Here is a 113,512-nt window from a genome sequence, read left to right on the forward strand (position 1 = left end):
CGGCCGATACCACTTCGCCACCCCTAAATGATCACAAACATGGATCAAAGTGGCTAGTCACCCGTAACCACCGTAGCCAAAAAGCAACAGGCTCCCTGGCGTTGATGAAGTCACACGAAGTCGTTCTGTGCGACCTCGTCAACGTTGACCCATCGATCCTGGAGCGTCGCGGTAGGGGCGCGGCAGCTGCGACCACGCCCGAGGTCGCTGCCTCTCGAGCCGACTGGGACAGCATCCGAACCGGGACGTGATCCCACGGCCGGTGCGGCACTTGATATGAACCCGGCTTGAAGGTCCAGGATGACCGCATGGCGGTGAGCGACGAGGTCCGACGGGCGCTGGACGAGCGGACGACGGTGGAGATCACCACTGTCGGGCGCCGAACCGGGCAGCCACGTCGCATCGAGACATGGCGATACCGGGCAAGCGGCCGCTACTGGCTGACCGGTAGCCCAGGGGCGCGGGACTGGTATGCGAACCTGGCAGCGCATCCGGCATTCACCCTGCATCTCGCCGGGCGGGACGTCAGCGCACACGCGAGGACCGTGACCGACCCGGACGAGCGCGCCCGGGTGTTCGGGGAGATCGTGCCGGGCCTGGACTGGGCCGGCAGCCTGGAGAGCTGGATCGAGGGAAGTCCACTGGTGGAGATCGAGCTGGACTGAGCCGCTGCTCCAGACCCCCGTGCCCCCCGCTCCATCCCGTGGCGCCCGACCCGGTTTCGAGCTGGGACGTGCCGGAAGATCACACGCAGTTCCGGGAGGCGGCAGCGATATTCGCGCTGCGGTCGGTGTCTCGCGTGGGCAGTACCGAACGACCCCGGCTCTCCGGCCGGCCGCCGGCGCTCAGCGGCGGCACATGATGCGCCTGCTGCCGCCGTCCGCGGGCCTCAGTAGTACCAGCGGTCGAGCTGCGTGCCGGAGCACTCCACGGACTGCTCCAGACTCGTCTGCTGCTCCATGATTTCGTGCAACTGCTCGTTGTACGCGTCGACGAGCGCCGTGGTGCTGTAGGCGTCGCTGTCCGGTTCGAGCAGGTCCATCATCGCGGCGTCACGTTGCTGCCGAGTGTCGATCAAGGTCTCGTTGAGCTGGTCCATGGTCTGCCGGCACTGCAGCGCCCGCAGCTCGGCCTCCGCCTGCGACGAGGTGTCGGCCACCGTGCCGGCAGTGGCGTCCGACTCGCTGTCCGCGTTCATCGGGATCCCGGTGGCCGGCAGCCCGCACGCCAGCTGAACCTGGCGGACGTGCGTGTTCAACGACCCGAACAGCGACACCGCCTCGGCGAGATAGTTGCCCATGCCGGCGCTGGGATCCGCGGTGATGGCCTGCCGCAGCGTCTCCATCTGACCGACGTCGGCGGCCAGACCCCGTACCGCGGAGCGCAGTTCGGAGTTCGGAGTTCGTCACCAGCAGCCGGGCCTTGGCCTCCAGTCGGTCCCGGACCTCGCCGAGCGCCGCGCCGGCCTCCATGTCGCCGGCTCCCGTGTCGACGTTCGCCACGTCCACCAGTGACGCGGCGTCGTCGGCGACGGCCGAGCACACCCCGTGCTTGGCGTACGCGGTGACGCCGAACGCCGCACCGCCGCTGAGCACCAGCAGGCCCGCCACACCGGCCGCCACCACAGCGCCGCGCCGGCCCAGCCAGGGCGACTTCGGGGCGGGGGGGCATGGCCCAGGGCGGCGGTGGGGGTGGTGTCGGCCCGTACTGGTGGGTGGCGTTGCTGTTCGCGCCGTCCTCGTTCGTCACAGCGTTCTCCTCGGCGATACGGTCCGGCTCGAGGCCGTACCTGCGTCCGTGCCTGCCGCGTCTATCGGACGCCCGATCGCCGGGTTGAGACGACACCGCCGTGCGCCGGGTTGAGACGACACCGCCGTGCGGCGGGTTGAGACGACACCGCCGTGCGGCGGGGCTGCGGAATCGCTCCGCGGCCCCGCCGTGTTCCGGGTCGATCAGCGCTTCGTCTTGCGGGCCGCGGCCTTCTCGGTGGGGGCGCCGGCCGTCTTCAGGGTGCCGTCCGGGTTCTCCAGGTGGGCGCGGATGAACCAGTGGTACTGCTCCAGCACGCCGGCCTGGCTGACCAGCAGGTCCTCGGTGACCGGGTCGAGCTCCTCGGTCTTCTCGATGGCGGCCCGGTGGTCCTGGATGACACCGGCGTAAACCAGGTCCAGCGCCGCCAGGTGCGCGTCCGCGCCGGCCCGGCCGATCGAGTAGTCGTCCCAGGTGCGCTGGGCGACCAAGGCACCCGGCGTGCCGATGGGGGAGCCACCCAGCGTGGCGATCCGCTCCGCTGTCGCGTCCACCATGGACCGGACCCCGTCGACCTGCGGGTCGAGCATGGTGTGCACGGCGATGAAGGTCGGGCCGACCACGTTCCAGTGGACGTGCTTGAGAGTCAGGGCGAGGTCGTTGAGCGCGTTGAGGCGGTCCTGCAGCGTCGACACGACCTGGGCGGCGGCGTCCGGCTTGAGCCCCGGAACCGTGTAGTTGACTGCGGTGTCGTTCTTGCGTGCCATCGTCGGCCTATCCTCTCGTTTCGAGATCCTCTCGGTGCGAATCCCTGAGGCCAATGCCCGGCACGGCACGCCGCAAACAAGGCTGCCCGGTGGCGGCAGCCGTACCTGGAGTCGGACGCGAACAGCCGGCGGGACGCCGTGGCGTTGATCGGCATCCCCGCACTGCTCGGCGTCGCCGCCGGCACGCTCGCACTCCGGCCCGGCAGCCGCCGGGGCTGAGCCCGGTGGCTCACTTGCCGGCGATCACGGTCCGCTCGCCGGCGAAAACGCCCATCCGGCGGTCCCGCAGCAGTCCCTGGTGCTCCTCGGCACCGAGGTCGGCGTGGACGAGCAGCCCGCAGGCGGCCAGCCGGCGGGCCAGTTCGGGCGGGTCGGCGGCGGTCCGCAAGCCCAGCCGCCGCCTCCAGCCGGCGAAGCGCGGATCGTCGTGGACGCTGCGCGGCAGATAGGTCAGCACGAGCCGGCTGCCCGGCGCCAGCCCGGCGGCGTAGGCGAGCAGGCGGTCAGTGGCGCCGCCCGGTAGGTACATCACCACCGCTTCGCAGAGCACCAGGGTCGGCGCGGCCGGGTCGGCGCCCGCCTCGGCCAGCACGTCGCCGACCGGTTGCGTGACCAGGTCCAGTGGCGCGTAGCGCACGTGGCCGGCGGGTTCTGGCAGAACCCGGGCCAGCGCCACCCGCTTCTCCGCCTGCACCGCCGGCAGATCCAGCTCCCACACCCGCGCCCGGGTCATCTCCGGCATCCGGTACGGCCGGGTGTCCATCCCCGCGCCGATGAGGACCACCTGCCGCACACCGCCGGCGAGCGCGTCGCGGCAGGCGTCGTCGATCACCCGGGTACGGCAGACGACCGCCCCGTAGAAGCCGGGCCCGACCCGTTCGAGCGCGCGCAGGAACGCCCAGCGCAGCGCAGGGTTCGCGACGATGACGGCGGGCCAGCCGGTGAGCAGGCGCTCGGCCAGCGGATCGGAGAACAGCGGACGGCGGGCATGACCTTCGAGCGCCCGCATCATGCCGGCGCCGACGGCGGTCCTCGCCTCCCTGCTGATCGCCACGACCCTCCCCGAGGCCCGGTTGCGAACCCGCAGCCGCATCATAAACGCGCGGCGTCCCGACGCGCGTGGTCACGAGCCGACGGCGAAGCGCTCCACCTTCCCCACCCAGCCAGTCGAGGATCGCGAACCGACGTTCCCGATCAGGCAGGCCGAGCACGGCGCGATCGAAGGGGACCTCGTGCACCTCGCCCAGCCCGAGGGAGGCGTCGCCGGCTCCGGCGGCGTAGCCGACGATGTCCGGCATGTCGGCCGGGATGAACCTGACCCACGAGGTCTTCGCCACCAGCGGCGTGCCAGCGGCGAGGTGCTCACTGTAGAGCGTGGTCACCACGGTCGCGGCCTTGGCGAACCGCTCGGCATCGGGGAGCGGCCGGTCCAGCAGCCGGTGGGGATCGCCCGGAGGATTGGTGTCCACCGATCGAATGCGAATCACGCGTGCCAGCACGGCAGCCACGCTATCCGGCGCCGGTGCTCCGGATCGAGGGACAGCCCGATCACCTATGGTGTAATCGCAGCCACCAAGTGGTTCGGCTTGATCCGTATGCCCGTAGGTAGGGCGATCTCGTTGTGGCGCTGCTCGTTGAGATTCATGTACCGCTGACTCCGACTCCCAATCTCCCGCCCGGCGCCTATCCGCTGCCATGGATTGAGCAGGTGGAGGACTTCCTGGTGGACCTGGAGGAGGAGGGTGCAGCCGAGTCGTACGACGAAGGAACCTCGTTTGGGGCTTACTTCGTCTTCTTTCTGATGTGAGTGCGTCATTCCCGCGAAGGCTTATGCCGTCGGTGTTTCAGAGATCGCGGCTGGCTCCGGTGTCATTTGTCGGTTCCGCTGCGCGGCGGACCTCTGCCATTCTTCGGACCGTTCCCTTTCCGGCGCTTACCGCGCGTGAACAGCAGCCCTTCCATGAGTTCGGGAAACCGGCCGATCATTTTGCGTCGGAGATCTTGAACCATTGGTGCCGGCACCCGGCGTGAGCGCTTGAGCGCCGTTGCCCGATCCGCGGTCAGCGTCTCCGCCTCGGCAGCCGGCGCATCGGCCGCCGATGTTTGATGCGCGGTCGCTGGCACGGTCGCAGACTGCACCTGAACTCCGGAGGGAGCGCGAGCCACGGACGAAGTCACACCTGCCGACGATGCGCGAGCCACGGACGCAGCGCCAGCCACGGACGCAGCGCCAGCCACGGACGCAGCCGGAGCAAGGGGCGAAGCAGCAGCTGCGGACGGCGGCGGATCGCACGGCGCCGGGGTGGCCGGCAACGCCGGGACTTGTGGTGCCGGCTCCGCGGCCGCCGGAGCCTCCATCTGATCACGCAACTGACGAAGCCGCCGAGCGTGCCGTTGCACAAGGCCCCACGCGCGATGCCGCTCGTGCTCACGCCGGAAACGCTCCCCCTCCGGAGAATAATTGCGACGCGCAGCAGGGTCCCGCAGATGCCTCACGGGAAATAAAGAAAGCTGCGCCATGACCCCATTGTCGCCGCCCTCACCGGAAACCGGCCAACAGAAATCACTAATACCTCACATGAGCTCCGGTCATGATCGCCACCCATCCGCGTTCTGCGGGAATCTCGAAACAGGATAAGCAATCTTGGAGCCCATGCGGCGTTCATTGTTCTGCTGAGATCCGGTCACTCGTGAACGGCAGGGCCGTCACTCTCCGTCCGGGATCCAAGCTTGCTCAAATTCGATCCCCGTGATCTCGAAGCAGTTCCAGTCATCGCCAGAGTCGTAGAGGCTCGTTCGACCGAGACCGCCGTAGCGGTCCTCGGTCCTTACTGCCGCGGTCCGAGCAGTCACGAACGGCCTGGCCGTCGCGGCCGGGTCGCGTGCTTGGTCGGACCGCTGATCTAGGCTCCTCCGGTGGGTACGCACGATGTTCTGACCACTGGCAGGTTGGCAAATGGCCTCTACGTCGAATATCTCGGTGAGACGACCACCGACGATCTGATGGTGGGTGTGGGCGACCCGCCGCCCCTGTGCGACCGCCTCTGGCACGGGCATCCCGGCGTCATCTGGGAGCCGGCCCCGCAGCACGTCCAAGTGACGTGGGTAGGCCTGGAGGACACGGTCCAGAGCTTCGGAATCGGGTACAGCTGTAACTATCACGGCAGGTACGGCCTGGGCGTCATCACCGCCGCCGAATACGAGAAACGGCGCCGCCGCGTACTGGCAGGGCAGACACCTCAGGAATGAACGACTGCAGCGGCGGAACGTGCTCTCGTGCCGCAGAGAACGCGCGTGGTAGCCGTCTCGACCAACACGAGGCGTGGACGTAAGCCATCGCGTGCAATTAGGACATAGCGTTAGCATCGCGTCCGTGATCGAGGACTTCGCGAGCCGGCTCCTGCGCGACATGGCCCGCCTCGACCCTTGCACGGCGGTGGTGGACGCTGGCGAGCAAGATGTCGATGGGCTCACCGACTACAGTCCGGACGGTCACCAGGCTCGCGCCGATCTCGGTGCCTCGGCCCTGCGCGACCTGGAAACCCTGCCTGCGACGAGCCCGCTGCATGCTCATCTTGTCGAACGGCTGCGGGCCCGTATCGCCTTTCACGAGGCCGGGGAGGATCTGCGGGAACTGCATGCGGCGGCCACCGGCCCGCTCCAGCTGATCCGGCAGTCGGTCGAGGCCGCGGTGCCCGGCCGTGACGCTGAGGGCGCAGCCTACGAGGACGGCTGGGCTCGCGTCGCCGCGCGTCAGGCCGCGATACCCGTCGCCTTGACCGGGTACACCAGCAGCCTCCTGCTCGCTGCCGAGCGCGGTCACCTGCCGACGCAGCGCCAGGTGGAGCTCGTGACGCAGCGCTGCCGCAACTGGGTCGACGATGACATCGCCCTGGTCGAGCGCTACGGCGGTGGGCGGCAGCAGGCAGCGGCGCAGCAGGCTCGCGTGGCGTACCAGAAACTGGCTGCGACGCTGACCGCGGACCTGGCGCCGCAGGCGCGCAGCCAGGAGGCTTTCGGGCCGCAGCGATACGAACTCTGGGTGCGGAACTTCCTCGGAACCGAGCCGGATCTGCGCGAGCTCTACGCCTGGGGCTGGGACGAGTTCACCAGGATCGAGGCGGAGCTGGTCGCAGAAGCGAAGGCCCTGGGCGGGACCGTCCCCGAGGTGATCGATCGGCTCGAGGAGCCCGGCGCGCCGGGTATCCTGCACAGCCGGGCAGCGTTCGGTGCATGGCTGCAGGAGCTGCTGGAGGCCACCATCGAACAGGTGGACGGCGTGTATTTCGACATCCCCGCGCCGCTGCGGCGCATCGAGTCCCGAGTGACGGTGTCGGGCGGCATCGCCTACACCGGGCCGTCGCGGGACCTGACGCGGCCGGGCCGGGTCTGGTGGCTCCTGCCCGAGGGGCAGGAGAGCTTCCCCACCTGGTGGGCCCAGAGCACCGCGTACCACGAGGGCGTTCCCGGCCACCATCTTCACATCGGTCATGAGGCATGCCAGGGCGGCCTCGGGCAACGACTGAGCCTGCTCGGCGGGCTCTCCGGCTGCCAGGAGGGCTGGGCGCTGTACGCCGAGCGGTTCATGGACGAACTCGGGTACTACGAGCAGCCGGGCGCACGACTGGGGTATCTGTTCTCGCATCTACTGCGGGCCGCACGGGTCGTACTCGATATCGGTCTGCACCTGCGGCTGCCGGTGCCGTCCGGTGGCGGCGCATCATGGACGCCGGATGCCGCGCTGCAGCTGCTGCAAGATCGTTGCCATCAAGGGCCGTACGCGTCCCCGGAGCTCGCGCGTTATCTGGGCAGGCCAGGCCAGGCGCTGACCTACAAGGTGGGTGAGCGGGTGTGGCTGGCCGGCCGCGCGTCCTTTAGCGGCGACCAGCGAGCGTTCCATCGTCGGGCGCTGAACGTAGGTTCGCTGGGATTGGGCCAGCTGAGGACAGCGCTGACCGGATAGCCACCCGTCAGGCCCGGATCCGCCGCCGGGCAGGGCTCGCCACGTGCAGCCGTTGTCGACCAGATAGCGGATCACGTCGACGATCTCGCGGCGCGGGTGCGCTTCCGGGCGTCCATCGGTCGGTGTGGCGCAGGCCGGTCCCTGCGGGTCCGGGTCAGCGGGGTCAGGTTCTCCGCGGCCAGCAGCTCACGCACGAACCGGAGCAGGACTGGACCTGGTAGGCCGGCGAGGGGACGCGGGCGGTGGCAGCAGCGCCGCCCGCGTCCCCGGGGTGCGGGGTCAGGAACTCGTGGCGGCGAACTCCTTCTCCCGCGGCTCGTCCGGCCGGGCCGGGGCGGCGAGCTGCTTGGTGAGCTGCTCGCCCTCGACGTCGATGTTGGGGAGGAGATGGTCGAGCCAGCCGGGGAGCCACCACGCCGCGCGCCCGAGCAGGGACATCACGGCGGGGACGATGGTCATCCGGACTAGGAAGGCGTCAACGGCGACGCCGAAGGCCAGGGCGAAGCCGAGGCTCTTGATGATGGTGTCGTCGGCGAGGATGAAGCCGGCGAAGACGCTGATCATGATGAGGGCGGCGGCGGTGACGACGCGGGCGCCGTGCTTCATGCCGGAGACCATGGCGTCGTCGGGGGAGGCGCCGTGGACGAATTCCTCGCGGGCGCGGGTGACCAGGAAGACCTCGTAGTCCATGGCGAGGCCGAACAGGATGCCGATCAGGAAGATCGGCATGACGCTGACGAGCGGACCGGTCGTCTCCACGCCGAACAGGCCGGCGAGGTGGCCGTTCTGGAAGACCGCGACGATGGCGCCGAACGCCGCCGCCACGGACAGCAGGAACCCGACGGTCGCCTTGATCGGCACGAGCAGGCTGCGGAAGACGAGCATGAGCAGAAGGAACGCGAGGCCGACGACGATCGCGAGGTAGGGGACGAGCGCGTCGCTCAGCTTCTCCGAGATGTCGATGTTGACGGCGGTGGCGCCGGTGACGGCCAGGCCGGTGATGCCGAGGCCGCGGATGGCGTGCACCAGGTCGGTGGTGGCTTCGCTGGTCGGGCCGGAGGCGGGGATGACGGTCAGCATCGCGGTGTCGCCGGCAGCCTTGTCGAGCACCGGCGGGGTGACCGTGACGACGTCGTCGAGCCCGGCGATGGCCTTCGTGACGGTGTCGCCCTGGGCGGCGGCTCCCTCGACCACCACGACGAGCGGGCCGTTGAAGCCGGCGCCGAAGCCGTCGGCGAGCTGGTCGTAGGCCTTGCGCTGGGTGGAGTCGACCGCGGCGGTGGAGTCGTCGGGCATGGCCAGGCGCAGGTCCAGGGCCGGGACGGCGACCGCGGCGATCAGGCCGAGCGAGACCAGCAGCGCGGCCCAGCGGTGCTTGAGCACGCCCCGGCCCCAGCGCTCGCCGAACGTGACCTTGTGGGCGGGCTGGCCCGGTGCGTCGCGGTGCTTCCGGGGCAGGATCTTGCGGCCGGCGAAGCCGAGGATCGCGGGCACCACGCTCAGGGTGACGACCACGGCGACGGCGACCGTGCCGGCGGCGGCCCAGCCCATCGCGGCCAGGAACGGGATGCCGGTGACGCTGAGCGCGGCGAGCGCGATGATCACGGTCAGGCCGGCGAAGACCACGGCGGATCCGGCGGTGCCGACAGCCCGTCCGGCGGCCTCCTCGCCGTCGCGGCCGGCGGCCAGCTCGCCGCGGTAGCGGGAGACGACGAACAGCGCGTAGTCGATGCCGACCGCCAGGCCGAGCATGGTCGCGAGCACCGGGGTGGTGGCGGACAGGTCGAGGAATCCGGTGGCGATCTGGATGCCGAGCATGCCGAGCCCGACGCCGATCAGCGCGGTCAGCAGCGGCAGCCCCGCCGCGACGAGCGACCCGAAGGTGATGATCAGGACGACCGCTGCGACGGCCACGCCGAGGGCCTCGGAGGTGTGGCTCATCTCGGTGGTCTTGGTGACCTCACCGGAGAACTCCACACCGATGCCGGCGGCCCTCGCGGTCTCGCCGGCGGCGAGCATCGCCTCCCGGTTCTCGATGCTGACGTCGGTCACCGGAACGGAGTAGGTGACCGTCGCATACGCGGTCTGCCCGTCCTGCGAGACGACCGGGTCGGCGACCGAGGCCACCTGCGGCGCCTTTTCCAGCGCGGCGACCGTGCCGGCAAGGTCAGCGCCGGTGATCTCGGCGTCCCCGGAGACGGTGAACACGACTCTCGCCGAGGCCGCGTCGGAGCCGCCGCCGAACTTCTCCTCCAGGATCGTCAGCGCCTTCGACGACTCGGTGCCGGGGATCTCGAACGCGCCGGACGTCGGCTTCGACAGGGTCAGCGCGCCGAGCGTGGCGACCGCGAGCAGCAACAGCCAGGCGCCGAGGGTGAGCCGGCGCCGCCGGTACGAGAACCGGCCGAGCCGGTAGAGCAGGGTAGCCACGCAGTCCTCCGTTGGTCGTGAACGCTGCGCGCATCACGATCCCGGCAAACGGAGCTGTGGTCGTCCTGTCAGCGCAGGCATCGCGGGTACTGCGAACGCAGTAAATCGGCGAGCCGGGGATACTGCGTGAACAGGATGATGCCGCCGCCGCGACGGCCTACGGTCGTGGACATGTACGACGCGAGCGCTCCGTGGGTGCCACCGTGGCTGGCCCGGCACATGACCTGGGTCAGTGACGTCACCCTGGCCGCCGCGCTCGCCGTGATCACCCTGACGCTGCAGCCCTGGGCACAGACGACACGGCTGATCGTGCTGGCGGCGGTGTTCTCGGTCGTCGCCTCGCTGCTGCGCCGCAGGCACCCGGTCGGGGTGCTCGCCACGGCCACGGCGTTCACGATCATCACGATCCCGGCCGACCACGGGGTGCCGGGCTTGTTCGTCACCACCGGCGCGCTGACCTATGCGGCAGCGCTCCACAGCCCTCGCCGCCGGCCGTGGTTCTATGCGCGCACGGTGTGGATCTCGCTGGTGGTCACCAGTCTGATCAGCGATTACGCCGGCTGGTGGGGCTGGCATCAGATCGCGTTGTTCGCGTTCTTCTTCGGCGGCGCGGGCGCCGGTGACTCGGTGCGCATGCGCCGGGCGTACATCCAGGAGGTGACCGAGAGGGCACGCCAGGCGGAACAGACCCGCGAGCAGGAGGCACAACGCAGGGTGATCGATGAGCGTCTGCGGATCGCCCGGGAGCTGCACGACGTGGTGGCGCACCACATCGCGGTGATCAGCGTGCACGCGGGCGCGGCCGGACACGTGCTGCGCAACGATCCGGAGAGGGTGTGGCCGGTCCTCGAGCACATCCGCGGCGCTGCCGACACGGTCCTGGAGGAGATCAAGTCGGTGATCAGCGTGCTGCGCGACCCGGACGAGGTCGTGCTCACCGAGCCGCTGCCCGGCCTGGACCGGCTCGACGACCTGCTCGGCACCCTGCGGACGGCGGGCTTCGCCGTGCGGTCGCAGCAGCGCGGTGACGCCCGGCCGCTGCCGGCGATCGCGGATCTGGCCGCCTACCGGATCGTGCAGGAGGCCCTGACGAACGCGCACCGGTACGGCGACGGCGAGGCGCTGCTGGACATCGAGTACGAGCGGGACGCCGTCACGATCCAGGTGACCAACCGGATCGCGTGGCCGGGGCCGCGGCGTTCCGGGTCGGGTTACGGGCTGCTCGGCATGCGCGAACGCGCGGCCGTCGCGCACGGGACCATCACGGCGGGGCCGCTTCCCGGTGGCTGGTTCCGGGTGCGTGCGGTGCTGCCCGTCGCGGTGTCGGCCTCTGAAAGGATCTTGGGGTGACGATTCGTGTCCTGCTCGCCGACGACCAGGCCCTGATCCGGGCCGGTTTTCGCATGATCGTCGATGCGGAGCCCGGCTTCGAGGTCGCCGGCGAGGCGAGCGACGGCAAGGAGGCCGTGGATCTCTGCCACTCCGCGCGGGTCGACGTGGTGCTGATGGACATCCGGATGCCGCACATGGACGGCATCGAGGCGACGCGGCGCATCTGCGCCGACGAGCGATTGGCGGGGGTCCGCGTCCTGGTGCTCACCACGTTCGACAACGACGACAACGTGGTGCTGGCGTTGCAGGCCGGCGCGAGCGGGTTCCTCGGCAAGAACGTCGCCCCGCCGGAGCTGGTCACCGCGATCCGGGTCGTCGCCGGCGGCGAGGCGCTGCTGTCGCCGCGGGCCACCCGAGGCCTGGTGAGCCGGTTCATCCACCAGATCCAGCCGCCGGTGACCCGCCGCCTGCCCGCCCTCGACCTGGTCACCGAGCGGGAGATGGAGATTCTGATCCTGGTCGCGCACGGGCTGTCCAACGACGAGATCGCGCAGCGCCTCTACGTGTCGCCGCTGACCGTGAAGACCCACGTCAACCGTACGATGGTCAAGCTGAACGCCCGTGATCGGGCACAGCTGGTGGTGATCGCGTACCAGAACGCGTTGGTGCGCCCCAGCGACGTCCTCGCCGACTGAAGTCGGCGGAGAGCCGACGCAGAGCCGACGCAGAGCCGATGGAAAGCCGACGGAGAGCCGACGGAGAGCCGACTTAGGGAGGTATCGCGGTGGAGTACACACGGCTCGGCCGGACCGGGCTGCGGGTGAGCAGGATCGGGCTGGGGTGCATGAGCTACGGCCAGGCCGCGGCCGGCATGCACCAGTGGACCCTGGACGAGGAGGCCGCCGCGCCGTTCTTCCGGCAGGCCGTCGAGCTTGGTGTGACGTTCTGGGACACCGCGAACGTGTACCAGGGTGGCACTTCGGAGGAGTTCGTCGGGCGGGCGATCCGCCGGTTCTCGCGGCGGGAGGACATCGTGCTGGCCACCAAGGTCAGCGGGAAGACGCATGACGGACCGGGCGGCAGCGGGCTGTCCCGCGCGGCGATCCTGGAACAGGCCGATGCCTCGCTGCGCCGGCTGGGCACCGACTACATCGACGTCTACTACATTCACCGCTTCGACCCCGAGACGCCGGTCGAGGAGACCATGCGGGCCCTCGACGACCTGGTCCGGGCCGGCAAGGTGCGCTATCTCGGCGCGTCCTCGATGTGGGCGTGGCAGTTCGCGAAGGCACAGCACGCCGCCGTGGTGAACGGGTGGACGACGTTCGCGGCCATGCAGGACCAGTACAACGTGCTCAAACGTGAGGAAGAGCGCGACATGATCCCGATGTGCCTCGATCAGGGTGTCGGCCTGACGCCGTACTCCCCGCTGGCGAAGGGGCGCGCCGCCCGGCCGTGGGGGCAGCAGACGGCCCGGTCGTCGTCGGACAACGTCGCCAAGGCGTTCGACCGCGACGTCGACGAGCCCGTGGTGCACGCGATTCAGCAGGTCGCGGAGGCTCGCGGCGTCGCGATGGCGCGGGTGGCGCTCGCCTGGGTGCTGTCCAAGCCGGTCGTCTCCTGCCCGATCGTGGGAGCCACCAAGCCGCACCACCTCCAGGACGCGGTCGCCGCCCTCGACCTCACGCTGACCGAGGACGAGATCGCTCAGCTGGAGGCGCCTTACCTGCCCCAGGACAACTACTGGTGGTGAGCCAGGTGAGCGCGATCCACCTCGTAACCCTTGCCGTGGTACGCGGGGTGGAACTGAAAGCCGATATCGGGGCGGCGTCCGGCTTCGCGGGGAGCCAGATGCCGATGTCGCCGATCACCCGGTCGGCCCGATGCTGGACGGCGCGTCCGGGCCAGGCGTCGAGCGCCTGGTCGTCGGGCGCTGCCTGACCCTTCAGGAAGCCGGCTGCGGGGGTCGTGAGGATCATTCCGGCGGATTCCGAGCCATGGCGGGGTGGTCAGTTCGTATCCAAGTCCGGGGTCGTTCGGGAAGAGGGCCACCGGCACAACAAATCGAGGCGGGTTCGCGTTCTTCTATCGGCGACACATCGACGGGGAGGGACATGTGCAGTTCGAGGAGTTCGCGGCGGCGCGGTTGCCGGCTCTGCTGCGGTACGCGATCCTGCTGTCCGGCGACCGGGAGCAGGCGAGCGACCTGGTGCAGGACGTGCTGACCAAGGCGCTGCTGAAGTGGCGCCGGATCGGTGCGCTGGAAGAACCGTACGCCTACGTCCGCACCATGCTGACCAACGAGTATCTGTCGTTCCTGCGGCGGCGACGGGTACCGACCGTGCCGCTGAGCTGGACCACGCGGGACACCGCCGCAGCGGCGGAACCGGCGCCGGACCGGCCCGATGAGGAGGTGTGGCGGCTGCTCGGCGGGCTGCCCCGCCAGCAACGCGCGGTGATCGTGCTGCGCTACTACGAGGGTCTCAGCGACCCGGAGATCGCTGAGGTGCTCCGGTGCCGGCCCACGACCGTCCGCGGGTACGCGAGCCGGGCGCTGGCCACGCTCCGCGTCGAGTTGAGCCCGACAACCGCCCCGCCAGTGGAGGTGCTGTGATGCGTACCCTCGAAGATCTTCAGCAATCGCTGGCGCGCCGCGCCGAGGCCGCGCCGGACGGAGCCGGCATGGTGGAACGGGCCCGCGCCGGCGCAGGGCGGATCCGGCGCCGACGGCGGATCGTCCAGGGCGCCGCCACCGTGGTCGCGGTGGCCGCCGCGGCGGTGACAGTGCCGCTGGCCCTGCGCGAGACGACCCCGCCGGACCCCGCCGAGGCGCCGCCGCCGTTCCGGAGCGTGACCGAACTGTCCGCCGCGATGGCGCCCGGCTCCGACTTCGTGATCCCGTGGCGCAGCAGCGCCGGCGACCGCGAGCAGGCCCAGGTCGTCCACCGGGCCGCGGTGACCGCCGCCCGGCCCGACCAGCTGACCGTCAACGAGGGTGCCGGCGTGCTGGTGTTCGACCCCGGCGCCTACGACCCGGCCGCGCTGCGCCGGGGGGAGCCGGTCACCGTCGGCGGGCGGCAGGCCTGGTACGCGCCGGACCTGCCGGTCGAGGAGGACATGTCCCTGGACGGCCGGAACGCCCCGGCGCTGACGAACGGGCCGGCCCTCGGCTGGCAGGAGCCCTCCGGCGCCTGGGTCGTCCTGTTCCGGCACTCGGTGACGCCGGCGGTACGGGCGGACCTGATCGAGGTGGCGCGCGACCTGCGGGTCCAGGATCCGCCGCAGCCGGTCCGCGCGCCGTTCCGGTTCGGCTGGCTCGCGCCGGGCCTGCGGGTCACCGGGCTGCAACTGCACGACTCCGCGCTGCTCAGCGGCAAGTCGGCGGCGGTGACGTACGGATACGACAGCGGGCCGGCAGGGGACGTGTCGATGACCGTCTTCGCGGTGACGGGCGAGGGCGACCGTGACTGGGAGATGATCCGCCCGGCGCTGCCGGCGCCGCAGCGGGTCGGCGGGCACGACGCCTGGTACGTGGACCGGCCGAACGACGCGCTCGCACCGGCCGAGGGCGGCAGCATCGTCGTCGTGGACACCGGGGCCTGCCACCTTCAGCTGAGCGTCGCGGACAGCACCCGGATCCCGGAGGCGGACGCGATGCGGATGGCCGGGGAACTCACCGTCAGCGACTGCGGCGACCTGGACACCTGGCTGCCGCTGACCGAGTGACGAGCCGCTGTGGCCCGCCGCCGCGCAGCGGGGCTTGTGGTGCCGACCTCGATCCCCGCTGCCGGCGTCGTCGTGCCGACGTGTCCGATCAGGCGAACTATGCCGCTGATCAGGCGAAATCGGTAGCTTGGCGAACGCCGGTGACCCACAGTGAGGGGCAGGAAGCAAGCGGTCCCCGTGGAGCGGCCCGATGTCGTACCGACCTGATGCGCAGCGCCGCCCGGCGCCGAGAACGCCGGGGCCGCTCAAGATGGTGATCGCGCTCGTCGTGGCGGCGGTCGTGGTGACCGCGCTGTTCGCGGCCGGGATCGCCGCGGAACGTGTCAACCGTACCGGGCCGGTCGCCGCCGCCGGCGCCTCTGCCGAGACTGAAGAGCAGGCCGAACAGGGGGAGCAGCCGGAGCGGGCGGCTGGGGTCGGGGACCCGGTGCGTGACGGCAAGTTCGAGTTCGTGGTGTCCCGGGTGGACTGCTCGCGCACCAGCTTCGGCATCGAACAGCTGAAACGTACCGCCGAGGGCCGGTACTGCGTGGTCAGCCTGTCGGTGCGCAACATCGCCGACGAGCCGAAGTACTTCCTCGGCCTGGCGCAGAAGGCGCGGGACACGACCGGCGCCGAGTACGGCTACGACGAGATCGCCGGCCTCTACGCCAACCGGGACACCGGGACGTTCCTGGAGAAGCTGGAACCGGGCGACCGGGTGACCGGCGAACTGGTCTTCGACATCCCGGCGCGGAGAAGGCTCGCCGTCCTGGAACTGCACGACTTCCCGCTCTCCGGCGGCGTGACGGTCACCCTCTGACCACGGCCGCGCCGCGTGCCGGCGGTCCGACGCCGGAGTGGCGGCCGGGCCGTCGCATCGCGTGGCGCTGCCCCGGGCCGGGCCCGGACCGTGCGGCCAGCGCGTCGGCGACGACACCGGTGGCGAACGCGTACACCGTCTTGTGCAGCAGATCGACCGCCAGCTCCGCGCGTGGCCAGGTCGGTGGTGGCGCGCCGACGCCGGTGAGGTTCTCCAGGATCTGGTCGTTGGTCAGCCGCACCACCGCGAACTTGGCCGACGACCACGGTCCCCGGAGCCCGGCGTGGGCCATGACCGAGCGCAGCACGCCGAGCAGCATCCCCTGCCCGAAATGCATGGCCCAGTTCACCGGCACCGGCTGCCGTCCCGGGCGCTCGCGCATCCCGGTGAGGCGTTGCAGGACCCGCGCGGGCACGTGTGAGTCGGGGCGCCCGGTCAAGCGCTGCTCGATCTTCTCGCCGGCCGTCATGACCAGGACTCCGGCCGTTCCGGCGGCCAGCCCTTCCCAGAGTGCACGTCGCAACATGTCCCCGCGAATTCCCACCGGCGGTGATTCCAATCGTCCCTTCCGCGCCGTGCTGATGGGCCGGGGATATCCACGTAATACGATGCGATCATGGAATCCTGTGTGACGGCATCCCCGTGCGGCGTGCCCCGGTGAGTTGGTCACGCGCCTGGGCCGGCGCCGCTCCGGTCCTGGCCGTGGTCGTCGTCGCGGCTGCCGTGGCGGGTGTGACCGCCTGGGCGGAGGTACCCGCCAAGCTGAGCGTCCACGGCGAATTCGTGGATCTCTCCGCCTACCGGTACGGCGGCCGGCTGGTGCTCGACGACCTGCCGCTCTACGGGTCCCGGGACCCGGCGACGAACCTTCGGTTCACCTATCCGCCGTTCGCGGCGGTGCTGATGGCACCACTGGCGCTGCTGCCGTTCTGGCTGGCCACGGCGTTGTGGACCGCCGCGTCGGTGGGCGCGCTGGCCGCGGTCGTCGCGGTGGTCGGCCGGGCGCTGCGCGGCGCTGTCGCGGGGTGGCAGGTCGCGCTGGTGACCCTCGGTGCGCTCACCCTCGAACCGGTGTGGCAGAACCTCACCTTCGGCCAGATCAACCTGTTGCTCATGCTGGCGATAATCATCGATCTGGTACGGCCGGAGCGGCGCTGGTCGGGTGTCCTGCTGGGGGTCGTGGCCGGGGTGAAACTGACTCCGCTGGTCTTCGTCGTCCTGCTGGTGCTGGCCGGGCGCCGGACGGTGGCGGGACGGGCGCTGCTGGCCTTCGCCGCCACTGTCGCGATCGGGTTCGCGGCCGCACCCCGATCGGCGATCACGTACTGGACCGACGACCTGGTCAAGGCGGGCCGGGTCGGTCCGCCGGAGCTGGCGCACAACCAGTCGGTGTTCGGCGCGCTCACCCGCCTGCTCGACGGCCCGCCGCCGACGTCGCTGTGGCTCGCGGTCGCCGGGCCGCTCGCCCTGGCCGTGGTGATCGTCGGCGCGGTGTGGTGGCGTCGCGGCGACCGGCTGCTCGGCGCCTGCCTGGGCGCGGTGGCGATGCTGCTCGCCTCGCCGATCTCGTGGTCGCACCACTGGGTGTGGGCGGTGCCGGCCGGGCTGATGCTGTGGGAGCGCAGCCGATGGGCGGCGGCCGCCTGGATCGCGGTGTTCGTGACCCGTCCGTTCGTGTGGCCGCCGTGGGGTGAGCGCCGCGAGTTCGGGTGGGCGCCGTTCGAGCACGTTCCGGGTAACGCGTACCTTCTCGCCGCTCTGGCTCTCGCGCTCTGGGCAGCGGTGCGGCTCGGCGGGCGGCGGGCGAGTGATCCCAGCCTCCCGGCGGTCCGCACGTCCACTTAGGCCTACCGCGGTTGCGGCATGGTGCGGATACCGCGTCGGGTGGATGCCGGGCCGGTTGCCCGCTGGCATGCTGGGGTCCTCGCGGCGAGGAGGATCGGATGGTGTCTCGGCACGCGGTGGCCTGCGGCCACCTGCTCGTGGTGGTCCCGCAGGAGGAGCTGCGGAAGTCGCTGGCCGAGCGGTTGTCGGCGGCCGGTTACGCGGTCACCGCGGTGGCGACCGGCGCCGAGGCGATGGCGCGGATCGCCGCCGGGCATGTCGACCTCATCGTGGTCGACATCGACATCCCCGATCTGTATGACCTGGCCGGCCGCCGCCCGGTCCTCACCGACCGGCCACCGATCATCTGCATGACCACGTGCGAGGCGCTGGGCACGCTGCTGCCCGAGGTCGGCACGGAGATCGAGGACTACGTCACCAAGCCCTGCCGGATCCCCGAGCTGCTGGCTCGGGTCGAGGTGCAGCTCCGGCAGCCGGTGCTGCGCCACGGCGATCTGCTGCTCGACGAGGTGACCTGCCAGGTCTGGCGCGGTGACCGGCCGGTCGAGGTGACGGCCGCGGAATACCGGCTGCTGCGCCACCTGCTGGTCCACGCCGGGCAGGTTCTGTCCAAGGAGCAGCTGGCGCAGAGGGTGTGGGGTGAGTCGCGGGACGTCAACACCATCGAGCGGCTCGTGTCCCGGCTGCGGCAGAAGGTCGACGAGGCCGGGCCGCCGCTGATCCACACCAAGCGCGGCTTCGGCTACCGGCTCGGATGATGTCCGGCAAATGTCAGGTTCAGGTCCGGGTCGTGTCAGGTCAGCCTGTTTGTATGGCTTCATGCCAGAAGCCCCGTATTACCCGATGCAGCGGGACGCCCGCTGCCCGTTCGCGCCCGCCCCCGAGGTGCGCGACATGCCTCCGGTCGGCAAGGTGCGCATCTGGGACGGCAGCACCCCGTGGTTCATCAGCCGGCACGCCGACCAGCGGGCGATGCTCAACGACCCCCGGCTGAGCATCCAGGAGAAGAAGCCCGGCTATCCGCACATGACCAAGTCGCGGGCGGCGATGGCCCCGCACATCCCCGATCTCATCACGAACACGGATCCGCCCGAGCACACCCGCCTCCGGCGTACGGTCAATGCGCCCTTCATGGTGAAGCGGGTCGAGGCGCTGCGCCCCCGGATCCAGGAGATCTTCGACGGCCTGGTCGACGAGATGCTCGCCGGCCCGAAACCCGCCGACCTGGTGACGACGCTCGGCCTGCCGGTGCCGACCCTGGTGATCACCGAGATTCTCGGGGTTCCCTATGCGGATCACGAGTTCTTCCAGGCCGCGAGCCGCCGGGCGATCAGCCACGACACCGAACCGGAAGAGGGCGAGCGGGCCGGCCAGGGACTCGGCGACTACCTCGCCGCGCTGCTGACCCAGAAGATGGCCTACCCGCGGGACGACGTGATGTCCGAGATGGGCGCCCGGGTCGCCGCGGGGGAGATGACCTTCGCCGAGGCGGTCACGATGGCCTCCGCGATCCTGATCGCCGGCCACGAGACGAGCGCCAGCATGATCTCACTGGGCACGCTCGCGCTGCTGCGCAATCCCGATCAGCTCGCGCTGCTGCGGGAGCACAGCGACGACCCGAGATTCGTGGCGAATGCGGCAGAGGAGCTCCTGCGGTACCTGACGATCGTGCACTCCGGCATCCGCCGCATCGCCGTCGAGGACATCGAGCTGCACGGCACCAGGATCAGGGCCGGTGACGGCGTCGTCTTCGAGCTGGCCGGCGCCAACTACGACCCCGCCGAGTTCCCGGAGCCCGACCGCCTCGACCTGACCCGGCCGGCCCGCTCGCACCACGCCTTCGGTTACGGCGCCCACCAGTGCCTCGGGCAGTCCCTGGCCCGCGTCGAGCTCCAGGTGGTCTACGGCACCCTCTACCGCCGGATCCCGACGCTCGCCCTCGCGGTGCCGTTCGAGCAGGTCGAGTTCGCGATGGAGGGCGTCGCCTACGGCCTCAAAGCCCTCCCGGTGACCTGGTGACGGGTGACCTGGTGACCGGTGACTTGGTGACCGGTGACTTGATGAAAGGAGCAGTGCCGATGCGAGTGGAGTTCGACGAGCCCAAGTGCGTCGCCGCCGGGCAGTGCGCGATGGTCGCCCCTGGCGTGTTCGACCAGCGTGACGACGACGGCGTGGCGATCGTGCTCGACGCCACGCCCGGCGAGGACCAGCACGAGGCGGTGCGCGAGGCCGCGGCGGTCTGCCCGGCGGCGGCGATCCGGCTGGTCGAGGCGTGAACCGGATCGTCGTCGCGGGCGCCTCGGCCGCCGGCCTGGCCACGGTGGAGACGCTGCGCCGGGAGGGGTTCACCGGCACGATCACCCTGATCGGGGAGGAGCTGGACGCGCCGTACGACCGGCCGCCGCTGTCCAAACAGATCCTGGCCTCGCAGTGGGAGGCCGACCGGATCGCCCTGCGGACCGCCGAGCAGCTTGCCGCTCTCGGCTTGGACCTGCGGCTGGGCGTGCGGGCGACCGGGCTGGACACGGCCGGGCGTTCGGTCACCCTCAGCGACGGCACCGACGTGCCCTACGACGGGCTGGTCGTGGCGACCGGCGTGCGGCCACGGGCGCTTGCCGGTGGTCCGGGACACGTCATCCGTACGCTCAATGACGCTCTTGAATTGCGGAAGAGGCTGCGTCCCGGCACCCGGCTGACCATCGTGGGCGCCGGGTTCCTCGGCGCGGAATGCGCCGCCGTGGCGCGCGGCCTCGGCTGCGACGTCACCGTGCTGGAACCGGCGCCCGTGCCGCTTGCGCACGCCGTCGGTGAGCAGGTCGGCCGGATGCTCTCCGCCGTGCACCGCGAGCACGGCGTCGATCTGCGCACCGGGGTCACCGTGACAGCGGTCGCCGATGGGGGAGTGCGGCTCGCCGACGGGACGGTGATCGCCGCCGACGAGGTGCTGGTCGCGGCCGGGTCGATCCCGAACACCGCATGGCTGGACGGCTCCGGGCTGACGATCCGCGACGGGGTGGTCTGTGACGAGTTCTGCGCGGCGGCGCCCGGCGTCTACGCGGCCGGGGACGTGGCGCGGTGGCACAACAGGCTGTTCGGCGTGGACATGCGCATCGAGCACCGCACCAACGCCGCCGAGCAGGGCCTGGCCGCCGCCCGCAACCTGCTCGGCGCGCACCGGCCGTTCGCGCCGGTGCCGTACTTCTGGTCCGACCAGTTCGACCTGAAGATCCACGCGTACGGGTACCTGCGCGGCCACGACGCGGTGGAGGTCGTCGACGGATCACTCGACGAGCGCCGCTTCCTGGCCGCCTACCACCGCGACGGCCGCCTGGTCGGTGCGCTCGCCGTCGGCATGCCACCCAAGGCCATCCGCCCGTGGCGGCAGGCCATCGCCTCCGGAGGATCGCTGTGAGTGAGGACCGCTGTGAGCAATGACCTTGTCGTCGTCACCGGGGCGGGTGGCATGGGCACGGCCGTGGCCCGCCGGATCGGCAGCGGGCGCACGCTGCTGCTCGCCGACGCCTTTCCCGAGCATCTCGACCGGGCGGTGACGGCGTTGCGTGGCGAGGGCTACGACGCCCACGGCCAGGTCACCGACATCGCCGATCAGGGTTCGGTGGCGAAGCTCGCCGAGGCAGCGGCCGCGTCGGGTCGGCTGGCCGCGCTCGTGCACACCGCCGGGGTGTCGGCTGCTACGTCGACCGTACCCAAGATCTTGGAAGTGGATCTTGCTGGGACCGCCTATCTGATCGATGCGTTCGAGCGGGTGGCAACCGGTGGCACCGCTGTCGTCTGCGTGGCAAGCATGGCGGGGCACTACGCGCAGCTCAGTGCTGACGACGAGCAGGCGCTGGCCACCGCGCCGGCGGATCGGCTGCTCGACCTGGACGTGGTCACCGGGTTCGACGGCGACCCGATCGCCGCCTACATCCTCGCCAAACGCGCCAACCAGGTGCGGGTGCAGGCGGCGGCGCTGGCCTACAACCGGCGCGGCGCCCGGATCAACTCGCTCAGCCCCGGTGTCATCTCCACCGCGATGGCCAAGGCCGAGCAGGAGTCGGCGTCCGGCGAGCACATGATGGGGATGCTGCGGGCCTGCGGGATCGGCCGCACCGGCACCCCGGCCGAGATCGCCGAGGCGGTCGCGTTCCTGACCGGGCCGGGCTCGCTGTATGTCACCGGCACCGACCTCCTCGTCGACGGTGGACAGGCGGCGTGGCTGCGCCGTCATCGCTCGCAGTAAGGCGCCGCCACGCCCGCAGTAAGGCGCCGGCGCGCTCGCCCCGTCGCCCCCAGCGGGTGCCGGGGCGCTCGCCGCATCCCCCGCAGCGGGTGCCGGGGCCATCGCCTGATCGCCCGCCGTTTTGCGCGCCGCGCGACCGAGCGGCTCGTCCCGCGCCGCGCGACCGAGCGGCTCGTCCCGCGCCGCGCGACCGAGCGGCTGGCGGCAGTGTCCTCCACAGCAGTGCGCGGCCTTCCCGCCTGACCTGACTCATCGACAAAAGCGCCGGCTTATCGACAAACGGGCCGGCTCATAGACAAAAGCGCCGGCTCATCGACAAACGGCTGCTCACCAACAAACGGGCCGGCTCATCGACGGAAGGCCCGGCTCATCGACGGGAGGTGGCTGCGTCCGCGGTAGGCAGGGTGGCGAGCACGGCGAAGGTGCCGTCCTCCCGCATCCCGCAGGTGAGGGTGCCGCCGGCGGCCTCGGCGCGTTCCCGCATGCCGATCAGGCCGTGGCCGGTGCCGTCACCGTGGTGGCCGAGCCGGGCCGGGTTGACGACGCTGATCCGCACGTCCGTGTCGCGGTGGTCGAGGACCACCTCGGCCCGCCGGGCGGTGCCGTGCTTGCCGGCGTTGGTGAGCGCCTCCTGCACGATCCGGTACGCGGCGAGGTCACCGGCGCCGGACAGCGGCCGTGCCGTTCCGGTACGGGTCACCGTGATGTCGTTACCGGCCTGCCGGAAACCGTCGATCAGCACGTCGAGGTCGGCGAGCGTCGGCACCGGCCGCAGGCTGTCCGGCGGGTCGTCGTCGGCGCGCAGCAGCCCGACGGTGGCCCGCAGCTCGCCGAGCGCGGTGCGGCTGGTGTCGCGGATGCCGGCCAGGGCCTCCCGGGCCTTGTCCGGGTGCGCGGTCATCAGATGGTGCGCCACCCCGGCCTGCGCGTTGACCAGGGTGATGTGGTGGGCGACCACATCGTGCAGGTCGCGGGCGATGCGGATGCGCTCCTCGCGGACCTGCCGGCGGGCCTCCTGCTCCCGGGTCTGCTCGGCGAGCTCGGCGCGCTCCCGGATCTGCGCGAGCAGCGCCCGCCGGTCCTTCGCCGCCACCCCGAGGGCGACGGGGATCAGCGCGTAGTTGGCCGGGACCAGGTTGGCCAGGTCGAAGAGGCCACCCGCCTGCCAGGGGAGCGCGGCGGCGGTCAGCGACACGGCGGCGAGCGCCCCGGCGGTCCAGGCGGTCCGGCGGTCCCGCAGCGTGGCCAGGGTGTAGAGCGCGACGATTGCGGCGACATCCACCAGTACGAGGTGACCGCCGACCAGCGGCAGCGCGGTGCCGGCGAGCACGGCCACCGCCGTGACGGCCGCCGGGCTGTGCAGCCGGAAAAGAAGAGCCGTCGCACCGAGCAGGATCAGGACCAGCTGGCCGTCACTCGGTGAGCGCAGCACGTGACCCCGCTGGTAGGCGACCGTCGCCATCATGATCATCACGGTGATGATCGGTGGCGCCCAGACGCGCCAGGCGTACCGTCCGGTTCCGGTCATCGGTCACCCACCCGGACCAGTCCGTTCTCGTAGGCGAAGACCACCAGCTGGGCGCGGTCCCGGGCGCCGGTCTTCATCATCGCCCGGTTGACGTGGGTTTTCGCGGTGGCGACGCTGATGCTGAGCCGGTCCGCGATCTCGGAGTTCGACAGGCCCGCGCCGACCATCGCGGTGATCTCCCGTTCCCGGACGGTCAGCTCGCCCAGCGCCGCCGCGACGGTCACCTGCGCCGGGTCCGGCTGGGCCAGGAACCGCCCGATCAGCGCCGTGGTCGCGTTCGGCGACAACAGCGACTCGCCGGCGGCGACCGTCCGGACCGCCTGCAGCAGTGCGGCGGGGTCGACGCCTTTGCCGAGGAAGCCGCTGGCGCCGGCCCGCAGCGCCGCCACCACGAACTCGTCGGTCTCGAACGTGGTGAGGATCAGCACCCGGACACCGGCCAGATCCTCGTCGGAGCTGATCCGGCGGGTGGCCTCGATCCCGTCCATGTCCGGCATCCGGATGTCCATCAGCACCAGGTCGGCGCGGGTCTCGCGGGCCAGCGCCACGGCCTGCTCGCCGGTGGCGGCCTCGCCGACGACCGCGATGTCCGGCTCGGCGTCCAGCAGCAGCCGGAACGTCGCGCGGAGCAGGGTCTGGTCGTCGGCGAGGAGCACTCGGATCGTCACGTGATCATTCTTTCCGGTGTGAACGGCGAAGCCCGGGCGGACGCGGAGGACGCGTCCACCCGGGCGGTGGGTCAGCGAACGGCGACGGGCTCCTCGTCGGCCGGCGTGGCGGGGCCCGCGGCGGGTCCCTCGACGGACACCCGCGGGGTGATCCGGTCGGCCCAGCGCGGGTACGCCCAGTTCGCCCGGCCGATCAGCCGCATCAGCGCCGGGATCAGGGTGAGCCGGACGACGAACGCGTCCACCAGGACCGCGATGCCCAGGCCGATACCGATGCCGGAGACGATCCGCTCGCCGCTGAACCCGAAGGACGCGAACACGCACAGCATGATCGTGGCCGCGGCGGCGATCACCTGACCGGTCTCGGTCAGGCCGACCCGGATCGAGCGCCGGTTGTCGCGGGTGTGCGCCCACTCCTCGTGCATGCGGCTGACCAGGAACACCTGGTAGTCCATCGACAGGCCGAACACCACACCGACGATCAGCACCGGGATCAGGTACATGATCGGGGCGCCGGAGCCGACGCCGAGCAGCTCGGATCCCCAGCCGAACTGGAAGATCGCGGTGAGGGCGCCGAGGCCGACCAGGATCGTCGCGAGGTTGCTGAGCGCGCCGACCAGCGGCACCAGGATGCTGCGGAACGCCACCGCCAGCAGCAGGAAGCCCAGCGCGGCGATCAGGCCGAGGTACAGCGGCAGCTTGCCCATCAGCGCGTCGGCCATGTCGATGCCGGTCGCGGTGGTGCCGCCGACGTAGACCCGCAGGCCGGTGCCGGCCTCGGCGGCGGGGATCACCTCGTCCCGCAGGCGGTGCACCAGGTCGGCGGTCTCCTCGGTCTGCGCGCTGGTGGCCGGCACGACGGTGAGCACTGTCTTTCCGGCCGGGGTGACAGCGGCGACGCCGGGAACGGTGGCGAGCGAGGTGGCCAGTCCGGTGAACGCGGTGCTCGCGGCGGAGTCCGGCACCTGCGCCACCAGCAGCAGCGACGCGTCGAAGCCGTCGCCGAACGCGGGCGCCATCAGGTCGTGGTAGGCGCGGGCCGGGGTGCCGGCCGGGTCGCTGCTGGCGTCGGCGTCACCGACGCGCATCATCGTGACCGGCGCGGCCAGGACCGCGATGACCAGCACTGCCGCTCCGGTGGCGCGCCACGGCGCCCGGTCGATCAGGGCGGCCCAGCGGGCGGCGAGACCGGGCCGGTGCGACGCGATCGGCGAGGCGCCCGTGGACAGGGCGGCCCGCTGCCTGCGGGACAGGACCCGGTGGCCGAGCATCGCCAGCAGCGCCGGCAGCAGGGTGATCGCGGCCAGGATGGTGAACAGGACGGTCACCGCGGCGGCGCGGGCCATGCCGGTCAGGATGCCGAGGTTCACGACGAACATGCCGAGCAGGGCGACGATCACGGTGGCGCCGGCGAACACCACCGCCCGGCCGGAGGTGTCCAGCGCGTCGGCGATGCTGTCGCGCACCGGACGGCCGGCGAGCAGGCCCTTACGGTGGCGGTTGACGATGAACAGCGCGTAGTCGATGCCGACGCCGAGGCCGATCAGGGCGCCCATGGTGAGGCTGGTGGCGGCGAGGTCCACCACATGCGAGGCGATCATGACCAGCAGCAGGGAGGCGGCGACGCCGACGATGCCGGTGAGGATCGGCAGGGCCGCCGCCCAGCCGGAGCGGAACATCAGCACCAGGATGACCAGCGCGGCGATGATGCCGATCGCCTCGGTGCCGTGCGAGGCGCCGGGCTGCTCGGCGAACGCCTGCCCGCCCACCTCGACGTCGAAGCCCGCCGTGTCGTAGGCGAGCGCCGCGGTGGTCACCGGCTCGGTGTCGGCGTCCGCGGCGAGCGCGACAGTGGCGTAGGCGGTGCCGCTCGCGGTGCTGAGCTGAGCGGCCCCGGCCTTGTCGTAGGGGCTCACGACGGCTTGCACGCCGGGCACGGCCTTGATGCGGGCGAGCATCTCGGTGACGTCCGCCTTGACACCGGCCGAGTCGACGGCGGCGCCGTCGGTGTGCCAGACGATGGTGCCGTTCACCGTGTCCGAGCCGGTCTGCCCGGTGGACTCGGCGAGCAGCGCGTAGGCGGTGGCCGATTCGCTGTCGGGCAGGTCGGCGGAATCGGTGAAGGCGGTCCCGCCGCCGAGTGCGATGGCGGCGAGGGCCACCAGGGCGACGATCCAGCCGCCGGCGACGGCGAACCGCCGGCGGAAGCACCAGTGCGCGAGAGTCGACAAGGCTACGGCCTTTCAGGCGTTTCAACAGGGCCTGATCAGCGTCGCTGGAGCGGCGTCGGGAATCGTCAACCCGCTGCGGTGATGTCGTGTACCGCAGGTGCGGTCCCAGGCGTCCCGGTACGCGCAGCGGGCGGCCGGACGCGTCGTGCCCCTCACGGCGTGACGGTGACGACCCCGCCGGCGAGCCGGGCGCGCAGGTCGGCGGCGTTCATCGGCCGGGCGAAGTAGAAGCCCTGCGCGCGGTCGTAGCCGAGCGCGGTCAGCCGGGCCGCCTGCTCCGCGGTCTCCACGCCTTCGGCCACCGCCTGCAGGCCGAAGGCGCGGGCCATCTGCGCCACCGCGTCCGCGATCGCGGCCGAGCCGCCGTCGGGCACGAACGAGCGATCAAGCTTGATCTGATCGACCGGACAGCTGGCGAGCAGGCTGAGCGTCGAGGCGCCGGTGCCGAAGTCGTCCAGCGACAGCCGTACGCCGAGATCCCGCAGGGTCTGCAGGTTGCCGGCGGTGGCGCCGCCACCGACCGCGAGCGACTCGGTGATCTCCACGGTCAGCCGGTGCGGTGGCAGGCCGCTGTCGCGCAGCGCCGCCGACACGAGGTCCGGGAAACCGGTCTCCCGCAGCTGGCGGGCCGAGACGTTCACCGACACCGTCAGCTCGCCCGGCCAGGTCGCGGCCTCCCGTGTCGCGTCGCGCAGCACCCAGGCGCCGAGCGCGACGATCAGGCCACTCTGCTCGGCGGCCTCGATGAAGGCGCCCGGCCCGAGCAGGCCCTCGCTCGGGTGCTGCCAGCGGACCAGCGCCTCGGCGCCGGTGATCCGGCCGCCGGGCAGGGTCACCACCGGCTGGAAGTAGGTCACCAGCTGACCGGAGGCGATCGCGGTGTGCAGGTCGGCGACCCGGCGCCGGCGTTCGGCGCCGTGCGCCTCCATGCCCGGCCGGTACCGTTCGATGCCGCCCTCGCCACGGGCCTTCACCTCGTGGATCGCGATGTCCGCCCGGCGCAGCACCTCACCGGGATCGTCGCCGCCACGGCCGTCGGCGACACCGAAACTGGCGCGTACGGTCATCGGCTCGCCGTCGATCACGGCGGGTTCGAGCAGGGCCGCCATGATCCGGGTCAGCACCTGGTCCACGTCCGCCCCGCGGGCGCCCTCGAACAGCACCGCGAACTCGTCGCCGCCGAGGCGGGCCACCGTGTCGGCCGGGCGCACGCTCGCGCGCAACCGCTCGGCCACGTGCACCAGCAGGGCGTCACCGGTGGCGTGCCCGAGCGACTCGTTGATGTTCTTGAAGTCGTCCAGATCGACCAGCACGATGCCGACCGGCGTGTCCGGCCCGGCGCCGGTCACCGCGGCGGCGACGCGTTTGCTGAACAGCGCCCGATTGGTCAGGCCGGTCAACCGGTCGTGACTGGCCTCGTAGCTGAGCCGGTCGCGGACCTCGCGGGTCTCGGTGATGTCGCGGGCGTTGCTGACGATGCCGGCGACGCTCGGCTCACCGGTCAGGTTCGCGCTGGTCACCTCGAACCAGCGGTAGCCGCCGCCGGCGTGCCGCACCCGTACCTGGAAGGTCACCGTGGCACCGGGCGCCGCGATCACCGTCGCCAGGCGCCGGGCCGCCGGGACCCGGTCGTCCCTGTGGATCCACGGCGCCACGGCGGTGCCGATCATGTCGTCCGGGTCGGTGCCGAGCATCCTCCGCGCGGCGGGGCTGACGTAGGTGAGCCGGCCCGCGGGATCGGTGATGGTCACCATGTCGGTGGAGTTCTGCACCAGCAGGCGGAACCGTGCCTCCTGGACGCCGATCCGCGCGAGCAGGGCGTCGGTGAGCCGGAACGCGATCAGTTGACGGATCACCACCAGGATGGTCAGGGTGACCGCGACACCGTCGATGAGGAGGCTGTTCCCGGCGCCGGGGCCGACGTTGTCGTAGAGCACCAGCGCGTCGACCGCGGCGACCGCCACGTACGGCATCAGGCTGTAACCGCGCGGCGCCCGCCGGGGCCGGGCAGCGGCGGCGGTGTCGACCACCTGCACCCGGGCGCCGACTGCCGCCGCGAACGCGGCCAGCGGCAGCACCAGCAGCAGCAGGTTGCCGGTGGGCTGATGCGGGTGCAGGAAGCTGATCGCCGAGCCGAGCCCGCCGATCAGCGCGGACCCGCCGATCCAGTAGAGCCCGCGCCGGGCGAACGTGTCGACGCCGGCCAGCACCACCTTCGCGGCGAGGTAGACGCCGTTGAGGCCGGCGCCCATGATGACGACCGCGGACACCACGCGGGACACGGTGACCCGGCCGTCGGTGAACTGCGCGGAGGCGGCGAAGTGCCAGATGAGCAGGCCGGCGGCCGAGGTCAGGGTGCCCAGATCCAGCCAGACGCCGACCCGGCGGGCGCGGCCGCGGGCGCTGAACGGCAGGCCCACCAGCGGCCAGGTGAGCACGAGACCACCGATGACGTGCACCACCACGGACACCGCGACGAGCCACCCGGGGGCGCCGAGCGCGATGAGCACGCGCAGCGCGGCGACACCGACGAACAGCGTGATGCCGGTCCGTACCGTCCCCCAGTAGTGGCGCACCGCCGGTGCGGACGCCGGGTCGGTCTGCACCCGGCGGCACAGCGTCAGCGTCGCACCGATGAGCGCTGTCAGCAGCAGCCAGTTCAGCGCGTCCGGCCAGAGCGGCCCGGTCCGTTCCTGCAGCAGGAACGCGGCGACAGAGAGGATCGCCAGCACGGTGACGGCCTGGAACGCCCGGTCGGCGAAGAGCGGCAGACGGGCGGACGGGGCGGGCACCCCCTCACCATCGACGGGACCAGCGCCGAGTTGAGGCGGCGGCCGAGTTGAGGCGGTGGCCGAGTTGAGGCGGCGGCCGAGTTGAGACAGCGGAAGTGTCAAGTCGCCGCCCGGCGCGCCGAAAGACACCGTGTGGAGTTGAATGGCGCAGGAGACCGGCCCGGACGCTCGTGGTGGGCACGGCTGCTGGAGGCCCGCGCGACAGGCCGGTCGGCCATCGCCGGCACCGCGGTGGGCATCGTCATCCTGGCCGCCTCGGCACTCCTGGCCTCCACCGGCATCGCCGACACCACCGAAGAGGTCCGCCGGGTCCAGACGATCACGCAGACGCTGAACCGGATCTCGGTGCAGATCAACGCCGAGGACGCGGCGCTGCGCGGGTACCTGACGACCGGCGGCACCGAGTACCGCCGTACCGAACTGCTCGCGAAGCTCGGCGCGGCCCGGGCAAGCCTCGACTGGTTGCAGCAGAACAACGCGGTCGACCGGGCCGAACTCGACTCCATCCGGGGCGGGTACGAGAACTACAACCGCATCGTCCTCGACATCATGTCGCACACCGAGGACGGCGCGGACGTCGCCGGATACACCGACCTCGCCTCGATGACCTTCGCCCCGCTGCGCGACAACGTGCTCGCCATCGGCGACCAGCACCAGCAGGAACTCGCTGTCTACCTGCGCGAGGTGGACCGGCGCGCGGACGTCCTGCAGGCCATCGCCGCGGCGACGGTCTTCGTCGTCCTGGCGGTGTTCGCGGTCTGCGCCCGGGTGCTCATCGGTTACCAGCGCCGCGCCGAACGGCAGGCCGAGCAGCGGCTGCACGAGGCCACCCACGACTCGCTGACCGGGCTCGGCAACCGCGCCAAGCTGCACCACGAGCTCGACGCCGCCGTGCGACGCGGCGGGGCGGCCGGCGCGCCGTTCAGCCTGCTGCTCATCGACCTCGACCGGTTCAAGGAAATCAACGACACGCTCGGTCATCACGCCGGCGACGAGTTGCTCGTCGAGGTGGCGCAGCGGCTCATCGGCGACCGCCGGACCGGTGACGTCGTCGTCCGTCTCGGCGGCGACGAGTTCGCCCTCATCCTGCCCACCACGCCGGATCACCCGCAGGCGGTCGAGGCCGGGCACCGGATCCTGGAGGCGCTGCGCCGGCCGATCGCGCTCAGCGGCCTGCTGGTCGACATCGACGCCAGCATCGGCGTGGCGGCGTACCCCGGCGACGGCAGCGACGCCACCGAATTGCTGCAGCACGCGGACGTCGCGATGTACGAGGCCAAGCGCCGGCACGGCGGCGTCTGCGCCTACGACCCGGCACTGGACACCGGCGACACGAGCCGGCTCACCGTGCAGAGCGAGCTGCGGCAGGGCATCGAACGCGGCGAGCTGGTCGTCCACTACCAGCCCAAGATCGACCTGGCGACCCGCCGGCCCTGCGGCGCCGAGGCCCTGGTGCGCTGGCAGCACCCCGCCCGCGGGCTGCTCGGCCCGGACGCCTTCATCCCGCTGGCCGAGGAGAGCGGCTTGATCGACATGGTCACCGCCGACGTGCTGGACCAGGCGCTGGCCCAGCTCGGCCGGTGGGCCGACCTCGGCCACGAACTGCCGGTGTCGGTGAACGTCCCGGCCCGGTCGCTGACCGACGAGGCGTTCCCGGCGACCATCGTCGCGGCGCTCGGCCGGCACGGCGTACCCCCAAGGCTTTTGACCTTGGAGATCACCGAGAGTGCGGTGGTCACCGACATGGAACGCGCCGGCGCGGTGCTGCGGCGGCTGCGCGAGCACGGCGTGCACATCTCGATCGACGACTTCGGCACCGGGTACTCCTCGATCGCGCACCTGCGCGACATGCCGCCGCACGAACTGAAGATCGACCGGAGCTTCGTGATGACGATGTGCGAGAACAGCCGGGACGAGACCATCGTGCGCGCGGTCGTGGACCTGGCCAAGAATCTGCGGCTGCGCGTCGTCGCCGAAGGCGTCGAGAACGAGGACGCCCTGCGTGCGCTCGGCGAGCTCGGCTGCGACGAGGCGCAGGGTTACCACATCAGCCGGCCGCTGCCGGCGGCCGAGCTGACCGACTGGCTGGACCGGTCCGGAATGGCGATAACGGTCAGCTGACGCCCGCACCGGCACTACCGTGAGAATGTGAATCGCCGAGCCGTGCTGACCTCGGTGTGCGCGGTCGCCGGAGGGCTGGCGGCCGGATGCTCCCGGAGCTCATCGGCGCCGACCGACGCCGTGGACGTGCTGCTCGGTGAGTCGGTGCAGCCGACGAGCCCGATGGTCGCCGCCGAGAAGTTCTTCGCCCAGAAGGTGTCCGAACTGACCGGCGGGCTGTGCCGGGTGACGGTGAAGCCCGGCGGTGAACTGGGCGACGAGCAGCGCATGGCGGAGATGCTGCGCACCGGCAAGCTGGCCTTCTGCAAGACGCTGCTGGCGAACCTCACCGCGTACGACAAACGGCTCGGAGTGGCGAGCCTGCCCTACGCCTTCACCGGCCGCGACCAGTGCCTGGCGAGCATGCGCGGCGATTTCGGGAAGCGCTGCGCGGCGATCCTGGCCGAACACGGTCTCGTCATGCTCGGTTCCTTCTACGCCGGTGACCGCAACTTCTACAACCGGGTCAGGGCCGTCCGCACCCCGGCCGACCTGAAAGGCCTGCGGATCCGGGTGCCACAGAGCATCGTGTCGATCGACATGATCAACGCGCTCGGCGCGACGGCGGTGCCCCTGGCCACCAACGACATCGGCTCGGCCCTGAAACAGGGCCTGGTCGACGGCGCCGAGAACAGCGTCGTCTTCTACACCACCGAGCAGCATCAGCAGTACGCGCCGTACCTGTCCTGGACCCGCCATCAGCACGGCGTGGACGTGCTCCTGGCCAGCGCGACCTGGCTCGCCGGGCGGCCCGCCGCCATGCGGGAGGCGATCATGCAGGCGGGCGGGATGGCCCAGGAGGAGGAGATCCGGCTCTGGGCCGAGGCCACGCAGGAGAAGACGACTCTGGCGCGGGAACAGGGCGCCCGGCTCAACGACGTCGACATGGAGGCGTTCCGGCGGGCGCTCGCCAAGGTGATCAGCAACCATCGGGGGACGTTCGGGGACCTCGCCGCCCTGCTGCCGGCCCTGGCGTGAGGGGCGGCCGGCCCGCATGAGCGGGCCGTCCGGTGGGCAATGGCGGTCAGGTGCAGACGATTCGAACCTCCCCGCCACCGCCGCACGCCGAGCAGTTGCACCTGTGGACCCTGGAGAGCGCCGCCGGGCTGCGCGAGCTCCGGGCGTCGATCCAGCGGGAGCTGATCGGTCATCCGCTGGTGCGGGCGGCGGATCACGACGACATCCTCGACCGGATCGTGCTGGTCGCCACCGAGCTGGCCACCAACGCGATCCGGCACGGGCGGCCGCCGACCGAGGTCCGGCTGCTGCGCAACGACGACAGCGTGATCCTCGACGTCGCCGACCGTGACCTGAGCCGGATCCCGGAGCTGGCGAACACCCGCCCGCTGCACGCCGGCGGGCGGGGGCTGCTGCTCGCCCTGACGTTCTCGCTCGAGGTCGGCTGGTACGCGACCGAGGAGAAGAAGCACATTTGGGCGACGTTCCCGCTGCGGGCGGACGACGTCACGCGCTGAGCGCGGCGGCCGCCTTCGCGTAGATGACGCTCGGGTCCTCGGCCAGCCACGACTTCACCAGCCGGCTCCAGTCGTCGGCGAGCACCTCGGTCCGGTCCGCCTCGATGCCGTCCAGGGCGGCCTCGACGACAGCCGCCGGGGAGATCTTCGGGCCGGCGTAATCGGCCATCATGTCGGTGTCGGCCGCGCCGAGGTGCAGGCCCGTGACCAGCGTGCCCTGCGACGCGAGCTCGATGCGGACGTTGTTGGTCAGCGCCCATTCGGCGGCCTTCGCGGCGTGGTAGGCGCCGGCGCCGTCGAATCCGAGCCAGGAGATCGCGGACAGCACGTTGAGGATCGCGCCGCCGGCCAGCCGGGGTGCGAAGGCCCGGATCACGTTCAGGGTGCCGTAGAAGTGGGTGTCCATCTCGCGGCGGATGGCGTCCAGGTCGCCGGTGATCAGGTTGGCGCCGGTGGAGATGCCGGCGTTGTTGATCAGGATGGTGACGTCCTGCGCCGCCTCGGCCGCGGCGGCGATCGACGCCGGATCGGTCAGATCCAATTTCAGGGGTACGGTCCCCGCGACGTCCACCAGCTCCGGCCGGCGGGCCGTCGCGTAGACGGTCTTGGCGCCGCGGTCGAGCAGGGATGTGACGAACTGCCGTCCGAGGCCGCGGTTAGCGCCGGTGACCAGGACGTTTGCTCCGTTGATCTGCATGTGGGCTACGCTAGAACCTGACGTTGACGTCAGAGGCAAGTCGTGCGACGGAGGTCACGGTGCGGATCGGTGAACTGGCGGCACGCACGGGGGTCAGCGTGCGCGCGCTGCGCTACTACGAGGAGCAGGGGCTGCTCGAATCCGGTCGCAGCACCTCCGGGCAGCGCCGCTATCCGGAGCCGGCTGCCGACCGGGTGCAGCTCATCCAGATGCTGTACGCCGCGGGGTTGTCCAGCCGGACCATTCTCGATTTGCTGCCGTGTGTCGACGCCAAGGTCAACACGCCCGAGTCGCGGGCGCGGCTGGCGGCCGAACGCCAGCGCATCGACGAGCAGATCGCGGCCCTGACGCGTACCCGGGACCGGCTGGACCAGGTGATCGAGCTTTCCGAGGGTCCGGCGAGCGGGTGCGCCCACCTCGGATTCCACGGGGTCTGACCCAGGTCATACCTCGGAACGAGACCCTGGTCAGACGCGCGGGACATGCCTGCGCCGACACCATTGACCTGTGACCGAACAAGGAAATCTCCTCCACCCGATCGCCGCCGCCGACCTCGCTCCGACCCTCACCGGCATCGCCTTCTGGACGGTGCTGATCGCCGCTTACGTCGCGCTGTTCGTCGCCACGATCGTCAGCGTCTGCCGGACGCCGCTGGACGCGCGGGCCCGTACCCGATGGATCTGGTTGGTGGTGTTGGCGCCCGGCATCGGCATCGTCCTGTGGTTCGTGAAACGGCCGTCCTGACCGGCTGACATCCCGCATCTGTGCCAATCGAACTAGGCGTCGCGGCGATACGGACGCGTCCCGGCGTAGAAATTGCCGTGCGCACGCCCTACAGTGTGCGGACCGAGCAACCTAGGAGGGCGCAGTGGCGGACCTGCCACCAGAGAAGCCGGACCCGGCGAAGACGGACCCGGCCGTGCCGGCGGAGGCGACCAAGGACGTTCCCGTGCCGGCGCCGCAACTGCTGGTCATGCCACCCAACGACGCGATCCCGTCGATGGTCTGGCCGGGCACGGACGGCGAGATGGCGTGGGCGATTCCGGTGCAAGTTCCCTCTGGTACGCGGGGATACGCCCTGTTCGTGCCGATGGTTCCGGTGCAGGCGTCGACAGTGGACGTCGCCAAGCCGGCCGACCAGCCCCCGGCGAAGCCGACCCCGGTGGAAAAGGCCACGCCCGCGGAGAAGCTTCCCGAGGCGAAGCCGGCGCCGGCGGAGAAGTCGGTGCTGGTGGAGAAGCCGGCACCGGGGGAAAAGTCAGTGCTGGTAGAAACGCCGGTGCGGGTCGAGAAGCCGGCGCCGGTCGCCAACGCGACGCCGTCGGACCTGGCGGGCGCGGCGGTGCAGGTCTTCCCGCCGCTGAACCCGCAGCGGTTCGACTCGCAGGCGCAGCGCCCCAAGGTGCACGAGCCGATCCAGCCGTTCGGCACCTACGAGCGCCCGCCCTCGGCCTGGGAGACGTTCCGCAAGAAGAACTGGCCCGGTCCGAAGCAGACCCGGGGCTGGGCCGTCCCCGCCGGCGTGCTCGCCGGCGCCCTCGGCTTCCTGGTCTTCCTGCCGCTGGACCGGGTGGGTATCGGCTGGTTCCTCGGCTGGCTGGCGCTGACCCTGGGCGTCGGCTTCGCGGTCCGCGGCTCGCAGGATCTGTCGCGCAACGAGCGGCTGATCCGGTCCGGCTGGGCCGCGGCGGCACTCGCGCTGATGCTCATCCCGGCGTTCCGCAACGCGTGGTGGCTCGTCACGTTCAGTGTGCTCGGCGCGATCGGCTGCACCGCACTGGCGATCGTCGGCGGCCGGCAGGTCAGATCGATCCTGTTCAGCCTGGTGGCCGCCCCCTACGCGGCCTTCGCCGGAATCCCGTGGGTCCGCAGGCACCTGAAGACGAACCGCGAACCGGGCATCGCCCGGCGGATCTTCTTCTCGGTGGCCCTGACCGTCGTGGTGCTGTTCGTCTTCGGCGCGCTGCTCTCCTCGGCCGACGTCGCGTTCTCCAGCCTGCTGGACGACGCCGTACCCGATCTCGCTCTCGGCTCGGTCTTCACCTGGGTCTTCCTGGCCGTGGCCGGTGGCCTGCTCGCCGTCTCCGGCATCTACACGCTGACCGCGCCGCCGACGACGTCCAGCCTGGACACCGAGGGCAAGGGCCGGTTCGGCCTGCTCGAGTGGGCGCCAGCCGGGGCCGCTCTGGTGCTGCTCTTCGCCGGCTTCGTGGCGGTGCAGTTCACCGTGCTGTTCGGTGGCAGCCGGCACGTGCTGAAGACGGCCGGGCTCAGCTACTCGGAGTACGCCCGCAGCGGTTTCTGGCAGCTCGTCGCGGTCACCCTGCTCTCGCTGGCGCTGATCGCGGCCCTGGCCCGCTGGGCGAAACGGGACCAACCGGCGGAACGGGTGATGCTGCGCGTACTCCTGGGTCTGCTCTGTGGTCTGAGCGTCGTCATCGTCGCGTCCGCGCTGTCGCGGATGTGGGAGTACCAGCGGGTCTACAGCTTCACCGGTGAGCGGATCTTCGTGATGGCGTCCGAGATGCTGCTCGGCGTGATCTTCGTGCTGATCGCTGTGGCCGGCATCAGGTGGCAGGGCCGCTGGATCCCGGCGACCACCGTCGGCCTGGCCGTCATGATGCTGCTCGGCCTCGCCGTCCTCGACCCCGAGGGCTACGTCGCCAGCCGCAACGCGGCCCGATACGAGGGCTCCGGCAAGATCGACGCCTGGTATCTGCGGGCGCTCTCCGCCGACGCGACGCCGGCGCTGGCCGACCTGCCCGATCCGGTACGGCGGTGCACCCTCAGCTGGATCGCCAAGGATCTGAAGGAACCCGACCCCTGGTACGCGTGGAACCTCGGGCGTCAGCAGGCCCGGGAGGAGCTGAAGAAACTCGGGCCGGGCGCGATCGGCAACCAGAAGGACTGCACGGCCGCCGACCAGTTCGACCTGCCCAAGACACGCCGATGAGAGATGGTGCTCCGGTCGTGGACCGGAGCACCGTCGTCGGCGGGGGAGTGACGGCCCCGGCGTCGCTCAGGAGAGGTCGGTGATGACGACCCGGGCGGTGGTGCCGTCCTTCAGCGACTCGTAACCGGTCTCGATGTCGGCCAGGCCGATCTCCTTGGAGACCAGGTCGTCGAGGTTCATCCGGCCCTGCAGGTACATCGAGGCGTAGTACGGCACGTCGCGCTTGAGGTTCGACGAGCCCATGTAGACGCCCTGCACCTTCTGCGAGCCGCTGAGCACGGCGAACGTGCTCACGTCGACACCGGCGTCCATCGCGGCGGCGCCGATCAGGTAGAGCCCGCCGCCCTTGCCGAGCATCTGCAGGCCCTGCGCGGTGACCGGGCGGGCGCCGACGAAGTCGAAGACGTGGTCGGCGCCGGCGCAAGTGATGTCCCGGACCGCCGCGACCGGGTCGGTGCCGCGCGAGTTGACGACGTGCGTGGCGCCGAACGCCTTCGCGTGCTCCAGCTTGCCGTCCTCGATATCGGTCACGATGATCGTGCCGGCGCCGGCCAGCCGGGCGCCGCTGACCGCGTTCAGCCCGACGCCGCCGGCGCCGATCACCACCACGGTCTCGCCGTGCTGCACGTTCGCGCTGTTCAGCACCGCGCCGGCGCCGGTCAGCACACCGCAGCCGATCAGCGCGGCCGGCGCCCACGGCATCTCGTCGGGAACGACAGCGAGCTGGTTCTCGTGGACCAGGACCTCCTGCGCGAAACCGCCCATGCCCATGCCCTGGGCGACCGGGACGCCCTGACAGGACAGTCGCGGCCCCTCGCCCGGCGCGCGCAGCGTGGCCTCGGGGTGCAGGCAGATGTAGGTGCGCCCGCTCAGGCAATTCACGCAGGCGCCGCAGAACTGGATCAGGCTGCCGACGACGTGGTCACCGGCCTTGACCTGGGTGACCAGCGGACCGACCTCGGTCACCACGCCGGCGACCTCGTGGCCCAGCACGACGGGGAAGTCACCGCCGATGAAGGTGGCGATGCTCAGGTCGGAGTGGCAGAGGCCGGAGGCCTTCACCTGGACGCGGACCTCGTGGCCGATCGGGGCGGCGAGCTCCACCTCCTCGACGACGAAGCCCTGGCCGAGACCCTTGGTGATGGATGCCTTCATGATCTTGCTTCTTTCGTCCGCGAAGGATCAGCGCCGGCGGGGATCGGCGGGCGCTGAGACGGGGCCGCGGGGGCCGGTCGAGCCGGCGCGGTCACGGTCTGAGTGTTGCACCAAGATTGCCGAAAGAAAAGAGACACGTGTCGGTTATCCGTGGTCACAGCGGTGTAGTACGCTTCGCGCGTGTCCGAGGAGCCCCTTGACGTCCGTGTCCGGCGCACCCGGGAGCGGTTGCAGGGCGCCGTGCTGCGGCTCGCCTCGGAACACCCGGTCGAGGAGATCGCGGTCGCCGACCTGGTCCGCGACGCGCGGGTCAACCGGACCACCTTCTACAAACACGCCGCGTCCCCGGTCGAGATCCTCGAACAGATTCTGTACGCCGACCTCGACCGGCTCCGCGCCGAATGGCTCAGCGGCTCGTGGGACGACCACTCGGGCGCGCTCGCCGATCACGTGGAGCGCTACGACGGGGTGTACACCAAGGGGCTGGTGGGTCAGCGCAGTGCCGTCCTGCACCGGCTGCTGGTCGAGCATTTCGCCGCTTCCGCCCGCGCGCTGCTCGACGCCAGGCCGCAGTTGCTGCCGGAGGGCACGGGTTCGCCGCAGTGGCGCACGAAGGCGTACAGCGCGTTCATCGCCCACGGCCAGGTCGGCATCGTGGAGGCCTGGCTCGGCGAGCCCCGTCCCCGCGACCGCCGGCTGCTGATCTCGGCCTCGGCGGCCATGCTCCCGTCCTGGCTGGTCGCGACGTTCACGGCGGCCCCACCGAGCTGAATCCCCTCCGAAAGAAATCGGCCGCCCTCCCGCGTGGGGAGGGCGGCCGATCCGGTGGCGTTACTTGGCGAACTTCGCGTACTTGGCCCGGAACTTCTCGATGCGTCCCGCGGTGTCGAGCACGCGGCTGCGGCCGGTCCAGAACGGGTGGCTGGCGGCCGAGATCTGGACGTCGATGACCGGGTACGTGGTGCCGTCGGTCCAGTCGATCGTCCTGGTGCTCGCCTCGGTGGAGCGGGTCAGGAACGCGAAGTCGGCGTTGCGGTCGCGGTAGACGACGCTGCGGTACTCGGGGTGGATTCCGGTCTTCATGGCTGACCTCCAGGTTGATCGACAGGCACAACCGATCCGCCATCCTCGATATTTCGGCTCCGGTTGTGTCCTGCGAGACACCGGGCGCGGGAACTGCTTTCCGGGACGTGGGGTGTACCGGCGGTGCATCCTTTATCAGTGCCTCGCACCGGCGGGCCGGATGCGGTTCGCTGGGAGCAGCAAGTCCGTTGATCCAAGGAGAAATCATGCGTGGTGCAGTGCTGCACGCTCCCGGCGACGTCCGGGTGGAGAACCGGGACGACCCGCGGATCGAGGCGCCCACGGACGCGATCATCAAGCTGTCGGCGACGTGTGTCTGCGGGTCGGACCTCTGGCCGTACCGGGGTATTCAGCAGGTGGACGGGCCGTCGCCGATGGGCCACGAGTACGTCGGTGTGGTGGAGGAGGTCGGCAGCGCGGTCACGAGTGTGCGCGCGGGGCAGTTCGTGGTCGGCTCGTTCTGGGCGTCGGACAACACCTGCGAGATCTGCCGTGCCGGGTACCAGAGCGGCTGTGTGCACCGGGTGCCGATGGGCGCGCTCGGGTCACAGGCCGAGTACCTGCGGGTGCCGCTCGCGGACGGCACGCTGGTCGCCACGCCGTCGGTGCCGGAGAAGGAGCTGATCCCGAGCTACCTGGCCGCCTCGGACGTGCTGGGCACCGGCTGGTTCGCGGCGGTGGCCGCCGAGGCCGGACCGGGCAAGACGGTCGCTGTCGTCGGTGACGGCGCGGTCGGGCTGCTGGCCGTGCTGGCCGCGAAACAGCTGGGCGCGGAGCGGATCATCGCGATGAGCCGGCACGAGTCGCGGCAGAAGCTGGCCGTGCGGTTCGGGGCGACCGACATCGTGGCCGAGCGTGGCGACGAGGGCATCGCGCGGATCAAGGAGATGACCGGCGGGCTGGGCGCGCACTCGGTGGTCGAGGCGGTCGGCACGCAGGAGTCGATGATGCAGGCGATCCGGTCGACCCGCGCGGGCGGGCATGTCGGTTACGTCGGCGTCACCCACGACGTGAGCCTGCCGGGCATGGAGATGTTCTTCTCGCTGGTGCATCTGCACGGCGGTCCTGCTCCGGTGCGCCGCTTCCTGCCGCATCTCATGGAGCTGATCGGCGACCGTACCATCGATCCGGGGTTGGTCTTCGACCTTGAACTGCCGTTGGAGCAGGCGGCCGAGGGCTACCGCGCGATGGACGAGCGCCGGGCGATCAAGACGCTGCTGACCCTCTGAGGGTCCGGAAATAGCGGTGCGGGTGGCGGCGTTCAGATCATTGCGTACGGCGTGAGCCAACGCCGGCGCGGAAAAGAGGTCAGGGCCATGAAGGTTCGGAATTCCCTGCGTTCGCTGAAGAGCAAGCCGGGCAGCGTCGTCACTCGTCGTCGCGGTCGTCAGGTTGTCGTCAACAAGAAGAATCCGCGGTGGAGTGGCCGCCAGGGTTAAGCGCCCTCCGATAGCTTTTGCGAAGCCCACCCGGGTGACCGGGTGGGCTTTTTCGTGAGGGTGCCGCCCGGTAGCGCGCCGGTGCGGCCGGGTGTCACGGTCGGTCGGGTGTCACGGTCGGTCGGGTGTCACGGTCGGCCGCCGGTGACCGTGGAGCGCTGTGGGGTGTGCGTCATTTCTGCGGGGCCTGGGACGTCCGCGGGTTTCCGTGAAGCGCGAGGTTGACAGTGGATGTCGGCACGCTGGGTGACAACGGTTCGTGCCACCTCACGTCCCTACCGGGCGACGGCTCCTCGATCAGCCAGCAAGGTCAGCGCTGACCCCGCTGACTGATTAAGAAAGCCCCGCTACCAGCAGATATTCGGCCTACGCGGCTGCCGCGCCCCCGCCGCCCCCGCGCTGGCGTCTTGAGGCTGGCATCTCGCACCTGGCATCTCCCGCCTCGCCGATCTTGGAAACCGCCGTCCCGGCCGTAGCCCACACATGTGATCAAGCTCGGGTAGCCGTTCTGGTCTACGGCTGGCGTGGCCCGGCCGTAGCTCAGGCATTGGTATTCCGGCAGCGACTACGACGCCCGCCGGGAGCAGCCCGGATGGGATCGGCCCGGCGCTGATCTGTCGGCCGGGGCGGTGCGGCGCGACGGCACCCCGACCGGCTGGATCACCGCCGGGATCGCCCCGCCACCGAACCTCGCCACCAAGCTGGTCGGCCGGACCGCGCGGCCGATCACGATCGCCGACCGGTTCGAGCCGGTGGCGATCACCAATCCGGCGCCCGGCACCTGGGTGTTCGACTTCGGTCAGAACATCGTCGGCCTGCCCCGGCTGCGGTTGACCGGCCTGCCGGCCGGCACCACGATCCGCGTCTCCCCGGCCGAGTCGCTGGCCGCCGACGGCACCGTGGACCAGGCGTCCCTCCAGGGCGGTGACGGCAGCCGTGGCGTCGACCTGTTCAACACCTACACCACCGCCGGGCTGCGCGGCGCTGAGACCTGGGCACCGGACTTCAACTACTTCGGCATGCAGTGGGTACAGGTCAGCGGCCTGCCGGCGGGCTATGTGCCGGCCAAGGAGACGATCACCGGACTGCGGGTGCAGGCGGACACGCCGCTCGCCGGGTCGGTGACCACGTCCAACCCGCGGGTCAACCGGATCCACAAGATGGCCTGGTACTCGTTCGCCGGCAACATGATGAGCGTCTTCACCGACTGCCCGGGGCGGGAGAAGCTGTCCTATCCGGCGGACTACACGATGCCGATGGGCTCGATCCACCGGAACTTCGATCTGGCAGGCCGGCTCCGCCCGCGAGAGCCGGCCTGCGACGGGGTGCTCATCGGCGTCCCGGCGTGCTGGTCAGCGGGTGTGCCGGCGGGCGCCAGCCGGCTGCCGCGTCCGTGCTGGTCAGCGGTGCGCCGGCGGGTGCCAGCCGGCTGCCGCGTCGAAACCGCGCAGGGCGAAGCGGTCGGGGACCAGGCGGGCGGTGGCGTCGCGCAGCGCGGTGACGGTGGCGGATCGGGTCTGCGTGAGCCGGCCGAGAAGGTGGGACTGCCGGGTCAGCCGGGCGACGCGTCCGGCGCGGGCCCGGTCGTACCGGTCGAGGCCGTTGTCCTGATCAAAGCCGGTGGCGAGCGATGCGCTGCCGGAGACGGCGTGCGCCAGGACGACGGCGTCCTCGATGGCCAGGCCGGCGCCCTGTCCGAGGTTGGGCTCCATGGCATGGGCGGCGTCGCCGAGCAGCGCCACCCTGCCGTGGTGCAGGCGTTTCGGTGTCGGCCGTAGCGCCAGGACGTCGTGCCGCAGCAGCTCACCGGGCGTGATCGCGTCGAGCAGGGCCGGAATCGGATCGTGCCAGCGGCGGAAACGCGTACGCAGGTCGGTCAGTTCGTCCTGGTTTATCTGGCCTGCCGGGGCGTTCGCGGTGGCGTACACGTAGACCAGGTCGTCGCCGACCGGCACGATGCCGAAGCGCTCCGCCCGCCCCCAGGTCTCGCTGGCCGACGCGATCACCGCGGCCGCCGGGCGGGGCACCAGGGCGCGCCACGCCACGTACCCGCAGTAGCGCGCCGCGGGTTGGTGCGGCCAGAGCGCCCGGCGCACCCGGGAGTGGACGCCGTCGGCGGCGACGACCAGGTCGGCCCGGATGCGCCGGCCGCCACAGTGGATGGTCGCCCGCCGGTCGGCGTCGCCCGGGTCGACGCCGGTGACCTCGTCGCCGAACCGCAGGCACTCCGGCGGCAGGGCGGAGGCGAGCAGGTCGATCAGGTCGGCGCGCACGATCGCCACCTGCGGACTGCCGTGCCGGGAGATCACCTGATCGGCGCTGGTGCGGGACAGCCAGCGCCCGTCCGGGCGGCGCACTCCGGAGCCGGGAAGGGCCGCTGCCCGTGCTCGCAGCGCCTCGGTGAGGCCGAGGGCGTCCAGGGCCCGTACCGCATTGGGCCAGAGGGTGAGCCCCGCGCCGGCCTGGGCCCCCGCGGGGTTGCGTTCCTGAACCCGGACCGTCCATCCCGCCCGGTGCAGGGCGACGGCCGCCGCGAGCCCGCCGATCCCGCCACCGATGATGACCGCTGAGCGCGTTCCCTCTACATCCATAGAGGCGACACTACAGATGTAGAGGATCCGGCGGCAAGCTCTACAGCTATAGAGTGGGGACATGAGCTCCGCCCGGCATCAACTCGTCGCCGACGCCGCCCTCGACGTGCTCGCCGAGCACGGCTCCCGGGGCCTGACCCACCGGGCGGTGGACACCGCCGCCGGGCTGCCGGCCGGGTCGACGTCGTACTACTACCGGTCCCGCGCGGCCCTGCTCAGCGCGTGCGTCGAGCGCCTGGTCGACCACGACCACCAGGAGCTCGACACCCTGGCGCCGATGATCTCGGCAGCCGACCCGGACGCGCTCGCCGCTTCGCTCACCGAGGTGCTGCGGCACTGGCTCACCACGGGCCGGCGACGCCACCTGGCCCGATACGAGCTCACCCTCGAGTCGGTGCGCCGGCCGGACGTCGCCGGTCAGCTCCACCGGTCCGGCGACAGCCTCCGCCGGCGGGTCGCGGCGATCCTCGCCGGCCTCGGCGTCACCGACCCGCCGCGCCAGGCCCGGTGGCTGGTCGCCTGCATCGACGGCATCCTGTTCGACAACATCGCCGGCGCCCGTGCGAACGACCCGATCGACGAGCCGGAATTGCGCGCGGCGGTACGCGGCCTGGTCGACGCCGTGCTGCCCGCACGCTCATGAACCCCGCCGAGCTCGTCCGGCGCGGCTACGACCAGCTCTCGGAGCGCTACCGTGGCGACCACGACGCTCCGGCGGAATACGCGCCCTGGCTCAGCGACCTGCGGCGGCGGCTCCCGGACCGGGCCGATGTGCTGGACCTCGGCTGCGGCTGCGGCATCCCGGTCGCCAAGACGCTCGCCGACCACGGCCACTCTGTGACGGGCGTCGACGTCAGCGAGGTCCAGATCGAGCGGGCCCGGCGGCTGGTCCCCGGGGCCACCTTCCTGCGCGCCGACGCCACCGCGCTGACATTCCCCGAGGGTACGTTCGACGCCGTCATCTGCCTCTACGCCCTCATCCACATGCCGCTCGACGCCCAGCCGCGCCTGCTCGACCGGATAGCCGGCTGGCTACGCCCCGGCGGCCTCTTCCTGGCGACCACCGGCGCCCGCGAATGGACCGGAACCGAGGACGCCTGGCTCGGCGGGACAGCGACGATGTGGTGGAGCCAGGCGGACGCAGCCACCTACCGGGACTGGATCACCCGGGCCGGCCTGCACATAGACCACGAACAGCTCGTTCCGGAGGCAGACGGCGGCCACCAGCTCTTCCGGGCCCACCGGCCGGGCCGGGCTCTCTGCCGCCGGGGGCGGGACTTGGATCAGCCTGCGTAATCGACTACCTCACGCACTTCGACAGCGCCGTACCGAGCGGTGGGAAGCTGCTCCGCCAAAGCCGTCGCCGCATCGAGGTCGGCGACATCGACGACGTAGAGGCCGGCGATGACCTCTCCCGGTCGGCCGCTGACGCCCTCGGCCGCGCTCACCCCGTCGCGAACCGTCACCCGGCGTGCGGCGTCGACGCCGTGGAAGCCCGCCTCATACACGAAAGCGCCGGCGTCGCGGACCTGTTTGTCGAACTCCAGCCAATCCTGGACCTCGTCGTCGGCGGGGCCCGTTTGCGTCGGATCGTACTGATAGAGCAGAGCGAACTTCATGACGATCTCCTTGATCCGTTGAGCCTTGCCGCGCTGACCTTGAGCTCGAGGGTGGTGTCACGGAACCGGCCGTCGATGAGCGCGGCAATCCGAATCGGACAGTCCGCTACGCACTCGTTGCCTTCTGCGGCTCTCATCCTAAATGCTCTTGAGGGTGTGGCAACCCAGCGGCGGAGCCATCTACAGTGGCGGCACCCGACCCTCGAGCGGCAACCGTGCAGTGGCGGCACGCTCCGGCAGCCGCGCGACGCGATACGAAGCCACCGTCACCGTCGCCTTGACCAGCGAGTGACGGTGACTTCGAGATACGCCCTGGCGTCTGCCCATGCCGGGAAGACGGTGTTCTGAGCTGGTCACTCAACAGATCGGCGCATAAGGATCGGTCGCTACCGTCCGGGCTGTCGTTTCTCGTCGCCTGGCGCGTGTAGGGCGTCGGCTAGGGAGTCGAACCGGCGGATGGTGGCGAGCCGTCCGTCGCGGACCTTGAACAGCGTGGCCACCGGAGTCGGTGGCGTGGCTGCCGCATCCGCGTCTGCGTTGTCCGGCCAGGTGGCCTCCTGCTCGATGACCACGGTGACCTCGTCGACGGGATGTGCGGACAACGGGCGGAGCCGGATCCCGGATCTGATGATCCAGTCGGCGAAGTCCTGGGCTGTGATGGTGGACGTGCCGCGGGGACCGGAAACCTCCACCGGATCGGTGACCGTCGCCTCCGCGGCGGCGAGATCACGGTTGTTGACCGCGTCGTGCCAGGCGTTGATCAGGGTCTCGAACATGGCATCCTCCTGGTATGCGTTTCGCATACACCTATCGTATGCGAAACGCATACGGGACAGGTGATGGAGGACGCTCATGAAGGCTCGCGGTCAGGCATTGTTCGCGTTCGTACGCTTCTGGTCCCGGCGCTGGACGGGGGCCGACCCGGGGGCCGGCGCGCAACGCGGCCGGGAGGTGATGGTTGTCGAGGCGGTTCACGCGCTCAGCGAGCAGAGGCGGCCCACCTCCGTCAACGATGTGGCGCGGGAACTGGGACTGGACCAGTCCGGTGTCAGCCGGATGGTGACCCACGCGGAGCGGCAGGGTCTCGTCGTCCGGCGCGCGTCGGGCCGGATCGGCGCAGCGTCCGCGATCACGAATACCGCCGCCGGGGAGGAGCTGCTCCGGCAGGCACACGCATGGCAGGACGAGGTGCTGCGGACGTTGACCGCCGACTGGCCGGACGAGGACGTCGAGACCCTCATGGTTCTCATGGATCGCCTGGTGCGAGCGCAGAACGCCACCGGCGCTGACGGTCACTGATGTCCGGATGGTGGTCAGCGCGCCAGCCGCCCGTCACGGATCGTCGCGGCCGTCGGCGCCGGCGCCCGTCAGCGCGAACCGATGTCACCCAGCGTGCCGGCATCCGCGGTCAACGTCGCGCTTTCCGGAAACCCGCGGACGCCCCAGGCCCCGCAGAATGACGCAGACCCCATAGCGCTCCACCGAAACCGGCAACCGGCCGTGACACGCGGCCGCATCGGCGCACTACCGGGCGGCCGGTTCAGCCAACAGGGCCAGCGCACGCCGGCAGCCGAGATGAGTGCGGTCTCATGAGGGCCGACCGTTGCCCGCGATCACGCGGATGCCGTCCGGGCCGGTGGTCAGGCCGCGCCGGGTCATGTGTCGGCGGCCGTACCGTGGGGCTGTCAGCAGCATCAGGAGGAGCAGCACGATGAACTGCGCTGCCGTCACTGCCGGGACGACGTCAACCGGCAGGGTGTACGCCAGGAGCACCCGGATGACCGCCTCGAGCAGGAATCCGATGCCCCAGATCACGGTGACCGCCCGCATCACGTGGCGGAACTCGGGTGACTCGCGCCAGTTCGACTCCCACGCCTCGACTGCCTCGGGCGTGCGCTGGAAGGTGAGGATGCCCTCGAAGGCGATGGTGCGGCCGCGCAGGGACCACAGCAGCCACAGGCCGATCACGCCGGTGTAGATCCCGCCGCGGGCGAGCAGCCAGCGCGGGCTCCCGGTGATCAGTGATGTCGCCGCGCCGGCAACCAGCAGGCTCAGCGTGAACAGTGAGACCTTGTCGACCGTCCGAGTCCGGACAACCGTCCAGACCGTCCGGATCAGTGCGGGGACGCCACCGATCAACAGGGCGATCACCGGGTCCGCGCCGGCCGCCCGGAGCGAGTAGTAGAGCGCCACTGGCAGCACGAACCCGGCCGCGACCGCGCTCAGCAGTTGGCGGCGCGGCGTCATGACCGGCGGGTGGCGCGGTCGAAGGTGCTCACCAGCTCGCGTTTATAGCCGTCGACATCGAAGTCGCCGACCCGTTGTACGGCGGCCGTGATGGCGCCCCGGATCATGATCGCCATCGCCCGCGCGTCGAAGTCCCGGAACTCCCCGCTGTCCTGGCCCTGCCGCAGCAGCGCCTCCAGCACTCGCACGTCTCCTTCCTGTGCGCCGGCCGACGTGTACGGCTTGCCTTCCGCATCGCGCAGGTGCGGTCCGATCGCGGTGAGGACGGCCACCTCGCGCGGATGCTCCCGCAGGAAGTCCAGGTTGGCCTCCAGGTAGGCGCGCAACCTGTCAGCAACGGTGTCCTGCTGCTCGATCCGCTCGGTCAGCAGCCGCGCGGCCGTGGTGTAGATGTCGATCAGGATCTGCCGGTTCAGGTCGTCCTTGTTCGCGAAGTGGTAGGAGATCAGCCGCGGGCTGCTCAGCCCGGCCCGTTCGGTGATCCGTGCGAAGGACGCCTTGTCGTAGCCCAGTTCGGCGATGGTGGCGATCGCCGCCTGCACGATCTGCGCCCGCCTCGCCACCGTGGTGATCGAGTACTCCGGCATCAGTGCCTCTTATCTATCCAGATAAGAAACACCCTACATAGATAAAAGATGAGGTGTCCAGCGTGCCGTCGAGGCGGCGGACGCGGGTGACACGGCGATGTCGCCGGCAGGGCCGGGCGTCGTCGCCCCGTCAGTCATCCGTCAGGGGTGGTTCTTCGGTCCCGGCGCTGTGACGAACATGGATCGGAGTTGGACGCCCGCGACGGCCCGCGACCGTAGCAGGGCGGCTTCGGCGCGAACGGCGGCAACCCTCATCAGCCGGTGTGGCGGCACCGCCTGGGTCCGGATCGGACAGCGGAAGGGAAGGCGCTATGTCGAAGAAGAGGAAGGACCGGGCGGAAGGCACGCAGAAAGCCGAACCGGTCACCAGGATGAAGCGCCGGGCGTACGAGGACGAGATGCGGCACCTGCACGGCGAACTGGTGGCGATGCAGGAGTGGGTCAAGGCCACCAGCGCCAAGATCTGTGTGGTGTTCGAAGGCCGGGACACGGCCGGCAAGGGCGGCACCATCAAGCGGATCACCGAGCGGGTCAGCCCTCGGGTGTTCCGGGTGGCCGCGCTTCCCACGCCGACCGAGCGGGAGAAGAGCCAGATGTACGCGCAACGCTATGTCGCGCATTTCCCCGCCGGTGGTGAGGTCGTCATCTTCGACAGGTCCTGGTACAACCGGGCCGGCGTCGAACCGGTGATGGGTTTCTGCACCCCCGATGAGAGCGTCCGGTTCCTGGAGTCCGTCCCGGTCTGGGAGAAGGCGATGACGGATTCCGGGATCCTGCTGCTCAAGTACTGGCTCGAGGTGAGCCCGAAGGAGCAGACACGGCGGTTGGAGAGCCGCATCCACGATCCGCGCAAGGTGTGGAAGCTGTCCGACATGGATCTCAAGTCGTACACCCACTGGTACGACTACTCCCGCGCCCGGGACGCGATGCTGGCCGCCACCGACACCGCCTGGGCGCCCTGGTACATCGCCGGCACCGACGACAAGCGGCGCGCCCGGCTCAACATCATCAGTCATCTGCTCAGCCAGGTGCCGTACGAGCCGCTGAAGGCCCGCGACGTCACACTGCCCCGGCGGCAGGCGGCGAACGGCTATCGGGAGCCGAACCTGACGGTACGGCACATTCCCACCCCGTTCGGGGAGCTGACGTGACCGCCGTCGAGGAGATCTCGGCCTATTCGGTACCGGCGCCGGATGTGGCGCGGCGGCTGGGGGTCGCCCCGGATCGCGGGCTGGACGCCGCCGAGGTGAACCGGAGGCTGGCCGAGTACGGGGCCAACGAGCTGCCGACCGAGCCCGCGCAGAGCCGCTGGGCGGTCGCCCGGGGACAGCTCGCCAACCCGATGAACATCATGCTGCTGATCGTCGGCGGTGTGAGCCTGGCCATCGCCGAGGTGCCGACCGCCGCCGTGGTGCTGGCCCTGGTGGCGTTCAACGTCGTGATGGGCACGAACCAGGAGATGAAGGCCCGGGCGAGCGTGGACGCGCTGGCGCAGCTCCAGGTGCCTTCGGCCCGGGTACGGCGATCCGGTGAGACCGCGCAGATCGACGCGACGAAGCTGGTGCCGGGCGACGTGGTGCTGCTGGAGGCGGGTGATGTCGTCCCCGCCGACGGGCGGATCCTGGTGTCGGCCTCCCTGGAGGTGCAGGAGGCCGCGCTCACCGGGGAGAGCGCGCCGGTCGCCAAGGATCGCACCACCCTGCCCGATGGGGAGCGAGCGCTCGGGGACCGTACCAATCTGGTGTTCCAGAACACTCAGGTGACCCGCGGTACGGCGACGTTCGTGGTGACAGCGACCGGCCGGGCGACCCAGATGGGGCAGATCGCCGGCATGGTGACCGCCACCAAACGGTCCCGCTCACCGCTGCAGCGCGAACTCGACGACATGACGAAGATCTTCGGTCTGATCGCCTGGCTGGCCGTCGCGGTGATCGCGATCTTCGGGATCGCCCGCGGTCAGGAGCTCAGCACGCTGACGCTGTTGTGCGTGTCCACCGCGATCTCGGCGATACCCGACGGTCTGCCCACGTTCGTCCAGGCCATGCTCTCCTCGGGGGCCCGGCGGCTGGCCGCGTTGAAGGCGGTGGTCAAGTCGCTGAGCGACGTCGAGACCCTGGGCAGCACGACGGTCATCAACAGCGACAAGACCGGCACCCTGACGATGAACGCGATGACGGCGACCACGATGCTCGCCGGCGGCCAGTGGTTCCGCATCGAGGGGGCCGGCTACCGCAAGTCCGGGCAGATCCTCGGCGTGGCCGGCGGGCAGGCGCCGGACTTCCACCGGCTCGCGCTCGGGCTGACGCTGTGCACCGACGCCACCGTCGCTGACGACGGGTCGGTCATCGGCGACCCCACGGAGGCGGCCTTCGTCGTGCTCGCCGCGAAGATGGGCGTCGACGCCGAGCAGACCCGGGTGGCGTTGCCGCGCCGGGCCGAGGTGCCGTTCGACTCCGAGTACAAGTTCATGGCGACCTTCCACGACCGGCCCGGATCACTGGACGGCGGGATCCTGCGCCAGCCGCACTTCGCCAGCGTGAAGGGCGCCCCCGACGTGGTCGTCGAGCGGTGCGGCTCGGCTCTCTGGAACGGCGAACTGGTGCCGATCGGCGCCGTCCGCGACGAGATCCTCCGGGCGGTCAGTGAGCTGTCCGAACGCGGACTGCGGGTGCTGGGCTTCGCCGCGCGGGACCTGGACGACAAGGCCATGGCCGCCGCCCTGGCCGAGCCGATGTCCGCGGTCACCGATCTCGTGCTGGTGGCGCTCGTCGGCATCATGGACCCGCTGCGCCCCGAGGCCAAGGACGCGGTTCACGTCGCCCTGGGCGCCGGCATCGACGTTCGGATGATCACCGGCGACCACACGGTCACCGCCCGTGCCATCGCCGACGACCTCGGTCTCGGCCCGGGCGTGATCACCGGTACCGAGCTGGCGCACCTGCCGGACCAGGAAGTGATCGACCGCCTGCCCGAACTGCATGTCTTCGGGCGGGTGGCGCCGGAGGACAAGCTGCGGCTGGCCCGGCTCATGCAGGAGTCCGGCGAGGTGGTCGCGATGACCGGTGACGCGGTCAACGACGCGGCCGCCCTGAAGCAGGCCGACGTCGGCGTCGCGATGGGCAGCGGCTCCGAGGTGTCGAAACAGGCGGCGAAGATCGTGCTGACCGACGACAACTTCGCCACCCTGGTCCGCGCTGTCGACCTGGGACGAGACATCTACCGGCGCATCTCGGCGTACGTGAAGTTGCAGTTGTCGATCCTGTCCGCGGTGCTCCAGCTGATGGTCTTCGCCACCATCCTGGACATCAACGACGGCGTCGCCCTCTTCCCGCTGCAGTTGCTGTTCGCCAAGTTCTTCGTGGTCATCACCGTCGTCATCGGCTTCATCGTCGACGTGCCGGACCCCGGGGTCATGCAACGCCCGCCCCGCCGTCCCGGCACCAAGGTCGTCAACGGGCCGCAGACCGTCCGCTGGGTCGTCACCGGGTTCATCATCGCCGCCGCGGCGCTGGCCGTCCTCGCCTGGGGACCCGACCAGCCGAGCACGACCGAGCCGTCGGCGGCCATGACGATGGCCTTCGCGATCGTCTCGCTGAGCGCTGTCAACATCGGTTTCGTGATGCGGAGGGAACGCGAGGCGCCCTGGTCGGCGCCGATCTTCCCGTACCTGGGGTGGATCCTCCTCGGCTGGGCCCTGACCTGGGCCGGCGTGGAACTCGGCATGCTGCAGCGGCTGCTCGACACCACGTCGCTGTCCGGAGACCAGTGGCTCGTCGTCATCGGCCTGTCGCTGCTCGCGCCGGCCGTGGTCGCTGTCGACAAGCTCGTGACAACCGTCCGTCACCGGGCTCATCCGTGACGGATGAGGCGGGCTGGCGGGAGCGCCGGATCACGGTCCAGGGGCGTCCGGTGTTCGTCCGCATGGGTCCCGAAGTGGCCGGCTCGATCCCGCTCGTCCACGTGCACGGGTTCGCGGTGTCCGGCAGCTACCTGCTGCCGACCGCCCGAGCACTGGCCGGGCGCGCCACGGCGGTCGTACCCGATCTTCCCGGTTACGGTCGCAGCGCCGCCTGGGGCCATGCCCTCGGTCTCCCGTCCCTGGCGTGGGCGCTGCTCGAGGTGCTCGACGCGCTCGGCCTGGAGCGGGTGTTCCTGATCGGCAACTCGATGGGTGGGCCGCTGTCGCTGGAGGTGGCACACAGCGCGCCCGAGCGGGTGGCCGGGATCGTGCTCGCCTCGCCGGCCGGCGGCGAGCACAATCAGCCGCTCGGCCGGGCTCTGCTGCAGCTGGCCCGGGACGTGCGCCGCGAGAACCCCCGGATGATTCCGGTCGTGCTGCCCGACTATCTGCGCTTCGGGCCCGTGAACGGCCTGCACCTCTTCAGCGAACTGGTGCGATTCCCCTCACTGGAACGGCTGCTGCGCACGCCGGTGCCGACGCTGGCCGTGCTCGGCAGCCGCGACCCGCTGATGCCGTCGATGGCGCGGGTTCGCGAACTCGCCCGGCTGGCGCCCCCGCACGTGACGGTGGTGATGATCGACGGCGCGGCGCACGCGATGAACTTCAGTCACCCGGGCGAACTCGCTCACGTGATCGGCTGCTGGCTCGACGGCGGCGACATCACCGACGACCCGCGCCAGCCGGGCGTCGCGCGGGTCCTGCCGATCCCGCGCGAGAAGACGTAACCGCCGGCCGCCGGTGGACTGTCGCTCTAACGCTGCCAGGCCCGCACGGTCAGCACGGCGTCGGCGAAGGCCGCAGGCGCTTCCTGCGGAAGGTTGTGGCCGGCGTCGACCCGTCGATGCTCGTGCCGGGCGGCGAACATCGGGGCATGATCGGCCGTGCCACGGGGCTTGAGCGTGTCGGTCGCGCCGTCCAGCGTCACCGCCGGCACAGTGATCTTCGGACGGCCGGCGAGCCGGGTTTCGAGATCATCGTAGGCCGGGTCGCCCGTGACCTGGCCCAGCGCGTGACGGTACGCGTGCACGACGACGTCCACGAAGTCCGGGTTGTCGAACGACCCCGCGGTCCGGGCGAACGTCTCGTCGTCGAACGCCCATCGGGGCGACCACTGCCGCCACAGCATCCGGCACAGTTCCCGGCGGTGCGCGGCCAGGCCCTCGCGGCCGCGTTCGGTCTGGAACAGGTGCTGATACCAGACGGCATGCTCGACGGCCGGGTCGAACGCGTGGCGCTGCCGTTCGACGTCGATGATGTCGTAACCGGCCAGCGACACCAGTCCGGCCACCCGCTGCGGCCACAACGCGGCCGCCACACAGGACGCGAGACCACCCCAGTCGTACCCGGCCACGATCGGGCGGTCGAGACGCAACGCGTCGGCCAGCGCGATCAGGTCGGATCCGAGGGCGGCCTGCTGCCCGCTGCGCACGGTCGCGGCGGAGCGGAAACGGGTGGGGCCGAAGCCCCGCAGATACGGACGGATCACCCGGGCGCCGTGCGCCGTCAGCGCCGGGACGACCTGATCGTAGGCGTGGACGTCGTACGGAAACCCGTGCGACAGCACGACCGGCCAGCCGTCCGGCGGGCCGTCCTGGAGGTAGGCGACGGACAGCACGCCGGCATCCACATGATCCATGCCATCACCATACGAAGGTCCGGCACCGTCGCGCGCGAGGTGGCGGACCGCTGTGCTCTGCGGCAGGGTGGACCGGTGTCCAATGACGACGTCCGCCGCCCGGGCCCGGTCCGGCGACCGGTGGCGCGACTGGCCAGTCCCGCGGGCCTGGTTCTGGCCGGACTCTGCCTGCTGCTGCCTTTCCTGAGCGCGTCCTGCGAGAGCGCCCAGACACCGGTGCGGTGGCAGGTCACGTACACCGGTGTCGACATTTTCACCGGCGGCCGGCCTGAGGTCGCCTTCACCGGCGACGCGGGCCGGGAGCCGATCCGCCGGCTCGACGACGCCGAGGCGGAGCGTGTGCTCGGCGCGCCGCCTGAACCGTTGCCGCCGCAGCCCGTCGCCTGGGTGGCCGTGACCCTGATGGCGGCGGCGCTCGCCGCCGCGGTGGCAGTCCCGTCGCGGCGATGGCGGGCCGCGGCAACCGCTGGACTCGCCCTTGCCGCAGCCGTCGTCCTGGCTGGTGCGACGACGCTGGCGCGGCGGGACGCGGCGGACGCGGTCGCGGCGGTGGTGAGCAAAGTCGTCACGTCATCCGGCCCGTCAGTGCCGGAGCTGCGCCGCTGGGAACACTACGACCAGGTCAGCGACCTGTTCAGCTACGGGTACGGGTTCTGGCTCGCGATCGTGGCCCTCTCCGCCGTCGGCGTGGCCGGCATCGTCGGGGTGCTCCGTGACCCGGCCGGCGAGCGCGACGAGCCGGCGGCCGCCACTCGGGAAGCTTGAATCGATGGCTCGCCCCGCGCTGAGCGGGCGTCACCGTGAGCGCGAAGGCTCCAGCCATCCCCGATAGACGACCTCCTCGGGCAACCGCGCGGCCAGCCTCGTCCACGCATCGAGCCACCGGCGGCGGATGCGGCTGGGCGCCCAGTCCGCCGGCCGCAACTCGAGCGGGATGAGCGGATCGTCGCGCATCGCGCGTTCTAGCGCGTCAGCCAGCAGGATCTGCCGCGTCACCACGGGTACGCCCGTATCCTCGCTGCCGGAGATCGCCCGCTCGGCCACCTGGTAGCCCTCCACGATCGGCAGCGCCGGCCACAGCAGTTCCGCGATCTCCGGCGGGGAGGTCACGCCCCGGATGTCGAGGCTTGTCGCCACGGCCCGGACGAGGTTGCCGCCACCGACCATCGCGCTGAGATCATGAGGGCTGACATAGAGCCCGGTCGACACCACTGCGGCGCCCGCGTCGGCGAGGTCGCGCCGTAACGCGTCCCGGACGGCCCGCTCGCTCTCCGGCACGCTGACCGCGAGCAGCCTCCAGGTGCCGTCCCAGGGCGCCTCGCCGCGGTCCTGCGCGAGTGCGAGACGCAGGCCGAGCCGGTCCCGCGCGAGGCGCCGGCGGCCGGCGTCGGTGAGAGCCAGACGACCCCGTCGCCCGCGCCCGTCCTGCGTGATCTCACCGGCCGCGATCATCCGGCGGATCGCCAGCCGCAGCGGCTGGTCCTCGATCCCGGCCGCATTGCCCGCCTGATAGACGAGGTCGAGCTCGGCGTGCCCGGCGAAGGGCAGGAAAGCTTCGATCACCGTACGGGGTAGCGGCCCCATCAACGTGTCCTCTTCCGCATCGTCCGGTAACGGTCGAAACCGTACAGGTGCCGCAGCGCCCCGATCGACCCGTGCCCGGCCGTCTCGAAGCCGACGCGCCGATAGAGCGCCTCGGCCCGCGGATTGGTGTCGACGACCGACAGCTGCACCCACTGATCGCCGTGGCGGGCGCCGAGCTCGGTGGCCGCGTCGAGCAGCGCGGATCCGATGCCCCGGCCACGGTGCTCGGCGGCGACGCAGATGCCGTCGAGCACCAGCACGCCGTCGAGCTCCCGGCGTTCGAGCGGCGCGAGGGCGAGCGCTGCCCAGGCGGCGGCGACCGTGCCGAGGCCGGTCCGCAGCCGCGCCCAGGACAGGTCGACGGCCCCGTGGCCGCCGTGATGGAAGCCGCACATCCCGGCGACCTCCCCACCCACGCGGGCGACGAGTGTCCGGTCCGGGCGCAGCGCCGCCGTGACCTGCCCGGCGCCGGCGGCGTCGTCACGGAAGGCGATCCGCAGCTTGGCGCGGAAGGCGGCCCAGTACAGCTCGCCCACCCGCGCGCGTTCGGACTCGGTGAAACCGATCGACAGCTCAGCCATGACGTGGATTCTATCGGATACGGTACGACCGTGAATAAGAAGATAGCTTTGCCGGTCCTGGCGGTCCTCCTGCTCGCCGGAGTGGCCGTCGTCCTGCTCGGCAACGACTACCGCATCGACGAGACGCGACTGACCATCCCCACGGCCGGCGGCAGTCTCGACGCGGTGCTGGCCGGCCCGCGCGAGGGAACCGCCCGCGGGCTGGTCGTGATGATTCACGGCGACGGCCCGGTCGAGGCCACCCACGACGGGCTCTACCGGCCGTGGTTCGAAGCCGCGGCCGACGCCGGCTTCGCCACCCTCTCCTGGAGCAAGCCGGGCGTCGGCGGCTCCACCGGCGACTGGCTGGGGCAGAGCATGGCCGACCGGGCCGCCGAGGCGTCCGCCGCCATCGACTGGGCCCGCACGCAGCCCGGCATCCCGACCGGCACGCTGGTGCTGTGGGGAGCGAGCCAGGCCGGCTGGGTGCTGCCCAAGGTCGCCGCCGCCCGCGACGACATCAGCGCGGTCGTCGCCGTCAGCCCGGCCGTCAACTGGCTGCGCCAGGGCCGGTACAACCTGCTGGCCGAGCTCGCCCACGACGGCGCCGGTCCGGCCGAGCGGGACCGGGCGGTCGCCGTGAGCGACCACACCCGGCGGCTGCTCGAGGAGAACGCCGGCTACCACACCTACCGGTCCAGCACTCGCGACGCCGCGCCGATGGACGCCGCACGCTGGGACTTCGTACGCCGCAACTATCGCTCGGACGCCACGGCCGACCTGCTGGCGCTGAGCGCGACGCCGGTAACGGTCCTGCTGCTGCTCGGCGAGCACGACCGCAACGTGGACGTCGCCGAGACCGAGGCCACCTACCGGCGGATTCTCGGCGACCGGCTCACCACCGCGCGTTTCGACGCGGCGCACTCGATGGCCCGGCCCGCGATGGAGGACTCCGCGCCGCTCGGTCTCGCCACCGGCGTCGTCTGGCCCCGGGCCCTGCTCGCCGACGGGGTTCTCGGCACGTATGGCGACTATCTCGCCGCCCGGTGAGCAGCCGTCAGCCGGGGAGGTACGGGTCGGCCCAGGCGCTGATCACCCGGGCCGCCCGCTGAGCCTGCCCCGGCGCGGTCAGCAGATGGTCCGAGCCTTCCAGGGCGACGAAACTGCGCGGATGCTTCGCGGTCCGGAAGATCCGGCTGGCGTTGTCGACACTCACGGTGCTGTCCGTGGGGGAGTGCATCACCAGCAGGGGAAGTCCGAGCGCGACCACGTGATGGTGCAGCTCGGCCCGGCGGAAGTCCTCCACGAGACTGCGCTTGAGGATCAGCGCCTTGCCGCCGACCAGCCACTCGGCGTGGCCGTCCTCGATGACCCGGTCGACGAGCGCCTGGTAGTGCCGCTCCACGTTCTTCGGCTCGAACGGCGCGCCGATCGTGGCGACCGCCCGGACGCTGGGTATCCGGTTCGCCGCGGCGATCACCGCGGCGCCGCCCAGGGAGTGGCCGACCAGGATGTCCGGCGGGGTGCCGCGCTCGGCCAGGAACGCGGCGGCCAGGACCGTGTCGTCCACCTTGACCGCGAACGAGCCGTCGCCCCAGTCGCCGTCCGAGTCACCGAGACCGAGGTTGTCGAAGCGCAGCATCCCGATGCCCTCGGACGCCAGCTGCTTGCACGTGCGGGACGCGGCGGGGGAGTCCTTGCTGAGCGCGAACCCGTGCGCGAACACACCCCAGCCCCGGACCGGCTCGGCGGGCGGGTCGACAAGCCCGGCCAGCGCGGGCCCGCGGCTGCTGGCGAATCGGACGCGGTCGGCCACACCCCGATCCTAGGGCCGGCGACCTCAGCCGTGTCGGCCGCCTGGCAAGCCCGACGCCCGCGGTTCGCCGAACGCCTTCAGCAAGGCTTCCACCTGCTCACGGCTCAGGTCGTGCTGCTGTTCCTCGCGCGCCTCCATCAGCATCTCCCATTGCTCCGGGGTGAGAAGCATGAGGTTCTCGAAGCCGTCCGGAAGGTCCTCGTCAGGCGAGGAAAGGCTGTCGGACACGAGTTGACTCCTGGTCGTGCGGCGCGGCGGCGAATGAATATGTGCTGATTGTCCAGCACCGGGAATCCCGATGAACCCGGTAGGTGACGAGTCCGGGCAGGTGATTCATGCAGCCGACGGGCGAGACTCGCTGGCGTCGCTCAGCGGGCGGCGGCGGGCGCCGACAGCGCCCCCGCCGGATGGCCCGGTGTCTGCTGCGACAGCGGCATCGTCAGGACGAACACCGAACCGTGCCCGGCAGCGGGCCGGTAGGTGACGTCGCCGCCGTTGGCCCGGGCCAGCTCCCGGACGATGTAGAGGCCGAGCCCGGTTCCCGGCGCGGTCGACGCGGTGCTGGAGGCACGGGCCAGCCGGCCGAAGAGCCGGTCGCGGAAGTCCGGTGGGACGCCGGGCCCCTCGTCGTGCACCTCGAGGACGGCGGTCCCGGACGCCGGCTGCGCGAACGCCGCGATCGCTGTGGCGCCGCCGCCGTACTTGGCGGCGTTGCTGATCAGGTTGGTCAGGATGTGGTCCAGGTGGCTGGGCTGCATGAGGGCGACCAGGCCGCGCGGGCAGTCGACCGGGACGCCGGTGACTTCCCCGGCGGCCAGGGCCGCGTCGATGTGGTCGGCGACCACGGTGGGGCTGGGCAGCGCGGTGAGCTGGCCGGCGTCGATGCGGACCAGGGCGAGGACCTCGTTCACGATGGTGTCGAGCCGCCGGGCGTTGCGGTGGATGCGTTCGAGCAGGTCGGCGAAGGGTTCGGGCAGGTCGTCGTCGGCGCGGGCCAGTTCGAGGTGCCCGAGGATCATGGCGAGCGGGTTGCCGATCTCGTGGCCCAGCATGCCCATCAGGTCGGACTTGAGCTGGTTGGCCGCCTCCAGGTCGCGGTTGCGGTCGGCCAGTTCGAGGTGGGCGGCGTCGCGGGCGGCCTCGGCGGCCTTGCGGGCGCTGATGTCCTGGAGGATGCTCACCAGCTGCGCGGGCCGGCCGTCGGCGTCGCGGACGGCGGAGACGGTGACCTGGGCGTCGAGGTGGCTGCCGTCGGCGCGCATCAGGGTGAGCTCGCGGCTGATCAGCGGTCGCCGGTCGGAGATGACGTCGTCCAGGTCCCGGCGGTGCGCGTCGCGATCCGGTACGGCGAACAGGTCGCTCAGTTTGGTGCCGGTCAGCTTCCGCGCGGTCGTCCCGACCATGTCGAGGAATGCCGGGTTGGCCTCCTCGATGCGGTCGTCGGTGCCGTGGATGACCTGACCGACGGCGGCATGTTCGAAGTGCGACCGGACCCGGCGTTCGCTGTCGGCGAGGCGGCGGGTCGCGGCGGCGAGATCGGCGGTACGGGCCCGGACCGCGCTGTCCAGCGAGTCGTAGAGGAGGGCGTTGTCCAGCGACACCGCGAGCTGGCCGGCGATGAGCCGTACCGTCTCCAGCCGGTCGGTCGAGAAGATGCCGCGCTGCCGGTGGTTCTCGAGCACGAGCACGGCGTGGGCGACGTTGTGGCTGGGCACCGGCACGACCAGCAGCGCGCACAGGTCGAGCCCGGACAGGTACGGGTCGTGACTGAACCGGTCGTCGTGGGCGGCGTCGTCCACGAGCAGCGGTTCGCGGGTGCGTAACACGTACCGGACGGCGGAGAGCGGCAGGCGGCTCTCGCCGGGCTCGGCCGGGTCGGCGACGACGGCGGCCGGCTCTTCCCGGCCCGGCCCGGCGATCGCCGACAGGTACCAGTCAGAGGTCTCCTGGTGGTGCAGCACCAGGTGCGCGGCGGTGGCCCCGGTCATGCCGGCGAGCAGGTCGCCGACCTGCGCCTGCAGGCCCGCCACGGTGGTCTGCGAGCTGAGCGCCTGGGAGGCGCGCAGGACCGCCATCAGGTCGATCGGCAGCGTCTCGCCGCTCGACGAGTGCGATCCGGTGGCCGGGGACGCGGTGGCCCGCAGGAACGGGTGGGCCGCGGTCATGGCGTCGGCCTTGCCGTGGGCGCCCCACCGGGAGTAGGCGTCGAGGGCCTCGGCGAGCAGGCGGCGGCCGCCGTACTCCAGCCCTTGGCTGAGGTGGAACTGCCCGGCTCGTTCGGCCAGCAGCGCCCGGTGCCAGGGGCGGCCGGAGACCTCGGTGAGCCCGGCGTCGTACTCGCGGGTCGCCGTGACCGGGTCGCCGAGCGCCCACGCGCGTTCGGCCTCGACCAGGTGCAGCAGCGGCCGGAAGTTGTGCGGGCAGTCGGCCGCGCGCCGGGCCAGCCAGCACCGGGAATCGTCGAGGTCGCGCACCGCGGAAGCGTCCGCGCCGGCGCGGATCCGCCGGGCGAGGCTGACCGCGCGCGTCACCCGGGCCAGCATCGAGTTGTAGAAGCCGCGGATGGCCCGGACGCCGGCCATCGCGGCGGCGGACGCCTCGTCCAGGGCCGCGGGGTCGTCGAAGATCATCGCGGCGAGGGCGCGGTTCGTGTGATAGGTCGCCAGCCCGGCCTGGGCAGCGGCGATCAAGGTCAGGTGCTTTCCCTCGTCGAAGTCGGCGCTGACCAGTGAGCCCGGCCGCTCGGTGCGGCCCTGCAGCGCCCGGATCAGCTGCCGGTAACCGGTCAGCGAGAGCACCGCGAAGCGGGCGCCGGTCCGCTCGGCGAACGCCAGGCTCAGGGCGATCTCGTCGGCGGCCGCCTCCAGCGTCTCGCCGCAGTCCACCAGCACGGCCGTCAACCGGTTGGACAGCATGCTCGCGACCTGGACGTCACCGACCGAGATCAAATCGTCGCGGGTCTGCTGGGCGGCCTCCAGAATGCCCTCGGCGGGTTCGCACCAGTGCGCGGCCAGGCACAGATGCATGTACCGGGCGACCGCTGTCTCGGCCCGGTAGCCGTGCCGGCGGCCGACCTCGACGGTGTGGGCGGTCAGCCGGTAACCGGTGCGGTAGTCGTCGCGCCGGTCGATGGTCACGGCGACCACGGCGCCCAGCGTGCCGACGAACGGCGCGCACACACCGTGACGTTCCCACAGCTGTTGGGCCTGCAGCACCAGCCAGGAGTGCATCAGCGGGTCGAGGTGGAACGCGGGCGCCAGCAGCCGGTTGATCACACGGCCGGCCGCGATGATGCGCGGATCGGTGGTCTCGGCGGTGCTCGCCTGTCCCGCCTCGATCCGCTCCGCCCACCGGTACAGCCGGTCGGTGCCGGCGTCGACGGACGTGGCGAGGTCGGCGGGCAGGGCGATGCCGAACCGGTCCAGGACCCGTACCCCGAGGTCGATGGCGGCCACGCTGGCGCCGCGCTGCGTCAGGCTGTTGATCTGGGTGGGTGTGGCGGCGGCGAGAGCCAGCAGCCCGGGGGAGCGGTCGATGAGGGACTGGTACACCTCGTCGGCGTCGGTGAGCCGGCCGAGGCAGTAGAGGGCGGCGTGCCGGTCGGCGAGGATCGCGTCCGCCGGCGACAACTGGCCGGCACATCGGTACAGCTCCTCGGCGACCACGTAGTTGGTCAGCTGGGCGGCCCGGCGCCCGGCCGCGTGCAACAGTTGCGCGGCGGCTCGTCGTTCGCGGGGATCGTCGATCAGGTCGGTGGCCGCGAGGTACTGCTCGGCCGCCTCCTGCCGGGCGTCGTCCCGGTCGGCGAGGTTGCGCGCCATGGCGAGTTGCAGCCGGGCGCGTTCCTGATCGTCGAGGGCGTCGTAGGCGGCACGGTGGATGAGATCGTGCCGGAACCGGACCGTGCCGGACGTCGTCCCGGGCCGGTCGGTGACGACCAGGCGCGCCGCGCCGGCCGGCGCCAGGTGCTGGACGAGGGCGGCCGCCGGCATGCGCAGCGCGGCGGCGAGCAGCGCCGGCTGGATGTCGCCGCCGAGACAGGCGAGCGCGGTCAGCACCCGGCGGGTCGGGCCGGGCAGCCGTGCGAGCCGATCGGTCATCACGTCCGGGACGAGCTTGCGGGCCAGGAACGCGCGGGTCGCGGCGGCGTCCCAGCGCCAGCCGTCGCGGCCCAGCGCGAGCAGGCCGTCGCCGCGCAGCGCGTTGAGCAGTTCCACCGCCGTGTACGGGTTCCCCCCGCTCGGCTGGTGCAGCAGTTCCGCCAGGCCGGCCGCCGTGTCCCGCGGAAGTCGCAGCACGGCGCTGACGAGTGCGGCGAGGCCGCCGAGGTCCAGCCCGGTGAGCCGGATCGGCCTGTCGATCCGGCCGTTCTGCTCGCCGCGGGCGACCAGAGCCGTCAGCGGGTGCTCGGGGCCGGTGTCGTGGTCGCGGTAGGTGCCGACGATCAGCAGGCCGGGGATCGGCCCGGCCGACACGATCGTGTCGAGCACCTGCAGCGAGGAGCGGCTCGCCCACTGCAGATCGTCGATGGCCAGGACGACCGGCCGCTGTCCGGCCACGGCCGTGAGCAGGGAGATGACCGCGGTGGTGGCCCGGGCGGGCGCGGTGGCCGGGTCGTCGGCGGCGGGTTCGGCGCGAGCCCCGAGCAGCGGCGTCAGCTCCGGGATGGTGGTGAGGGCGGTCGGCAGGTTCGCCCCGAGCGCGGCGACGATCCGGCGCCGGTCGGCGGTGATGTCCGGCTCCGGTTCGGCGAGCAGCAGCCCGGCCAGCTTCGCCATGGCGCGCCGGATGCCGCCGCTGCCGGTTCCGGTGCGGAACTGGTCGTACTTGCCGGTGACGAACCAGCCGCCCCGGGCCGTGACGACCCGGCGCAGCGCGGCGACCAGGGAGCTCTTGCCCACACCGGCCGGTCCGCTGACGAGAACGGCGGGCCCGCCGCTCTGTGCCCGGTCGAGCGCCTCGGTCAGCAGGCGTTGCTCGTCGTCGCGCCCGACCAGGTCGGCGGGACCGGTCAGGACCGCCGGGAAGTCGTGCTCGCCCAGGCACCAGTGCCCGGTGCCGAAGCAGTCCAGGTCGTGGGCGAGCGCCTCGGCGCTCTGATAGCGCAGGTCGGGGTCCTTCTCCAGCAGCCGCAGGATGATGTCGCCGAACGCGGGCGGCAGTCCCGGGTGGCGCCCGGCGGGGGAGACCGGGCTGCGGACCAGGGTGTCCCGGATGACGTCGAGCGGGTCGTCGCCGGGAAACGGTGCTTCGCCGGTGGCCAGCGCGTACAGGGTGGCGCCCAGGCCGTACAGATCGGCGCGGTGATCGACCGGCAGGCGTAACCGCCCGGTCTGTTCCGGCGCCTGGTAGCCGAGGGTGCCCACCGGCTGGTCCGGCGGCGCGGTCGCGGGTGAGCCGGGCGGCAGGATCTCGGCCATGTCGTAGTCGATCAGCAGCGGCGTCCCGGATCCGGTGAGCACCACGTTGGCGGGGGCGATGTCGTGGTGCAGCACGCCGGCCCGGTGAATCGCGGCGACGGTGGTGGTCAGGTCCCGCGCGACGTCGAGCAGGCGGTCGGCGGTCAACCGGCTCGCGGAGACCGGGCGGCCACCCTCGTCGAGCGAGAACAGCGACTGGCGGGCCTGGCGAGCCGCGAGGCGCGGAACCCCGCTGACACCGGAGAGGCACTGCAGCACGGCGCGTTCCCGGTCGATCCGCCGGACCGCTCCGGGGCCGGAGGCACGTTTGCAGATCAGGGAACCGGCGTCGTCGGTGGCGGTCTGGCGGAGGACCTGTGTTCGATCGCTGCGGTACAGCAGCTCCTCTGCCATAAATCCTGATAATGCCACCCAAAACATGATCCGTTGTGATGAAGCCGGTCGAGGTCCAGACCCGACCGATCGGGTACGGGCCGAGCACCGCCCCGCAGGCGGTGACCGCCGGATCCCGTCACGCGTCCGCACCGGCCTGCCGGGAGTGCGGCGGCGGCCGACCATCGGCACGGCGCCGGCATAACGATTCCGGTGTGCCGAAATGGAGTTCCGCTCGGGATTCTTCGCCAAAAATCGTTGCCGAGATTTCGTTATGCCGCCGGTCGGTATCCAGTCGATGAGACATTCGGAAAAAACACTCTTGAATGTCTGGAAACATCCTGGCAATCTTCCAATTCAAGCTGTTAGCGCTCCCATCCCCAGCTGGCATCTGACCTTGCTCCACATGGACCAGCAGTCAATGCCGTGTGAGCGATAACAGGAATCCCCATGTCAGGGAGGCGTATCGCCGTGCCTGGAAGAAGCGTGCCTCAGAGAAGCGTGCCTCAGAGAAGCGTGCCGGGAAGAAGCGTGCCGGGAAGAAGCGTGCCGGGAAGAAGACGGTGGATGGGCGCAGCCCTCCTCGCCGCGGCACTGGCCACCACGTGTGTCATCGCCCAGCCCGGCGTGGCCGCGGCGGAATCCAACGGCGGCACCCGGATCATGCCGCTGGGCGACTCGATCACCGAAGGCACCCAGGTGCCCGGCGGCTACCGGATCGGGCTCTGGCAGCGCGCGGCGACCGCCGGATACCGGGTCGACTTCGTCGGCTCGCAGTTCAACGGGCCGTCCACGCTCGGCGATCACGACCACCAGGGCCACCCCGGATGGCGCATCGACCAGATCGACGCGAACATCAGCGGCTGGCTCCGGACGACCACCCCGCGCACCGTGCTGCTGCACATCGGGACCAACGACATCCTGCAGAACTACAACGTGGCAGGCGCACCGGCCCGGTTGTCCACCCTGCTCGATCACATCAGGGCCGCCGTGCCCTCGGCCGACGTCTTCGTGGCCACCCTTATCCCGCTGGCCAACCCGGGTCAGGAGACCGCCGCCCGTGCCTTCAACGCGGCCCTCCCCGGCATCGTCGGCAGCAAGGGCTCGCGCTTCCACCTCGTCGACATGCACGCCGCGCTCACCACCGCCGACCTGATCGACGGCATCCACCCCACCGCCGGCGGCTACGACAAGATGGCCGCCACCTGGTACGCGGCCCTGCGATCGGTCCCGGGATCGATCGGTGAACCGGCCACCAGCACCGGCGGGGCGCTGGCCGGCACCGGCTCCGGGCGCTGCCTGGACGTGCCGAACGGCAGCACCGCCAACGGCACCCAGCCGATCATCTGGGACTGCAGCGGCGCCGCCAACCAGCGGTGGGCCTACGACGGCCAAACCCTGCAGGCGCTGGGCAAGTGCCTGGACTCACCCACCGGCGCCACGGCGGGCGTCAGAGCGCAGCTGTGGAGCTGCAGCGGCGCGGCCAACCAGCGGTGGGCCTTCGTCTCCGGCGGCACGGTCCGCAACGCCCAGTCGGGCCTCTGCCTGGACGTCAGCGGCAACGCCAACGGCGCCGCGGTCGCGCTCCGAACCTGCACCGGTGCCCCCAACCAACTCTGGACGAGGCGATGATGAAGAAGCTCAGGACGATGTTCGCCGCGGCTCTGCTGCTGCTGGCCGGCACCGCGGCCGTGCTGCCCGGCTCCGCCGCCCAGGCGCTGGACAACGGTGTGGCCCGGACCCCGCCGATGGGCTGGAACACCTGGAACACCTTCGGCTGCAACATCAACGAGACGCTGATCCGGCAGATGGCCGACGCGATGGTCAACAGCGGCATGCGTGAGCTCGGCTATCAGTACGTCGTCGTGGACGACTGCTGGTTCAACCCGAACCGGGACTCCGCCGGCAACCTGCAGGGCGACCCGTCGCGATTCCCCAGCGGCATGAAGGCGCTCGGCGACTACCTGCACGGCAAGGGCCTGAAGTTCGGCATCTACCAGGGGCCGCTCGACAAGACCTGCGCGCAGTACTTCAACAGCTATCCCGGCGCCACCGGCAGCCTCGGCCACGAGGTGCAGGACGCCCGGCAGTTCGCCGCCTGGGGCGTCGACTACCTCAAGTACGACTGGTGCTCGCCGGCCGGCACGATCAACGACCAGGTCGCCACGTTCGCCAAGATGCGCGACGCGCTGGCCGCCACCGGCCGCCCGATCGTCTACAGCATCAACCCGAACAGCATCCACGCCAAGACCGGGCCGCTGCGCGACTGGGGCGACGTCGCGAATATGTGGCGCACCACCGAGGACATCACCGACGCCTGGGACACCGGTCAGACCAACGGCTACCCGATGGGCGTCAAGAACATCGTCGACGTCACGGTCCCGCTGGCCGCCTACGCCCGGCCGGGGCAGTTCAACGACCCGGACATGATGGAGGTCGGCCGCGGTGGCATGACCGACACCGAGCAGCGCAGCCACTTCGCGCTCTGGGCGATGATGGCCTCCCCGCTGATCGCCGGCAACGACCTGCGCTCGATGAGCACGGCCACCCAGGCCATCCTGAAGAACCCCCGGCTCATCGCGATCAATCAGGACACGCTCGGCCTCCAGGCCAACCAGATCTCGTACGACGGTACGCGTCGCGTGCTGGCGAAGAGGCTGGCCAACGGCGACGTCGCGGTCGCCCTGTTCAACCAGGGCGCCTCGGCCAGCACCGTCACGACGACCGCCGCCGCGATCGGCAAGTCCGGCAGCTCGTTCACCCTCCAGGACGCCTGGAGCGGCAGCACGACGACCAGCACCGGCGGCATCAGCGCGACCGTCCCGGGCCACGGCACCGCCATCTTCCGGGTCAGCGGCGGGACGACCACCCCGCCGAGCACCAGCACGCTCGTCAGCGCCGCGTCGGGACGCTGCCTCGACGTACCCAACGGCAATTCCGCCAATGGCACCCAGCCGGTCATCTGGGACTGCAACGGCGGCGCCAACCAGCGCTGGACCACCTCGGGCGCGGCCGTCCAGGCGCTCGGCAAGTGCCTCGACGCGCCGATCGGCGCGACCGCCGGCGTCAAGGTCCAGCTCTGGGACTGCAACGGCCAGGCGAACCAGCAGTGGACGCTGCGATCCGACGGCACCCTCCGCGGCACCGCCTCGGGGCTCTGCCTGGACGTCGACCGCAACCTCACCGCGAACGGCACGCCGGTCCTGCTGTGGACCTGCGGTACCGCCGCCAACCAGCGATGGAGTCGTGTCTGATGCCGAAGAGACAGTTCGCCGCCCTGATCTGCGCCCTGGCCACGGCGGTGCTGGGCGTCGCCGTCCCGGCCGCCGCACGCGCCGACAACCCGATCGTGCAGACCATCTACACCGCCGACCCGGCGCCGCTGGTGCACAACGGCCGCGTCTACCTCTACACCGGCCACGACGAGGACGGCTCGACCTACTTCACCATGAAGGAGTGGCGGGTCTACTCGTCCGCCGACATGGTCAACTGGACCGACCACGGTTCGCCGATGAGCCTGACCACGTTCAGCTGGGCCAGCGCGAACGCGTGGGCCGGGCAGGTCGTCGCGCGCAACGGCAAGTTCTACTGGTACGTCCCGGTCACCAACCGGGCGACCGGCCGGATGGCGATCGGCGTCGGCGTGGCCAGCAGCCCGACCGGCCCGTTCACCGACGCGATCGGGCGTCCGCTCGCCGAGAACGGCGAGATCGACCCGACCGTGTTCATCGACGACGACGGCCAGGCCTACCTCTACTGGGGGAACCCCAACCTCTGGTACGTACGCCTGAACGCCGACATGATCAGTTACAGCGGCGCGGTGACCCGGATACCGCTCACCACCGCCGGCTTCGGCACCCGGACCGGCGACGCCAACCGGCCGACGCTGTACGAAGAGGGCCCCTGGGTCTACAAGCGCAACGGGCTCTACTACAACGTCTTCGCCGCCAAGTGCTGCTCGGAGTTCATCGGGTACTCCACGGCGCCCGGACCGACCGGGCCGTGGACCTATCGCGGCACCGTCATGCCGACCCAGGGCAGCAGTTTCACCAATCACGCCGGAGTCGTCGACTTCAACGGCGGGTCGTACTTCTTCTACCACAACGGCGCGCTCCCCGGCGGTGGCGGCTTCACCCGCTCGGTCGCCGTGGAGAAGTTCAGCTACAACGCCGACGGCAGCATCCCGGCGATCTCGATGACCTCGGGCGGGGCGCCGCAGAGCGGGACGCTCAACCCGTACGTCCGCCAGGAGGCCGAGACCATCGCCTGGAGCTCCGGCGTCGAGACCGAACGCGCGAGCGAGGGCGGCCTGAACGTCGGCTACCTCGACAACGGCGACTACATCAAGGTCAAGGGCGTCGCCTTCGGGGCCGGCGCCACATCGTTCTCCGCCCGGGTGGCCTCCGCGACGGCGGGCGGGCGGATCGAAGTACGGCTCGGCGGTCCCACCGGAACCCTCGCCGGCACGTGCACGGTCCCGGCGACCGGCGGCTGGCAGGCCTGGACCACCGTCAGCTGCCCGGTCAGCGGCGCCACCGGCACCCGTGACCTGTACCTGCGGTTCACCGGCGGCAGCGGCTACCTCTTCAACGCCGACTGGTGGAGGTTCGCATGAGGGCCGTTCTGATCGCGATCCTGAGCGTGGCGCTCACCCTCACCGCACCCGCCGTCCCGGCGTCCGCCGCGACGATCGACACCAGCGCGTCCTACGTGCTGGTCAACCGCAACAGCGGCAAGGCGCTCGACGTCTACAACCTGTCCACCGCCGACGGCGCGCGGATCACCCAGTGGACCCGCAACGATCAGGCGCAGCAGCAGTGGCAGTTCGTCGACGCGGGCGGCGGCTACTACCGGCTGAGGTCCCGGCTGTCGGGCAAGGTTCTCGACGTCTCCGGCGCCTCCACCGCCGACGGCGGCGCGATCGTGCAGTGGACCGACAACAACGCCGCGAACCAGCAGTTCAGCGTGCAGGACATCGACGGTTACATCCAGCTGATCAACCGGAACAGCGGCAAGGCCGTCGAGGTGCAGGGCGCGGCCACCACCGACGGCGCCAACATCGTCCAGTACGGCGACTGGAACGGCGCCAACCAGCAGTGGCAGCTCGTCAAGCTCGGCGGCACGCCCTCCACCGGCACCTTCACCAATCCGGTGGTGTGGCAGGACTTCGCCGACGGCGACATCATCCGGGTCGGCGACGCCTACTACTACTCGGCGTCGACCATGCACTACTCGCCCGGTGCGCCGATCCTGCGCTCCTACGACCTGGTCAACTGGGAGTACGCCGGGCACTCCGTGCCCCGGCTGGACTTCGACTCCGGCGCCTACGACCTGACCGGCGGACGGGCGTACGTCAAAGGCATCTGGGCGTCGGCGTTCAACTACCGGCCCAGCAACAGCACGTACTACTGGCTGGGCTGCACCGAGTTCAACCGGACCTACGTCTACACCGCCTCGGCGGTCGACGGCGCCTGGTCGAAGAAGGCCCGGATCAACAACTGCTACTACGACGCCGGACTGCTGTTCGACAACGACACCCCGTACGTGGCGTACGGCAACGGCACGATCAGCGTCGCCCAGCTCTCGTCCGACCTGACCTCGCAGGTGCGGTCACAGACCGTCTACACCACGCCGTCGAGCATCGGCACCCTCGAGGGCGCCCGGATGTACAAGCGCGGCAACTACTACTACATCTGGCTGACCCGCCCGGCGAACGGCCAGTACGTGCTCCGATCGACCAGCCCGTGGGGCCCGTACGAACAGCGGCAGGTTCTTCTCGATCTTCCCGGGCCGATCTCCGGGGGAGGGGTGCCGCACCAGGGCGGGCTCGTGCAGACCCCGAACGGTGACTGGTGGTACATGGCGTTCACCGACGCCTACCCCGGCGGCCGGGTGCCGACGCTCGCCCCGATCACGTGGAGCAACGACTGGCCGGTGCTGACCACTGTCGGCGGCCGCTGGGGCGCCACGTACCCGAAACCGAACATCACCACCTCGAAGACGGTGCGTCCGATGATCGGCCCGGACACCTTCACCGGCAGTGCGCTGGGACCGCGCTGGGAGTGGAACCACAACCCGGACACCGGCAGGTTCAGCGTCGGCAACGGGCTGCGGCTGTCCACCGCGACGGTGACGAACGACCTGTACAACGCCCGGAACACCCTGACCCATCGGATCCAGGGCCCGGCATCCACCGCCACCATCGAGCTGGACTACTCGGGGATGGCGAACGGCGACCGGGCCGGCCTGGCGATGCTGCGCGACTCGTCGGCCTGGATCGGCGTCCGCAAGGACAACGGCGTCACCCGGGTGTCGATGACCAACGGGCTGACCATGAACTCCAGCTGGGCGACCACCGGCACGGGCAGTGAGGCGGCCGGTGCGGCGGTGAGCGGCGGCAAGGTCTGGCTGCGGGTCAGCGCCGACATCCGGCCCGGCTCCGGCCGGACCGCGACGTTCTCCTACAGCACGAACGGCAGCACGTTCACCCCGCTCGGGCCCGCGTTCACCCTCAACAACGCCTGGCAGTTCTTCATGGGTTACCGCTTCGGCATCTTCAACTACGCCACCCAGGCGCTGGGCGGCGCTGTCACGGTCAGCCGATTCGATCTGACCGCCCCCTGATGTACGACACCATCCCCACCCGTTCCACGAGGAGTATCGCGATGACCGTACCCAGAAAGATTGTGAAACCCCGGCGGTGGAAAGGCGCCCTCGCCGCGGCCGTGGTGCTCGTCGCCGCCGCGGCGGTGGCGACGACGGCCTCGTCGGCGTCCGCCGCGACGATCGACACCAACGCGTCCTACGTGCTGGTCAACCGCAACAGCGGCAAGGCGCTCGACGTCTACAACCTGTCCACCGCCGACGGCGCCCGGATCACCCAGTGGACCCGCAACGACCAGGCGCAGCAGCAGTGGCAGTTCGTCAGCTCCGGCGGCGGCTACTACCGGCTGAAGTCCCGGCACTCGGGCAAGGTCCTCGACGTCTACAACCTGTCCACCGCCGACGGCGGCGCGATCGTGCAGTGGACCGACAACAACACCACCAACCAGCAGTTCAGCGTGCAGGACATCGACGGTTACATCCAGCTGATCAACCGCAACAGCGGCAAGGCCGTCGAGGTGCAGGGCGCGGCCACCACCGACGGCGCCAACATCGTCCAGTACGGCGACTGGAACGGCGCCAACCAGCAGTGGCAGCTCGTGCGCGTCGGTGGCGGGACGCCGAGCTCGCCGCCGCCGTCGGGCTCGTGCACGCTGCCGTCGACCTACCGCTGGTCGTCGACCGGCGCGCTGGCCCAGCCGCGGTCCGGCTGGGTGTCGCTCAAGGACTTCACCCACGCGCCGTACAACGGACGCCAGCTGGTCTACGCCACCACGCACGACACCGGCACGTCGTGGGGCTCGATGAACTTCGGTCTGTTCAGCAACTGGTCCGAGATGGGGTCGGCCAGCCAGAACGGGATGAACTTCGCGGCGGTCGCGCCGTCGCTGTTCTACTTCGCGCCGAAGAACATCTGGGTGCTCGCCTACCAGTGGGGCGGGCCGGCGTTCTCCTACCGCACCTCCAGCGACCCGACCAACCCGAACGGCTGGTCAGCGGCGCAGACACTGTTCACCGGCAGCATCACCGGCTCGGGCACCGGGCCGATCGACCACACCCTGATCGCCGACGGCAGCAACATGTACCTCTTCTTCGCCGGTGACAACGGCAAGATCTACCGCGCTTCGATGCCGATCGGGAACTTCCCCGGCAACTTCGGCTCCTCCTACACCACGATCATGAGCGACACCACGAACAACCTGTTCGAGGCGCCGCAGGTCTACAAGGTGCAGGGCCAGAACCAGTACCTGATGATCGTCGAGGCGATCGGCAGCCAGGGCCGCTACTTCCGGTCGTTCACGTCCACCAGCCTGAACGGCTCGTGGACGCCGCAGGCCGCCACCGAGAGCAACCCGTTCGCCGGCAAGGCCAACAGCGGCGCCACCTGGACCAACGACATCAGCCACGGTGAGCTGATCCGGGCCAGCGCCGACCAGACCATGACGATCGACCCCTGCAACCTGCAGCTGCTCTACCAGGGCCGCTCGCCGAACTCCGGCGGCGACTACGGGCTGCTGCCGTACCGCCCGGGGGTGCTCACCCTGCAGCGGTAACCGGCGGCTCGAAGACGGCCAGGGGGTTCTCGTCGTACCCCCTGGCTAGTCTTCTTCGCCGTTCCGCGGTCTCTTCCGGACGAGGGCGCGCCGTCCTGCGCCCTCCGCCCGGCGACGCGGGACGGAAGTCAGAAGCCCGGGAAGACCCGGCGCAGGTCGTCGAGCGTGATGTTGCCGGTCACCTCGACGCCGGCGGGGGTGTGCGCGGGACTCAGCCGGCCGTAGAGCAGCCGCAGCGCCGCCTCCAGCGACCCGGTGAACGTCGCGGTCACCGGCAGGTCCTCGGTCGTCAGCCGAGCGGATTCATCAACCACGATCCGGTACGGGGTACCGGCGATCTCCACCACGGCCGGCTCGGGCGCCTCCTTCGGCTTGCCGATGAACCCGAGCAGAAAGCCGAGGCCGCCGGTGAGATGCTCGGCGAGCACCGCGGCCGAGTCCGGCGCGACCGTCGCCGCCGGGTCGAGGCCGGCACGCACGTCCCAGGTGTGCTGGGCGACCTCACTGAGCCGCAGCGCCGCGAACGCCGCGAACGGCACGGGATCGGGGAGGAACGTCCGTACCCGAAGGTCCTCGTGGTCTTCCTCCGGCACCGCCTCGAGGGCCGCGACCAGCGCCTCGTCCGATGTGATCGCACCGGTGGCCTGGTCCTGCGGGGCGGTGGCGTTCCAGCGGTCCCACACGCCCTGGTTGAAGTCCGGGCCGGGCGCCTGCGCCGCGCCGACCGCCGCGCGGAAGCCGGCGAGCGTGATCTCGGCGCCACTGCCGAGGTGCGAGAGAACGTCCGCGACCGTCCACTCGGAGGCGCCGGACGGGCCGGTCAGCTGGCCGGCGGAGAGTGTCGGAACGAGGCTCGCGAGGCTGTCGTGCTCGCTGCGCAGGGCCGCGATGGTACGGCCGGCAAGGGTGCTCATGCGCCGAAGCCTACCGATCCGGTGGGCTCGTCGGGGGAGCCGTGGCGCGGAATTCGATGGTCGCGGGGCGATGAGTTCCGGGCCGTGCCCGAGTCTGATGGACCGGTGGTGCGCCACCTCATCGGTACGAATCGGACAGGCAGGAGACGTTGTGAGTGGTATCAGGGTGTTGGTGACGGGGGCGAGCATCGCCGGGCCTGCGCTGGCCCACTGGCTGCACCGGAGGGGCGCCGAGGTCACCGTGGTGGAGCGGGCGCCCGCGTTGCGCCCGGGCGGGCAGGCGGTGGACGCGCGCGGGGTGGCCAAGGACGTGATCCGGCGGATGGGGCTGGACGAGGCGGTGCGGGCGGCCCGTACCGACACCGCCGGCGCCTACACGGTGGACGCCGACGGGAAGGTGCTGGAGACCTACCGCGCGGACGACGACAGCGGCGACGGGTACATCGCGGACATCGAGATCTTGCGGGGGGATCTGTCCCAGGTGCTCTACGACGACACCCGCGACCACGTCGAGTACCTCTTCGGTGACCGGATCGCCGAGCTCACTCAGGACGCGGACGGGGTCGACGTCATCTTCGCCGGCGGCGACCGGCGGCGCTTCGACCTGGTGATCGGGGCCGACGGATTGCACTCGGCGCTGCGCGCGATGGTTTTCGGGCCGCACGAGCGGTTCGTCCGCCACCTCGGGATCGTCCTGGCCTTCTACACCGTGCCGAACGAGTTCGGCCTGGAGCGTTGGCTGATCGACTACCAGGACCAGGAGTCCGGGCGTTCCGCGGGCCTGCGGCCCCTCCCGGACGCCACCCGGGCGATGGCCATGCTCTCCTTCCCCTCCCCGGACTTCGGCATCGACCACCGCGACGTCGACGCTCAGAAGCGGCTGCTGCGCGAGCGGATGGCCGGGCTGGGCTGGCAGACCCCGCGCATCCTCGCGCATCTGGACGACACGCCGGACTTCTATCTCGACCAGGTCGCCCAGGTGGTGATGGACCGCTGGTCGAGCGGACGGGTGGGGCTGATCGGGGACGCGGCGTTCAGCTCGTCGCCGATGTCCGGGCAGGGAACCGGGCTGGCGCTGGTCGGCGCCTACCTGCTGGCCGGAGAACTGGCCGCCGCCGGATGGGAACCGGCGGCCGGATTCGCCGGATACGAGCGGCGGATGCGCTCGTTCGTCGAGGCCAACCAGGAGATCGGCCGGTTGCACGTGCGCAGCCGCGACGTCGCCGGGCCGGACTCTGAACCGAGTGCGGAGCCCGACATGGACGCCATCACCGAACTGGTCGAGCGGGCGCTCCACGGGGTCGAGCTGCCCGGCTACCCGGAGGTGCTGGACGCCCGGGCGGCGGTCGGCTGAGGAACATGCCGCCAAGCGCCTCGCCCGGCTACGGGCGAGCGTCGCCCTCCTTGCTCTGGGAGCGCTCCCATGTGACGATGTTCATCGATCTGAAACACCGGTTGCGGAAGAGGGGCGTCGCGTGCGGAGAACAGAGCGAATCCGGCGGATGGCAGGCGCCGCCACGGCAATTCTGATCGGACTCATAGTGGCCGGGTTCGCCGGCACGACCGGGGCGGCGAGCGCTGCCGCCGCCCCGGTGCGGGCCGAAGTAGCCTCCGGCTATGCCCACACCTGCGCCATCCGTACGGACGGCGGGCTCTGGTGCTGGGGCAGCAACAGCAGTGGCCAGCTCGGCGACGGCACGACCACGGCCCGGGCCACGCCGGCGCGGGTGGGTGACGCCACCTGGGTGGCCGTCGACGCCGGCACCGGCTTCACGTGCGGGATCCGTGCGGATGCCAGCCTGTGGTGCTGGGGGAGCAACACCCGGGGTCAGCTCGGCGACGGCACGACCACCCGGCGTACCGCCCCCGTGCAGATGGGCACCGCGACCGGATGGGCCACTGTCAGCACCGGCGACAGCCACACCTGCGCGGTCCGCACCGACGGGACGCTCTGGTGCTGGGGCTTCAACCGCTTCGGGCAGCTCGGTGACGGCGCCGTCGTCTACACCGCCACCGCACCGCAGCAGGTCGGCACGGCCACCAACTGGGCGAACGTGGCTACCGGCTACGCGCACACCTGCGCCACCCGTACCGACGGCGCCCTGTGGTGCTGGGGCGACAGCTCGGCCGGGCAGCTCGGCCTTGGCCTGCTCAGCTACCAGACCACCCCGGCTCAGGTCGGCGCCCTGACCAGCTGGGACACCCTGACGGCCGGTCACTTCTCCACCTGCGCCACCCGCACCGACGGCTCGCTGTGGTGCTGGGGCGAGAACGGCTACGGCCAGCTCGGCGTCACCGGCACCTACCGGACCACACCGGTGCAGGTCGGCACGGACACCGGCTGGGCAGGCGTCCGCGCCGGCCTGGACACCGTGTGCGCGGCGCGCACCGACGGTTCACTGTGGTGCTGGGGCAACAACACCGCCGGTCAGCTCGGCGACGGCAGCACCACCCACCGGTACGCCCCGGTCCGGATCGGCGCCGCCACTAACTGGACCGCCGACGTGGCGGCCGGCTTCCACAATTGCGCCTTCCGGGCCGACGACACCCTGTGGTGCTGGGGCGACAACGCCTCCGGTCAGCTCGGCGACGGCACCACCACCCCGCGCCCGGAGCCGCGACAGGTCACCCTGGCCTGACCGCTTCCGCCGATCCGGCCGGTACTCACGGGGAGCCGGCCGGACCGGCGGGTCAGCGTGCCGACGCCAGCCGCTCGTGAAGCAGGCGCAGGGACCGGTCGCGGAAGCCTGGCAAGTCGTTCTCGACGCCGTGCAGCACGTCATTGGCCGGGTCCGCGAGCGACCAGAACCGTAGCTTGGCGACCAGGCGGTCGGAGAGTGGCCGGCCGCGGTGCTCCTGGACCCGCCGGACGAAGGCGGGCCCCGCCCCGGCGAACAGGTAGCTGAGGTCGTAGTCCGGGTCACCGATCGCCACGTCACCGAAATCGATCAGGCCACTGATGCGGGCATCGGTGACCAGCAGATGGTCGACGGCGACGTCGGCGTGGACGAGCGTCGGGGCGAAATCGAAGTTGGCGTCGTCGGCGAGGTAGTCCTCCCAGACGGACAGCAGGGTGCGTGCCGCCTGCGGCGTCAACAGCGGAACCAGATCGGTGCGGACCTGCTCCAGGTCGTCGGTGAAGTCGCCACGCAGGTTCCACTCCGGCACGCCGCAGTCGCGGGCCTGCGCCACCGGGAACGCGTGGATGGCGTCGATCAGGCCGGCGACCTGGAAGGGCTGAGCCGTTCCGGCACCCTCGGGCGTTTCCAGGGCCGGCGAGAGGGCGTTCTTGGGCGGGCGGCCAGCGCATGCGAACAGGAGTCGCGTGAGCCCATCGCCTTCCGCGACATCGATGTGTCGCCCGTTATGCCCGCTGTTTGCTCGCGGTTGCTGCCGGAACGAGGTTGAGGGCACACGATCCGGTCGCGGAACGCGGACAGGAGCGCACTGAAGCCCGCGCCAGCGTGGATGAGAGCACACCGAAGCCGTCCGTGTGCCTGCGTCTCGGCTATGGCGTAGGCGCGGGACCACGATGGCGTTGTGTGCGACCTCATCCACGTCGAGCCCTCGATCTTTGACGCTTCGCGGGCCCCGAGCGGCGTTGTTGATCAGCCAGCGTCGGGACATCGCGGTGACAGCCCCATGATCACAGCGATTTCCGGCCGCTGGAGGATCAACATCTCGTGAGCCCTCATCTTGCATGCCCGCAGCGTAGTGATCACCATCCTGGACGGTCGCACGATGGCCGCCATGGATGTCAAGCCTCGCTGCTCCTGACGCCGGGAACGCACGCGCGATTCACGAGGCCCCGTGCATTCGCATGTCGCCGGCATCCGGGTGGGCGACGAGGGCCGCGTCTGCGCATACGCTGCCGGGGTGCAGATCGACCTGGTTGCTCTGATCGTTGACGAGTACGACCCTGCCATCGAGTTCTTCACCGGCATACTCGGATTCGACCTCGTCGAGGACGTGCCGTCGCTCACCAACGACGGGCGCCCCAAACGCTGGGTGGTCGTCCGCCCTCCCGGCGCGCAAACCGGCATCCTTCTCGCCCGGGCAGACGGGGACCGCCAGGCTGACGCGGTTGGTGACCAGGCAGCCGGCCGAGTGGGATTCTTCCTTCACGTCGATGACTTCGACGCCGCGTATCAGCGGATGACGGAGGCCGGCGTCACGTTCGTTCGTGAGCCGCGCACCGAACCATACGGCCGGGTCGCGGTCTTCCTCGACATCGCCGGTAACCGGTGGGACCTCCTCGGGCCCCGCGAAGCCGAACGGTATGAAACGTCGCCCAGATGATGGCCGAGCCAGGGCTCCATCGCTCGCTACAACGACTCAGCCATTTACAGCTCAGCGGCCGCAGTCAGGTCTTGCTCGACGAGCTGCACCTGCCGTGCGTCGATCTTCCCGGGAAAGTAGCGGAAGCCCTCCGGCGAGGTCTGAAGCAGGTCCAACTCGACGCCCTCGACAGCCCAGATATCCACCGGGCCTCCGGTGTTGTTGAGCCGGATGAACCAATCGGCCTCCCACCGCTCGGCGCAGAGGAAAACACCCTCGACTTCGGGACGCCTGCTACCCGCGATCCCGGGTGCCGCACCCATGCGGGTCCAGTCCAATCCAAATCTCCTGATGGACTCCCGATTGCGCACGGATGAGACGTGATGAAGGCGCGGCATGGCGAGAATCTACCGCCTACGTGTCAACCGTCAGATCTTACGGCGTCACTTCAGCGGGTCCCAGGAACCGAACCAGCGGCGCAGCGATTTCGCCAGGTGGCGGTGCTCGGATGCCCACACGTCGTCGAAGAGGAACAGCTGCAGGTAACCGAATTCGTCGTCCATGTGGAGCACCGCCTGCGCCAGGTGTTCGGCGACCTCGACCCGGCTGAGTGCGGGCCGGCGTTCGCCGAGCGGACCGGGAATGACCTCCTGGCCCGCGCCCCGGGCCGTCACCGACCGGACGACCCCGTACGCATCCTCGTGATCACCGTCCATGCCGTGCAGGTCGGGCGCCTCATCGTCCCAGGCACCCCATCGGTTCATCCGGTCCAGGGCCGCGGCGAGGTCGTCGTCGGGGCCGATGCAGCCGCGCAGCAGGGTCAGCTCCTCGGGCCAGTTGTCCGCGGCACGGAGCCAGCCGGCCAGTTGCGGGAGCCGGACGCCGGGAACGCGGATCACCGTGCCCGGCGTGTCCCAGTCGGCGGCGAGGATCTGCGATATCGCGATCGTGGTGACCGGTTCGTCGTGGCCGGCGGTGGCGGCGGTGCGCGCGGGCAGCGGCCACTGTCCGTGGATCGGGTAGGCAAGCCGTGCCGGGCGCTCGTCGACGAGTAGATGATCGAGGAAGAAGTAGGCCAGGGGCACCTCGTCGTCGTCGGTCAGGGCCTGGACGCTGTGGTCGTCGACTCTCACCCGCCCTTCCACGTACAGATGCTTCTTCAGGTATTTGCGCAGCTCGGCCACGGTCTTCGGCTTGGGCAGGGAGCGCTTGTCCGCCTCGTCGAAGATGCTGTCCAGGCCGTAGACGTCGACGCCCAGCTCCGCCTGCAGCCAGGCGTGCGGGTCGGGGGTCGCCTCGTCCCAGGCACGGCGGAACCAGTCGAGCACCGACGCGTCGGGGAGCTCGCGGACGTGTTTGCCGAGCATGCCGTGGTACGGCGACCGATAGACGAACCAGACCATGCGGCTCATCCTGCACCCCCGGTACGACAAACTTGTGAGCCGCCGCGTCGCCGTGACGAGGTTCGGCGTCGGGACGTTCGTCGAGCGGGCACCTGGTCGCGGCACTTCCTCCGAGGCACCGCACCGTCAACCGTTGGAGCGGGTCGCGGTGCCGCCGCACTCAGCCGGCGGCGGTCTCGATATTGCTGATCATCCGCCTCATGACTTTGAGCGCGACGACGTATTCCTCGTCCGAAATGCCTTCGTGAATTTCCGCTCGCAAGCCCGTTACCAGCTCCTTGATCCGATCGCGAGCGGCCCGGCCGGCGTCGGTCAGATGGAGCCGTTGTGCCTCGTCCGGCTCGACCCACCCTCGGTGCAGCAACTGATCGACGGCACGAGGGACATCATGCGGCGTCTCTGCGACATCGGTCAGCTTCGCTGTGATGGCCGCCCGAGTGGGGTCGGCGCCGATGCTCACCTGGGTGAGTACCCACCACTGCGGCTGGGTCACGTCGATGCCGGCCATCGCGTCACGGAGTCGATTGACGACGGCCTTGTGCGCCGCGCCGCTCCAATACCCGACTGGCTGCGCGGCAAGAGCGTCGTCTGCGACCGAAGGATCGGCAGTCGCGGGCACGGTACTCGAACTCATTCTCCGGCCTCCACCGTGGATAGATGATCTCAGCGAATCCAACTGCCCACCGCGCGGCGGGGCGAATCATGGATGACGCTTCCCGGCGTCCGGATCGCCCCGGCGCCAGGCGGTCGGCTGCGGAAGGTAAACGGCGAGTTCAGCTTGCCGTTCACCCTCCGCGGCCGCGAGCCGGCATGGCCGAAGCCGTACCCACTACGTCACTGAGGGCCACTACAGCCGGGGGTCGGCGGGAGATGCCTCGGGCTGGTCGAGACGGCTACCACGCGCGTTCTCTGCGGCGGATGAGTGCGCCTTGCAGCACCCGCTGAGTACGCCGCGTGGCGCTCGCCGGGACTCCGTGCTCTCACTGCGGGGCCGTCACCGCAAGATCTGGCCGACCAGCTTCGCGGGTGGCTCGCCGTCAAACCAAGTTGGGCATGGGCCGTCTCAATGCCCTGAGGCTGCCGAGCAGCCGCAGGGAGATGGCCTTGTGCACGTGTGAATGCCTTGTCGGCATTACAGGATGCCCGCGCCTACCGTGGAGAAGGTTGGGCTTTCGATCACCTCGGAGGCGGGCGGCGCCTCGATGTTCACCGGCAGGCCGTAGTCGGAGAACTCGATCACGAATAAGTTGTCGACAGACTGCCCGAACCCACTGCTCACACGCGTGAGCCGCCCCGCGGCGTCCATCTCGGCCGCGAAATGCCCATCCGGGGACTCCTGTCGGATTGTGGTGCCCCGGAACGAGTGTTCACCGGCCCGGGTGACCTTCGTCCCCTGCGTCACCGTGCCGCGCGGCAGCTTCCAGGGAAAACCTGCCTGGAAGGTGGTAGTCGTCTCGATGTTGAACGCCGTCTGCTTGATCCACTTGTTGAGGTCTTCCTGACGGAAGAACAGATCCTCGCGGGTGGGCATCCGCAATACCTTGACCCAAACGTCGTCGCCGACGCGCCGGACCACAAATCCCTCGGCGGTGACCTCGTAGTTGCCGGTGGCCGCGTCCACCACCCCGGTGAGCCTCGTCTCCGACGGCTGGTCGCCGAGGGTGAAGACGATCCGCGCGGACTGCGTGCCCAGCTTCCCGGCGCCCACGGCGAGGGCCGCCTTCGGATCGGCAGGCAGCGACACGCTGACCGTCGCCTCCGGCTGCTCGACATCGCCCGGCGTCTGAGCGCATCCCGCCATGCTCAGAGCCAGAATGACCAGCCCGCCGACAATCAACCGCATAGCCTGTGCGCCCCCGCTTCGATCTTCAGCCGCAGAAGTAAACCACGATCCGACTGTCCGTTGTCGGCGGGGACAGTCAGCTACGGGCCGGGCACCTGGGACGGCACGCCGGAGTCGTTCGGCGCGTTGATGACGATCACCCCACGCGAGCTATCAGCGGCAGATGAGCGAACCCGGCGGGCCACCGCCCTGGCGATGTTCGTTGCCTTGACACCGACGGCAACCTTTAGCGTGCCTACCGTCCTTACCTGCTAGGCGATGGGGATCGGTTTTGAAGTTCGCTATCAGTTACAGCACTGCTTCGTTAGGCGTGGATCCCACGCATATGATCGCCTTTGCGCGTCACGCGGAAGCGTGCGGCTTTGAAGCGCTGTACATGCCCGAGCATGTGGCGCTTCACCGCGGCGCGATGCTCGGCTCGATGGAGTTGCCGTCAGATCTGCCGTTGGTCGACCCGCTCGACGCACTGAGTTTCGTAGCGGCCGCGACCAGCCGCATCCTGCTCGGTACCGGGGTGCTGCTGTTGCCGTACCAGCATCCGGTCGTGCTGGCGAAGCGCCTCGCCACGATCGACGTGCTCTCCCGGGGGCGGATGCGCTTGCTGACGGTCGGATTGGGGAGCCTTCCCGGGGAGGCACGAGCGGTTGGTGTCGACTTTCGCTCCCGGGGTCGGCGTGCCGACGAGGCTATCGACGTGCTGCGGCTGCTGTGGTCCGGTGGTGCGGAAGGCGTCAGCTTCCACGGCGAATTCTTCGACTTCGACGATCTGTGCAGTTTCCCGAAGCCGTACGGTGTGACCACCCTGCCGATTCATGTCGGCGGGTCGAGCCTGGCCGCCGCCCGCCGGGCGGGGCAGCGGGGTGACGGCTACTTTCCGGGCGGGATGCTGAGTCCGCAGGAGCGAGCCGCCCAGCTCGATCTGGCCCGGTCCGAAGCTGCGGCGGCCGGGCGTGACCCAGGCGCGCTGGAATATACAAGGTGGGCATCGATTTCGATGACGCGAGAGCGAGCGGAGGCACTGGCCGTAGAGGGTGTTACCCGGGTGGTCGTCAATGTGGCATCGACAGACCACGCCGAACAGCAGGACGAGATGTCAGCGCTGGCCGAGCGCTTTGAAATGCGGCTGCCCAGTCAGTCTTGATCACGGTCATCGGCGTCCGTGTGAACACACTCTCATCGGCCAGAAAGAGGACGCCGCACGGCCGTCGACTCAAGCGAGCCGTATGGCTCGCGGGCGTGCAGGGTGCCGGCCTGCCGGTTGCCGGTAGTTCGCTTTCACGGAGCCCAGTCCGATCGATTACCTTGGATGCGTGGACGCCAGGACAGCGATCTCCCTCATCTCCATCGCCATCTCCGTCGTCTCGCTGATCGTCTCCGGGACGCTCGCGCTCCGGCAGACGCGGACCACGATGGACGGCTACGCCCTGCCGGTCGTGCTCCAGGTCTTCAGCCGGTTCCGAACCCAGGAGTTCTTCGACGCCCAACAGTTCATCTTCGACAAACTTCCCCGGCAACCGGTCCAGCCGTACACGGACCTGCCGTTGGAGGTCCGGTCCCAATTGCGCATGGTGGGCGGTCTCTACGACGACCTCGGCAAGCTCGTCGCGCACGGCATCGTCAAGGAGGAGCTGATCATCGGCTCGAACGGCTCCCAGGCCCGACGCATCTGGGAGGCGATCGAGCCCTTCGTGCGCGCCGAACGCGACAAGCGCAACAGCAACCTGTGGATCTATCTGGAGGATCTGGCGTACCGCACTACCCGGAAACCGCCGGCCACCATCCACGAGAAGCTCAAACTGCACCCGTACGCTGGACCAGCGCACACGTCCCGTCCAGCGCCGCCCGAGTCCTCCGCGACGCCACGACCTCGCACGGAGCAGCAGCCGAACTAGCGGGCGGGAGGAGGGACGAGGGCGGCCCGCCGGAACCGAAACACTCTGCGTGCCCCACTCAGCGTGCGCGTTCGCGGCGGCAACGCGGCTCAAGCTACGCAGCCCTCGACGGGCACGGTCTCCGCGACACAGGCGCGGTTGACCGCGCCTTTCACCAGGCACACCCCGAGACCGAGCTCGACCTGATGAAACTGTTCGACGTCGAAACGGCCGTCGCCGGCCCCAACCTCGGCGCCGACGCGCTGCTCGACACCGTCGCCGACACCCCGGCCCTGGCCACCTTCATCGGCGCGCACACCCGCCTGGTCTAGCCCGCCGGCCACGGCCTGCGACGCATCCCGGTGACCGGCCCCACCCCGGTCTACCCGCATTCGCTGCTCCGGCACCGCGACAACCGCCACCCCGCCCTGGCTGCCCTGCGCGACCACCTCGCCGCCACGAAGACCGGCGTGTCCCGGACGTAGGCACGGGATAGACGCGGACGAGACGACTACGCCAGACTGCTGCGATGCCCGCCGACTACACCAACAGTGAGCAGTTCCGTGGTGCCCGCATCCACCTGTCCGACCTGGCCGGCCTGGAGATCCGCGACTGCGAGGTCACCGGCCTGAAGATCGTCGACTGTTACGGCAGCGACGTCTACCTCGGCGGTGACTTCACCCGACTCGTCGTCAACGACGTCGACGTGACCGCCTACGTCGAAGCCGAACTCGACCGGCAGCACCCGGCCAGGGTGCTGGCCCGCGACGCCACGACCCCCGACGACTACCGGGCCGCCTGCCAGGCCGTCGAAACACAGTGGGCGGCGACCCTGGAGCGCGCCCGGCAGCTGCCCGAAGCCACCCTGCACGAGCGGGTCAACGGCGAATGGTCATTCGTCGAAACGCACCGGCACCTGCTGTTCGCCGGCGACGCCTGGCTCGGCAACGCCGTCCTCGAAGAGCCGGCGCCGTACCACCCGCTGGGCCTGCCGGCCGGCGGGACGCCGCCCGAGGAGGCGGCGAAACTCGGGCTCACCCTCGACGCCACCCCCACCCTCGACGAGGTGCTCGCGCCGCGGCGCGCCCGGATGGCAACGCTGCGCGCCATCGTCGACGGGCTCACCGAGACCGACCTCGACCGGGTGTGCGCCCGCAAGCCGGGCGACCTGTACCCCGACCGGGAATACGTCGTACGCCGCTGCCTCAGCGTGGTGTTGAAGGAGGAAGCCGAACACCACCGCTACGCGGTCCGCGACCTGGCGGCGCTGCAGGCCGGCACGGGGTAGGCCAGAACCCGAACGAGGTGAACGGCTGCGGATCGACGCGGAAGATGCGGGCGAGCTCGGCCACCACACCGGGCCGGTGCGCCCTGATCTGTCCGGCCCAGGCCAGCACGGCGGCCGACCTGCCACCGGAGATACAACGACCCCCGACACCGCCATCGTCAGATCCGGCCGTCCATCCGTACGCTCGCAGGTCGCCCCGGCGGGGGAGACCGCCAGCCACCACACGCCGACGTTGCGTGGGCACAAGGCGTCCGCCGCGTCGCGGTGCACCAGGTACCGCGTCGGTCCGTCCGTGCCGGCAGCCTCGTCCGACAGACCCGCCCACCGATCCGGCTGCGCGGTCAGCTCACCGACCTGGCCGAGCCGAACCTGCTCGTGGATCTGCGGCCAGGCTCGGCGAGCCGTCGCGGCGTCCACCAGCTCCAGGGCACTGGCGGCCGGTATCCGCCCGCCGCCTTCGCAGCGCCCGGTCCTCACAAACCCGCGCCTGCAGCGCGGGCAGGGCGCGAGAACTCACTCCCGCCCAGGCTTTTTCCAAGACGCTACGGCTGGGCGCCGTCGCCGGCGGCGCGGTTCACCCGGTCGTGACGGCCGCCGTGGGTGGCCGGTCGTCGTCGCGGCGTCACCTGAACACGAACAAGTCCCACGGTATCGGAGGTGCCGTATTCCATGACCAGCGCCGTGATCGTGCCGTTCCTTTCGGTCCGCAAGAGGGTCGCATGCTCGCGATACAGGTCGACCACGACACGGTCTGCTCTCCGGTGACGGACACGGACACTGTCATCCGTAACATCCCACGTGATGTGAAGCTCCTCCGCCACGTCCGTCGAGATTCGGAGTTCCCTGACGTACTCGTCGCCCGAGACCTCCTCTGTCTGGGGCACCACACCGAAGGCGTCCAGCCATGCCGCGTCGTCGGCGACTTCAAGTCCAGGCACCCTCGCACCATAGAGGCACACACCGAGAAGACGCTCCTTTGGCTCCCCGATCAGCCCATCCACAGCGAGACATCGCCCGCTGGCAGGCGGGCGATCGGATTGCGGCCAGATCAGTACGCCGCTTGTCGGCCGTCGAGTTGCGATTCAATTCGATTCGGAAGCCACAGCGCGACTTTCGAAGTCCGCAGCAATGCGGGCACTTTTCGGCCGATGCAGCCCCAGATTTTGTGCAGCCTCTCGCATCAGCGCGAGAGCGCCGGGCCGGTGGGAGGGTGATTCGGTAGGCCAGGTCGCGGACCCAGGTCGGTAGCAAACTACCCTTCCGGCATGAGTACATGCGATTGCGGCGGGCCGCGACAAGACATGGATGTTCGATAGTGACTGGCCCTTGGCTCGATGCCGACCCTGTGCACGACGATCTTCGCGCCGCTAAGACGCTGGTTTATGACCCATCCGGCCTCATCTGCTCTCGCCCTTTGCCCGAGCGGGAGAGTGCTGACTACTGCGCACATTCCTTCCTGGTCAACGGTTTGTCCGTCAGGTTCCGTACGGGCAAGACAACACCGACGAAGGTCGGGCAGTTCGTTACGCTATGGGTGAGGTCGGAAAGTGGCCCGATTCGGCCCCTCGACGCCGCTGATGCTGTCGACCTGGTGGTGATCAGCACCAGGGACACCCGACACCCCGGTCAGTTCGTCTTTCCGCTGGAGGCGCTCTGCGAACGCGGTATCGTCTCGAGCAATCATTCAGGTGGTAAGCGCGGATTCCGCGTATATCCGCCCGGCGTCACCGCGACGAGTCGTCAGGCCATCCACACGCAAGCATGGCAGCTGGGCTACTTTCTGCCCGTGAACGACGGCATGCCGCTCGACATCACCCGGGCCCGAGAGTTGTACGGCGTGGCGAATCGGCTACCGGCAGGTCATTGACGGCATGGCGCAGGCTCACGCGACGACTTTCCGCACATCGGCACGACAGGACGCTGGTAAGCGGCGGCCAACCAGCACGCCGGACGACGAGGGCCAGCCCGAGCGCGGACAGCGGCAGAACAATGAACGCCGTATGGGTTCCAAGATTGCTTATCCTGTTACGAGATTCTTGCAGACCGCGGATGGGTGGCGATCATGACCAGGGCTCATGTGAGGTATTAGTGATTTCTGTTGGCCGGTTTCCGGTGGGGCGGCGACAATGGGTTCATGGCGCAGCTTTCTTTATTTCCCGTGAGGCATCTGCGGGATCCTGCTGCGCGTCGCAATTATTCTCCGGAGGGGGAGCGGTTCCGGCGTGAGCACGAGCGGCATCGCGCGTGGGGCCTTGTGCAGCGGCACGCTCGGCGGCTGCGTCAGTTGCGTGATCAGATGGAGGCTCCGGCTGCCGCGGAGCCGGCACTACAAGCCCCGGCGTTGCCGGCACCACAAGCCCCGGCGTTGCCGGCCACCCCGGCGTCGTGCGAGCCGCCGCCGCACGCAGCTGGTGCTTCGTGCCTTGCTCCGGCTTCGTCCGTGGCTGAGGCATCGTCCGTGGCTGGCACATCGCCGGAGGCTCCCGCATGGCCCGTGGCTCGGGCACCGTCTGTGGCTCGCGCATCGTCGGTAGTTGGGGCTTCGTCCGTGGCTGGCGCTCCCTCCGGAGGTCAGGTGCAGTCTGCGACCGTGTCAGCGACCGCGCGTCAAACATCGACGGCTGATGAGCCGGCTGCCGAGGCGGAGACGCTGACCGCGGATCGGGCAACGGCGCTCAAGCGCTCGCGCCGGGTGCCGGCGCCAATGGTTCAAGATCTCCGACGCAAAATGATCGGCCGGTTTCCCGAACTCATGGAAGGGCTGCTGTTCACGCGCGGTAAGCGCCGGAAAGGGAACGGTCCGAAGAATGGCAGAGGTCCGCCGTGCAGCGGAACCGAAAAATAACACCGGAGCCTGCCGCGATCTCCGGACACCGACTGCGTAAGCCTTCGCGGGAATAACGCATTCACATCGGCAAAGGAGTGCTTCCGCCGGCCGGGGGAAACGATGCGCATGGTGTGCGCGGTGTTGGCAGCGGGCATGCCCGCCCGCCCGGCCGGGCCCGGCCCGTCCCGTCCCGGCCCGGCCCGTCCCGGCCGTCAGCCGTCGTCGCCGGCTGTGGACAAAAGGTCGTGCAGGTGCGCCACGCACTCCGCGACCTCCGGCAGAGCCGCGCTGTGCCCCAGCGAGCGCGGCCTCGCGATCCCCACGTCGAGCACCTTGCGGACCCGGCCCGGCCTCGGGGTGAGCACGACGACCCGGTCGGCGAGGAGGACCGCCTCCTGGATCGAGTGGGTGACGAAGACCGTCGTCGCCGGGCGGGCCAGGTGCAGCGCCTGTAGCTGGGCGGCCATGTCCTCGCGGGTCAGCGCGTCGAGCGCGGAGAACGGCTCGTCCATCAGCAGCACCCGGGGCTGCTGGATCAGGGCTCGGCACAGAGCTACCCGCTGCTGCATCCCGCCGGACAGCTCGTACGGATGGCGGTGTTGGAAGTCGGCGAGGCCGACGGCCTCGAGCAGTTCGCGGGCTCGGGTGGCGCCGTCGGCGCGCGGCAGCCGGGCGATCTCGACGGGGAGCAGGACGTTGCCGAGGGCGGTGCGCCACGGCAACAGTGCCGGCTGTTGCTGCATCAGCGCCACCTCGCGGCTCGGCGCGCGGACCGGGTGGCCGGCGACGGTGATGGTGCCCGCGGTGGGTTCGAGCAGGCCGGCGATCAGGCGGAGCAGGGTGGACTTGCCGCAGCCGGAGCGGCCGATGACGGCGACGAACTCTCCTTCCGCGACGGTCAGGTCGATCTCGTGGAGGGCGATGACGTCGCCGGACCGGGTCGGGAAGGTGCGCGACACCCGGTCCAGCGCGATCATCCGCTGGTCGCCCGCGCCCATGGCACGCGCGATCATCCGGGGTCGCCCGGGCCCATGGCACGCGCGATCATCCGGGGTCGCCCGGGCCCACGGCACGCGCGATCATCCGGGGTCGCCCGGGCCCATGGCACGCGCGATCATCCGCTGATCGCCCGGGCCCACGGCAGGCGCGATCATCCGCTGATCGCCCGCGCCCATGGCACCAGCAGCCGTTCCAGGAGCACCACCAGGTAGAACAGCGTGGTGCTCAGCAGGGCGAGCAGGGCGATGGCGGCGAACGCGAGGGGCGTGTCGAGCGACATCCCGGACAGCACGATCACCGCGCCGAGCCCGCCGGTGGGGTTGTTGATCTCGGCGACCACGGCGCCGATCACGGCCAGGGAGATGGCGACCTTCAGGCCGACGAACATCTGCGGCAGCGCCCACGGCAAGCGGATCTTGACGTACGCCTGCCAGACGCTCGCCGCCAGCGATCGGCTCAGTTCGCTCAGCTCGGCCGGGGTGGACGTCAGCCCCGCCATCGTCGCCACCACGACCGGGAAGAAACAGATCAGCACCACCAGTACGATCTTCGGCTGCGCCCCGAAGCCGAGCCACACCACCAGCAGCGGGGCGACCGCGACCTTCGGCACCGAGTTGAGCGCCACCAGCACCGGCAGGGTGGCACGCTCCAGGGTCCGCCACGCGGTCAGCACGACGGCCAGCAGCAGGCCGGCCGCCACCGCGATGCCGAAACCGGTCACCGTCACGGCCGCCGTGGAGCCGGCCTCGCGCATCAGGTAGGCCGGCTGCCGCCGGAAGGCAGCGACGATGTCCGGCGGGGCGGGCAGGAAGAACGAGCGGATCCCGAGGACCGCGGTGGCCGACCACCAGAGCGCCACCGCTGCCACCGCGCCGAGCAGCGGCAGGGCGGACGAGCGGATCCGGGTCACGGGCGGCGCCCCACCGTGGAGTAGGTGAGGTGACCGCGGATCACCAGGCCCGGGTCACCGGCGAGCCGGCACAGGCGGTCGAGTTCCGGCTCGGTGAATCCGGCCGCGCGCAACCCGTCGCCGACCTGGGCCACGTTCACCGCGATCAGCCGGGCGCCGGCCGTGCCGCCGGCCCAGGACTCCGCGCGGATCTCGGTGTGCACGGCGGTGAGCCCGGCGGCGAGCATCGCGGCGTGCACCCGGCCGGCCCAGGCCGGGTCGGCGCCGTTGGCCGGCAGCAGCCGATCGACCACGATCCGGTGGTAGCGCTCGACCAGCTCGGCGGCGGCCGCGTCGGGGGCATGCAGAACCACATGGGGGTACGCCGACAACCACTCCTCGATCAGCAGGATGCCACCCGGGGCGAGGGCGTCCGCGAGCCGTACCAGAATGTGTTCCCGGTCCGGAAGGTGGGCCAGCACGAGGCGTGCGTGGATCAGGTCCCACGGCGGGTCCGGGATCGGCTCGCCGGTCAGGTCGTGACGGCTCACCTCGTACCCTTGATCGTCGGGTAGGTGCCGGGGGTTGAGATCGGTGGCCAGCACCCGCCCGGTCGGCCCGGTCAGGGCCGCGAGCCGGCTCGCCACGCTGCCGCCGCCCGCGCCGGCTTCCAGGCAGCGGCGTCCGCGCAGGTCACCGGCCGCGCCGAGCCGGTCGAACGTGACCGGGTCGAGGATCTCGGCGAGCAGGTCGTGGCGCAGCGCGGCGGCCGGGTCGTCGTTGTCGAACGAGTACGCCGCCCTCATGCCGCCGGCACCAGGGAGAAGTCGACCACCGACTCCGGGGTCAGGCCCGGCGGGATCAGGTTGCCGCTCTCCAGGGTGGCGATGGCTGCGGCGACCCGGTTCTTGTCGATCTCGCCGGACGGCTTCACCGCGGGCGCCATCAGGGTGATCTCTCCGACCGCGGCCGTCACATCGGCGGCCGGCTGCGCCTTCTTCAGGATCTGCGCGGCCTCGTCGGGATGCTCCATGGTGTATCGCAGGCCGCGCAGCGCCGCGTCCCGGAACCGGCGCACCAGGTCCGGATCCTTCTCGATGACAGCGGTCGTGGTCACCAGGCCGTTGCCGTACAGCCCCGCCAGGAACGCGCTGTACGGCAGGACGACGGTCTTCTTGCCGCCGGCCGCCTTCTCGATGCCGCGCGCGCCGATCAGGAAGGTGCTGAGCGCGTCGACCCGGCCGCTGGCGAGCAGCGCCGGGAGCTGGGCGGGCGCGGCGTTGACCCATTTCACCCTGCTCGCGTCGATGCCGGCCAGTTTCGCGTACGCGGGGAAGAGCAGTTGATTGACCGAGCCGGTCGCCGCGCCCAGGGTGCGTCCCTCGAGATCGCGCGGTTCGGTGATGCCGGCGCCCTCCAGCGCGATGATCGAGACGAGAGTCTGCTGGTGCACGGCGGCGAAGGTGCGGATGTCGGGTGCCTGGCCGGTGCCGGCCAGGATCCAGGTGCCGGTCATGTCCAGGTTCGCGAACTGGGCCTGCCCGGCGCTGAGCACCTTGACGTTCTCGCCGGTGGCGGCGCCGAGCCGGATGGTGACGTCGAGTCCGGCGTCGCGGAAGTAGCCCTTCTCCTGGGCGACCCAGGCGAAGGCGTCGCGGCCGACCGCGCCGAAGGCGGTCAGGTAGGTGATCTCGTCGGCGTCCGTAGCCGGGGAGTCCTCGGTATCGGTGCAGCCCGCGGTGAGCAGGACGACGACGATCAGGACAAGAGTGAAGATCCGCTTCATTGCCATGATCCCCCGCATCGGTGGCAAATGCCTCCAAACGATACGCTTCAATGTGCATGATCGGTGCGGATCGGACGCGGGCGTGTGCGTGGTGCCGATTCGGCCAAAGGCACGCTCGGTCGCGGCCCGGGCACCCGTCCGGCCCACGGTGACGGTCAGCTGTCGCGCTGCTCCTGGAGCCAGGCCGTCGCGTCGTCGTACGCCCGCCGCACCGACGCGCCGACCCGCTCGTCGCCGCTGTAGACCTCGACCAGCTCGGTCAGGCCGGCGACGCGCAGCTGCCGGCGGACCCGGTCGCCCGCGGACACCAGCACCAGCCTGCTGTCGCGGGCCCGCAGCGCCTCGGCGTAGCGGCGCAGCACACCCAGGAACGTGGTGTCCAGCTGCTCGCGCCCCCGCAGCCGGATGATCACCACGCAGTTGCGGGAGGTGTCCGACGGCGTCGGCAACTGGTCCTCCAGCACCCGGGCGGCGGCGAACATCAGACTGCCGTACGGCTGCAGGACCACCACCTCGTCGCTGGGCAACTCGGCCGGCGGGTCGGACTCGACCACCTGCCCATCGGGGTCCAGCCGCCACCTCCGGATGGTCACCTGATGCGACTGGCGGATCACGTGCAGGACCACCGACAGCCCGACGCCGGCCAGCACCGCGTACTGCAGCGGGATCAGCATGGTGAGGACGAACGTGCTGACCAGCACCGTCTTCTGCACGCCGCCGGTACGCCACACTGCCCACAGCGCGGCCGGTTTGATCGTGCGCACCCCGATCAGCATCAGCAGCGCCGCCAGCGCCGGCATGACGATCTGCCCGACCATGCCCGCGAAGGCCACCACGACGACGGCCATCACCGCGGCGGCGATGAACAGCGACAGCCGGGAGCGGGCGCCGGCGGCCCGGTTCAGGCTCGTCCCGGAGACCGAGCCGCCCACCGGCATGCCCTGGAACACCCCGGAGGTCACGTTCGCGGCGCCCTGGCCGACGAAGTCGCGCGAGGCGTCCGGGTACCGGCCGTCCGGGTTCGGGAAACCGGCCGAGATCGCCGCGCCCTGCAACAGCCCCACGAACGCGAGCGCCAGCGCCGGCACCAGCAGCCCCGGAACGGCCCGCAGGTCGGGCGCCACCGGCATCGGCAGCGCGTTCGGGACGGCGCTGAGGTCCTCGACGACGCGGACTCCGGTCCAGCCGAGCAGCCGCACCGCGACCGAGGTCACGGCGACCGCGACGACCAGGCCGAACGCACCGATCCGGGTGCGCTCGAAGAGCAGGATCAGCGCGAGCGTGACAGCGCCGACCGTGACCGACTGCGCGTCCAGCAGGCCCGGGTGCAGCACTGTGTCCAGGGCTCGCAGCACCCGGTTGGCGCCGTCGGCCTCGTACCCGGTGAAGTTGGCGAACTGGCCCAGAACGATGTTGACGCCGACCGCGCTGAGGAAGGCCACCATCACCGTGTTCGGCACGAAACGCAGCACGAACCCGAGCCGCAGCAGACCCGCGACCACCATGATCAGTCCGGTCAGCATCGCGAGCGTGAACAGCGCCCGGGCCGGGTCGGTGGCGCCGTGGACCGCTGGCACGTCGGCCACGATGATGCCCATCGCGCCGGTGCCCTGCACGGCCATGAACGCCGAACTGGTGAACACCGCGCCGCCGAGGGTGCCGAACATGTAGGCGTAGAGGCCGGCCAGGGGATTGACCCCGGCGAGCAGGCCGGCGGCGAGACCGTCGGGCACGCTCTCCACGCCGAGCACCACGCCGGCGACGGCGTCCTTGGCAACGGCGCGGCGGCGTACCCGGAAGGTCTTCTTCACGCCCCGATCCTCGGGCCACGATCCGCGCGGCACGCCATCCACGGCGAATGAACCGGGCGGGCGTCGGTCCACCGTGCGACAGTGAACGCCCGGGGACGAAAGGGGACGGCGATGGCGTACGACCGTGAGCTGGCCGATCGGATCCGCGCAGTCCTCTCGGGACTCCCGGTGCGGGAGGTCAGCATGTTCGGCGGCCTCACCTTCATGATCAACGACAGGATCACCGCCACCGCCAACAGCGCGGGCGACCTGATGGTCCGCTGTGACCCGGTCCGGGTCGAGGACCTGCTGGACCGCGACGGCGCGCAGTGGCCCTCGATGCGCGGCCGGAGGATGAGCAAGGGCTGGATCGTCGTCGAGTCCGCCCGGGTCGAGTCCGGCGAGGACCTGCGGTCGTGGATCGAGGAGGCCCTGGACTACAACGCGAAGGCGTCCGGCGGCGGGCCGCGGCCCGCCGCCTGACCGGGCGCCGGGCCGCCTCGCGTGCGAGAAGAGCGCGATCCCGGGGGTACGGGGGGTCAGCCCTTGATCTGTTTGCGGCCGGAGTTGCCGCCGCCGATGGCGATCCTGCGTGGCTTGGCGCGTTCGGAGATCGGGATGCGCAGCGTCAGCACGCCGTTGTCGTAGACGGCCTCGAGCTTGTCGGTGTCGAGGGTGTCGGCCAGGAACAGCTGCCGGTTGAACACGCCCATCGGCCGTTCGCTGATCACGGCCTCGACGCCGTCCCGGGTGTGGCGCTGCCGCTGCGCCTGGACCTGCAGGACGTTGCGCTCGACTGTCACGTCGATCGAGCCGGGCTCGACGCCGGGCAGGTCGAAGTACACGTAGAAGGTGTCGCCGTCGCGTTCGGCGTCGACGTGCATCACCGCGGGCCGGCTGCTGGTGCCGGTGAACTGCTCGAACATCCGGTCGAGCTCACGGAACGGGTCGGTACGCAGAAGCATGGTCTTCTCCTCCTTCGGTGCTCCTCCACCGAGGTCTCGTCCTCTCCTCCCGTATTAGCACTCGACCGTGGCGAGTGCAAGCGGTAGCCGTGCAGGGCTGCGGGAACGCGCCGGTGCCGTGACGATGCCGAGCGGCACCCGGCAGTACCGATCCCGCAACCGAATCGGCTGTGCCGCACTGCTAAACGGCGGCGACGGGGTGTCGATCAGAGCTGCCGGACGGGATCGAATCGCGGCATAGGAGAAGGAAAAAGCCATGGGTGACCGGCACAAGGTTGTCGTCGTAGGGGCCGGTTTCGGCGGGCTCTCCGCCGCGAAGGCGCTGCACCGTGCGGACGTGGACGTCACGCTGATCAACGGCACCACGCATCACCTGTTCCAGCCGCTGCTCTACCAGGTGGCGACCGGGATCCTCTCCGAGGGCGAGATCGCGGTGCCGGTACGCGAGATCCTGAAGAAGCAGGACAACGCCGAGGTGCTGATCGGTCACGTGGCCGACGTCGACGTCGACAACCGTACGGTGACCGCCACCGCGCCGACCGGGACCGAGTACCAGGTCGGCTACGACACCCTGATCGTCGCGGCCGGCGCCTCGCAGAGCTACTTCGGCAACGACCACTTCGCCCAGTACGCGCCCGGCATGAAGACCGTCGACGACGCTCTCGAGCTGCGCGGGCGCATCTTCGGGGCGTTCGAGATGGCCGAGCTGGAGGCCGACCCGGAGGCCGTGCAGCGCTGGCTCACCTTCGTCGTGGTCGGCGGCGGGCCGACCGGCGTGGAGATGGCGGGCCAGATCGCCGAGCTGGCGCACCGGACGCTGCCCGGGCAGTTCCGGCGGATCGATCCCCGGCAGGCCCGGGTCATCCTGGTCGACGCCGTCGACGCGGTGCTGCCCACGTTCGGCGGGAAGCTGTCCGCGAAGGCCAAGCACCAGCTCGAGAAGATCGGCGTCGAGGTGCAGCTCGGCACGAAGGTGGTCGGGGTCGACGGGACCGGCATCACCGTGGAGACCGCGCAGGGCCGGCAGCGGATCGAGTCGGTCACCAAGATCTGGGCCGCCGGTGTGGCCGCTCCCGCGATCTCCCGCCGGGTGGCCGAGGCGGCCGGCGCCGAGGTGGACCGCGCCGGACGCGTCATGGTCAACCCGGACTGCACCGTGCCCGGCCACCCGGAGATCTTCGTCGTCGGCGACATGATGGCGCTGGACCGGCTGCCCGGCGTGGCGCAGGTGGCGATCCAGACCGGCACCTACGCGGGCCGGACGGTCGCGGCGCGGGTCGCCGGCAAGCCGGCGCCGGCGCCCTTCGCGTACCGCGACAAGGGCAGCATGGCCACGATCTCACGGTTCTCCGCGATCGCCTCGACCGGCGGCATGCGGTTCAGCGGGTTCACCGCCTGGATGATGTGGCTCGTCGTGCACCTGATGTACCTGGTCGGTTTCAAGAACCGGGTCTCCGCCGTGGGCCACTGGTTCGTGTCGTTCGTGGGCCGGGGCCGCTCGGAGCGGGTGACCACCGCCCAGCAGGTGCTGGCCCGGGAGGCGATCCAGCAGGTCACCGCGGCGGGCGAGCTGGTCAAGGCTGGTCGACCCGAGTAAAGGTGCCCTGGAGCAGGAAGTCCACGAGCTGCCGGGCGTGCGCGGCCGGGTCTTCCTGCTTCTCCGCGGGCGTGCTCAGCGCGTGCATCATCGCCCCGCCCGCCAGCGTGTCGAGCAGCATGGTGATCGACACGCTGGCGGGCAGCTCGCCGCGGTCGATGCCACGCCGCACGATCGCGCGGGCGGCGAGGAACTGGGCCTCGCGCATCGCCACGTAGTTCTCGGCGACGCCGGGGATCGTGCCCGCCTCCAGGGTGAGCCGGAGCGCGGCGCGGCTGGACGGCCCGCCGTACAGGCCGAGGATCTGGGCCGCCAGCTCGACCAGGTCGCCGCGCAGGGTGCCGGTGTCGACGTCGGCGACCCGGACCAGGCCGGTGTTCAGGGCGTGGGTGAGCAGCGCTTCCTTGCTGGTCCAGCGCAGGTAGAGGGTGGCTTTGCCGATGCCGGCGCGGCGGGCGACGACCTCCATCGCGAAGCCGGCCCAGCCGGTGTCGCCGAAGACGTCGAGCGCGGCCCGGGCGATGCGCCGGTCCACGTCCGGGTCGCGGGGCCGGCCCGGGCCGGGTGCTGCGCTCATTCCGATCATCCTACGGTTCGACGCTATTGCTGAACGGTTACCGTCAGGATACAGTCGCGAAAATTGAACGGGAGTCGTTCAGGATCCCTGGAGCGCGACATGCCGCTGAACTACGACGATCTCGACCCGCGCACACCGATCGTGGTGGGCGCCGGTCAGGCCTCCGAGCTGCTCGACAGCCCGGGCTATCGGCGCCGCTCGCCGGTCGAGCTGGCCGCCGACGCCGCCCGTGAGGCGATCGCCGACACCGGCGCCGGGCTCATCGCGGTCGCCACCAGCATCGACACGGTGGCGGCCACCCGCCAGTTCGAGAACTCGTTCCCCGGCGTCCGGGCGCCCCTCGGCCGCTCCGACAACTTCCCCCGCTCGGTCGCGGAGCGCGTCGGGGCCGAGCCGCGGCGGGCCGTCCTCGAGGTCGGCGGCGGTCAGAGCCCGCAGCGCCTGGTCAACGAGTTCGCCGCGGCTATCGCCGCCGGCTCCGCCGAGGTGGTCCTTCTGGCCGGTTCGGAGGCCATCTCGACAATTGACAGGTACGCGCGAAGCGATGCCGAGCCGGATTTCCGGGAGCGGGTCGAGGGTTCCCTGGAAGATCGCGGGTTCGGGCTCGACGGCGTGCTCTCGGAGGACCACGCGGCGCACGGCCTGACCGACGCGCCCAGCTACTACGCGCTGTTCGACAACGCCCGCCGCGCCCGCCTCAAGGTGTCCCGTGCCGAGTACGCGCAGGCCATCGGCGAGTTGTTCGCCCCGTTCACCACTGTGGCCGCCGCGAACCCGCACGCGGCCGCCCCGATCGAGCGGACCGCCGCGGAACTCGTCACGCCGAGCAGCGCGAACCGGCCGATCGCCGATCCGTACACCCGGTACGTCGTCGCACGGGAGAAGGTGAATCAGGGCGCGGCGATCGTACTCATGTCCATTGCCGCGGCGAAGCGCCTCGGCGTGCCCACCGACAGGTGGGTCTTCCTGCCCGGACACGCGGATCTGCGGGAGCGGGACCTGATGGACCGCGCCGACCTGTCGTCGTCGCCGGCGTCGGTGCTGGCCGCCGCGCATGCGCTCGAGGTGGCCGGCGTCGGGTTCGGCGATCTCACGCACATCGACCTCTACAGCTGCTTCGCGGCGCCCGTGTTCAACATCGCCGACGCGTTCGGGCTGGCGGCCGGCGACCCGCGCGGGCTGACCGTCACCGGCGGGCTGCCGTTCTTCGGCGGGGCCGGCAACAACTACGCGATGCACGCGATCGCCGGGGTCGTCGAGCGGGTGCGCCGCGAGCCGGGCAGCTACGGGTTCGTCGGGGCCAACGGCGGCATGATGAGCAAGTACTCGGCCGGCGTGTACACCACCACGCCGTCGCCGTGGCGGCCTGACGACAGCGCCGCGCTGCAGGCCGAGGTCGATGCCTGGGCGGCGCCGGAGCAGGCGCTGCGGGCCGACGGGTGGGCGACCATCGAGACGTACACGGTGAAGCACGCGCGTGACGGCAAGCGCACCGGCGTGGTGATCGGCCGCCTGGAGGCCGATGGGCGGCGGTTCCTCGCGCTCGCCGAGGACGAGATGTTCCTCGACGACGTGCTGTGCAGCGCCGAGCCGATCGGGCAGATCGTCTACGTGCGCTCGTTCGGCTTCGGCAATCGGGTCACCCTGTCCGATCTGCGGATGGACGACGTTTATTGCTGAACGGTTACCGTCGGGATACCATGCGATTAAGGGAACGGTAAGCGTTCTGTTATCCCTGCGGGGAGGTCCCGACACCTACGGCTCCGCGGTCGCCTCCGAGGTCGAGGCGCAGAACGAGGTGGAGAGCCAGTTCCGCGACACGCTGGTGCGGGAGCGCCCGCGCCTCGGCATCGGCTTCGAGCTGGTCGTGCGGCACGGCGACCCGTTCGCCGAGCTCTGCCGGGTCGCCTGCGAGAGGTCCGCCGACGCGGTGATCGTGGGCCGCTCCGAGCGCACCCTGCACCGCTTCGCCGGCTCGGTGGCGCAGCGCCTCACCCGCTGCGGCCGCTGGCCGGTCACCGTGGTCCCGTGAGCGGCCTTCGCTGAGTCTGCTCAGCACCCGCACGCCGCCGCCGATCGTACGGATATGCACAGTCGGGCCGGGGAGCCGTCGCGCTGGATGGGCGTGGGGCACAGCGCGAGCGCTGACGCGGCGACCGCCGGCCGGACCGCCGCGGCGCAGGCCGTCGCCGGGCGGGACCCGGGACTGCTGATCGTCTTCTCGTCGACCGGCTACGACTTCGAGCACCTGCTCGACGGCGTCCGGGGTGAGGCCGGCGCGGACACCGCCATCATCGGCTGCACCACCACCGGCGGGATCGCCACCGGGCCCGGCGGCACCGACGCCGGCGTGGTCGTGACGGCCCTGGGCGGAACCGGGCTGGAAGTACGCACCGCCGTCGGCCGCGACGTCTCGGCGCGACCGCAGGAGGCCGGCGCCGACGCGGCGGCCGGAGTGGCCGGGCTGACCCGGGAGCACCGGGCCGGCCTGCTGCTCTGCGACGGGCTCGCCGGGGTGCAGCACGAGGTGGTGCGCGGCGCGTACTCGGTGGTGAGCGCGGTGGTGCCGCTGGTCGGCGGGTGCGCCGGCGACGACATGACGTTCCGCCGCACCCACCAGTTCATCGGCGACCGGCACGGCGTGGAGGTGCTGACCGACGCGGTCGTCGGCCTCGGCCTCGGCTCCGACGCGCGGATCGGCGTCGGCATCGCGCACGGCTGGCAGAAACAGGGCGAGCCGATGATCGTGACGCGCAGCGACAGGGGCCGCCTGTACGAGCTCGACGGCGCTCCCGCTCTCGACGTCTACCTCGAACGCCTCCGGGCCGACCGATCGCTGGCCGCCGACGGAGAGGCGTTCCAGAACGCCTCGTTCGCCAAACCGCTCGGGCTGTCCCGGCGTACCGGGGAGGACATCCGCACCGCCCACGCCGCCGATCTGGAGGACGGCTCGCTGGTGTTCATCGCCGACGTGCCGCAGGGCGCGCTGGTCTGGGAGATGACCACCGACGAGGACGCGCTGATCACCGCCGGCGCGGAGTCGTGCCGCCAGGCGATCGACGCGCTCGGCGGCGCCGGAGCGGCAGGCCTCCTCGTCTTCGACTGCGGCGTCCGCAAGGCCCGGCTCGGCCCCGCGGGCGTGGCGCAGGAGATCGCCGAGATGGAGCAGGCGATCGCCGGGGCGCCGATGGCCGGTTTCTACACGTACGGCGAGGTCGCGCGCACCCGGGGCGCCCGCGGCATGCACTACCTGACCGTCGTGACGCTCGCGGTCGCCTGAGGGCGGCCGCCTGTGCCCCTGCACTGGTCGACCCACCAGCTCACCGAGTTCTTCGCGGCGGTCAGCGCCTCCGCCGACGCCGACGCCGCGGTCCGGGTCGCGGTCCCGCGGGCGCTGGAAGCCCTCGACGCCGACGCCGGCGCTGTCGTCCTGGAGGGGGAAACCGGCGTCCGGGGACTCACCGGCCTGCCGGGACAGCTCCGGGCCGAGCAGCTGAGCGCGGCCGTCGCGGGCGCGCCGACCATCGACCTGCCGCTGCTGGGCGAGGTGAACAGCGCGTACGCGGCGCTCGGCAGCGGGATCGGCGGCGGCCTCGTGGTCGCGCGCCTGGACGACGAGTTCAGCGCCGAGGAACGCCAGATGCTGCACGGCATGGCGCAGGTGCTCGGGCTGGCGCTGCGCAACCTGCGGACGCTGGCCACCGAACGGGCGCTGCGGGAGGAGGGTGCCCGGCGCCAGGCCCTGCTGGAGACCCTGCTCGCCGTCCAGCGTTCGATCTCCCGGCGTGAGCCGCTGCAGTCGGTCCTCGACGCGATCACGGACGGGGCGTCGGGGCTGCTCGGGCAGGTCCCGGTCGCGCTGGTGCTGTGCGACCCGGCCGAGGCGGGCAGCCTCATCGTGGCGTCCCGGGCGCACTGGCCCGAGCCGGCTGCCACCGCGAGCGTGGTGCTCGGTCCCGCGGCCGACGCGATCGCGGCGGCGCAGACGGTACGGCGTCGTAGCCCGTCCGGCGACCGGATGACCGCCACCCCCGTCCACGCCGGCGGACTCGTCGCCGGGAGCCTGGTCGCCGCCGGGCTCGGCGACGCGGACAGCTCGCACGTGATGACGGCGTTCAGCCAGCAGATCAGCATCGCCCTGACCGACGCCCGCGCCGTCGAGGCGATGCGCGAGGCGTACCGCGACCCGCTCACCGGGCTGCCCAACCGCAAGCTGTTCGCGGAACGATTGGACCAGTCCCTGACGGGCGAGCGGTGCCACACCGCCGTGATCCTCTTCATCGACCTGGACCGGTTCAAGGCGGTGAACGACACCCTGGGCCACAACGCGGGCGACGACCTGCTGGCCGCGGTGAGCGAACGCATCCGCGGACAGTTGCGGCCGCCGGATGTGGCGGCCCGCCTCGGCGGTGACGAGTTCGCCGTACTCATGGTGGACGTGTCGATCGAGGACGCCCGCGCGGTCGCCGAGCGCATCGTGGCGCGGGCCGCGGAGCCGTTCTCCATCGCGGGCCGGGTGGTGCACATCGGCGCCAGCGTCGGCATCGCGGCCGGCGCCGCGGGCACTGTCGCCGCGACCGAGATCCTGGGCAACGCCGACATCGCCATGTACCGCGCCAAGCGGACCGGATCCGGCCGGGTCGTCGTCTACACGGCCGACATGCACGCGGGGGAGACGACCCGGCTGCGGCTGCGGGCCGACCTGGAGAGCGCGCTGCCGGCCGGCGAGCTCCAGCTCACCGTGCAGCCACTGGCCCGGCTGAGCGGGGGAGCGCTGGAGGGCGTCGAGGTGGCGGCCCGCTGGCGGCATCCGAGCGGCGTCGTCACCCACGCGGAACTCGCCGAGCTCGCCGCCGAGGCCGGGCTGATCGGCGAGGTCGGCAGGTGGGTGCTGCGCGAGACCCTGGCCTGCCTGCACGACTGGCGCCGCCTGCGGCCCGGTCTCACGGCCGGCGTGAGCGTCTGCGCACAGCAGATCGCCGACGAGCGATTCGTGTCCGACGTGGCAGCCGCCCTGGAGAATCGGAACCTCCCCGGCAGCGCCCTCGTGTTGCAGGCGACCGAGGCCGCCCTCACGGCCGACCCGGTCCGGGCAGCGAGCACCCTGCGGCTGCTGCGCAATTCCGGGGTACGCCTCGCGGTCGCCGGCTTCGGCACCGGACCCTCGTCGCTGTCCCTGCTGCGGCAGTTCCCGGTCGACCAGGTGCGGATCGATCGCAGCTTCGTCAGCGGCATGACCCGCTCCGGCGCGGACCTCGCCGTCGTGCGTGCGATCGTCGGCGCCGGGCGGGCGCTGGACCTGGAGATCGTGGCCGACGGGGTGCAGGACGCGGAGCAGGCGGAGGCCCTGGTCCGGATGGGGTGCCATCTCGGTCAGGGCAACCATCTGTACGGTCCGATGGAGCCGCGTCTGTTCACCGGCCTGCTGCGGCAGGGGCGAGCCCTCCCGCGGCTGACCGATCCGCTCACCGCGTGACCGTCATGCCGGGGCAACCGCCGGGCCGTAGCTCACGCGAGTGGCCATGCGCGGATAGCCGTCGCTGGCTACGGCTGGCGTCCTCGCAATGCCACTCAGCTTAAGTTGTTCATGGCTGCGAGCTGCGCATACGCCGGTCGCCCGCAGTTTTGCCCGCTGGGTGCACGGATCGCCGAACCTGTCTCCGCGCGGCTCATCGAGCCCACCCCGGGTCACGGTGGGTGACTGTCCGCGGGGAGCGCTACGGGGTGTGCGGCATTCTGCGGGGCCTCCCGCGTCCGCGGCTTTCCGGAAAGCGCCGGCTTTACCCCGGATGCCGGCACACCCTGTGACGATCCGGGGTAGCCGGGCGGGTGCGAGGGGCGGCCGCATCACCCCGGATTAGCCGTTCACCAGCACCGACTCCAAGATTGACTTGGGCTGAGTGGCGCTGGACGGCGTCCGGCCGTAGCTCGGGCTTGTGATCATGCGCGGATAACCGTCACTGGCTACTGCTGGCGTCGTCGGGCCGTAGCTGGGGCTTGTGATCATGCGTGGATGACCGTCACTGGCTACGGCTGGCGGTGCTCGGCCGTAGCTCGTGCAGGTGATCAGGCGTTGTTTCCTGCTTGAGCTACGTCTCGGCCGTGGCTGTGACGGATCTTGGGCACGGTCGGGTTGCTGGGCATCGGTTGGGCAGGCGGAAAGCGGGCCTCGGACTCGGCGGGGCTCCTGCGCCCGCGGCGACTCCTGCGCCCGCGTGCGCGGCGACTCCTGCGCCCGCGTGCGCGGCGACTCCTGCGCTCGCGTGCGCGGCGGCTCCTGCGCCCGCGTGCGCTGCGTTGATCAGGGCCTTGCCGCGAGCGGTGGGGTGATCACCGAGAGTTCCAGGACGGCCGGGATGGGGGCCACGCCGGGACCGCCGGCCCGCACCCAGGTCATCAGGTCGCCGAGCACCGCGTCGTCGTGGACCAGGCCGAACCACACCGGTTTCGCGCCCGCGCGCCGCGCCGCCGGGTCCGGCTGGACGACGACCACGTTGGACTGCGCGCACACGTCCAGGCACTGGCTCACCCGTACCCGATGGTCGGGCTCGAGGCCGGCGCGCAGCGCGCCGAGCTGGGCGTCGTGATCTGTCGACGGGTGTTTGCGCAGGCTGCCGCAGCAGCAGTCCCGGCACACCGTCACCGTGTTTCCCAACCCGTGCCCCTTTCGTCCCCCGGGCATTATGAACCGGCGGCGGCGGGCGGCTCCACGGGCGTCGGCTGCTACGTGCCCGCCCACATGCGTCCACATGGCCCGGGCGGCCGGTACGCGGCGATCCACGCCTCCACTTCCTCAGCCAGCCACACCCGGCCCTGATTGAGCTCGGCGACCGGAGCCGGGAAGGTGGCCCGGCCGATGAGTCGATGGACACGTTGCCGGCTGATTTCGCCGAGCCGGACGGCGATTTCCCGGGTGCCCATCAGGGCGATGTGGTCGCTGGTCATCGAGCCCGCCGGGCGACATGGTCTATCAGGACAGTGAGCGGGCCGCCGAGAGAATTGTTGGGCATCGCATATCCTTCGTATCTGTGGATATTCCGGCTGGTGTTCCGGATTTCGGTTGCAGTATCTGCCGAATCAGATCTTCGGTCGAAAGGATGCGGGTAGCCATGCCGAATCATGCATCATCGCCATGTCGGCCGTGCTGGTCTCGCGGGGTCCCGGGCCATCGCGCGATTCACGATCATCCGCCTCGCATGATCGATATGCGTCATCTGCGGCGTGCTCTAAACTGCTGACGGATTCGCTGGTGGGTGCATGGCCGTTACGCCTGGCTTGACGGCTGGCCGACCTGACAGAAGGGGAACCTTCCTATGTCTACGGACCGGCGGCGATGCAGGCGATGCCACGCCTTCGTCGCGCATGATCACGAAGGCTCTTATTGTCAGCCGTGCAGCGCCAAGGTGGTGAACCTGCGTTCCAGTCCACCAAGGGTTCCTCCTTCGTTCTGGAACCATCCACAGATCCGAAAGGCGGCAGCCGAGCGCCACATGGGTCGTCTGATCGCCGCGTACCGGACGCATCCCGAACATGACCACCCGATCTCTCAAGCGGTAGTCGGGCAGTGGGCCTTCAAATCCCAGAGTCAGGTCTGCAGGATCGAGAAGGGACGCGGGGAGACGGATATCCGGGCCCTGCAGTCCTGGGCCGGCCTGCTCGGCATACCCGCCGCGATCCTGTGGTTCGCGATGCCGGAGGATCATCCAGAACCGGCAGGCGGACAAGCCGAAGAATCACCCCCTGGTGATATGTCATGCACAACTCGCATGACGCCATCCGATCGATTCGCCTACGGTGACGAGCGCGTCGCTCTCGGCGGGACCGTGACGTCTGATCATTATGTGAGGGCGGAACGAGAAGGTCTCACTGTCGTTTCGCCCCTGGACGGAGATGGTGGTGTGTTCCGGAGAGATTATCTGAAGGCCGCCGCGATAGGGGCCGGGGTTGCGCTCGGCATCCCCCTCGGGCCGGGGCGAAAAATCGGAGCCGGAATCCCAGACCTGTTGCGCGAGCGAGCCGCCCGCCTTCGACGAGTAGACAATTTCCTTGGGGGTGGCGATACCTTCGACATCTATTTCGCCGAGTACCAGGCAACGAAGGCTGTTCTGCGCGAATACACGTATTCCGAGGCAACTGGCCGAAGGCTGCTCGCAGTCCTCGCGGAACAGGCCCAACAAGCCGGATGGGCGGCGTTCGACGCCGGAGACCACGAGAAGGCGGCTGCGCTCTATGAGATCAGTCGGTCGGCAGCGGAAGAGGCGCAGGACACCATGCTTGCCGGCAACGCGCTCGCCTTCCTCGGGTATCTGCGAAGCGGTGATGATCCACAGGCCGCGGTGCGACTCGCTACGGCCTCGTGCGCAGTTGCTGGAGACGCGGCCGTCGGGTCGGTCGGCGCGCTGCTTCACGAGAGGAGGGCATGGGCGAATGCGGTCGTCGGGAACGCTGCCGAAGCCGCACGGGCCCTCGACGCCGCTCATGAATGCCTGGACAAGCGCGGTCATGCAGCCGGACCAGATTGGGCGGCTTGGGTGGATGCCGGCGAACTGCAGATCATGGCAGGTCGCTGCTGGACGGAACTACGGCGCCCACTTCGCGCGGTTCCTGCTCTGACCGAGGTGCTTGAGGGGTTCGACGAAGCCTATGCGCGGGACAAGGCCCTGTACATGTGCTGGTTGGCCGATGCCTACTTGATCGCCGGCGAGGCAGAGGAATCGGCCAGGGTGGCGAGTCGAGCGCTTACTCTGTCCGCGGGTGTCGCGTCGGTCCGACCGAGAAAGCAGTTGTCGCGCGTGCTGAACAGGCTGGCCGGCCATTCGCACCTCGCCGAGGTGGCGCAGGTCTTGGAGAATGCTCGCCATTAGCCGTTCTCGCTGAGGACCGTTGACCGGATCCAGGCAAGGTATTCGGCCGAGCCGCCAGCCATCCGCATCGCGATGATCTCGGGGTTCTGCCACGGGTGATGCCGCTTGAGCAGGTCACGTAGCTCAGCGAACCGGGATTCATGCGTCCGAAGTACCAGGCGCCACTCCTCGCCCGTGCCGAACTCGCCCATATGCCAGAAAGCAGACACTGCCGGCCCGGTGATCTGTGCGCCGGCGGCAAGCCGTGTCTCCACTGCTCGCTGAGCCAGCGCGACAGCTGATGCCCTGGTTTCGGTGGCAGTGCTGACCTCAAGATAGGCGGAAGCGTCGTCGGCGCGGTTGACGAACTCCTCGGCAGGCATGTGGACAGCGTACGGAGAGACCCGACCCACCCGCCGGAAACCCTTGCCACCCGGTACGCCGAGGACCCGAGCGTGGCACCCGTCGCCCCGGGCCTCACGCCACGCCTGACCGGGCTCATCGCGGTGCCGGTGTGCGGCCTCGACCGGTCGTACCGGGGATCGGCCGGTTACGTCCGGGCCAGGGTGTCGCCGACGGAGGCGATCACGCCGTCGACCGCGGCGTCCTCGATGCCCTCGAGTTCGATGATGAGCCGGTCCACGCCCAGGTCGGCGTACCGGCGGGCGGTGTCGGGATCGGGCGGGCCGGGCGGGGTGATGGTGATCTCCAGCTCGCCGAGGCCGGCTGGCCGCTGGACGCCGCGGGTGGTCTCGGCCAGCTCGCGCAGCGCCCGTTCGGTCCCGGTGACGTCCAGGCCCCAGCCGTACCAGCCGTTGCCGTGCCGGACGGCCCGGCGGTACGCGGCGGTCGAGTGTCCACCGACGACGATCGGTGGGTGCGGACGCTGAACCGGTGACGGGTGCTGGACGACGCCGGAGAACGACACGAACCGGCCGGTGAAGGCCGGCGCGGCATCCCACAGCGCCCGCATCGCGGCCAGGTACTCGTCGGTGCGCGCACCCCGCTCGGCGAGTGACACGCCCATCGCGTTGAGTTCCGGCTCGACGTAGCCGGCCCCGACCGCGACGGTCAGCCGGCCGGCCGACAGCACGTCCAGCGAGGTGAGTTGCTTGGCGAGCAGCACCGGCTGGCGCTGCGGGAGCACGATCAGCCCGACGCCGAGGCGGACCCGGCTGGTCACGGCCGCGAGGTAGGAGAGCGCGACCAGGGCCTCCAAGCGGGGCGGGTTGCCCTCGCCGGCGGGGAGCGCGATGTGGTCGCCGACCCACAAGGACTCGAAGCCCGCCTCCTCGGCCAGCCTGGCCCGCCGGGCCAGGACGCCAGGCTCGACGTTGCGGTCGCGGTGCAGGCCGTACAGCCCGAACTTCATCTGATCAGCCACCTCTGCGTCATCGCCGGGATCGCCGTGCGAGATCGCGGCATCGGGGGGCATCGTATCGAAGGGGACCGACATGACCACGCTGTCGGATACCTCGGGCGCGGATGGTTGCAGTCCGATTGCCCCGACCTTTTCGCCGACGCCACCTCATCCGGCCGTCACCCTCACGGCGGGACCCGGCGGCCCGATGAGTGGGGAGCGGCTCCGGGCCGCTGTCTCCGGCGAAAGGGCGATCAATGTTCGGTGCGCGCAACACTCAGACGATCTCGAAGCTCAGCGAGGAGCTGACCGAGGCCGCCGCCGACGTGGAAGCCGTCACCGAGATCGTGCGCGCCATGGAGAAAGCCACCGATCCGCAGGAGGCGATCGGTACGGCGTTGCGGCTGGTTCGTGAGCGTTTCGGCTGGGCGTACAGCTCGTACTGGCAGCTGGACACGGTCAGCAAGACGCTGCGGTTCGCCCAGGAGAGCGGGTCGGTCAACGACGAGTTCCGCCGGGTCACCCTGGAGGCGTCGTTCGCTGAGGGGATCGGATTGTCGGGACGCGCGTGGCGTACCCGCGATCTGGTCTTCGTTCCCGATCTGGCGGACGTGAAGGACTGCGTCCGGGCGCCGGCCGCCACCCGGGCCGGGGTGCGCAGCGGCATCTGCTTCCCGATCATCGAGAACGGCGCGGTCGTCGGCACCATGGACTTCTTCGCCACCAGCCAGCTGTCGCCGTCGGGGAACCGGCTGTCTGTTCTGCGGGCCATCGGGGTCCTGGTCTCCGGCGCCCTGGTGCGGCTGCGTGAGGCGGTCCGGCAGGAGAAGGCCGCCCAGGATGTGCAGGCCGTCTCCACCGTGATCCGCCAGATGACCCAGGCGGCGAGCCGCGAAGAGGCATTGCGGCTGGCCCTGGCGACGATCCGCGAGGAGTTCGACTGGCAGTACGGCTCGTTCTGGCACCTCGACGAGAACGCCGCGGTGCTGCGCTTCGCCCTGGAGTCCGGTGACGCCGGCGAGGAGTTCCGCCGGGTCACGATGACCGCGTCGTTCGCCCGTGGGGTCGGCCTGTCCGGCCGGGCCTGGGACCGCGGCGACCTGGTCTTCGTCGAGGACCTCGGCGAGCTGACCGACTGCGTGCGCCGCCCGGCGGCCCAGGCGGCCGGCGTCAAGTCGGGCGTGTGCCTGCCGATCCGGGTCGGCGGGAAGATCGTCGGGACGATGGACTTCTTCGCCACCCGTACCCTGATCATGTATCCGGGCCGGGAGAGCGCCCTGCGCAACACGGCGTTCCTCGTCGGGCAGGCCCTGGAGAGGTTCGCCTCGACGCAGCAGTTGCACAACGCCGGCCGGGAACTGCTGGACTCGATCGGTGAGGTGGAGCGCAACGTCAGCTCGGCGTCGAGCGTGGCGGCGCGCGGCGAACAGCTGACGACGGAGGCCAACGAGCAGGTCGCGCGGCTGGGCCGGGCCAGTGCCGAGATCAACGACGTGGTGCGGGACATCCAGAGCATCGCGGCGCAGACGAAGTTGCTCGCCCTGAACGCCACCATCGAGGCGGCCCGCGCCGGCGAGTCCGGCAAGGGGTTCGCGGTGGTCGCCGGTGAGGTCAAGGAGTTGTCCTCGGAGACCGAGCGGGCCACCGACGACGTCAGCGCGAAGGTGGCCGCCATCCAGACCGCGGTCAGCGCGGTCACCGCGTCGCTGGCCCAGATCCACACCGCGGTGGAGGAGATCAACCACACCCAGGATCTGATCGGCGGGGTGCTGAAGGAGCAGGTCGCGGTCACCGGCGCCATCCTCGGTTAGCGACGGGCGGCCTCGATCAGGCCGTCGAGCCACGCCTGGTGCCCGTTGAGCATCGGGTTGGGCCGCTCGGCGGCGAGCGCCGCGGCCGGCTGACCGATCTGGGTCTCCTGGGTGAGGATCCGGACCCGGCCGCCGGGCAGATCCTCCACGAGCCAGGCGTGCAGCACGTCCAGCCGGTCGGCGGGCTCGCCGTCCTGTTTCGCGGTCCAGGACAGCCGCCCGGGCACGCCGTCCGCGGGCGCCTGGAACTCGACGACGTGTGCGTCGAGGGGCGGGAAGCCGAACGTGCCGAATCGGAATCGGACGCCGCCGTGCAGCTCGGGACCGTCCCCGCCGGGGAACGAGATGTCCGCGACGTTGCCGTAGTACGACTCCCAGGTCGAGGTGTCGACCAGGTAGCGCCACACGTCGGTGGCGCGCGGCCCGCGCACGACGACCTCGTTCGAGACGAAGTTGTCCCCGGTGCCGGGCAGGTAACGATCGGGCCAGCTGATGGCGTTCTGTGTGGTCATGACCCCACGGTAGGAGTAGCTGCCATAGGCGTACCAATAGATCTGGCAATCGCTGCGATTGTCTGTCTTATAGCATCGGCGGGGTGAACGATCTGAATCTGCTGCGGACGTTCCTGGCCGTGCACCGGTCCGGCTCCTTCACCGCGGCCGCGTCGCTGCTCGGCCTGTCCCAGCCGACGGTCACCACCCAGATCCGTGCGCTCGAGCAGCAGATCGGCCGCGAGCTGTTCAAGCGGCTGCCGCGCGGTGTCGAGCCGACCCCGGCGGCGAACGAGCTCGCCGCCCAGATCGCCGAGCCGCTCGACACCCTCGCCACCGTCGGCGGCATCCTGCCGGGACGCAGCGCCCCGGTCCACCTCGCTGGGCCTTCCGAGTTGCTCTGCGTCCGCGTCCTGCCGGCCCTCGCCGACCTGGTCGTGCGCGGCGTCCAGCTGAGGGTCGCCGCCGGCCTGACCGAGCCGTTGATCGACGAGCTGCGCTCCGGCCGGCACGACCTGGTGATCGCCACGAGACGCCCGCAGCCCCGCACGCTGCCCGCGACGCCCCTGGCCGACGAGGAGTACTGCCTGGTCGCGGCGCCCGTGTGGGCCGGGCGGGACCTGCGTGAGATCCCGCTCGTCACCTACGCCGAAGACCTTCCTCTGGTACGGCGTTACTGGCGCCAGGTCTTCGACAAGCCGCTCACCGCCACGGCTGCGGTGACCGTCCCGAACCTCTACGCAGTGCTCTCGGCCGTCACCGCGGGTGCGGGGTACAGCGTGCTGCCGGAGTCACTGTGCCGGGAGAATCTGGGCAGCGGCCGGCTCGTGCTCCTGCATCAGCCGAGCGAGCCGCCCCTCAACACGCTGTTCCTGGTCCGGCGTCCCGGCGCCGAGACCAACCCGGACGTCCGCGTCGTCGCCGAGCACCTGCGGCAGGCAGCCCGCGCCTGGTGACGACCGCTGGCTGACGGCTCACATCATGTGGAGGCTGAGATCCGCTCGCCGTAGGTTGGCCCGGTGCGGATACGAGAAGCGGACGCCCGCGACCTGCCGTTCCGGTAGCGAGTACTGCTGGAGGCCTATTGTCGGGCCTGCCTCATCGGGGGTGGTCAGGAGGTGGCCAGCCGTGCGGTCCAGAGGTCCTCGACCGGCCATTTCCCGGCCCACTCCGGGGTGGCGATGTCGTAGTACTCGTGGGTCTCGGCGTCGTCCCGGGCGTACAACTCGTGGAGGGCCTCGACCACGAACCCGCTGTCGCGCAGGATGCGGATCCATTCGCCGTGGCTGGGGTGGAACTCGAACCCGCCGCCGGGCCACTGCAGCCGGTGCGTTCCCCGCTGCGGTCGCAGCAGCCGCTCCCCGGCGTGCCCGCCCTCTTCGGGCACGCACAACATCGCCTGGACGCTCGTGGTCAGGAAGACGAGCCGCCCACCGGGCCGCAGCAGCCGCGCCGCCTCCGGGACCCAGCGCCCCGGGTCGCACCACACGCACGCCCCGTACTCGCTGACGGCCAGGTCGAAGGAGCCGTCCGGCAGCGGAACGTCCTCGGCGTCGGCCTCCACCAGCGGGAAGAACAGCCCGAACTCCCGCTGGCAGCGCCGGGCGGTGTCCAGCTGCGCGGGCGTCAGGTCCACGCCGACCGGTCGCGCGCCGAGCCGGGCGAGCCGGGCGGAGACGTACGCGGTGCCGCAACCGAGTTCGACGACGTCCAGCCCGCGGACGTCGCCGAGCACGCGCAACTGGTTCTCCGCATTACCGAAGAGCCCCCACGAGAAGTCCTCGGCGGCCCACGCCGCGTGGGCGCGCGCATCGGTGAACTCGGCGTTCACCAGGGTCCACAGCGCACGGTTGACGGCCAGCTCGTCCCGGGAATCAAGCATGACTCACTGTCGCAGCGGGACCGGGCGCATCCGTCATCCCGTACGGACGAGATTCCGGCCTCGCGGCGCGCGGACAGCCGTCCGGTATCGGGGGATGGCCGGACGTCCGACCCTGCACGAGGGGAAAACGAATCCCGGTAGCGCTCAGGATCCGGGTACACCCGACCGAGGTATTCAACCCGGCGGAGTCGGTCGGTCACGATGAGTTCCATCGAGCACGGAATTGCGAGAAACAGCGATGTCGTACGCCATAACGGTGGGGAGAATTGTGATGGGAACTGTCAGGAAAACATTCCGCGGCACGTCGCTCAACCATTCCGAGGTCGTTCTGCGCCGTGGTCACAGCGTCAATCACACTGAGGTGACGCTGCGCCGGGCCGGGGCGATCAACCACACCGAGGTGACGCTGCGCCGGGGCGCGTCGCTCAACCACTCGGAAGCGTTGCTGAGCCGGTCGGCGCGCTGATCCGGGAACGGGCGATGGTGCACCACAACCTGGCGCCGATCCTGATCGAGGCCGGTGAGCTGGACCCGGCCGAGCGGATGCTCCAGCACGTGCACGAGCGGTTCGTGACGCGGCTGGGTCCCGAGGACTACGAGGTCGCGGTGGCGCTGACCAATCTGGGTGTGCTGGCCGCACGGCATGGTGACCGGCCGGCGGCGCTGGCGCGTCTCGGCGAGGCGATCCGGATCAAGACCGACCGGCTTGGGCCGGAGCATCCGGAGCTGATCCGGACTCTGATCAATGCCGCCGTTGTGGCGGAGGAGGCGGGGGAGGCGGAGCGGGCCGGGCAGGCTTGGGCGCGAGCCCGGGGGATCGCGGAGCGGACGCTGCCGGCGGAGCACGAGCTGCGGCGGACGCTGCGGGAGTGGTGACGGCCGCCGCGGACTGTCGGTCCGGTGACGGGTGCTGGTTCAGCGGGCCGCCGGGGGTCGACACTGAACGGGTGGCGGGTACCGTCCTCGGCGACGTCATCGAGCAGGCACGGCGGCGCACCTTCGTGGGCCGCCGCGACGAACTGCGATCATTCGAGGACGCGCTGGCCGGGCGGTCGCCGCGGCGGGTGCTGCTCGTGCACGGCCCGGGCGGCATCGGCAAGACCGCGCTGCTGCTGGAGATGGCGGCCCGGGCGCGCGCCGCCGGCCGGGTTCCGGCGCTGCTGGACGGCCGGGACATCGACCCGTCGCCGGAGGGTTTCCGGCGGGCGGCCGACGGCCACGGATCGCTGCTGCTGGTCGACTCCTACGAATATCTCAGTGCTGTCGACGGCTGGCTGCGCCGGGAGTTCGTCCCGGGCCTGCCGGTGAACGGCCTCCTGGTCCTGGCCGGCCGCGAACCGCCGCCGGCCGCCTGGCGGGTGGACCCCGGCTGGCGGCAGATCGTCGCCATCCACCGAGTCGATCACCTCGACGACAGCGACGGCGCGGACCTGCTCGCCCACGCCGGCGTCACCGAGGCGGCGCTGCGGCAGCGGCTGCTGGCGCTCGGTCGCGGCCACCCGCTGACCCTCGCGCTGCTGGCCGACGTGGCCGACGGCGGCGCCGTGCCGGAGACCCTCGCCGAGGTCCCCGATCTCGTCTCGGTGCTGCTGGAGTCGCTGCTGCGCGACGCGCCCTCCGAAGCGCACATGACCGGCTTGGCGACGTGCGCGCGGGCCTGGCTGACCACCGAGGACCTGCTGCGCAAGACGGTCGGCGCCGACGCGCCCGAGGTGTGGGGATGGTTGCGGCGCCGCCCGTTCGTGCAGTGCCGGCCCGGTGGGCTGACCCCGCACGACCTCACCCGGGAGGTTCTCGAGGCGGAGTTCGAACGCCGGTCGCCGGACCGCTACCGGGCGCTGCACCGGATCATCCACGATCACGCGGTCGCCGGCGTCCGGGCCACCACCGGCCTGGACCGGCAGTGGCTCGCCCAGCAGCTGGCGTTCCTGCACCGGCGCAGCCCGCTCACCGAGGCCTATTTCACGCTGCGCAGCCAGGGCACGGCCGCGGTGGTGCCGGCCACGCCCGAGGACCACGCGACGCTGCTGGCGCTCATCGACCGCCACGAGGGCACGGCGAACGCGGCGCTGGCCGAGGGCTGGTTCGCCGACGAGCCGGGCCAGATGAACGTGGTGCGCACCGAGGACGGGGTCGCCGGTTTCACGTACAGCGTCTATTGCCCCTGTGGCTCGCCGATGGAGGAGCGTGACCCGGTCGTCCGGGCGATCCTCGACCACGTGGCCCGGACCGCGCCGATGCGTCCCGGCGAGCGCGTCGACATCGGCCGGTTCTGGTCCGGTGTCCGCGACGGCCAGCGGGACAAGTACGCGCTGCTGGCCGGCTCGGTCACCGCCATCATCACCTGGTGCACCGAACCGATCGCGTGGTCGTTCGTGGTGTCGGTCGACCCGGAGCACTGGGGACCGTTCTTCGGCTATCTCGGGTTCCGTCCGCTCGTCGAGGTCACGCTGGAGGGGCGGCGGCACGTGGCGTACGGAATGGATTGGCGCCGTTTCCCCGTCGAGGACTGGCTCGAGCTGATGAGCGAGCGCGAGCATCAGGGCGGCACGGGACCGCCACCGGAATCGGCGCTGCGGCCGCCCCCGCTGAGCCGGGCCGCGTTCGGTGCCGCCGTACGCCATGCCTTGCAGAATCTGCACCGCCCGGACCGGCTGGCGGCGTGCCCGCTCGTCGGCAGCCGGCTCGGCGACGGCGCCGGCGAGGTGCGCGCGAGTGTCCTGGCCGCGGCCGACCGGCTGGCCGGCACACCGAAGGGTGACCAGCTGCGGGCCGTGCTGAACCGGACGTTCGTCCGGGCGGCGCCGAGCCAGGAGGCCGCGGCCGAGGTGCTCGGGCTGCCGTTCAGCACGTACCGGCGGCATCTGGCACGCGCGGTGGACCAGCTGACCGAGCTGCTGTGGGCGACCGAGATAGGGACGGGTGAGCAGGAGTTGAGCACGGACTGACCTGGAGAACGGGTAGGCGCCGGGACCACGATGCCGCCATCGGCACATCGATGGAGGTGCGACATGGCACGGATCGTGGTTCTCGGTGCGGGACTCGCCGGTCTGAGCACGGCGCTGCTGCTCGCCCGCGACCGGCACGAGGTGACCGTCGTGGAGCGCGACCCGGCCGCGCCGCCACCGCCCACGGACACCGACACCGCCTGGAACGACTGGCAGCGGCGCGGGGTGAATCAGTTCCGGCTGCCGCACTTCATGCTGCCGCGCTGGTGGCAGCAGGTACATGAGCAGCTTCCGGAGGTCGGTGACGCGCTGCGGGCGGCCGGCGCCCGGCAGGTGAACCTGATCGGCATGCTGCCGGTGGAACGGCGTGGTCCGATCCGTCCCGGCGACGAGCGGTTCGACACGGTCACCGCTCGCCGGCCGGTGCTCGAGGCGGTGCTGTCGGCCGCTGCCGAGACCGCCGGGGTCACGATCCGGCGCGGCGTCACGGTCACCGGCCTGACCACCGGCGGGCGCACGCGGGTGCCCCGGGTGACGGGCGTGCTCACCGTGACGGGCACGGCGATCGCGGCCGACCTGGTGGTGGACTGCGGCGGCCGGCGCTCGGCGTCGAGCGCCTGGCTGCGGGCGGCCGGCGCCAGGGCGCCGGTCGAGGAACGGTCCGAGTCCGGCTTCGTCTATCACTGCCGGCACTTCCGATCGGTTTCCGGCGATTCGGGTACGGCGGAGGAACCGCCCGCGCTGACCAACCTGTTGCATCACTACGACTCGCTGTCGGCCATCACCCTGCCCGGCGACAACGGCACGTGGAGCGTGGTGCTCGCCACCGCCAGCCGGGACAAGGAGCTGCGCGGGCTGCGCGAGCCGTCCCGCTGGCACGCGGCCGCCGCCCGCTATCCGCTGCTCGCCGGCTGGACGGACGGCGAACCGATCTCCGGCGTCGACGTGATGGCCGGCATCGAGGACCGGTGCCGGCGCCTGGTGGCCGACGGCGACCCGGTCGCCACCGGCCTGGTCGCGGTCGGTGACTCGTGGGCGTGCACCAATCCGTCGGTCGGCCGGGGCGCGTCGATGGCGATGATCCAGGCGGTGCTCCTGCGGGACCTGATGCGGGAGACCGACCCGGCCGACCACGACAAGTTCGCCCGCCGTTTCGACGAGGCGAGCACGCGGGTGGTGGAGCCGCTGTACCGGGCGACCGTCTGGACCGACCAGCACCGGCTCGCGGAGATGGCCGCGGACGCCGCCGGCACGACCTACCAGACCGGCGATCCGCGGTGGGCGATGAGCAAGGCGCTGTTCGCGGCCGGCCTGGCCGACCCCGATCTGGCCCGCGGTTACGCCTCGATCGCGGCCTTCATCGCCACGCCGGACGAGGTGTTCGGCCGGCCCGGAGTCGTCGACCGGGTGGTCGCGCTCGGCATGGGCGCCCCGCGCTATCCGCTGCCCGGGCCCACCCGTGCCGAGCTGCTCGCCGCTCTCTAGTGCTGGCGGTGCTCTTCAGTGCTGGCGGTGGTCTTTAGTACTGGCGATGGTCTTTAGTGCTGGCGGTCCACGACCCGGGCCACACCGCGGGCCGTCGGGTAGTGGTTGGGGCTGCCGAGCCCGTCGAAGTCCGGGGCGGGGCGTCCGTCGACGTCCGCCTCGGCCGGGTCGCCACCGGCGGCGAGGGCGCGTCGGCGCGCCAGCACCCGGCGCACCACCAGGAAGATCACGAAGCCGACGCCGAGCCCGAGCACGACTTTCGACACCGGGCCGAGGATGCCCTCCACCCGCTCCCAGTTGTCGGCGAGCAGCCAGCCCGCGCCGATCAGAGCGCCGTTCCAGATGCCGCTGCCGATCGTGGTGAACAGCACGAACGTCTTCAGCGGCATCCGGGTGACACCCGCCGGGAGCGAGATCAAACTGCGGACGATGGGTACGCACCGGGCCGCCAGCACGAGCCAGGAGCCGTACTTCTCGAACAGCGCGTAGCCGCGCTCCACGTCCGCCCGGGTGGCCAGCACGAACCAGCGTTTGCCGGCGAGCGCGTGCAACCGGTCGTACCCCAGAAGGGCGCCGACGTAGTAAAGGACGAGCGCGCCGGCCAGCGCGCCGATGGTGGCGGTGGTCCAGACGGCGAAGACGTTGAGGTCGCCGTCACGGGCCCGGAAACCGGCAAGCGGCAGGATCAGCTCGGACGGGATCGGCGGGATGACGGTCTCGAGGAAGAGCAGCAGGCCGACGCCGATGGCCCCCAGCGCATCGACGAGCCGGAAGACCCAGTCGGTGATCAAGTCGGTGATGCCACCCACGCGGAAATCGTCTCCTCATGCGGACCGGCCGGCCGCTGCGGGCCGATTCGCCGCCGAAGATACGGGCGTAAGCTACGGACTTCCTGAGAACGTGCCCAGCGGGAACGATCTTGTCCGGCCGGGTGTTGCTCAGCGTATGAGTCAACCGCGTCTTTCGATCCTGGACCTCGCGCCGATCGCCCCCGGCGACACCGTCGCGCAAGCCTTCGCCAACTCCGTCGCCCTCGCGCAGGCGGCCGAACGGCATGGTTACGAGCGGGTCTGGTATG

Annotated in this window: 107 protein-coding genes and 2 pseudogenes (1 of these 109 cut by a window edge); 63 read left to right on the top strand and 46 right to left on the bottom strand. The window is 70.8% G+C overall.

The genetic code is table 11. The features are described from left to right. Window positions 1-287: 287 nt before the first annotated feature. On the top strand, window positions 288-665 hold the full coding sequence (locus AB0F72_RS30145) for a nitroreductase/quinone reductase family protein (RefSeq protein ID WP_360438009.1): 378 nt from the start codon (window positions 288-290) through the stop codon (window positions 663-665). Between the two features lie 224 nt (window positions 666-889). Here the strand turns inward: AB0F72_RS30145 and AB0F72_RS30150 are convergent, their stop codons facing one another. From AB0F72_RS30150 to AB0F72_RS30160, 3 genes are all read right to left on the bottom strand, one after another. Then, window positions 890-1,345 (bottom strand): hypothetical protein, encoded by a 456-nt coding sequence (locus AB0F72_RS30150; RefSeq protein WP_360438012.1) that lies wholly within the window; start codon window positions 1,343-1,345, stop codon window positions 890-892. Window positions 1,346-1,952: 607 nt separating this feature from the next. Beyond that, window positions 1,953-2,516, bottom strand: a complete 564-nt coding sequence (locus AB0F72_RS30155) for a DNA starvation/stationary phase protection protein (protein WP_360438015.1) — start codon at window positions 2,514-2,516, stop codon at window positions 1,953-1,955. A 229-nt stretch (window positions 2,517-2,745) separates the two neighbouring features. Beyond that, window positions 2,746-3,570, bottom strand: a complete 825-nt coding sequence (locus tag AB0F72_RS30160) for an SAM-dependent methyltransferase (RefSeq protein ID WP_360438018.1) — start codon at window positions 3,568-3,570, stop codon at window positions 2,746-2,748. Window positions 3,571-4,137: 567 nt separating this feature from the next. On the opposite strand from AB0F72_RS30160, the gene AB0F72_RS30165 reads away from it, so the two are divergent. Continuing rightward, window positions 4,138-4,323 carry a hypothetical protein gene (locus AB0F72_RS30165; protein WP_360438021.1) on the top strand — a complete coding sequence of 62 codons (186 nt, stop codon included), beginning with the start codon at window positions 4,138-4,140 and terminating at the stop codon, window positions 4,321-4,323. Window positions 4,324-4,385: 62 nt separating this feature from the next. On the opposite strand, the gene AB0F72_RS30170 is transcribed toward AB0F72_RS30165, so the two are convergent. After that, window positions 4,386-4,640 carry a hypothetical protein gene (locus AB0F72_RS30170; protein WP_360438024.1) on the bottom strand — a complete coding sequence of 85 codons (255 nt, stop codon included), beginning with the start codon at window positions 4,638-4,640 and terminating at the stop codon, window positions 4,386-4,388. A gap of 792 nt (window positions 4,641-5,432) precedes the next feature. Here AB0F72_RS30170 and AB0F72_RS30175 point away from each other — a divergent pair. Further along, window positions 5,433-5,765, top strand: coding sequence for a hypothetical protein (locus AB0F72_RS30175; protein ID WP_360438027.1), 333 nt, complete (start codon window positions 5,433-5,435; stop codon window positions 5,763-5,765). Between the two features lie 124 nt (window positions 5,766-5,889). Next, window positions 5,890-7,479, top strand: coding sequence for a DUF885 domain-containing protein (locus AB0F72_RS30180; RefSeq protein ID WP_360438030.1), 1,590 nt, complete (start codon window positions 5,890-5,892; stop codon window positions 7,477-7,479). 24 nt (window positions 7,480-7,503) lie between these two features. Here the strand turns inward: AB0F72_RS30180 and AB0F72_RS30185 are convergent. Both AB0F72_RS30185 and AB0F72_RS30190 read right to left on the bottom strand, forming a co-directional pair. Next, window positions 7,504-7,596 (bottom strand): annotated as a pseudogene (locus tag AB0F72_RS30185) (transposase); the annotation flags it as partial. 162 nt (window positions 7,597-7,758) lie between these two features. Then, entirely contained in the window at window positions 7,759-9,909 is a 2,151-nt protein-coding gene (locus AB0F72_RS30190) for an MMPL family transporter (protein WP_360438033.1), read from the bottom strand. Window positions 9,910-10,080: 171 nt separating this feature from the next. On the opposite strand from AB0F72_RS30190, the gene AB0F72_RS30195 reads away from it, so the two are divergent. From AB0F72_RS30195 to AB0F72_RS30225, 7 genes are all read left to right on the top strand, one after another. Then, a complete protein-coding gene (locus AB0F72_RS30195; protein ID WP_360438036.1) occupies window positions 10,081-11,259 on the top strand; it encodes a histidine kinase in 1,179 nt (392 codons plus the stop codon). Then, complete coding sequence (locus tag AB0F72_RS30200) at window positions 11,256-11,936, top strand: response regulator transcription factor (protein ID WP_360438039.1); 681 nt, start codon at window positions 11,256-11,258, stop codon at window positions 11,934-11,936. Before AB0F72_RS30195 ends, AB0F72_RS30200 begins: the two co-directional genes overlap by 4 nt. 89 nt (window positions 11,937-12,025) lie before the next feature. Next, on the top strand, window positions 12,026-12,994 hold the full coding sequence (locus AB0F72_RS30205) for an aldo/keto reductase (RefSeq protein WP_360438042.1): 969 nt from the start codon (window positions 12,026-12,028) through the stop codon (window positions 12,992-12,994). Between the two features lie 5 nt (window positions 12,995-12,999). Then, window positions 13,000-13,182, top strand: coding sequence for a hypothetical protein (locus AB0F72_RS30210; RefSeq protein WP_360438045.1), 183 nt, complete (start codon window positions 13,000-13,002; stop codon window positions 13,180-13,182). Window positions 13,183-13,357: 175 nt separating this feature from the next. Then, a complete protein-coding gene (locus tag AB0F72_RS30215; protein WP_360438048.1) occupies window positions 13,358-13,855 on the top strand; it encodes a SigE family RNA polymerase sigma factor in 498 nt (165 codons plus the stop codon). Beyond that, window positions 13,855-14,967, top strand: a complete 1,113-nt coding sequence (locus AB0F72_RS30220) for a hypothetical protein (RefSeq protein WP_360438051.1) — start codon at window positions 13,855-13,857, stop codon at window positions 14,965-14,967. The genes AB0F72_RS30215 and AB0F72_RS30220 overlap by 1 nt, the downstream gene beginning before the upstream one ends. 190 nt (window positions 14,968-15,157) lie before the next feature. Further along, window positions 15,158-15,769, top strand: coding sequence for a DUF4352 domain-containing protein (locus AB0F72_RS30225; RefSeq protein WP_360438054.1), 612 nt, complete (start codon window positions 15,158-15,160; stop codon window positions 15,767-15,769). Here the strand turns inward: AB0F72_RS30225 and AB0F72_RS30230 are convergent. Beyond that, window positions 15,759-16,295 carry a hypothetical protein gene (locus AB0F72_RS30230; protein WP_360438057.1) on the bottom strand — a complete coding sequence of 179 codons (537 nt, stop codon included), beginning with the start codon at window positions 16,293-16,295 and terminating at the stop codon, window positions 15,759-15,761. The genes AB0F72_RS30225 and AB0F72_RS30230 overlap by 11 nt on opposite strands. A gap of 131 nt (window positions 16,296-16,426) precedes the next feature. Between AB0F72_RS30230 and AB0F72_RS30235 the strand changes: the two genes are divergently transcribed. The 6 genes from AB0F72_RS30235 to AB0F72_RS30260 all read left to right on the top strand — a co-directional run bounded on the left by AB0F72_RS30235 (window position 16,427) and on the right by AB0F72_RS30260 (window position 21,857). Beyond that, complete coding sequence (locus AB0F72_RS30235) at window positions 16,427-17,614, top strand: glycosyltransferase 87 family protein (RefSeq protein ID WP_360438060.1); 1,188 nt, start codon at window positions 16,427-16,429, stop codon at window positions 17,612-17,614. Between the two features lie 98 nt (window positions 17,615-17,712). Then, complete coding sequence (locus AB0F72_RS30240; RefSeq protein WP_360438063.1) at window positions 17,713-18,372, top strand: response regulator transcription factor; 660 nt, start codon at window positions 17,713-17,715, stop codon at window positions 18,370-18,372. Window positions 18,373-18,433: 61 nt separating this feature from the next. Then, complete coding sequence (locus tag AB0F72_RS30245; RefSeq protein WP_360438066.1) at window positions 18,434-19,633, top strand: cytochrome P450; 1,200 nt, start codon at window positions 18,434-18,436, stop codon at window positions 19,631-19,633. 59 nt (window positions 19,634-19,692) lie between these two features. Beyond that, window positions 19,693-19,890, top strand: a complete 198-nt coding sequence (locus AB0F72_RS30250; RefSeq protein ID WP_360438069.1) for a ferredoxin — start codon at window positions 19,693-19,695, stop codon at window positions 19,888-19,890. Then, window positions 19,887-21,026, top strand: a complete 1,140-nt coding sequence (locus AB0F72_RS30255; RefSeq protein WP_360438072.1) for an FAD-dependent oxidoreductase — start codon at window positions 19,887-19,889, stop codon at window positions 21,024-21,026. Before AB0F72_RS30250 ends, AB0F72_RS30255 begins: the two co-directional genes overlap by 4 nt. Before the next feature lie 12 nt (window positions 21,027-21,038). Continuing rightward, on the top strand, window positions 21,039-21,857 hold the full coding sequence (locus tag AB0F72_RS30260) for an SDR family oxidoreductase (protein WP_360438075.1): 819 nt from the start codon (window positions 21,039-21,041) through the stop codon (window positions 21,855-21,857). A gap of 367 nt (window positions 21,858-22,224) precedes the next feature. On the opposite strand, the gene AB0F72_RS30265 is transcribed toward AB0F72_RS30260, so the two are convergent. The 4 genes from AB0F72_RS30265 to AB0F72_RS30280 form a co-directional block, all read right to left on the bottom strand. Continuing rightward, entirely contained in the window at window positions 22,225-23,385 is a 1,161-nt protein-coding gene (locus tag AB0F72_RS30265; RefSeq protein ID WP_360438078.1) for a histidine kinase, read from the bottom strand. Further along, window positions 23,382-24,053, bottom strand: coding sequence for a response regulator transcription factor (locus AB0F72_RS30270; protein ID WP_360438081.1), 672 nt, complete (start codon window positions 24,051-24,053; stop codon window positions 23,382-23,384). The genes AB0F72_RS30265 and AB0F72_RS30270 overlap by 4 nt, the downstream gene beginning before the upstream one ends. Window positions 24,054-24,124: 71 nt before the next feature. Further along, a complete protein-coding gene (locus AB0F72_RS30275; protein WP_360438084.1) occupies window positions 24,125-26,284 on the bottom strand; it encodes an MMPL family transporter in 2,160 nt (719 codons plus the stop codon). A 152-nt stretch (window positions 26,285-26,436) separates the two neighbouring features. Then, entirely contained in the window at window positions 26,437-29,076 is a 2,640-nt protein-coding gene (locus tag AB0F72_RS30280) for an EAL domain-containing protein (RefSeq protein WP_360438087.1), read from the bottom strand. Window positions 29,077-29,214: 138 nt separating this feature from the next. Between AB0F72_RS30280 and AB0F72_RS30285 the strand changes: the two genes are divergently transcribed. Genes AB0F72_RS30285 through AB0F72_RS30295 form a run of 3 tightly spaced genes read left to right on the top strand, consistent with a single transcriptional unit; the run spans window position 29,215 to window position 32,711 of the window. Beyond that, entirely contained in the window at window positions 29,215-31,197 is a 1,983-nt protein-coding gene (locus tag AB0F72_RS30285) for a bifunctional diguanylate cyclase/phosphodiesterase (protein ID WP_360438090.1), read from the top strand. Between the two features lie 27 nt (window positions 31,198-31,224). Further along, a complete protein-coding gene (dctP, locus tag AB0F72_RS30290) occupies window positions 31,225-32,214 on the top strand; it encodes a TRAP transporter substrate-binding protein DctP (protein WP_360438093.1) in 990 nt (329 codons plus the stop codon). A gap of 50 nt (window positions 32,215-32,264) precedes the next feature. Then, the gene (locus AB0F72_RS30295; RefSeq protein ID WP_360438096.1) at window positions 32,265-32,711 is read left to right on the top strand and encodes an ATP-binding protein; all 447 of its coding nucleotides are present in this window, start codon (window positions 32,265-32,267) and stop codon (window positions 32,709-32,711) included. Here the strand turns inward: AB0F72_RS30295 and AB0F72_RS30300 are convergent. Beyond that, window positions 32,701-33,408 carry an SDR family oxidoreductase gene (locus tag AB0F72_RS30300; RefSeq protein WP_360438099.1) on the bottom strand — a complete coding sequence of 236 codons (708 nt, stop codon included), beginning with the start codon at window positions 33,406-33,408 and terminating at the stop codon, window positions 32,701-32,703. The two genes, AB0F72_RS30295 and AB0F72_RS30300, sit on opposite strands and share 11 nt — an antisense overlap. 59 nt (window positions 33,409-33,467) lie before the next feature. On the opposite strand from AB0F72_RS30300, the gene AB0F72_RS30305 reads away from it, so the two are divergent. The 3 genes from AB0F72_RS30305 (at window position 33,468) to AB0F72_RS30315 (ending at window position 36,361) form a co-directional block, all read left to right on the top strand. Continuing rightward, a complete protein-coding gene (locus AB0F72_RS30305; protein WP_360438102.1) occupies window positions 33,468-33,845 on the top strand; it encodes a MerR family transcriptional regulator in 378 nt (125 codons plus the stop codon). A 70-nt stretch (window positions 33,846-33,915) separates the two neighbouring features. Then, entirely contained in the window at window positions 33,916-34,152 is a 237-nt protein-coding gene (locus AB0F72_RS30310) for a hypothetical protein (RefSeq protein WP_360438105.1), read from the top strand. A gap of 124 nt (window positions 34,153-34,276) precedes the next feature. Next, complete coding sequence (locus AB0F72_RS30315; protein WP_360438108.1) at window positions 34,277-36,361, top strand: DUF4153 domain-containing protein; 2,085 nt, start codon at window positions 34,277-34,279, stop codon at window positions 36,359-36,361. Between the two features lie 66 nt (window positions 36,362-36,427). On the opposite strand, the gene AB0F72_RS30320 is transcribed toward AB0F72_RS30315, so the two are convergent. Next, entirely contained in the window at window positions 36,428-37,516 is a 1,089-nt protein-coding gene (locus AB0F72_RS30320) for a zinc-binding dehydrogenase (RefSeq protein ID WP_360438111.1), read from the bottom strand. Window positions 37,517-37,696: 180 nt separating this feature from the next. Between AB0F72_RS30320 and AB0F72_RS30325 the strand changes: the two genes are divergently transcribed. Continuing rightward, a complete protein-coding gene (locus AB0F72_RS30325) occupies window positions 37,697-38,287 on the top strand; it encodes a TetR/AcrR family transcriptional regulator (protein ID WP_360438114.1) in 591 nt (196 codons plus the stop codon). Window positions 38,288-38,347: 60 nt separating this feature from the next. On the opposite strand, the gene AB0F72_RS30330 is transcribed toward AB0F72_RS30325, so the two are convergent. Continuing rightward, window positions 38,348-38,599: a type B 50S ribosomal protein L31 gene (locus tag AB0F72_RS30330; protein ID WP_360438117.1), complete on the bottom strand. Its 252-nt coding sequence runs from the start codon at window positions 38,597-38,599 to the stop codon at window positions 38,348-38,350. A 206-nt stretch (window positions 38,600-38,805) separates the two neighbouring features. Here AB0F72_RS30330 and AB0F72_RS30335 point away from each other — a divergent pair, with 206 nt between their 5' ends. The 3 genes and pseudogenes from AB0F72_RS30335 to AB0F72_RS30345 form a co-directional block, all read left to right on the top strand. Next, the gene (locus AB0F72_RS30335; protein WP_360438120.1) at window positions 38,806-39,828 is read left to right on the top strand and encodes a zinc-dependent alcohol dehydrogenase family protein; all 1,023 of its coding nucleotides are present in this window, start codon (window positions 38,806-38,808) and stop codon (window positions 39,826-39,828) included. Window positions 39,829-39,915: 87 nt separating this feature from the next. Then, window positions 39,916-40,038: a ribosomal protein bL36 gene (locus AB0F72_RS30340; protein ID WP_250007317.1), complete on the top strand. Its 123-nt coding sequence runs from the start codon at window positions 39,916-39,918 to the stop codon at window positions 40,036-40,038. A 785-nt stretch (window positions 40,039-40,823) separates the two neighbouring features. Then, window positions 40,824-41,270, top strand: a pseudogene (locus AB0F72_RS30345) (family 78 glycoside hydrolase catalytic domain); the annotation flags it as partial. 168 nt (window positions 41,271-41,438) lie between these two features. On the opposite strand, the gene AB0F72_RS30350 reads toward AB0F72_RS30345, so the two are convergent. After that, window positions 41,439-42,629, bottom strand: a complete 1,191-nt coding sequence (locus AB0F72_RS30350; protein WP_360438123.1) for an FAD-dependent monooxygenase — start codon at window positions 42,627-42,629, stop codon at window positions 41,439-41,441. A 61-nt stretch (window positions 42,630-42,690) separates the two neighbouring features. On the opposite strand from AB0F72_RS30350, the gene AB0F72_RS30355 reads away from it, so the two are divergent. Both AB0F72_RS30355 and AB0F72_RS30360 read left to right on the top strand, forming a co-directional pair. After that, complete coding sequence (locus AB0F72_RS30355; RefSeq protein ID WP_360438126.1) at window positions 42,691-43,272, top strand: TetR family transcriptional regulator C-terminal domain-containing protein; 582 nt, start codon at window positions 42,691-42,693, stop codon at window positions 43,270-43,272. Continuing rightward, complete coding sequence (locus AB0F72_RS30360) at window positions 43,269-43,925, top strand: class I SAM-dependent methyltransferase (RefSeq protein ID WP_360438129.1); 657 nt, start codon at window positions 43,269-43,271, stop codon at window positions 43,923-43,925. Before AB0F72_RS30355 ends, AB0F72_RS30360 begins: the two co-directional genes overlap by 4 nt. Here the strand turns inward: AB0F72_RS30360 and AB0F72_RS30365 are convergent. Both AB0F72_RS30365 and AB0F72_RS30370 read right to left on the bottom strand, forming a co-directional pair. Next, window positions 43,913-44,248 (bottom strand): YciI family protein, encoded by a 336-nt coding sequence (locus AB0F72_RS30365; RefSeq protein WP_360438132.1) that lies wholly within the window; start codon window positions 44,246-44,248, stop codon window positions 43,913-43,915. The genes AB0F72_RS30360 and AB0F72_RS30365 overlap by 13 nt on opposite strands. A gap of 386 nt (window positions 44,249-44,634) precedes the next feature. Beyond that, complete coding sequence (locus tag AB0F72_RS30370) at window positions 44,635-45,051, bottom strand: hypothetical protein (protein WP_360438135.1); 417 nt, start codon at window positions 45,049-45,051, stop codon at window positions 44,635-44,637. Window positions 45,052-45,100: 49 nt separating this feature from the next. On the opposite strand from AB0F72_RS30370, the gene AB0F72_RS30375 reads away from it, so the two are divergent. Then, complete coding sequence (locus AB0F72_RS30375) at window positions 45,101-45,547, top strand: MarR family winged helix-turn-helix transcriptional regulator (protein WP_360438137.1); 447 nt, start codon at window positions 45,101-45,103, stop codon at window positions 45,545-45,547. A 288-nt stretch (window positions 45,548-45,835) separates the two neighbouring features. On the opposite strand, the gene AB0F72_RS30380 is transcribed toward AB0F72_RS30375, so the two are convergent. Both AB0F72_RS30380 and AB0F72_RS30385 read right to left on the bottom strand, forming a co-directional pair. Next, a complete protein-coding gene (locus AB0F72_RS30380) occupies window positions 45,836-46,495 on the bottom strand; it encodes a VC0807 family protein (protein ID WP_360438140.1) in 660 nt (219 codons plus the stop codon). Continuing rightward, the gene (locus AB0F72_RS30385; RefSeq protein WP_360438143.1) at window positions 46,492-47,082 is read right to left on the bottom strand and encodes a TetR/AcrR family transcriptional regulator; all 591 of its coding nucleotides are present in this window, start codon (window positions 47,080-47,082) and stop codon (window positions 46,492-46,494) included. The genes AB0F72_RS30380 and AB0F72_RS30385 overlap by 4 nt, the downstream gene beginning before the upstream one ends. A gap of 311 nt (window positions 47,083-47,393) precedes the next feature. Between AB0F72_RS30385 and ppk2 the strand changes: the two genes are divergently transcribed. The 3 genes from ppk2 to AB0F72_RS30400 are packed head-to-tail and all read left to right on the top strand — an operon-like array spanning window position 47,394 to window position 51,768. Next, window positions 47,394-48,233: a polyphosphate kinase 2 gene (gene ppk2 / locus AB0F72_RS30390; RefSeq protein WP_360438146.1), complete on the top strand. Its 840-nt coding sequence runs from the start codon at window positions 47,394-47,396 to the stop codon at window positions 48,231-48,233. Then, window positions 48,230-50,941 carry a cation-transporting P-type ATPase gene (locus AB0F72_RS30395; protein WP_360438149.1) on the top strand — a complete coding sequence of 904 codons (2,712 nt, stop codon included), beginning with the start codon at window positions 48,230-48,232 and terminating at the stop codon, window positions 50,939-50,941. The genes ppk2 and AB0F72_RS30395 overlap by 4 nt, the downstream gene beginning before the upstream one ends. Then, the gene (locus AB0F72_RS30400) at window positions 50,938-51,768 is read left to right on the top strand and encodes an alpha/beta fold hydrolase (RefSeq protein WP_360438151.1); all 831 of its coding nucleotides are present in this window, start codon (window positions 50,938-50,940) and stop codon (window positions 51,766-51,768) included. The genes AB0F72_RS30395 and AB0F72_RS30400 overlap by 4 nt, the downstream gene beginning before the upstream one ends. A 26-nt stretch (window positions 51,769-51,794) precedes the next feature. Here AB0F72_RS30400 and AB0F72_RS30405 read toward each other — a convergent pair whose 3' ends face one another. Continuing rightward, window positions 51,795-52,679 carry an alpha/beta hydrolase gene (locus AB0F72_RS30405; protein WP_360438153.1) on the bottom strand — a complete coding sequence of 295 codons (885 nt, stop codon included), beginning with the start codon at window positions 52,677-52,679 and terminating at the stop codon, window positions 51,795-51,797. A gap of 75 nt (window positions 52,680-52,754) precedes the next feature. Here AB0F72_RS30405 and AB0F72_RS30410 point away from each other — a divergent pair, with 75 nt between their 5' ends. Then, entirely contained in the window at window positions 52,755-53,444 is a 690-nt protein-coding gene (locus AB0F72_RS30410) for a hypothetical protein (RefSeq protein WP_360438156.1), read from the top strand. Window positions 53,445-53,474: 30 nt separating this feature from the next. Here AB0F72_RS30410 and AB0F72_RS30415 read toward each other — a convergent pair whose 3' ends face one another. Both AB0F72_RS30415 and AB0F72_RS30420 read right to left on the bottom strand, forming a co-directional pair. Continuing rightward, window positions 53,475-54,263 (bottom strand): PaaX family transcriptional regulator, encoded by a 789-nt coding sequence (locus tag AB0F72_RS30415; protein ID WP_360438159.1) that lies wholly within the window; start codon window positions 54,261-54,263, stop codon window positions 53,475-53,477. After that, complete coding sequence (locus AB0F72_RS30420; protein WP_360438162.1) at window positions 54,263-54,844, bottom strand: GNAT family N-acetyltransferase; 582 nt, start codon at window positions 54,842-54,844, stop codon at window positions 54,263-54,265. Before AB0F72_RS30420 ends, AB0F72_RS30415 begins: the two co-directional genes overlap by 1 nt. A gap of 30 nt (window positions 54,845-54,874) precedes the next feature. Between AB0F72_RS30420 and AB0F72_RS30425 the strand changes: the two genes are divergently transcribed. Beyond that, on the top strand, window positions 54,875-55,873 hold the full coding sequence (locus AB0F72_RS30425) for an alpha/beta hydrolase (protein ID WP_360438165.1): 999 nt from the start codon (window positions 54,875-54,877) through the stop codon (window positions 55,871-55,873). Window positions 55,874-55,880: 7 nt separating this feature from the next. Here AB0F72_RS30425 and AB0F72_RS30430 read toward each other — a convergent pair whose 3' ends face one another. The 3 genes from AB0F72_RS30430 to AB0F72_RS30440 form a co-directional block, all read right to left on the bottom strand. Next, window positions 55,881-56,639 (bottom strand): alpha/beta fold hydrolase, encoded by a 759-nt coding sequence (locus AB0F72_RS30430; RefSeq protein WP_360438168.1) that lies wholly within the window; start codon window positions 56,637-56,639, stop codon window positions 55,881-55,883. 24 nt (window positions 56,640-56,663) lie between these two features. Next, window positions 56,664-56,867: a hypothetical protein gene (locus AB0F72_RS30435; protein ID WP_360438171.1), complete on the bottom strand. Its 204-nt coding sequence runs from the start codon at window positions 56,865-56,867 to the stop codon at window positions 56,664-56,666. Window positions 56,868-57,007: 140 nt separating this feature from the next. Then, window positions 57,008-62,452 (bottom strand): AAA family ATPase, encoded by a 5,445-nt coding sequence (locus AB0F72_RS30440; protein WP_360438174.1) that lies wholly within the window; start codon window positions 62,450-62,452, stop codon window positions 57,008-57,010. 546 nt (window positions 62,453-62,998) lie between these two features. Between AB0F72_RS30440 and AB0F72_RS30445 the strand changes: the two genes are divergently transcribed. Genes AB0F72_RS30445 through AB0F72_RS30465 form a run of 5 tightly spaced genes read left to right on the top strand, consistent with a single transcriptional unit; the run spans window position 62,999 to window position 70,587 of the window. Further along, the gene (locus tag AB0F72_RS30445; protein ID WP_360438177.1) at window positions 62,999-64,063 is read left to right on the top strand and encodes a ricin-type beta-trefoil lectin domain protein; all 1,065 of its coding nucleotides are present in this window, start codon (window positions 62,999-63,001) and stop codon (window positions 64,061-64,063) included. Between the two features lie 17 nt (window positions 64,064-64,080). Beyond that, window positions 64,081-65,685 (top strand): ricin-type beta-trefoil lectin domain protein, encoded by a 1,605-nt coding sequence (locus AB0F72_RS30450; protein WP_360438309.1) that lies wholly within the window; start codon window positions 64,081-64,083, stop codon window positions 65,683-65,685. After that, the gene (locus AB0F72_RS30455) at window positions 65,685-67,046 is read left to right on the top strand and encodes a glycoside hydrolase family 43 protein (RefSeq protein WP_360438180.1); all 1,362 of its coding nucleotides are present in this window, start codon (window positions 65,685-65,687) and stop codon (window positions 67,044-67,046) included. The genes AB0F72_RS30450 and AB0F72_RS30455 overlap by 1 nt, the downstream gene beginning before the upstream one ends. Next, window positions 67,043-69,055: a family 43 glycosylhydrolase gene (locus AB0F72_RS30460; protein ID WP_360438183.1), complete on the top strand. Its 2,013-nt coding sequence runs from the start codon at window positions 67,043-67,045 to the stop codon at window positions 69,053-69,055. The genes AB0F72_RS30455 and AB0F72_RS30460 overlap by 4 nt, the downstream gene beginning before the upstream one ends. A 41-nt stretch (window positions 69,056-69,096) precedes the next feature. Continuing rightward, window positions 69,097-70,587 (top strand): non-reducing end alpha-L-arabinofuranosidase family hydrolase, encoded by a 1,491-nt coding sequence (locus tag AB0F72_RS30465; RefSeq protein ID WP_360438186.1) that lies wholly within the window; start codon window positions 69,097-69,099, stop codon window positions 70,585-70,587. Window positions 70,588-70,715: 128 nt separating this feature from the next. On the opposite strand, the gene AB0F72_RS30470 is transcribed toward AB0F72_RS30465, so the two are convergent. Continuing rightward, window positions 70,716-71,501, bottom strand: coding sequence for a maleylpyruvate isomerase family mycothiol-dependent enzyme (locus AB0F72_RS30470; RefSeq protein WP_360438190.1), 786 nt, complete (start codon window positions 71,499-71,501; stop codon window positions 70,716-70,718). 172 nt (window positions 71,502-71,673) lie between these two features. Between AB0F72_RS30470 and AB0F72_RS30475 the strand changes: the two genes are divergently transcribed. After that, window positions 71,674-72,855 carry an FAD-dependent monooxygenase gene (locus AB0F72_RS30475; RefSeq protein WP_360438193.1) on the top strand — a complete coding sequence of 394 codons (1,182 nt, stop codon included), beginning with the start codon at window positions 71,674-71,676 and terminating at the stop codon, window positions 72,853-72,855. Window positions 72,856-73,003: 148 nt separating this feature from the next. Next, entirely contained in the window at window positions 73,004-74,140 is a 1,137-nt protein-coding gene (locus AB0F72_RS30480) for a hypothetical protein (protein ID WP_360438196.1), read from the top strand. Window positions 74,141-74,192: 52 nt separating this feature from the next. On the opposite strand, the gene AB0F72_RS30485 is transcribed toward AB0F72_RS30480, so the two are convergent. Then, window positions 74,193-75,203 carry a phosphotransferase gene (locus tag AB0F72_RS30485; protein WP_360438199.1) on the bottom strand — a complete coding sequence of 337 codons (1,011 nt, stop codon included), beginning with the start codon at window positions 75,201-75,203 and terminating at the stop codon, window positions 74,193-74,195. 174 nt (window positions 75,204-75,377) lie between these two features. On the opposite strand from AB0F72_RS30485, the gene AB0F72_RS30490 reads away from it, so the two are divergent. Then, the gene (locus AB0F72_RS30490) at window positions 75,378-75,800 is read left to right on the top strand and encodes a VOC family protein (RefSeq protein ID WP_360438202.1); all 423 of its coding nucleotides are present in this window, start codon (window positions 75,378-75,380) and stop codon (window positions 75,798-75,800) included. A 44-nt stretch (window positions 75,801-75,844) separates the two neighbouring features. Here AB0F72_RS30490 and AB0F72_RS30495 read toward each other — a convergent pair whose 3' ends face one another. The 4 genes from AB0F72_RS30495 to AB0F72_RS30510 all read right to left on the bottom strand — a co-directional run bounded on the left by AB0F72_RS30495 (window position 75,845) and on the right by AB0F72_RS30510 (window position 79,025). Next, window positions 75,845-76,117 (bottom strand): hypothetical protein, encoded by a 273-nt coding sequence (locus AB0F72_RS30495; RefSeq protein WP_360438204.1) that lies wholly within the window; start codon window positions 76,115-76,117, stop codon window positions 75,845-75,847. A 105-nt stretch (window positions 76,118-76,222) separates the two neighbouring features. After that, a complete protein-coding gene (locus tag AB0F72_RS30500) occupies window positions 76,223-77,191 on the bottom strand; it encodes a hypothetical protein (protein WP_360438207.1) in 969 nt (322 codons plus the stop codon). 151 nt (window positions 77,192-77,342) lie between these two features. Further along, on the bottom strand, window positions 77,343-77,816 hold the full coding sequence (locus AB0F72_RS30505; protein WP_360438210.1) for a MarR family winged helix-turn-helix transcriptional regulator: 474 nt from the start codon (window positions 77,814-77,816) through the stop codon (window positions 77,343-77,345). A 498-nt stretch (window positions 77,817-78,314) separates the two neighbouring features. Next, entirely contained in the window at window positions 78,315-79,025 is a 711-nt protein-coding gene (locus AB0F72_RS30510) for a hypothetical protein (RefSeq protein ID WP_360438213.1), read from the bottom strand. A gap of 271 nt (window positions 79,026-79,296) precedes the next feature. Here AB0F72_RS30510 and AB0F72_RS30515 point away from each other — a divergent pair, with 271 nt between their 5' ends. The 5 genes from AB0F72_RS30515 (at window position 79,297) to AB0F72_RS30535 (ending at window position 82,184) form a co-directional block, all read left to right on the top strand. Next, window positions 79,297-80,166 carry an LLM class F420-dependent oxidoreductase gene (locus AB0F72_RS30515; RefSeq protein ID WP_360438216.1) on the top strand — a complete coding sequence of 290 codons (870 nt, stop codon included), beginning with the start codon at window positions 79,297-79,299 and terminating at the stop codon, window positions 80,164-80,166. A gap of 169 nt (window positions 80,167-80,335) precedes the next feature. Next, window positions 80,336-80,917: a hypothetical protein gene (locus AB0F72_RS30520; protein WP_360438218.1), complete on the top strand. Its 582-nt coding sequence runs from the start codon at window positions 80,336-80,338 to the stop codon at window positions 80,915-80,917. Window positions 80,918-81,102: 185 nt separating this feature from the next. Then, window positions 81,103-81,228 (top strand): hypothetical protein, encoded by a 126-nt coding sequence (locus AB0F72_RS30525; RefSeq protein WP_360438221.1) that lies wholly within the window; start codon window positions 81,103-81,105, stop codon window positions 81,226-81,228. A 30-nt stretch (window positions 81,229-81,258) separates the two neighbouring features. After that, window positions 81,259-81,381, top strand: a complete 123-nt coding sequence (locus AB0F72_RS30530; RefSeq protein ID WP_360438224.1) for a hypothetical protein — start codon at window positions 81,259-81,261, stop codon at window positions 81,379-81,381. 44 nt (window positions 81,382-81,425) lie between these two features. After that, window positions 81,426-82,184 carry a DinB family protein gene (locus tag AB0F72_RS30535; RefSeq protein WP_360438226.1) on the top strand — a complete coding sequence of 253 codons (759 nt, stop codon included), beginning with the start codon at window positions 81,426-81,428 and terminating at the stop codon, window positions 82,182-82,184. Between the two features lie 542 nt (window positions 82,185-82,726). Here the strand turns inward: AB0F72_RS30535 and AB0F72_RS30540 are convergent. Next, entirely contained in the window at window positions 82,727-83,185 is a 459-nt protein-coding gene (locus tag AB0F72_RS30540; RefSeq protein ID WP_360438229.1) for a hypothetical protein, read from the bottom strand. Window positions 83,186-83,529: 344 nt separating this feature from the next. Between AB0F72_RS30540 and AB0F72_RS30545 the strand changes: the two genes are divergently transcribed. Beyond that, window positions 83,530-84,051, top strand: a complete 522-nt coding sequence (locus AB0F72_RS30545) for a MepB family protein (RefSeq protein WP_360438232.1) — start codon at window positions 83,530-83,532, stop codon at window positions 84,049-84,051. A 1,172-nt stretch (window positions 84,052-85,223) separates the two neighbouring features. Here AB0F72_RS30545 and AB0F72_RS30550 read toward each other — a convergent pair. From AB0F72_RS30550 to AB0F72_RS30570, 5 genes are all read right to left on the bottom strand, one after another. Next, entirely contained in the window at window positions 85,224-85,988 is a 765-nt protein-coding gene (locus AB0F72_RS30550) for an ABC transporter ATP-binding protein (protein ID WP_360438312.1), read from the bottom strand. A 173-nt stretch (window positions 85,989-86,161) separates the two neighbouring features. Beyond that, on the bottom strand, window positions 86,162-86,920 hold the full coding sequence (locus AB0F72_RS30555) for an ABC transporter permease (RefSeq protein WP_360438235.1): 759 nt from the start codon (window positions 86,918-86,920) through the stop codon (window positions 86,162-86,164). Next, entirely contained in the window at window positions 86,917-87,705 is a 789-nt protein-coding gene (locus AB0F72_RS30560) for a methyltransferase (protein ID WP_360438238.1), read from the bottom strand. Before AB0F72_RS30560 ends, AB0F72_RS30555 begins: the two co-directional genes overlap by 4 nt. Further along, the gene (locus AB0F72_RS30565) at window positions 87,702-88,685 is read right to left on the bottom strand and encodes an ABC transporter substrate-binding protein (protein WP_360438241.1); all 984 of its coding nucleotides are present in this window, start codon (window positions 88,683-88,685) and stop codon (window positions 87,702-87,704) included. Before AB0F72_RS30565 ends, AB0F72_RS30560 begins: the two co-directional genes overlap by 4 nt. Before the next feature lie 155 nt (window positions 88,686-88,840). Next, on the bottom strand, window positions 88,841-90,496 hold the full coding sequence (locus tag AB0F72_RS30570; RefSeq protein ID WP_360438244.1) for a SulP family inorganic anion transporter: 1,656 nt from the start codon (window positions 90,494-90,496) through the stop codon (window positions 88,841-88,843). Window positions 90,497-90,607: 111 nt separating this feature from the next. Here AB0F72_RS30570 and AB0F72_RS30575 point away from each other — a divergent pair, with 111 nt between their 5' ends. Next, window positions 90,608-90,958 carry a TfoX/Sxy family protein gene (locus AB0F72_RS30575; protein WP_360438247.1) on the top strand — a complete coding sequence of 117 codons (351 nt, stop codon included), beginning with the start codon at window positions 90,608-90,610 and terminating at the stop codon, window positions 90,956-90,958. A gap of 56 nt (window positions 90,959-91,014) precedes the next feature. On the opposite strand, the gene AB0F72_RS30580 is transcribed toward AB0F72_RS30575, so the two are convergent. Further along, window positions 91,015-91,440 (bottom strand): Hsp20/alpha crystallin family protein, encoded by a 426-nt coding sequence (locus AB0F72_RS30580; protein WP_360438250.1) that lies wholly within the window; start codon window positions 91,438-91,440, stop codon window positions 91,015-91,017. A gap of 256 nt (window positions 91,441-91,696) precedes the next feature. Here AB0F72_RS30580 and AB0F72_RS30585 point away from each other — a divergent pair, with 256 nt between their 5' ends. After that, the gene (locus AB0F72_RS30585; RefSeq protein ID WP_360438253.1) at window positions 91,697-93,037 is read left to right on the top strand and encodes an NAD(P)/FAD-dependent oxidoreductase; all 1,341 of its coding nucleotides are present in this window, start codon (window positions 91,697-91,699) and stop codon (window positions 93,035-93,037) included. Here AB0F72_RS30585 and AB0F72_RS30590 read toward each other — a convergent pair. After that, entirely contained in the window at window positions 93,015-93,614 is a 600-nt protein-coding gene (locus AB0F72_RS30590; protein ID WP_360438256.1) for a TetR/AcrR family transcriptional regulator, read from the bottom strand. The two genes, AB0F72_RS30585 and AB0F72_RS30590, sit on opposite strands and share 23 nt — an antisense overlap. Before the next feature lie 99 nt (window positions 93,615-93,713). Between AB0F72_RS30590 and AB0F72_RS30595 the strand changes: the two genes are divergently transcribed. From AB0F72_RS30595 to AB0F72_RS30610, 4 genes are read left to right on the top strand one after another with little or no spacing between them, the layout of a single operon-like run. Beyond that, window positions 93,714-95,294 (top strand): acetyl-CoA acetyltransferase, encoded by a 1,581-nt coding sequence (locus AB0F72_RS30595; protein WP_360438259.1) that lies wholly within the window; start codon window positions 93,714-93,716, stop codon window positions 95,292-95,294. Window positions 95,295-95,349: 55 nt separating this feature from the next. After that, the gene (locus AB0F72_RS30600; protein WP_360438315.1) at window positions 95,350-95,646 is read left to right on the top strand and encodes a universal stress protein; all 297 of its coding nucleotides are present in this window, start codon (window positions 95,350-95,352) and stop codon (window positions 95,644-95,646) included. A 54-nt stretch (window positions 95,647-95,700) separates the two neighbouring features. Then, window positions 95,701-96,894, top strand: coding sequence for an FIST N-terminal domain-containing protein (locus AB0F72_RS30605; protein ID WP_360438261.1), 1,194 nt, complete (start codon window positions 95,701-95,703; stop codon window positions 96,892-96,894). A gap of 12 nt (window positions 96,895-96,906) precedes the next feature. Then, window positions 96,907-99,090: an EAL domain-containing protein gene (locus tag AB0F72_RS30610; protein ID WP_360438264.1), complete on the top strand. Its 2,184-nt coding sequence runs from the start codon at window positions 96,907-96,909 to the stop codon at window positions 99,088-99,090. An 825-nt stretch (window positions 99,091-99,915) separates the two neighbouring features. Here AB0F72_RS30610 and AB0F72_RS30615 read toward each other — a convergent pair. Next, window positions 99,916-100,257 (bottom strand): hypothetical protein, encoded by a 342-nt coding sequence (locus AB0F72_RS30615; protein WP_360438318.1) that lies wholly within the window; start codon window positions 100,255-100,257, stop codon window positions 99,916-99,918. Between the two features lie 80 nt (window positions 100,258-100,337). Then, the gene (locus AB0F72_RS30620; protein ID WP_360438267.1) at window positions 100,338-100,559 is read right to left on the bottom strand and encodes a DNA-binding protein; all 222 of its coding nucleotides are present in this window, start codon (window positions 100,557-100,559) and stop codon (window positions 100,338-100,340) included. Between the two features lie 545 nt (window positions 100,560-101,104). Here AB0F72_RS30620 and AB0F72_RS30625 point away from each other — a divergent pair. After that, entirely contained in the window at window positions 101,105-102,478 is a 1,374-nt protein-coding gene (locus tag AB0F72_RS30625; protein WP_360438270.1) for a hypothetical protein, read from the top strand. Here the strand turns inward: AB0F72_RS30625 and cutA are convergent. Both cutA and AB0F72_RS30635 read right to left on the bottom strand, forming a co-directional pair. After that, entirely contained in the window at window positions 102,475-102,840 is a 366-nt protein-coding gene (gene cutA / locus AB0F72_RS30630; protein ID WP_360438273.1) for a divalent-cation tolerance protein CutA, read from the bottom strand. The genes AB0F72_RS30625 and cutA overlap by 4 nt on opposite strands. Before the next feature lie 167 nt (window positions 102,841-103,007). Further along, window positions 103,008-103,829 carry a TIGR03619 family F420-dependent LLM class oxidoreductase gene (locus tag AB0F72_RS30635; RefSeq protein WP_360438276.1) on the bottom strand — a complete coding sequence of 274 codons (822 nt, stop codon included), beginning with the start codon at window positions 103,827-103,829 and terminating at the stop codon, window positions 103,008-103,010. Window positions 103,830-104,074: 245 nt separating this feature from the next. Between AB0F72_RS30635 and AB0F72_RS30640 the strand changes: the two genes are divergently transcribed. Then, complete coding sequence (locus AB0F72_RS30640) at window positions 104,075-105,628, top strand: GAF domain-containing protein (protein WP_360438279.1); 1,554 nt, start codon at window positions 104,075-104,077, stop codon at window positions 105,626-105,628. Here the strand turns inward: AB0F72_RS30640 and AB0F72_RS30645 are convergent. Continuing rightward, window positions 105,625-106,140 carry an SRPBCC domain-containing protein gene (locus tag AB0F72_RS30645; protein WP_360438282.1) on the bottom strand — a complete coding sequence of 172 codons (516 nt, stop codon included), beginning with the start codon at window positions 106,138-106,140 and terminating at the stop codon, window positions 105,625-105,627. The two genes, AB0F72_RS30640 and AB0F72_RS30645, sit on opposite strands and share 4 nt — an antisense overlap. Window positions 106,141-106,223: 83 nt before the next feature. Here AB0F72_RS30645 and AB0F72_RS30650 point away from each other — a divergent pair, with 83 nt between their 5' ends. Next, window positions 106,224-107,075 (top strand): LysR family transcriptional regulator, encoded by an 852-nt coding sequence (locus tag AB0F72_RS30650; protein WP_360438285.1) that lies wholly within the window; start codon window positions 106,224-106,226, stop codon window positions 107,073-107,075. 155 nt (window positions 107,076-107,230) lie between these two features. Here AB0F72_RS30650 and AB0F72_RS30655 read toward each other — a convergent pair whose 3' ends face one another. After that, complete coding sequence (locus tag AB0F72_RS30655) at window positions 107,231-108,001, bottom strand: class I SAM-dependent methyltransferase (protein ID WP_360438288.1); 771 nt, start codon at window positions 107,999-108,001, stop codon at window positions 107,231-107,233. Between the two features lie 238 nt (window positions 108,002-108,239). On the opposite strand from AB0F72_RS30655, the gene AB0F72_RS30660 reads away from it, so the two are divergent. The 4 genes from AB0F72_RS30660 (at window position 108,240) to AB0F72_RS30675 (ending at window position 112,434) form a co-directional block, all read left to right on the top strand. Further along, window positions 108,240-108,467, top strand: a complete 228-nt coding sequence (locus tag AB0F72_RS30660) for a hypothetical protein (RefSeq protein WP_360438291.1) — start codon at window positions 108,240-108,242, stop codon at window positions 108,465-108,467. Between the two features lie 14 nt (window positions 108,468-108,481). Beyond that, complete coding sequence (locus AB0F72_RS30665) at window positions 108,482-108,877, top strand: tetratricopeptide repeat protein (RefSeq protein WP_360438294.1); 396 nt, start codon at window positions 108,482-108,484, stop codon at window positions 108,875-108,877. Window positions 108,878-108,948: 71 nt separating this feature from the next. Continuing rightward, window positions 108,949-110,949, top strand: coding sequence for an ATP-binding protein (locus AB0F72_RS30670; RefSeq protein WP_360438297.1), 2,001 nt, complete (start codon window positions 108,949-108,951; stop codon window positions 110,947-110,949). A 63-nt stretch (window positions 110,950-111,012) separates the two neighbouring features. Further along, entirely contained in the window at window positions 111,013-112,434 is a 1,422-nt protein-coding gene (locus AB0F72_RS30675) for an FAD-dependent oxidoreductase (protein ID WP_360438300.1), read from the top strand. Window positions 112,435-112,487: 53 nt separating this feature from the next. On the opposite strand, the gene AB0F72_RS30680 is transcribed toward AB0F72_RS30675, so the two are convergent. Then, window positions 112,488-113,243, bottom strand: a complete 756-nt coding sequence (locus AB0F72_RS30680) for a DedA family protein (protein ID WP_360438303.1) — start codon at window positions 113,241-113,243, stop codon at window positions 112,488-112,490. Between the two features lie 136 nt (window positions 113,244-113,379). On the opposite strand from AB0F72_RS30680, the gene AB0F72_RS30685 reads away from it, so the two are divergent. Then, window positions 113,380-113,512, top strand: the 5' portion of a protein-coding gene (locus AB0F72_RS30685; RefSeq protein WP_360438306.1) for an LLM class flavin-dependent oxidoreductase. It continues 872 nt past the right edge of the window; 133 of the gene's 1,005 nt are visible here — the first part of the coding sequence; its start codon is at window positions 113,380-113,382; its stop codon lies beyond the right edge, outside the window.

It is taken from the genome of Actinoplanes sp. NPDC023936 (genome assembly GCF_040639325.1).
In the GTDB taxonomy this organism is placed as follows: Bacteria; Actinomycetota; Actinomycetes; order Mycobacteriales; family Micromonosporaceae; genus Actinoplanes.

What these genes read in the sequence shown, in the direction of transcription:
- AB0F72_RS30300 (WP_360438099.1), bottom strand. Translation starts at nt 33,408, where the DNA reads ATGCAGATCAACGGAGCAAACGTCCTGGTCACCGGCGCTAACCGCGGC.
- AB0F72_RS30675 (WP_360438300.1), top strand. Translation starts at nt 111,013, where the DNA reads ATGGCACGGATCGTGGTTCTCGGTGCGGGACTCGCCGGTCTGAGCACG.
- AB0F72_RS30460 (WP_360438183.1), top strand. Translation starts at nt 67,043, where the DNA reads ATGAGGGCCGTTCTGATCGCGATCCTGAGCGTGGCGCTCACCCTCACC.
- AB0F72_RS30335 (WP_360438120.1), top strand. Translation starts at nt 38,806, where the DNA reads ATGCGTGGTGCAGTGCTGCACGCTCCCGGCGACGTCCGGGTGGAGAAC.
- AB0F72_RS30225 (WP_360438054.1), top strand. Translation starts at nt 15,158, where the DNA reads ATGTCGTACCGACCTGATGCGCAGCGCCGCCCGGCGCCGAGAACGCCG.
- AB0F72_RS30645 (WP_360438282.1), bottom strand. Translation starts at nt 106,140, where the DNA reads ATGACCACACAGAACGCCATCAGCTGGCCCGATCGTTACCTGCCCGGC.
- AB0F72_RS30535 (WP_360438226.1), top strand. Translation starts at nt 81,426, where the DNA reads ATGCCCGCCGACTACACCAACAGTGAGCAGTTCCGTGGTGCCCGCATC.
- AB0F72_RS30415 (WP_360438159.1), bottom strand. Translation starts at nt 54,263, where the DNA reads ATGGGGCCGCTACCCCGTACGGTGATCGAAGCTTTCCTGCCCTTCGCC.
- AB0F72_RS30660 (WP_360438291.1), top strand. Translation starts at nt 108,240, where the DNA reads ATGTCGTACGCCATAACGGTGGGGAGAATTGTGATGGGAACTGTCAGG.
- AB0F72_RS30440 (WP_360438174.1), bottom strand. Translation starts at nt 62,452, where the DNA reads ATGGCAGAGGAGCTGCTGTACCGCAGCGATCGAACACAGGTCCTCCGC.
- AB0F72_RS30340 (WP_250007317.1), top strand. Translation starts at nt 39,916, where the DNA reads ATGAAGGTTCGGAATTCCCTGCGTTCGCTGAAGAGCAAGCCGGGCAGC.
- AB0F72_RS30195 (WP_360438036.1), top strand. Translation starts at nt 10,081, where the DNA reads ATGTACGACGCGAGCGCTCCGTGGGTGCCACCGTGGCTGGCCCGGCAC.
- AB0F72_RS30370 (WP_360438135.1), bottom strand. Translation starts at nt 45,051, where the DNA reads ATGCGAAACGCATACCAGGAGGATGCCATGTTCGAGACCCTGATCAAC.
- AB0F72_RS30380 (WP_360438140.1), bottom strand. Translation starts at nt 46,495, where the DNA reads ATGACGCCGCGCCGCCAACTGCTGAGCGCGGTCGCGGCCGGGTTCGTG.
- AB0F72_RS30665 (WP_360438294.1), top strand. Translation starts at nt 108,482, where the DNA reads ATGGTGCACCACAACCTGGCGCCGATCCTGATCGAGGCCGGTGAGCTG.
- AB0F72_RS30365 (WP_360438132.1), bottom strand. Translation starts at nt 44,248, where the DNA reads ATGAAGTTCGCTCTGCTCTATCAGTACGATCCGACGCAAACGGGCCCC.
- AB0F72_RS30265 (WP_360438078.1), bottom strand. Translation starts at nt 23,385, where the DNA reads ATGACCGGAACCGGACGGTACGCCTGGCGCGTCTGGGCGCCACCGATC.
- AB0F72_RS30510 (WP_360438213.1), bottom strand. Translation starts at nt 79,025, where the DNA reads ATGCGGTTGATTGTCGGCGGGCTGGTCATTCTGGCTCTGAGCATGGCG.
- AB0F72_RS30240 (WP_360438063.1), top strand. Translation starts at nt 17,713, where the DNA reads ATGGTGTCTCGGCACGCGGTGGCCTGCGGCCACCTGCTCGTGGTGGTC.
- AB0F72_RS30640 (WP_360438279.1), top strand. Translation starts at nt 104,075, where the DNA reads ATGTTCGGTGCGCGCAACACTCAGACGATCTCGAAGCTCAGCGAGGAG.
- AB0F72_RS30445 (WP_360438177.1), top strand. Translation starts at nt 62,999, where the DNA reads ATGGGCGCAGCCCTCCTCGCCGCGGCACTGGCCACCACGTGTGTCATC.
- AB0F72_RS30485 (WP_360438199.1), bottom strand. Translation starts at nt 75,203, where the DNA reads ATGCAAGATGAGGGCTCACGAGATGTTGATCCTCCAGCGGCCGGAAAT.
- AB0F72_RS30470 (WP_360438190.1), bottom strand. Translation starts at nt 71,501, where the DNA reads ATGAGCACCCTTGCCGGCCGTACCATCGCGGCCCTGCGCAGCGAGCAC.
- AB0F72_RS30465 (WP_360438186.1), top strand. Translation starts at nt 69,097, where the DNA reads ATGACCGTACCCAGAAAGATTGTGAAACCCCGGCGGTGGAAAGGCGCC.
- AB0F72_RS30500 (WP_360438207.1), bottom strand. Translation starts at nt 77,191, where the DNA reads ATGAGCCGCATGGTCTGGTTCGTCTATCGGTCGCCGTACCACGGCATG.
- AB0F72_RS30455 (WP_360438180.1), top strand. Translation starts at nt 65,685, where the DNA reads ATGCCGAAGAGACAGTTCGCCGCCCTGATCTGCGCCCTGGCCACGGCG.
- AB0F72_RS30220 (WP_360438051.1), top strand. Translation starts at nt 13,855, where the DNA reads ATGCGTACCCTCGAAGATCTTCAGCAATCGCTGGCGCGCCGCGCCGAG.
- AB0F72_RS30560 (WP_360438238.1), bottom strand. Translation starts at nt 87,705, where the DNA reads ATGAGGGCGGCGTACTCGTTCGACAACGACGACCCGGCCGCCGCGCTG.
- AB0F72_RS30155 (WP_360438015.1), bottom strand. Translation starts at nt 2,516, where the DNA reads ATGGCACGCAAGAACGACACCGCAGTCAACTACACGGTTCCGGGGCTC.
- AB0F72_RS30575 (WP_360438247.1), top strand. Translation starts at nt 90,608, where the DNA reads ATGGCGTACGACCGTGAGCTGGCCGATCGGATCCGCGCAGTCCTCTCG.
- AB0F72_RS30655 (WP_360438288.1), bottom strand. Translation starts at nt 108,001, where the DNA reads ATGCTTGATTCCCGGGACGAGCTGGCCGTCAACCGTGCGCTGTGGACC.
- AB0F72_RS30590 (WP_360438256.1), bottom strand. Translation starts at nt 93,614, where the DNA reads ATGAGCGCAGCACCCGGCCCGGGCCGGCCCCGCGACCCGGACGTGGAC.
- AB0F72_RS30605 (WP_360438261.1), top strand. Translation starts at nt 95,701, where the DNA reads ATGCACAGTCGGGCCGGGGAGCCGTCGCGCTGGATGGGCGTGGGGCAC.
- AB0F72_RS30450 (WP_360438309.1), top strand. Translation starts at nt 64,081, where the DNA reads ATGTTCGCCGCGGCTCTGCTGCTGCTGGCCGGCACCGCGGCCGTGCTG.
- AB0F72_RS30150 (WP_360438012.1), bottom strand. Translation starts at nt 1,345, where the DNA reads ATGGAGACGCTGCGGCAGGCCATCACCGCGGATCCCAGCGCCGGCATG.
- AB0F72_RS30360 (WP_360438129.1), top strand. Translation starts at nt 43,269, where the DNA reads ATGAACCCCGCCGAGCTCGTCCGGCGCGGCTACGACCAGCTCTCGGAG.
- AB0F72_RS30505 (WP_360438210.1), bottom strand. Translation starts at nt 77,816, where the DNA reads ATGAGTTCGAGTACCGTGCCCGCGACTGCCGATCCTTCGGTCGCAGAC.
- AB0F72_RS30350 (WP_360438123.1), bottom strand. Translation starts at nt 42,629, where the DNA reads ATGGATGTAGAGGGAACGCGCTCAGCGGTCATCATCGGTGGCGGGATC.
- AB0F72_RS30585 (WP_360438253.1), top strand. Translation starts at nt 91,697, where the DNA reads ATGGGTGACCGGCACAAGGTTGTCGTCGTAGGGGCCGGTTTCGGCGGG.
- AB0F72_RS30330 (WP_360438117.1), bottom strand. Translation starts at nt 38,599, where the DNA reads ATGAAGACCGGAATCCACCCCGAGTACCGCAGCGTCGTCTACCGCGAC.
- AB0F72_RS30245 (WP_360438066.1), top strand. Translation starts at nt 18,434, where the DNA reads ATGCCAGAAGCCCCGTATTACCCGATGCAGCGGGACGCCCGCTGCCCG.
- AB0F72_RS30580 (WP_360438250.1), bottom strand. Translation starts at nt 91,440, where the DNA reads ATGCTTCTGCGTACCGACCCGTTCCGTGAGCTCGACCGGATGTTCGAG.
- AB0F72_RS30620 (WP_360438267.1), bottom strand. Translation starts at nt 100,559, where the DNA reads ATGACCAGCGACCACATCGCCCTGATGGGCACCCGGGAAATCGCCGTC.
- AB0F72_RS30250 (WP_360438069.1), top strand. Translation starts at nt 19,693, where the DNA reads ATGCGAGTGGAGTTCGACGAGCCCAAGTGCGTCGCCGCCGGGCAGTGC.
- AB0F72_RS30405 (WP_360438153.1), bottom strand. Translation starts at nt 52,679, where the DNA reads ATGGATCATGTGGATGCCGGCGTGCTGTCCGTCGCCTACCTCCAGGAC.
- AB0F72_RS30230 (WP_360438057.1), bottom strand. Translation starts at nt 16,295, where the DNA reads ATGTTGCGACGTGCACTCTGGGAAGGGCTGGCCGCCGGAACGGCCGGA.
- AB0F72_RS30565 (WP_360438241.1), bottom strand. Translation starts at nt 88,685, where the DNA reads ATGAAGCGGATCTTCACTCTTGTCCTGATCGTCGTCGTCCTGCTCACC.
- AB0F72_RS30625 (WP_360438270.1), top strand. Translation starts at nt 101,105, where the DNA reads ATGGGTCGTCTGATCGCCGCGTACCGGACGCATCCCGAACATGACCAC.
- AB0F72_RS30320 (WP_360438111.1), bottom strand. Translation starts at nt 37,516, where the DNA reads ATGAAGGCATCCATCACCAAGGGTCTCGGCCAGGGCTTCGTCGTCGAG.
- AB0F72_RS30525 (WP_360438221.1), top strand. Translation starts at nt 81,103, where the DNA reads ATGAAACTGTTCGACGTCGAAACGGCCGTCGCCGGCCCCAACCTCGGC.
- AB0F72_RS30595 (WP_360438259.1), top strand. Translation starts at nt 93,714, where the DNA reads ATGCCGCTGAACTACGACGATCTCGACCCGCGCACACCGATCGTGGTG.
- AB0F72_RS30420 (WP_360438162.1), bottom strand. Translation starts at nt 54,844, where the DNA reads ATGGCTGAGCTGTCGATCGGTTTCACCGAGTCCGAACGCGCGCGGGTG.
- AB0F72_RS30635 (WP_360438276.1), bottom strand. Translation starts at nt 103,829, where the DNA reads ATGAAGTTCGGGCTGTACGGCCTGCACCGCGACCGCAACGTCGAGCCT.
- AB0F72_RS30550 (WP_360438312.1), bottom strand. Translation starts at nt 85,988, where the DNA reads ATGATCGCGCTGGACCGGGTGTCGCGCACCTTCCCGACCCGGTCCGGC.
- AB0F72_RS30480 (WP_360438196.1), top strand. Translation starts at nt 73,004, where the DNA reads ATGGCAGGCGCCGCCACGGCAATTCTGATCGGACTCATAGTGGCCGGG.
- AB0F72_RS30355 (WP_360438126.1), top strand. Translation starts at nt 42,691, where the DNA reads ATGAGCTCCGCCCGGCATCAACTCGTCGCCGACGCCGCCCTCGACGTG.
- cutA (WP_360438273.1), bottom strand. Translation starts at nt 102,840, where the DNA reads ATGCCTGCCGAGGAGTTCGTCAACCGCGCCGACGACGCTTCCGCCTAT.
- AB0F72_RS30375 (WP_360438137.1), top strand. Translation starts at nt 45,101, where the DNA reads ATGAAGGCTCGCGGTCAGGCATTGTTCGCGTTCGTACGCTTCTGGTCC.
- ppk2 (WP_360438146.1), top strand. Translation starts at nt 47,394, where the DNA reads ATGTCGAAGAAGAGGAAGGACCGGGCGGAAGGCACGCAGAAAGCCGAA.
- AB0F72_RS30385 (WP_360438143.1), bottom strand. Translation starts at nt 47,082, where the DNA reads ATGCCGGAGTACTCGATCACCACGGTGGCGAGGCGGGCGCAGATCGTG.